We start from the raw sequence: 115,343 nt of genomic DNA, 5'->3' as shown, positions 1-115,343 counted from the left end.
CCCGGGCCAAGCGGCAGGCAAACGCTTGGCTTCATCGGGTCGAACCGCGTGACGGGCAATTGCGTGCCCGGCACCGGAACCCCGCGTTCATCGACTTCTTCGTAACCCAGTCCAAAGCTGTCATCTACAGCGAGGTCCTCGAGCCCGAAGAAAATCCGCCGACGATGCCCTGACGGGAGCGCCTTGCAATTCGCGGGCAACGGCGCGGCCTGTGCGCTCGGTACGGGCGACGAAAATATGCCGCCCGCCTGCGTCATTTTTAGCGCATCCCCGCTCACGGCGATGGCAGGTTGCGACAGGCTGAACGAGCTCCCTTGCTTGAATTCAACCCTGGCGAGGTCGATGGCGGGCCAGGCGTCGCCGCTCCCCATTGTCAGTCCGGTCATCTTGAAAGTCGCCAAAGCATTTCTCAGAGGAGAAGTGACGCGTCCGGCTCCGTCGCGGTAAGTCACCCATAGCTCGGCGCGGGCGCTCGGCATCATGACAAGCTCGCTCACGCACACCGGAAGGGTGCGAATGTCGGACGCTGTTTGAGGGCAACGCGCGACTTTGAATTTTGCGCCGGCGAGCCGAACCACCGTATCGATCGGCGTGTCCTGCGGCAGGTTCACGCTGACGCCATCGACGGCGACAAGTTGCATGACGATCGGCTGCTGTGTCGCATCGGCGACAAGCTGCAAGCGGTAAGACAGACTGCCGGAGGCGTTGGTGAGCCGCCAAAATTCGCCCTGCGGCGCTTGGACAGGAATCGTTGGGAATTGTTGACCGTTGATGGTGAAATACCATTTGCCGCCAAGATAATTATTCCCCTCGTCCCTGCTGTTGTCGGCGCCGGTACAAGACCCTTGCCTCACCTCGCCGGGGGCGGGAAACTGCCGGCAGAAATCCGGGTCCTGCTGATTGAGGACTTCGCCATTGGCGACCGCGACGGGGTCGCTTTCGAACGCGATGTTACCCGCGGCAAGAACCTGCAAGTCCTTGAGGATCAAATGGCGGACGGCTGGTTGACCGCCAACCGAGCCGCCGCCAGCGTAATCGCCGACATTGCCAATCGTAATAATTCCCGCAAGGCCGCTCGACACCTGATTGAGCGCGAGCCCGTGAACGTGCGGATGGAACCAAAATAGCCCCGACGGGTGGTTCTTTGGGATGTCGATGCGGTAATCGACAGAATCCAGAACTAGCTGCCCGTGGTCGTGCGCTCCCTGCGAAACGAGCTGCCAATTGACGTTGGCAGAGTTGAATACGCTGACGAAGACGTAATCGCCGAAAGTCGGATCGCTTATTGTAGGCGCGCGCGGCGGCACGATCAGGCCATGCGTATGGATGTTCGAGGGATTGGACGGCAAACTCTCTCCGCCCGCGTCAGCGGCGTGCGCGACCTTGGCGGGGTCAAGCTTTGGCAGGCGATTGACGAAGCGCATTTTGAGCGTATCGCCGGGCTGCAACGCGAGCCGAGCGCCGCCATAATCCGCGACTGTCGATGATCCCGCCGGACATTGATTGCCCGTCGAGGGCCGCGGGCAGATTTCATAGACCCAGCCGACCGGATTGACTGGCGCGCCTCCCGGCGGCGCAAAGGAGATGGTCGGAACTGGCTTAGGCTTAGCGATGATCAGAAGATCGAGCACGCCAGAGCGGCTGGCAAAAACGGCGGGCTCTTTGAGCATATCCCCTGGAGCCGCCGCCGCATTAGAGCCAAGCGTGGAGAATAAAGCGGCGGCGGTCGCTATTCCCGCCATTCCTCGTCGAAATGGATAACCTCGGTTTGCCATCCCTGCTCTCATCTGCATCGTTTCGCGACTAAAATTTTGCGTTCAGCGTCACCCACGCCGAGCGGGGCGCGCCAGGCATGATGTTGTTGTTGTTGGTGGCGGCGACGTAATATCGCGCTCCAAGCAGGTTCTCGACATTGAGCTGCGCATTCACCCTTTCGCTCAATTTTAGATAGGCGGCGGCGTCGACGCGGGCGTAGCCGGGAACGATCACGGCGTTGTCGATCGCCGGGTAGAATTTGGCGTTGTAGATGACGCCTCCGCCCAGCCCCAAGACGCCCGGCCCCGCGCCAAAGAGCGACGACACGTCGACCTTATTCCAAAAGGAGAAGGTGTTGCGCGGCACGTTCGGCGTCACCTTGCCTGCGTAGACGAGCCACGGATCGATGGGGTTGGGGTTCGTGCTCGCATTCAGCACGCGTCCCGATTGCAGGCCGTAGCCGAGGGAGGCCTGCCACTCGTCAGTGATATAGCCGACGAGGCCGATCTCCCCGCCGCGCGTGCGCGTATTGGCGGAGACGGCGTTGAAGGCGCTGACCGTGACCGGCTGGTTTGAGCGATCAAGCTGATAGAGCGCGCCGGTCAAGAGCAGCCGCGGCGTGATTTGATACTTCACGCCCACTTCGAGATTCGAGAACCCCTGCGGCTGCAGCGCGGCGAGAGAGGGCGTCAGCACGACGAACTGATCGCTCGACGCCGGCAGGAAGGAGCGCGAATAGGCGAAGTAGACCGAAAGATCCTCGATCGGCTTGCCGACCACGCCCAGGCGTGGCGACCATTTGTTGGTGACGTTGCGAATGGTCTGGTTGATCGGGTCGACGATTTCTCCTTCCGCCTGTTCCGCCGCCTGACCGGCCGGGTCGGCGCCAGGCGGAAGCGGGAAGTCAGCGCCGCGGAAGGTCAGATCCAAATGATCGAAGCGCACGCCGGCGAGGATGTCGATGTATTTCGTAATCGCGATCTGATCCTGGAGGTAGCCAGAGGCGACGTCGAGATTCGTGTAGCGACGCTCGCGCGGGTCGCCATAGCTCATCGGCAGATAGAGCGCGGGGTTGAGGAACGGGGCGTCCACCGCCGTGGCGCTGCCGTCGCAGTTGACGACCAGATTCGTCTCGGGCGTGCCGAAGCACGAAAGATTACGTTCGCTCGCCGATCTCTGATTGCCGACCTCGGCGCCCGCGAGCAGCGTGTGCTTGATCTCCGGCGTCATATCGAAGCGATACACGAGATCCGTCTGGTTGAAGATGTTCGTCCGCGGCGTGTTGTGAACGTAGCCCTCGATTTCCATCTGGCCGCCGGGCGGTCCTTCGAAGAGAAGGACATTCTCGCCGGGGAAGGTGTTGGCGTAGCGTTTCCGGTAGCTCGCGAACATCGTGTGATTGCGGATCTCGAGACCGAAGTCGGTCTTGTGCTCCATGTTGAGATCGACGAGATTCACGTCGATGCGCGCGAAATTATTGGTCCGCGCCGTCGGAAAGGTGTTGCCAAAGAATTGGTAATACGGCGTCGGCGCCGGATAGCCGGGGATGAAAGAGGCGAGGCCCGCCGGGAAGCCCTCGATAAAGGATGGCGCGCCGATCGAGGGGATGCCGCGATCATTGAAGCGGCGATCATGGTAATGTTCGTAGCTCAGCGTGACGAAAGTCTTTTCGAGCGGCTTCCAAGTCAGCGTCGGATTGACGCCGTAACGCTCCATCTGGAAGTAGCTGCGATAGCCTTCCGACTTCTCGTAAAGCGCGTTGAGGCGCAGGGCGAGCGTGTCGGAACCGGCCTGACCGATGTCGGCCGTCACGCGCCGCTTTCCGAAGCTGCCGCCGACCACTTCAAGATTGCGGATCGTTTCGCCATCCGCCTTCTTGGTGAAGCGGTTGATGATACCGCCGCCGCCGCCACGCCCGAAGGTGAGCGCGCTCGGCCCTTTGAGAACCTCGACCGCCTGAATGTTGTAGAGATCGCGGTAATATTCGGCGTCGTCGCGAATGCCGTCCCGATAGAAGTCGGCTGATGTGTTCTGGCCGCGAATGGTGACGGCGTCCTTATTGCCCTCGCCGCCCGTCACCGTCACGCCGGGCACATAGGTCAGCGCCTGATCGAGGCTGTAGCTGGCGCGATCCTGAAGTTGCTGCTTGGTGAGGATCGTGATCGACTGCGGGATGTCGATGATCGGCGTGTTGGTCTTTGTCGCGGTCGAGGTGCCGCGCGCAACATAGCCAACGACGCCGCTCGGCCCGTAGCCCAGCACCTGTTCGGAAGGCACGAAGGGCCCCGGCTCGGAAGACTGCGCCGGGACCGACGGCGTCGGCGCCACAGCGGGCGCGTGAACTGGATGCGGCGCCCGAGGCGTCGGCGCGCGTGACGCCGTGCGACGCACGCCGCCGACGCTGATTGTTGGAAGCGATTGTTGTGCGACAGCGGGACATCCCGAAGCAAGGAGCGCCAGGGCGACGAAAAGCCTAAATTGCGAGCCATTCAAAGGTTTCGGGAACGCGATCGACGAAGTCACTATGGGTCCTCGCAAAAGGCTTGCTCGATTTCGGCCTACTCGGCCGTCGCCAATGAGTATTTGCCAGCGAGGAATTCAGTCAACATCACACGAAGATAGCTTGGAAATATTATAAATTTGTCCAATTGATTGGAGGATTTCCAACAACGGAAGATGAGAATTGTTCCATTTACGCCAGCACTATTTCTTCTTGACTGCGATATCAGCCTGCACACTTCCAGAAGGCGGCGTCAGCGCGCTTGGCAAACATGCGCGAAGATCTAGCCAAAATCCCTCCGAAAAAGCTCCTCGGGACGCTGGCGCGTTTGCAGTGGCGTGAATGCAAGGCTCCTGATTGTCAACGACGCGATTTTTCTCGGCCTGCCGTAAAGCGCCGGACAACTCGAAACGAAAATTCCGTTTACCGCGTCGGCCTGGCTGCGATTGAGGGTGCTTGCCGCTCAGGTCCGGCGGGGTGGCGGCGGCTCATCGGTTGGCTCCGGCTTGACACGCGCCATACCGAGCCTGTTTACTAATAACCAACGGTTCCCTACGGGATCAAAAGGGAATGCGGTGCGGGCGTCATCGTCCTAAGCCGCAGCTGCCCCCGCAACTGTAAGCGGCGAGCCAAGGTCCATAAAGCCACTGGGCGTAAGTCCGGGAAGGCGGACCGAGGCCACGACCCGCGAGCCAGGAGACCTGCCGTTGTTCGTGGTCACGCGCGAAAGCGTCGGGCGGGGTGCACCGAGGCGGCCTCAACTTCGTCGCTTCACGGGCGACGGGGTGAAGGTCAATCGCAGTGACGGTCCACGTCTGCTGCGAGTCAGCCATGTTTTTGTCGCATCGCCCTTCCGGCCTGTCAGTTTTCACGCTCGCCGTCGTGCTTACCGCTGTAACGACTGCCAATGCCCAGCAAGCCTTGCCAACCATTAGCATTGGCGCGCGACCGACCTCTCGGCCTCCTATTCAAGTCGCAACTCCCTCAAAACCACAACCAGCGCGGGTCGTTTCGACGATAGTCACCGCCGTTTCGGGTACTGCGCCCGCCCTTCCATCGAACGGTCCTAAGCCGCCGCCTTTAACCGCTGCAAGCGAAGCCTTCTTCACCGGCAAGGAAGTCAACGCCCTGCCCTTTTCACGCCCGGCGGAGGCGTTAGAGATTGTGCCGGGCCTTATTGTCAGCCAGCACAGCGGCGACGGCAAGGCCAACCAGTATTTCCTGCGCGGCTTCAACCTCGACCACGGCACGGACCTTGCGCTCTATCTCGACGGCACGCCGCTAAATATGCGGACGCATGGGCATGCGCAGGGTTATGCAGATTCGAATTTCTTAATCCCCGAGCTTTTATCCTATGTGCTCGCGCGCAAGGGACCCTACGACGCCCAGGACGGCGACTTCTCTTCGGCCGGGTCGATCTACCTTCAGTACAAGGACAAGATCGACAAGGGCTATTACCAGGTGACCGGCGGCAGTTTCGCCTATGCCCGGGCGCTCGCCGTCGCGCCTTACAAGAATATCAACGGCGGCGACGCCTATGGCGCGGTCGAGGCGCAATATTACAACGGCCCGTGGCAACGCGGCGATAATATGCGTCGCATCAACAGCGTGCTGCGCTGGTCGCGGGGCACGCAGGAAGACGGCATGTCGATCACAGCCATGGCCTACGCCAACAAATGGCATTCGACCGACCAGATTCCTGAGCGCGCGGTCAACTCCGGCCTGCTGTCGCTGTGGGGCACGCTCAACCCGACCGACGGCGGAAACATGTCCCGCTTCTCGCTCTCCGGTCGATGGAGCCAGACGGAAGGCAATCATCATTCGCGCGTGGAGTCCTACGCGATCCTCTCCTCGCTCGACCTCTACAACGACTTCACTTATTTTCTCGCCAATCCAGTGCTCGGCGACCAGTTCCACCAATTCGATCGCCGCGTGATGGCGGGCGTCAACGGCCAGCACAATGTCAAATGGGAGAGTTTTGGCCTGCCCGTCGAGACGCGCGTCGGATTCCAGAGTCGTTTCGACGGCGTCAATCTCGGCCTGCAGGACAGCTGTCGCCGCTTCCTCTACGACGCGGCGCGAGTGGACAATGTCGCCGAAGGCAGCGTCAGCCTTTGGACCGATACGGCCGTGCGCTGGACGCCCTGGCTGAAGACCATCACTGGCGGGCGTTTCGACTATTACGCCGCAAGCGTCAATTCACGGCAGAATTACTGGGGCGCGCCCAAGCTCCTCAATCCCGATGGCGTCCCGGTGGCGCTCTGGACAGGCCCGTTCAACAGCGGCTCCAAGGACGCCTCGCTGTTCAGCCCAAAAGCCTCGATCATTCTCGGGCCTTTCTACAAGACGGAGCTCTTCGCCAATTACGGCGAGGGCTTCCACTCAACCGACGCGCGCGGAACGGTGCAGACCTTCGCGACCTCCGAACTGTCCGAGCAGGGCGGGTTGCTCCGGGTCGCGCCCATCCCGCTGCTCGTGAAGTCGCGCGGCGCCGAACTCGGCGCGCGCACGAAAATCATCGACAGGCTCGAATCCAGCGTCGCCCTTTTCTGGCTCAATCTGGACTCCGAAAACCAGTTCGTAGGCGACACCGGCACGACAATTTTCGGCCGCCCGAGCCGGCGTTATGGCATCGAAATCGCGAACCATTACCGGCCCCTCTCGTGGATAGATTTCAACGGCGACGTGGCGCTGGTGCATGCGCGCTATCGCGGCGTCGATCAGGGGCAGGCGCTGGCCTATCTCGACCTAACCACCCCGGAGGCGCTCCCCTTTCTCACTTTCCTCGGTAACGCCCCCGGCAACTATCTCCAGAACGCGGTCGCCGTGACGGCCATGGCGGGCCTGGAACTCGGGGAAGCGACCGGCTGGTTTGGCGCGCTGAAATATCGCTACATCGGCCCGCGCGCGCTCACCGAGGACGGCTATCTGCAATCGCCCGCGACGGGCACGGTCGCGGCGCGGCTGGGCTACCGCTGGGCGGATGGCTGGCGCCTTCAGCTCGACGCCTTCAACATAGTCAACTCGCGGTCGGACCAGATCACTTACGGCTATGGCTCGCTCCTGCCGACCGACGCCCTCTACAACCAATGCGCCACAGGGATCGCGCCCAGCTCAGTCTGCGCGGTCGGGGTGATGGATCGGCATTTCAAACCCGTCGAGCCGCCGGCTGTGCGCCTGACGCTGGGCGGGCCGCTGACTTTCGAGAAGCCGATCGCCGCCCTGCCTGATCTGGCGGAGCCGTTCTCGATCTTTTCGAGGTGAAGCCGCAGCGATCACGCTGGAAGTTCGGCAGGGAGCGATTGTCTCGGCGTCCGGCCCCCAGCCGAGGTCCGCCGGGCGCTCAACCGAAGGCCCGTCAGCCTTTTCTCGCTTCCATTTCCCCGGCGCGAGCAAATGCATTTCTCAGCCTCGATGTGGGCGCCTTCCCCCTGGCGCTGGGCCCTCCAGTTTTCGGCCTTGACTTCTTTTCAGCCGACGGCAATCTATGGGCCCATGGGGAAGCGATCTCCCCACGAGGCGACATGCCCAAGAATCGCGTCCGGTTTTCCACCAAGGGCGCGCCATGTCGTCAATCAACTGCATCTCTCCCGACAAACTCACACGTCTGATCGGCGTCAATCACTGTCCTGCGTTAATCGACGTTCGGACAGATGAGGAATACAAGTCCGATCCCCGTTTCGCGCCGGGCGCCTTGCGACGCCGGCTAGAAACCGTTTCGGACTGGGCCGCAGAATTTGCCGGTCGCGCGACCATCGTCATCGACGAAAGTGGCCATGAGGCCGGCGAAGGCGCCGCGGCCTGGCTTCGTCATGCCGGAGCGGCGTCCGCCGATGTGTTGACGGGCGGGCACCTCGCTTGGGTCAAGGCCGGCGGGCCCCTCATCCCCGTTGCTAAAGTGCCACGACGCGACGCCCTCGGACGCACAATCTGGGTCACGCGCTCCCGCCCGAAAGTCGATCGCATAGCTTGTCCATGGCTCATTCGCCGGTTCGTCGATCCGGGCGCAGTATTTCTCTTCGTTGCGCCAGCGGAGGTGTCTGCCGTGGCGGAACGCTTTGGCGGCGCGGCTTTTGACACAGAGGGCGCGTTCTGGAGCCACAGGGGCGAACGCTGCACATTCGATATGATGCTCGAGGAATGGGGCCTGGCGCTAGCGCCCCTGCAAAGGCTTGCCGTCATTGTGCGCGGGGCCGATACCGCTCGCCTCGACCTTGCCCCTGAAGCCGCAGGACTACTCGCGGCGTCGCTCGGTCAATCCCGCATGTATGCGGATGATCTCGAACAGCTCGAAGCCGGGATGGCGCTCTACGACGCCTTTTACCGCTGGTGTCGCGACGCCACTGACGAGCCCCACACCTGGCCTGCGACAAAACCGGGAAAAATGGCGTGAATATTCATCCAAAACAGACCACGACCCGCGATCATGGCGTGTCGATCACGGAGGCGGCCCGCGTCTGGGCGCGGGTCGCTATGCTGAGCTTCGGCGGGCCTGCCGGGCAGATTGCGATCATGCACCGGATTATTGTCGATGAAAAGAAATGGCTGCCCGAAAGCCGCTTTTTGCACGCCCTCAATTACTGCATGCTACTGCCTGGCCCCGAGGGCCAACAGCTCGCCACCTATATCGGCTGGCTCATGCATCGGACCCTCGGCGGGCTCATTGCTGGCGGATTATTCATTCTTCCCGGCCTCGTCGCGATCATGGCGCTCAGCGTCATCTACGCGCTCTGGGAAAATGTCGGGACTGTCGCCGCGCTGTTTTTTGGATTGAAGGCGGCAGTCCTCGCGATCGTCATCGAGGCCGTCGTGAGGATAGGCAAGCGCGGGCTCAAATCCCAGCCCATGCGCTTTTTGGCGGCTATCTCCTTCGTCGCTATCTTCTTTTTCGCCGTGCCTTTCCCGGTCATCATCCTGGCGGCGGCGTTGATCGGATTTGTCGGCGCGGCCCGTGGGAATCCTGCGTTCGTCGCCGCGGGACACGGATCGGCGCACGAGGACGGGGACAGCCTTCTTGGCAATGAGACCCCCGCTCATGCGCTACCGTCCGCCAAACGAGCGCTGCAAGTGAGCCTGATCTGGCTAGCGCTTTGGCTCGTCCCCGTCGCCGCAATCCTGCTGGCCGTCGGCTCGGAGAACGTCTTTTCGCAGATCGCCGTGTTCTTCAGCAAAATGGCTGTGGTGACCTTTGGCGGGGCCTATGCGGTTCTTGCCTACGTCGCGCAACAAGCGGTCGAAACCTATGGTTGGCTGACGCCTGGGGAAATGCTCAATGGCCTTGGCATGGCGGAAACCACGCCCGGCCCGCTCATCATGGTTTTGCAATTCGTGGGCTTTATGGCGGCGTTCCGTTCGCCGGGCGACTTGCCGCCGCTTCTTGCCGGCGCGCTCGGCGGGCTTCTGACGACGTGGGTCACCTTTGCGCCCTGCTTCCTCTGGATATTCCTCGGCGCGCCGTACATCGAAACAGTTAGACGGAACAGGGCGCTATCAGGCGCATTGGCGGCGATTACCGCCGCCGTGGTTGGCGTCGTCCTCAACCTCGCGATCTGGTTCGCGATCCACACCATCTTTCGCAAGACGGTCGCTTTGGATGGCTATGGGCTGTCATTCGACGCGCCGGCGCTCGCGAGCGTGGATTTCTGGAGCCTCGTCCTCTCGATAGCCGCAGCGGTTGCGATCTTCCAGTTTCGGGTCGGCATGCTTCCAACATTGGCGGGCTCCTGCGCGGCGGGAATAGGCCTGTTCCTCCTAGGGGCAATCTAGACGTGCAACGGAAAGAGAAACTCATGAAAAAGGCGTTTGCCGCTCTCGCCACGATCGGACTGCTTGTGCCTGCGTTCCCCGCCGTGGCGGAAATCGACTGGTCGCAGGTCGAGGCCGCCATTGGCAAGAAGGCCGCTGTCGCTGGAACCGTGCATAAATACGGCCTCCCGCGCAGCGATCTCCACGTGACCCTCGATGGAGTCAGCATCAAGCCTGGCCTCGCGCTCGGCGGGTGGATCGCGTTTGAGCCGTCAGCACACGCCGCCATGATGATGGGCGACCTGGTGCTCACCGAAACCGAAGTGAACCCCGTCATGCGATCGCTACTCGCCAACGGCGTGCAGGTGACGGCCGTCCATAATCATTTGCTGCGCGCCAGCCCCGCGCCCTTTTACATGCATATCGGGCACGGCGACCCCATGAAGCTCGCCAAGGCCGTGCGGGATGCGCTCGCGGAAACAAAGACGCCTTTTGAGCCTTCCGCCGCTGCGGTTGGAGAACCCCCGAGGATCGACTTCGACACGGCGCAAGTCGAAGAAGCCCTCGGTTCTCAGGGGAAAAACAACGGCGGCGTCTATCAGTTCAGCATCTCCAGAGCCGACGCCATCAAAGCCGACGGCGCGGCGATCGCCCCTGCCATGGGGGTCGCGCACGCCATCAATTTCCAGCCCACGGGCGACGGTAAGGCGGCGATTACGGGGGATATGTCCAATGGGATCGAGGTCACCGCACTACACAGCCATATGCTCGACGACGAGCCTCGGCTGTTCTTCCTTCGAACGCCGACGCCGTTGGTTTGGCCAAGGCACTGAAGACGGCTCTGGATGTGACTCATCATCAGGCCCATTAGTTGAGCCGCGGAGGTTCAGAACGATTGGAAAGAGACCTACGTTCTGACCAACCGCGCAATTTGGCCAAGCGCGAAGGGAGAGGATCCATGAACACCAACATTTCAAGACGGAAGCTGATGACCGCTGCCGCGGCCGTGGGCGGCTTGATGGCTGTCACGGGTCGGCAAGCGAAAGCCGCTGGTTCCGAAATGCGCTTTAATTTTACGCGCCCTCTCGAAGGATGGGAGACCGTGACGGGACAATGGAGCGTTGAGGATGTCCCTGGCGCTTCGAACGGTAAAGCGCTGGTTCAACGTGCGACAAACAATGATTTTAATGTGATCGTTGCGCCTGGCGCTCCCTTTGCCGATGTCAACGCCTCTATGCGATTCAAACCAATTTCGGGAAAACGGGACGCGGCGGCTGGGATCGTTTTCCGCTTTTCCGAAGGCCGCTATTACGTGATCCGAGCTAACGCATTGGAGGATAATTTCAATCTCTACTATTACGACAATGGCCGGCGAAAAATCCTCGAAGCACAGACCAAGGCCCCCGCGCTCGGTGAATGGCATAAGCTGCGCATCAGCGCCGAGGGCGACCGCCTAAGGGGCTGGCTCAATGAGCAACAGCTCATCGATCATCGAGACGATAGATTTAAGTCCGGGCGTGTTGGGCTCTGGACGAAGGCCGACTCGATTACGGCGTTTGACGATCTCGTCGTCACCCCGATCGCTCACGATTGACCGGAGCAATTGGAGACGCGCTCGCCATCGCGGCGATACGCGCCAGGGAGGCAATATCGTCGCGTTGGTCCAAGGGCGTAGCCGTGCGTTATCGGCCCTGACAGCTTTCTCTCTCGGCAACCACGAGCGTCGCGTACCATGCAATCGGTCTGATTTCGACCTGCGGCTAGATAAGGAGAAACCGAAATGCTCACGCGCGCGCTGTTGGCGGCAGCCCTGCTCATCTCGCCGGCCTTAGCGGCCTCGCCCGAATCCGAGGGCTTCAAAAAGCTGACCGGGCCTCAAATACAGAGAGCTTTCAGTGGAAAGCAATTCAGCGACGGCGTCCATTTTTCCTATCGCTTCGCCGCGGGCGGAAAGTTTCAGAACACGCGAATGGGCAAGACAACGACCGATAAATGGGCCGTCTCGAAGGACAAGCTCTGCTTGACGAACCGCTTTGGCGAAAACTGTTTCGACGTTTGGGCCAAGGGCTCCGCGGCAAAATTCGCCCTCGATGGATCCGACCCCTCTTTGGAGGGGTTTCTGAAGTGAGTTGCCGAAGACGGAAGAATCGGCCGCGTCGAAACCAGCTGGTTGGTGGATGAACAGAACTGTTCGCTTGTTGATCTGGGCGCGCGGCCTCCGCGACTTTGGCGACGGCTTTGTCGCCGTGTTGCTGCCGGTTTATCTCACAAGGCTGGGGCTTTCCTCTTTCGAAATCGGCGCGCTAGCGGGCGCGGCGTTGCTGGGTTCCGCTCTCCTTACCCTGGCGATTGGCCTTGTCGGCAACCGCTATGACGCGCGACATATGTTGATCGCGGCGGCCACCTTGATGGCGGGGACCGGCGTCGCACTATCACTCATCGACTCCTATGCATTTCTCCTCGTCGTGGCGTTCATTGGTTCTGTCAATCCGTCGGGCGGCAGCGCAAGCTCCTTCGTGCCCGTTGAGCACGCGGTTCTAACTCGCGAGACAGCCGCCGCGGCGCGAACCAGTGGTTTCGCGCGATATAGCCTCATCGGCGGCCTCGCGGCCGCGGCCGGCGCGCTGGCCGCCTCCCTGCCGGGAATTCTCATGCGAATGGGCTGGGTCGAACTTTTGGCTGTGAAGGCGATGTTTGCGATCTACGCCATACTGGGCCTGGTCGGAGGGTTGGTCTATGCGCGCATGCCTCCCATGCCCCCGTCGTCTTTAACGAGCCAGTCCGTGGCGCTTGGGCCGTCGCGCGCAATTGTCTACAAGCTCGCCGCTTTGTTCAGCCTCGACGCCTTCGCTGGCGGATTTGTAGTTCAATCACTGTTGGCCCTCTGGCTATTCGAACGCTTTGATTTATCGCTTGCTACTGCCAGCCTGTTCTTCTTTTGGTCCGGAGTCCTGTCCGCTTTCTCTTATCCCCTGGCTGCTTGGCTTTCCCGACGCTTCGGTCTGGTAAATACGATGGTCTTCACACATATCCCCTCGAGCCTGTGTCTGATCCTCGCGGCCCTCGCGCCGACGCTTCCGCTTACTATGGCCCTATTGATCATTCGGGCGGCGTTATCGCAAATGGACGTGCCGACGCGTTCATCCTACGTGATGTCGGTCGTGACTGACGCGGAACGCACGGCGGCTGCGAGTTTCACATCCATTCCTCGCAGCCTCGCCGCGTCCTTGAGTCCGGCGCTTTCTGGCGCCCTCTTTTCAATTTCTTGGACGGCCTCGCCACTGATCATCTGTGGTGCGTTGAAACTCGCTTACGACCTCCTGTTGCTCAACCAGTTTCGACACTTGAAACCGCCTGAGGAATGTTGATGCGAAGCGGCATATCCCAGGCCTCCGGGGAGGAGAGCAAAGTGCGTCACGGCTTTACCCAGATCAGCGCTGCGTTCCTCCATTTCATTCACAAACATTTTATATGGATCATTGTGTCTTCTTACATTGTTGCGGCCGTTTTTCCTGACCTGGGGCTTCTTATGCGCGGCATCGAGATCGGAAGCGTCGATATTTTGCGAACGAAGATTAGCGTTTCGCTGCCCCCCGCAATGCTAGCCTTTCTACTTTTTAATGCTGGCTTGGGAATCAGAGCGAATGAACTGACTGACTTGAAGCGCAAGCCTTCCCTGCTCGTCGCCGGCGCGGCGGGAAACCTCCTTGTGCCGCTCGCGTTCATCGTCTGCGTCAATATCACAATGAAACTTTGGCCCGAACCCGACGAGGTTCAGCAAATCCTAGCTGGCCTTGCCCTGGTCGCATCTATGCCAATCGCGGGGGCGTCGACGGCCTGGGCGCAAAACGCGAATGGCAACCTCACGCTAAGCCTTGGCCTGATTCTGCTTACGACTTTAAGTAGTCCGATCCTCACGCCGCTTGTTCTTCATGCTGGGGGCTTTATCACGACTGGCCATTATTCCGAGGACCTACACGAGCTCGCAAGTAGCGGCGCCGACCTTTTCCTCGGTGTTTGGGTGATCCTGCCGTCCTTATTAGGCATGCTAGCGCATCGCATCTTGGGAGAAAGGCGTTCTAACGCGATTTCGCCCTACCTGAAGCTCGCCAATTTTATTGTTCTAGCGTTGCTGAATTATTCAAATGCGTCGCTTACCCTGCCTGGAGTCATAGCGCAGCCTGATTTCGATTTCGTCATTGTGATGCTGATCATCGTCTTCCTATTGTGTTTCGTCATGTTTGGCGCGGGATATTTTTTGGCGCGCGTCCTCCGCGCCGGTCGCGCTGAGATGGCGTCAATGATGTTCGGCCTCGGCATGAATAACAATGGCGCAGGGCTGGTAATGGCGTCGCTTGCGTTTTCCGATCATCCGAACGTCATGCTGCCGATAATCTTCTATAATTTGATCCAGCACTTCATGGCGGCTCTGGTCGACAAGTTCTTGTCCTGGGGCCTGACGGACGGATCGGAATAGCAACGCGAGGGGACAGCGGCAATTGAGGCCTGATGCGCCTTGGGCAACCCACGGAGGATAGCCGACCATAGGAGAGGTTGGTCAATTTTCAAACACTTCATCCACTGCTAATGTGGCAGGATGACTTCAAAGGTGGCGGGCTCCAGCTCTTTACGTATCGTCGTCTTGATCTCGCTATATTGTGTATAGCCGGGGTCGTTAGCGAGCTTGGCGCGGATTGTTCCCTTGAGAGAGTCGCGAAGCGCGATCCCGCGTATTCCATCATATTCGAGCACCAGCAGCGACTGCCACGGCGCGTTGGTCGGGTTCTGATTTAAATAAATGGCGTAGGACGGCATTAGGCCGAACTCGGCCCAGCCGTTCAGCTGCGGGACAACATATTTGTTGACGAAGTCCTCGTACTTTTCGCCGGCTACTAAGGAAATGTATGGGATAATCATGTAGAGGGACTTGGACTGGTCGGCCTTTGTCGTTCCGCCCTGCCAAACGAGGTTGGCGTAGATGTCGGTCTTGGGCGCGCCGAGAGCAACCCCTTCCGGCGCAAGCCCACCCGGATAGTCACGCTCAATTGCCTGCCATTTGGCGATGTCGCTGAACTTGGCAAAGTCGATGATCGCCCACATGTCGGGTAGGTGTTCGTTGACCTGCGTCGCGAACAGAATTTGGTAGCTCGCGAATACGCCCCTGCTCCTCCACTCCTCGAACTGTGTGACGCCGGAGCCTTCCATATATTTGCGAAAGGCAACCCGCTTCTCGATCGGCGCCTTGTAGGTGAGGACAAGGTGCGTCTCACCCTCGCCGGCGCGACTGTGGCCGCGCACCCCGACCGTCTCCGCATGCGTAGGAGTGCTGGCGACCGACAGCAGCAAGGTTATTGCAAGGCATCGGCCCAGATCACCCATTTTTCCCAAGATTCTCATCGGCCACCCTTTCACACCTGGGCATTCAGCATTCGTTTGAATTTGAATTCCGTCCCCACGAGGCGACTGTGTATGACGCCTTCTTGAGAATTCTAGCATGGCTCCGCACCGCTCTTTTCCTCACTCAAGGGACCGGCCGTTGGCTTCTCTGACCCCTGTGCGCCTCTTAATCACGCCGCGCAGCAGGCGGCCGAGTCAGGGCCGACGCCCACCGAGATGCTCAATGGGCTCGCGATAGCGGAAACGGCGCGTGACCCGCTCCTGATAGTATCGCAATTGATCGTCTTCGTCTTCGGCTCTCGGTGGTCCCGTGACGTTTGCCGGCTGTTTCCTCTGGATTTTCCTCGGCGAGCCCTACATCGAAAGAACATACGCCAACAAGGCGTTTCTCGGACGCCTTGGCCGCGATCACAGCCGTGGCGGGCGCTATGCCAAAACCCCGCCATTCAGTTCGCCGTCCGTGCGGTATCTTTCGAAAGACCGTCCTGCTGGGCGGCTGTAGGGGGTGATTTTGAAGCGCCCGTGGTCGCGACCATGGACTTCTGGCGCTTCGCTCTTAAGGCAGCCGTCGCGACAGCGGTCTTTCTGCTTCCAGGAGGGTATGCTCGAAACCCTCGTAGCCCGCTGCTTGGGCGGGATCGGCTTTTTCTCGCGGCGGCACTCAGCGGAAAGGAAATACCAATGAAAAAAGCTCTCACCACGCTCGCTGCGCTCGGCGTTCTCATTGCGGCGCCTGCTCTCGCGGCAGAAATGGACTGGTCACAAGTTGACGCGGCGATCGGCAAGAAGGGCGGTGTTATGGACACGGTCCATAAATACGGTCTGCCGCGCAGCGATCTCCACGTCACTCTCGATGGCGTCACTGTCAAGCCAGGCCTAGCGCTGGGCGGGTGGATCGCTTTCGAGCCTGTGGGTCACAACGAGATGATGATGGGCGACCTCGTGCTGACCGAGACCGAGGTCACGCCTGTTATGCGCTCGCTGCTGGCCAATGGCGTCGCCGTGACGGGCGTTCACAACCATCTGCTGCGCACTATTCCCGCCACTTACTATATGCATATCTTCGGCCGCGGCGATCCGGCAAAACTGGCTGGGATCGTTCGCGACGCGCTTGCCGAAACGAAAACGCCTTTCGAAGCTTCGCCGGCGCCGGCTGGCGAATCGCCGAAACTGAGTTTCGACACGGCGCAAGTCGACGAGGCGCTAGGCTTAGCGGGGAAGAACAACGGCGGGATCTATCAATTCAGCGTCCCGAGGGCTGAGCATATCAAGGCAGGCGGAATGGCTGTCGCTCCGGCCATGGGGACCGCAATCGGCATTAACTTCCAACCGACTGGTGATGGCAAGGCAGCGATCAGCGGGGATTTCGTCGCCGAAGGCAAGGAAGTAGAGCCCCTGCTGAAAGCCTTGCAGACCAACGGAATCGAGGTCACCGCGCTCCACAATCACATGCTGGATGACGAACCCAGGCTGTTCTTCGTCCACTTCTGGGCGAATGATGACGCGATCAAACTAGCGCATGGGTTGCGTGCAGGCCTTGACACTCTGCATCTGGCCGCGAGGAGCTAAGGCGTAAATCCCGAGCCGTCGATGAACCGCGGCAAGCTTGGGAAATCCCTCGGGCGAGGGCGTCAGGAAGCCTCGCCCGAATCAGTGCCCTGCGTCCGTCGGGCGTCACCCGATAGACGCGGCGCGCGGTGCTGCCAAGTCTCGCCTCGGACGAGGCGAGGTAGCCCTTCTCTTCGAGCCCATGCAGGACCGATAAAGCGCGCCGGGGCTGATGATATAGCCATGCTCAGTTCCTCGATCATGGCGAGGCCATAGATAGGTTCTTTCACCGCATGGCGAAGAACGTGGACCCGAATCAACCCGGCATAGAGATACTTGTCCTCCATCGAGCCTAATTTAGGTATCCGTTGTCGGGATACGATATCGGTAGCGCCGTGCTGGCCCGCGTCGATCCTTTTCACGGCCGAGAAGGCGATCGGAAAGGGCGTCATCAAGGCCGTCAACAAAGAAGATCATCAGCTTCAGATTACCCATGAAGCCATTCCGGCGCAGTCGCCGCAGGGCGGCTACGTGATCGAACAGATACAGCGCGATTAGCCGGTCCGAAGGGCTTAGGTGATCCCCGGGAAAGGCGGCATTTCGCGTAATTTGGCGGGCTCGATCTCAGTCTCGCGCAGGCGCAGCGAATTGGCGACGACGCTGACCGACGACAGTGCCATGGCGGCGGCCGCGATCGTAGGCGAGAGCAGCAAGCCAAAAGCGGGATAGAGCGCGCCGGCGGCGAGCGGCACACCGGCGGCGTTGTATATAAAGGCGAAGAAGAGGTTCTGGCGGATATTGCGCATGGTGGCGCGCGACAACCGGCGGCCGCGCAAGATGCCGCGCAAATCGCCCTTGAGCAGGGTTACGCCGGCGCTCTCGATTGCTACGTCGGTTCCAGTTCCCATGGCGATGCCGACATCGGCCGCGGCGAGGGCCGGGGCGTCGTTCACCCCGTCCCCCGCCATGGCGACGATGTGCCCAGCCTGGCGCAGACGGGCGACCACCTTGCTCTTATCCTCGGGTAGGATTTCGGCTTCGACCTCGCTGATCCCCAGCCGTTTCGCGACGGCGCGCGCCGAAGTCCAATTGTCGCCGGTGAGCATGACGACCGAGACGCCGTCGCTAAACAGCGCTTGTAGCGCCTCGGGCGTCGTCTCCTTGATGGGGTCCGCAATGGCGATGATCCCCGCCGCTTGACGATCAATCGCCACGAAGATGGCCGTGGCGCCGTCTTCGCGCAGGCGCTCGGCGTCACTGTCGAGCGCGCGCGTCTCGATGCCGAGCTCGGTTAGGAAGCGCTGGTTGCCTATGACGACGGATTGCTGGCCGACGCGGCCTTGCACGCCTTTTCCGACGGGAGAATCGAACTCTGAGGCCTCGCTAAGCGGCAGGCCGCGCGAAAGGGCGGCTTCGATGATCGCCTGCGCGAGCGGATGTTCGCTCGCGCGCTCAAGGCTCGCGGCGACGGCCAGAAGCTGGTTTTCCGTCACGCCGGCAATGAGGCGGATGGCCGTAACTTTCGGCTTGCCTTCGGTGAGCGTGCCGGTCTTGTCGACGACAAGGGTGTTGATCTTCTCGAAGCGCTCCAAGGCCTCGGCGTTTTTGATGAGCACGCCAGATTGCGCGCCGCGCCCGATGCCGACCATGACGGACATCGGCGTCGCGAGGCCAAGCGCGCAGGGGCAGGCGATGATCAGAACCGAGACGGCCGCGATGAGGCCATAGCTCATGCGCGGCTCGGGCCCCCAGACCGCCCAGGCGGCGAAGGCGAGAATGGCAACCAGGATCACCAGCGGCACAAACCAGCCCGAAACCTGGTCGGCGAGGCGCTGAATGGGGGCGCGGCTGTGCTGGGCGGACGCAACCATGTCGACGATGCGCGACAGCATCGTATCAGCGCCGACGCGGTCGGCCCGCATGATGAAGCCGCCCGTCTGGTTCAGCGTCCCGCCGATGACTTTGTCGCCGACGCTCTTCGTCACGGGCATAGACTCGCCGGTGACCAGGGACTCGTCGACCGAGCTGCGGCCTTCAAGAAGCGCGCCGTCGACTGGCACTTTTTCGCCGGGGCGCACGCGCAGCCGGTCGCCGGCATGAACCTGGTCGAGTGCGATCTCTTCGTCGGACCCGTCCTGTTTGACGCGCTTCGCCGTCACCGGCGCGAGATTGAGGAGCGCCCGGATCGCGCCGCCGGTTTGCTCGCGGGCGCGCAGTTCGAGGACTTGGCCGAGTAACACGAGCACCGTGATGACGGCTGCCGCCTCGAAATAGATCGGCACCGAACCATCCGGGCTGCGAAAGGCCGGCGGAAACAGCGCGGGCGCAAAGGTGGCGACGACGCTGTAAACCCAGGCGACGCCCGTGCCCATGGCAATCAGCGTGAACATGTTGAGATTTCGCGTGACGAGCGATTGCGCGCCGCGCACGAAGAAGGGCCAACCGGCCCAAAGGACCACGGGGGTGGCGAGGACGAATTGCGCCCAATTCGACAGTTGCGGCCGGTAATGGTGAAGATTAAAAAAATGGCCGCCCATTTCGAGGACGAAGACCGGAACAGTAAGGGCAAGCCCAACCCAAAAACGCCGCGTCATATCGGTGAGCTCGGCGCTCGGGGCCTCCTCTGCCGTCGTAACGAGAGGCTCCAGGGCCATGCCGCAGATCGGGCAATTGCCCGGACCAAGCTGCCGTATTTGCGGATGCATGGGACAGGTGTAGATAATGCCTTCCGCAGCGAGGCGAGCGGGTTGCTTGAGGCCGGCGCGATCGGGCTGCTCAGGGGTGGGCGTGTGAGGGTGTCCCTGATGCCCGTGAAAGCGTCCATGCCCGGAATGATCGTGATGCTGTTCGTGACTCATGGTCATACCTCCGGGCTAGGCGCCAACGGCTCAGCTAAGCATCGCGCTTTTCCGTATCGTGGGGCGGCGTCCCGTGGTGGTGACCATGGCCGTGATGCATGAAGAGATGCATCAGTGGGCAGGCCAGCACGACGAGGAAGGGCAAGGCGTCAAGGACGTGCTGCCAATGCCAATAAAAGAGGAAGGCGGCGGCAAGCGCGTAAATGATAAGCATGGGCGTTTTTGTCATTGTAAACCTCTTGGGGAAGAAAGTCACCGCAACCGCTTCGCTGGCGAATGATCGGCCCGCGAACGACGGCTGGCCGCCAGATATTGCACCAGCCACTCGCAGAAATCTCTCCCTCCACCGATTTCCAGGAGTCAGGCGGAACCCAAACCCGACAATTGTCGCAGTGCTCCCTGCCTTTCGGGCGGCCTCGATAATCGACGTCGCTCTTTGCAAGCTTGTCTACCGCGAGGGCCCTCGCCCAGGCGGTGAAGACCGCGATGCCTGATGCAAACATGCGAAGGACCTGGCGTCGGGCGTAAGCAGGGTCTCTTTGCATCGCAGTCTCCCGAGGTCTGCAAAAATCTTACAGGGCGGGCGCGCCTTCATCGGTTGATCGAGTTTCGTCCCGTCACGCCTCCCACTCCGTCTCAGTGAGTGCATCATCGTCCCGCGCGCCTGGCGTCTCGAAGAGCCCGAGGGCGTCGTCAAGGGCGCCTTCAATCTCGTCATCGATTTCTCTCCCCCCCGCCGGCGGCGCCCAGCGTGTCGAGATCGGGCAGATCGCGCAGGCTGCCGAGCGCGAACATTTCGAGAAAGCGCTGCGTCGTCACCCAGGCGATGGGCGCGCCGGGCTGGGGGGCCCGGGGCCCGGGCGCGATGGCGCCGAGGCTTTTCAACCGGCCGAGAATGTCGCGGCTGATGTCGTGGCCGACGAGACGCGAGAGTTCAGCGCGGGTGACCGGCTGCTGATAGGCGATGGCCGAGAGCGCCAGCATTTCGAGCCGGGTGAAAGACGGCGGCCCCGCGTCCTTGGTCCCAGCCAGGGCGCGCAGCGTCTCTGCATGACGCGGGCGCGTGCGAAACTGATAGCCCCCGGCGACGAAGACGATCTCATAGGGGCGCGCTTTCAGCTCCTCGTTGATGTCGGCGATGAGCGCGTCGAGCCGGCAGGCGTCGCCGACGAGCCCGGCGAGCGTCTCGCGGGAAACAGGCTTTGCAGAGGCGAAGATCGCGGCCTCGGCGCGCCCCATCCATTCGCGCCAGCGCATCCCCTCCGGCAGGTCGGAGAGATCGCGATCAAGACGGGCGGCGTTGGCGCGACTCATAGACCATAAATCCTGAAGGTTTCGCGCCCGGTGAGTTCGCGCACGGCGCCGAGCATGACGAGCCGCTCGAATAGACGCCGCGCCGCGCGATCAGAGAGGCCGGCGCGGGACGCGGCAGCCGCGGGGGTGACGGCGTCGTCGGCGAGCAACATGTCGACGACGCGGCGCGCCCCCTTGGCGCGCAACATCGGCGCGACGGCGAGAAGCTTGTTCGCCCGCCGCGAAAGATCGACGGCGAGCGCATGGGCGTCGATGACCGCGAGGCCATAGGCGCGAGCGACCGCCGCCGGCCAGTCCGCGTCCGAGGGTCCGGGCCGGCCTGCCCTTTCCCTTGCCCCTGCCCCGCGCCTGAGCGAGGGATGCGCCATGGCGACGGCAAGCAGAGGGACCGGCCGCGCCCAGCGGAGATGGTTCGCCAGAGCGAGATCGGCTGCCCACAGCGCGAAGATCTCCGCGTCGCTGGCGGGCGCTGCGGGGTAAAGTTCCATGGCGACGGCGGTAGCGTGGGCCGACGCGGCGAGCGGATCGGGCGCCTCGGCCACGCAGGCCTTTAAGGCTGCGGCAATGGCGCCGGCGTCGATCTCGCACGAGCCGAGCGCTGCGCCGCCGCGTGCGAGGCTCGCCGCGTCAATGCGAGCCGGATGCGCCGCGAACAATCAAAACAATCGATGCAGCCGCCCGGCCGGGCTGATCTCCCCGCCGCCCGAAAGATGTTCGGCGTCGCGCAAGGCGGCCGCGTCCTCGCGCAGTCGGCATATCGCTGCGCTGGATTCGGCGGCGCGCAGCGCGAGCCGTTGACGCAAACAGCCAGCGAAGACGGGCTCGTCGCCGTCCGCGCCGCCGCGCAGCATCGCATCGAACAGCGCGAGGCCGGCGCCGGCGAAAAACGCCGCCGCCTGCCGCTCCCCGTCCTGAGGTCGCGTCCAGCGCGGAAGCGGTTGAATTTCGATAATCTTTGTAGCCGACGCCGCCGCGGCGCGACGCGCACGGGCAAGGCGCTTTGGGGCGGAAACGGGCGCGGACGTGAAGAGCGAATCAAGCGCTTGCATGGGAAGAATCTTGAGCCAGCGGCGGCGCTTTGTCATGCGTATTTGCGAAAAAACCGCCGGGCTTGTCTTGTCGTTTTGATGTCCGATAATCTGCGCTTATCGCAGGGGCAACCTGCCCTCTGCACCGTCGCCGATGAACTCGGCTACACGTCCGGCATGGCTGGATGTCTAGTCCGATCGAAGCGGCCTTCTTGGAAGTGTACCATGTAACGAGTGGCATGCAACTTCCAGAGAACTGGAAAGAACTGGCGCGCCTCCGTCGATCGACATTAGCGCTATCGAAGCTTTTCATATCCCTCTTTGAACCTTCCAGCCTCACCTTGCGAATTCCAGGCTAAAATCGCTGTTCAAATGCCTGCACTGAAGCCTCCGCTATTTTCTTCATCAGCGGTATCTGATTTAGCGGCAAGTCCGAAGCAATGTCGCGTCCGACCAGAGCCAACTGTTTCCAGGACGCATCCGGGGCTTTTCCATCGCCGTGCATGACGAGGGCGGAAATCGCACATTGCCGTGCCCAAAACACCCGTCGTTCAGGCAGATAAACCTTCAAAAGTTTGGCGACACGCTGTTTGGAGCTTTTAATGGGGTAAAGCAGGGCTTCCACAACCTCGCCAGCTTCGAACCAGTGATAAGAAAATTCGCTGTCGTAAATATCTGCATGAGCTTTTGCCACGGCTGTCGAATTTGTTTGTTCGGCCGGGAGACCAGCCAGGAGACAGTTTATGATTTCCTCTGCCTGAGCATGATCGGGATGCAGCGGGCCGATACCAAGGCTCTCCACCACCTCGAGCAATTTGAACGGCGGGGGAGTCTCTTGAGTGAAGTTGTCGGCAATCGCAAAGGCCAGCAACCGGCTAATCCCGGCTAAATCCATCTCCATCACAGGAAGGGACGATTTCATTTCACGAACAATTGCGTCCATTTCAGATTTCGGTAGCTCCGAGATAACCATCGCATCAGCAACACCCGCAGGCTTCATCATGACGGCGGCTATTTGGTAGTGGCCGCCGATCCTCCGTGTGACAAACAGGCTTCTTGTACCTGAGCCGTCGCAGACCGACGCATAGCATTTGATGATTTTTGGCAGCTCTGTTTTTTCGGGAGGGAGGGCGTTCAGGCGCATGGCCTTTATGGCCGTATCGATGTGAGCTTGCCGATCCTGCGGCAACCACGGGCGCATACGAACAAGGCGCTCAATTAGGGAGCTTTGAACTGGGTTTTTGCTCGCGGACGCAGCCAAGGCTCCAGCGCCTGACTGCGCGATGGCAGCATCGCGATGCAAGAGAAACCCTGCGACGGCCTGATTAACGACGGCATTGTTTGCGACGATGAGCACTGACAGCAACATCGCAGCGGCCTCTGGCGGGAAGCAGGCCAAGACGGAATTCAGATACTCATAGACATCGAACGGATTTTGGCCTGCCTGATCGGCTACTCCCAGCAAGGATGATACAAGGTCGGCTTCAGTGTCGCCTTCCATCTCCGGCGGGGAAGCTTCAAGCGCCTTAGCTGTCGCCTGCTTCAAGCTGTCGGGAATAACCCATCCGGCGTCAGAAAGGATTTTGCCCATCATCATCAGATCTGGCACTTGCAGCAAATGGCCCTCAATCGCATCGTCTAACAAGTCATAGATTGCCTGAATTTTATCGCGGGCGTCCGGATCACCACCGTTGGAATCAATTTTAAGCTCGGACAAACTCTCAAGGAGTTCAGCCAATAATTCGCTTTTCTCGTCGTCATCGAGAGTGCGATGACTGCAAGCCTCTAGATATTCGGAAAATTGATCAACCGGATCCTCTACGCCGAACAACTCAAGACCCGAGGGAGCGAGCATCTTTAACAGGTCGAGATTTTTGAATAGGTCGAGAGCGAGATCCACCTGGCCCTTTCCTTTTTTGCGGGCGTTTTCTTTTGGGCGGGCCTTGTAGCAGTTTTAATCTTTTTCACTGATTCTTTCCTCAGACTCCCGCCAGGTCGCTCGTGATCCTAACCTGAAGGAACGCGCTTCGCCAAACCAGCCGAGAACCGCTTAGCCGACGGAGGTTACATCGGCCAAACCCATCAACTTCAGTATAATGCGCGGCCCTCCGGCGCGGAGAGTGAGGATGAAATCCGTTCAGTGGATTTTTCCTGATCTACACTGCGGCGCGCGATGAAAAAGGTGGGTGAGCAACTCCGGTTTCTAGCAGCTCGCCCAACCTGGGTGGGATGCTGCACTCAGGTAAAACGTCGAAACGGTTCGGAGCCGATGACATGGCCCCGAACGTGCCGAACCTTGGCCATAGGCTGTCATGCTTATGGGCAGGGTGTGGCTATCATTGAGCTATTGAGGTACCTCGCCACGAAAATATGGTTCGTAATCGCGCTAAAAGGCCCTTTGGTAGCTTCAAAGGCAGGGTTGGCAGGGGCCGGGGCCTTGCCTTACCCGCCATATCATGCCGCTTGTTGAACCTGCCGCTACCTTAGCTATTTGTTCAAAGGATAAGCTTAGCTATTGGAGCCCTCTGCACTTTTTGCTGTTAACTGCGTTAGGTAGATCGGCTGCTTCCCAAGGGGGCCTTAGATGGCAAAGCCTTGCGCGGCAAGGAATATTGCACCCGGTAGGTGGTTCACTCCGGTTCTCTCACCCTCCCCTTTTCACGCCAGTCAGGTCAACCGAAGAGCTGCGTGGGTCGATGGCGGGAGTGTCTCCCAGATAGGGAGCAATCCTCGCAGCTCCCTTACTGCAAGGCCGCTCGAGCGCAGCGCATGAAGCGTTCGAAAAAGGAGGCGCCATGAAAGCGTCGGGTTCGGAAAGATTTTTCCCCATTCGCCGAAGGGCTGATTTGCGGTGATGAGCAGGTAGCGCCGTTCGTGGCGGGCGCTGATCAGCTCGAAGAGGACGCTGGTTTCGGCTTGGTCCTTGGCGACATAGGCGATGTCGTCGAGGATGGGAGATGATATTTGTCGAGCTTGTCGATCGCGGCTTCGAGAACAAAGGTCGCGCCGCGCGACTTGCAGCCTCTGGACGAAAGTGTCCGATGATCTGTCCAAAGAAGCGCGTCGCTTTTCGCGTCGCTTTTCTCGAACCCGCGCCATCAGGCACGTCTCCGATCGATTTTTCCCTTCCTGCCTCGGATAAGAGCCATCAGGACTGGACCGATCGAGAACTCCCCTGCCCTGGCTTTACTGATCAAGACACGCAGATAGCCGCCGGCGCTCTTGATTTCGTCGCCTCGTTGCAAAATCGCAGCTACGACGATTGCTGCTTCGATCTCTCCCAGCGCCTCGGTATACCTTTCCATCCGTTCGATCTAGACTTGGGGAGACACTCGAAGGCGATCCTGTCCAGCGCCCTCAAATCGAGGCTTAGTCATCCGATCGATGAAGACGGATCTCGCATGAAAACCGTGCTCTTTCTTTGCACTGGAAACTATTACCGTAGCCGCTTCGCGGAAGAGCTGTTCAATTTCCGCGCTCCTAGGGAATGTCCGGGTTGGATAGCGAAGTCGCGCGGAATCGCCGTCGACCTTGGCAGCGGCAACATCGGCCCGATTGCAAAGGCAACGGCGAGCGCGCTTCAACAAAGGGGAGTGAGTTTTGATCGTGAGTGCGCGCGGATGCCCTTGCAGGTCCAAATCGCCGACCTCGATGCGGCGCACGATATCATCGCGCTGAAATATGCCGAGCATTTTCCTCTGATGGGCGAGCGGTTCCCGGAGTGGGTTTCGACACGCGATCCTTCGCGCATCGAATACTGGCATGTGCACGACGTTGACGGTATGACTCCCGAGGAGGCGCTGCCCTTGATTGAGGCGGAGGTGCTGAGTTTGATGAGGAGGCTATATAAGGAAACACTTGCGAGTATCGGCCGCATCGGGCGGGACGATGAAATTCGCAAATGAAATTCCGAGGTCCGCAACGTCCCCACAGCCCTCATTGATTTTCAGGGGTGGAACAGAGAGTAAAAGTCGTCACACGGACTCGCAGCGTCAATAAGCGTGAAGCTGATCTTTGACCTGAGTGCGGCTGGCGGACGATGCGGCAAAAAACAGGTAAGCTCTCGCAAGAACCTCTTCGGGACGGGGGACCACCGCGAGCCTGAGTCTCCGGCTTCGGAGATCAAGACTTGTGTTCGGATTTGATCATTCTGGAGCATGGGGACCGAATCTCAAACGCGCCGTCGGCCCCAACTAAAACGGCCAGGAAGAAGCGACGAGGCCGCGCACCGTCGGAGACAGGCATGAGACTCGACATCATCTGGCAGGTTCTGCTCCTTCTCGTCATCGCGAATGGCGCGCCCATTCTCGCGACGCGGGTCATGGGTAGGCGCCTGGCATGGCCAGTTGACGGGGGTGCGCTGTTCCGCGATGGCAAACCGCTTTTTGGCCGCTCGAAAACCGTTCGGGGTCTTGCGGCGAGCTTCACGGCGACAGCCATGGGCGCGCATCTTCTTGGCCTGCCCTGGGCGAGCGGCGCGGCGATCGCCGCGCTAGCCATGGCCGGAGATCTCTTCTCCAGCTTCCTGAAGCGGCGCCTTGCGCTTGCGTCGAGCGCGCGGGCGGTCGGCCTCGATCAGCTTCCCGAGGCGCTCCTGCCCGCGTTTTACGCCGCGACCGCCATGTCGTTGACTGCCGCGGAGGCGGCGGCCGTGGTCGGGCTCTTCTTCATCGGCGTGCTTTTCTTGTCGCGGATACTTTATGTGCTTGGTATTCGCGAGCGGCCTTACTGATTGGCGCTCAACCCCTGATCAAACGGTGCAGGGTGATCTCCGGGGGGCAATTGAAGCGCACGGGCACGATAGAGGCGCCGGCGCCGGTGCTGATGTAGCCGCGCATGCCGGCGTATGTCCATCCGCCTTTTCCCATGCGTCGCGGCAGAATAACATCGAGCGTTAGCGGAAAACCGCCCGGCAGACAGATCTGACCGCCATGCGTATGTCCGCCCAGGAGCAAATCGAAGCCCACATGCGCCGCCTGCCTGTAAATTTCAGGCGTATGCGACAGAAGGATCGCGTAAGCGTCGTTTGGGATATCCGCGGCCTTTTCGATATTGTCGGCGCGGTAGAAATGCGCGTCGTCGACGCCGGCGAGATAAATGCGGGTACTGTTGCGCGCGAGGGCGACATTCTCGTTAAGGAGAACCTTGACACCCATCGCCTCCAGGTCGGGAACCATCAGAGCGGTGTCATGGTCTCCCAAGACGGCGTAAACGTCAGTGGAGATATTTTCGCGCAGTCTAAAAAGCCCTTCGAGACATGAGCGGAAGTCGCCATAGGTTTCGCCACGATAGTCGCCGGTCCAGACACAGAGATCATAATCGAGATCGCGGATGAGATCTTTGACGGCGGACATGGCGCGCGGGCTTCGATCGACGTGCAGATCGCTCAAGTGCAAAAGCGTGAATCCGTCGAATGCTTCTAGCAGACGGCCGCTCACCACCTCATTGGTCAAGAGCCGAACGCGGCCCGCATTACGGCGTCCGAGTCAATACATGCCGGTCACGCGCAACACGCTTTCGATCAGCGCACGCGAATACAGAAGGTTCTCGATGTGAAAGAAAGTCAGCCCCTGGCCGAACACCTGCGCTTCATGATCCTTCTCGATTCCAAGACGCTGTCGCGCGTGGATTTTACCGAGACGCGTCTCGAGGCGTCCCATGATCTCGTCATTTTCGAGGAATTCGGGCGGAGTCATACTGCATTTTCGTGTGGAAAGTCCAAAAGCGTACCATTCCGCAATTTGAAATACTGAGAAAATGAACTTAACCTAGACAGTGACTCATCGGCGAGATCGTCATCGTGGAACCCATGCCGCCACCGGCGGTCGTTGTGAGCCGCGACCTCGCCCCATCACTTCCCGAATGCGAAGGATCAAGCCGCCGTGACAGCGCCGGGCGTGAGCCAGAGCCGAGCTTCAATCGTCTCGGCGTTTTTACCGCTACTGGAATTTTCTCAGAGACCGGGCGGGTCCTTATGCTTGCGCTCGCTCCGTGGCGCATGTGCGCCGCGCCGGCTCATTTACTAGCCAAACTGCCTCGGCGATCTTCTGCGCCAACTGGGCGACGTTCAGGTGAAGTCGCTCCGTGGGCGTCAGCATGTCAAGCTCTAGACCATCTCGGACTTCCTTCAGGATGATGGCCTCGATTGCTGCCACTGTCTCCATTGGTCACCTCCACTTTCGTGTGCTTGACCAGTATTGTGCGCTCGATGAAGCCATCTGCATAGGTCCGAAAAATAATATTTTCGGGGGAGAAAATTTACCCCTCTCCGCCTCGTCTTATGTCAAATATCCCGGGTTATCGGACATGGCTCGCTTGGCCTTGAGCATGTCAAGGGCGGGAAATGGGTAGTTTTTGAGTAGGTTTCGAGTAGGTCAAAGATTGTCACTGGCGCGCCACGAAAGATCGTCAGCCGCAACCTTTACCATATTCGGGACCTTTGAGGGATCAAAGGGACCCAAAAAGCGCCCTCCCCTCCAAATCATTTTGTTCTTTGGCTATATCCCTTCAAAATTTCGGCAGCCCTTTTAGAAAAAACGTCTTAAGTTCTTCCGCCTTGATATATTCTTGAGGCCGTATTTGCACCTCGTCCATCGATCGATATTCAGGCCTTGCTAAAAGGTCTTGCAGGTAATTCTCTGCCTCACCTTCGCTATCACGAACCGTACTATCATGGTTTCTCCCATTGCTACCTTCACTCTCAGATATCCTAAAATAGCAGCGCTCCATTCGTGAAGAGACTCACGAAGAATCGAAGCTGCTCTTGCACTATAATCTCACGCCCGAGGTCGCCATGGCCCCAGCCTTGCCGCATCCTCACTCCACGCATGTCTATGGCGCAACAGTCTATTCACACTGCGCCGCAATCTGGCCTCGCCCCTCAGACCTCATAGCGCGGCCGAGATGCGATCCCCTCAAATTTGCGTCCGGCTGGCGGCTCGCAGGTTCAGCTCTCCGGCGAGCCGCCCCTCTCTGTTCTTGTCCCTTCCACTGAACGAAAGAGCCAAAAGCCCTCCCGACCGGCGCGCGCGAGGCTGCTCTATTTTCGGGAGCGCGAAACTTGAACAAGTAGAAAGATAGACCCGGAAATCGTTCCAAGGCTTAGAATGCCGACAAGAGCGAAGATTTCAGTCATGTTTCCCTCCCCACCGCCTCTTGAATGGGTCAGCTCGATTATTTGTCGATCCTATCGATCCATAAATATCTTCGATTGCCCGCGTGAAAGCGCCGCATACCAGCAACTACATCCGTCCAGTTCGTCGGGCGCTACTTAGCCCACGCCCGCGCGGGGACCGCGAGCATTTCGACCTCGGCCATGATGGGCGGCTCGCCCCAGGTCCAACGAGCGAGCCGCCCCGACGGCCGGCTGTTGGCAGAGTCCAGCCGTCACGCGGGAGATAGGGCGCGGGACGCGAGCGGCGACGCCCCAACTCTGCGGGCTCCTCGCGCTGGGTGGGCGGGCGACCGGCGGCCGGGGTGTCGAGGGCGGCTCGCTGCCGACCGGCTCGTCAAACGACGGACCGCCCTCACGGCCGAACGCGAGGGTTAGCTAGCGTCGGCCGTCTGTTTGCGAGGTAATGCGCGCCGGGCGCGGGCCAGCCTTCCTCCGTGTGTTTTTTGGCCGAGATTGGCGTCTGGCGCCATCGAAAACCGGTTGCGTGGCTCCTATCCGCAGCGATCTGGGGCCTATTTCGATCTCGGCGCGCCAATATTTGACGCGCGCCAAGTCGCCGGCCGAGAAAATCCCCTACGCCTCAGGCCGGCGGCCATCATTGCCGGGGCGGCCCGCCGTTTGGAGCTTATCGGCGGGCCGCTTTCTCGCATTATCGTTTTTCGCTATCGCTCTGACCCCCTGTGCCAAACCGTTCGGTTACGCACGGGTCGAAAACATTTGTTAAAGTAGCTATTGAATAATTCCGCCCATGTGTACGTATTATGAGCCGCGCGCTCTTTGAAAAGCTGATTGCCGTGAAGACAATCGACGAAGCGGTTCGGATCCAGTCGGACTTCGCTAAATCCGCCTACGAAGATTTCCTCGCGCAGGCCACAAAGATTGGCGAAATTTATTCGAAGCTGGCTCAGGAAGCTTTCAAGCCGACCAAGGCATAGGCTGAGAGAACTATCGCAGCAGACCAAGCGTCGGGCGCCGCCCCTTTTCAAAGGCGATGCCCGGCAGGTTCGTCGAAAACGCACGCATCATGGTGAGCGTTGCTATATTGGGACGGGCTCTTTGCAATCAATGAAACGCAGAAGCGGTTCTATGATTAGCATGTGCTGGTCCATATTGACTTTGGATTTGGCCGAGACGAATAATGAAAGAAATAGCTATGAACCAAAAAATCAGAGGAAGAACGCGGCCGAAAACCAACCCGGCGCCCCTTTCGATTCAGGCAGAAATCGTCGAGGATTACGAGGACATGCCCGTCGAGGCCGTAGCCCTCGCACCTGAGGCGGCTGAGTCGGTTGTGGTCGGACCTGTAACCGCCGAGGGTGTTACTGTGGAACCTGCCGAGGCCACATCAGTTGCGGTGAGCATCGCCGCCACGGCAGGTGGGCCGCCACCCTGCTTGAAATCGCCAGGGTCGGCAAACTCCGACGAAGGCTTCAATGTGAGCGCTTGGCAGCTAAAAACTTACGATCTCTTCAATGAGAACGTCGCCGCGATCTTCGACTTCCTCTCCGCGTTCGGTCAGGTGACGTCCTTGAGCGATGTCATCGAGCTGAACTCACGTTTCGCCAGTGAGCGCTATTCGACGCTGCTACGGCAGACCAACGAGATCATGGAATTGACCGACCCCGTTCGCTTGAGAGCGTTCCCGTTCGTAGCATAAAGACGCTTGCCGGGGCATTAGCGCCTTCATCAACAGGGTTTTGATGTCCCTGACGCGACCGCGTCACCAGCGGCGTCGCGAGTATTCCGCGCCACCATTCGGCTTCAACGCATGAGATCGACCGGTTTCGTTTCCGGTTTTTCTTGTGCGCTGAGGGCAAGCGGCAATTAAACACGTCCGCAAGGCCCTGTAGAAATATCAGCGGCGCACAATCTCCAGATTCAAACAGACTTCTGAGGCGTCGCCGCAGGCGGGAACCCGCGGCCAAGCGCCAGCGTGCCGAGAAGCCTTATACTCGCGCCGTGAGCATCACGGAATGGCCGCGCAACCCCGGCGAGGTCTCCGTCCGGGCCACGCCTTAATGCTTGGCCGCACGCCCCCTGGCGCCAATCCCTCGGGCGAATTCAGCGAAAATTCGTAGGCTTGATCGGCTGGGACCCTGGCCTCGGGCCACCCCTTACAGCACCCCCTGTAGCTTTCTCACGCGGTTCTTGGAATACACACTGCGGGTGAAAAGGAGGCGGGGAGATCTGCGTCGTCCACCCGCTGTATTTCTTCAAAATCGGCAAATGGCCTCGACGCGCCATGAACAGGCGCGTATCAGACTCAGATTGCCGATTGGGAGGTTGATATGTCACAGGTTGAAGGTGCGGCGGATGTCAATTCAATGGAGCTGGCAGCCGAAATCGTCGCCGCCTATGTCTCGCATAATTCGCTTGCTGTCGCGGACCTGCCGGGGCTGATCGCGTCCGTGGCCGCCGCGCTGGGGAGCCTCTCCAGCCGCGGACCGACAAGCGCGCCTGCGAAGAAGCCGACTCCGGCGGTGCCCGTCCGCCGCTCGGTCACGCCGGACTATCTCATCTGCCTGGATGACGGGAAGAAATTCAAATCGCTAAGGCGGCATTTGGCGACGTTGGGCATGACGCCAGATGATTATCGGGCGAAGTGGGACCTGACGCCGGACTATCCCATGGTCGCGCCGAATTACGCGGCGAAGCGTTCCGAGCTGGCGACGCGCTCGGGGCTTGGCCAGTTGCGCAAGAAAGCACCGCCGGCGAAGGGTGGCCGCCGTCAGACGGCAAAGGCGCCGGCGGGTGATTGAGCGGAGGAAATCGGCGCGCCTGAGAGGATCAACAGCGAAATGCCTCCGTCATTTCCGCCGCATAGGCTTTCAGGAAGCAAAACGAACAAACTTACCTCGATTCCCCTATGTCAAAAACAAAAATTAGCTGGAGGAGTAAGACACAGGAGCGGCCCACCACGAACGATGATGAGCCGGTTCCCTTGATGGCGGAGCTGTTTGAGCGCCCCGAATTTTTCGTCGGCCTAGTCAGAGCTTACTCGCCAGTGTCCGAATGTCCCTCCACATGCATCATGTGGCCCATGTGCTCCATATGGCCGTGCATTCGCATCATCATATGCAACAGCATGCCGAAGCGGCGCTTCTGAGTGTCGTCAAGGCTGTCGTATAGCGGCTTAGCCGCGTCGGCAATCTTTTCCATCTCCCCGGCTTTCGCCGTCATGGCTTTGGCGCCTTGGCGGAGATTTTCGATCAGGTCGGGATGCTCGTGCCGCTCCTTGGCCTTCTCATGCCATTCAGCCATGCGAGCTGCCCGCGCCTTCGCGACGTCACGAAGAGCCGCTTCTAGCGCCGGCCAATTCTTCTCCTGCGCCTGCGTCAGCTTCAATCCAGCCTTTAGCGCGGCGATATGTGCGTCAGTAAAGGCGGCTTTATCTTCGGCCGAAATCTCGTGTTGTTCTTCAGAATGCTCAGGCGTCGCGTAAGCGCCCCATGGCATTCCAAAGGCGAGAAATGGCGCCATCGCGGTAGCGAGTATAAACCGCTTCATCATATGGGATTCTCCTTAAAATCTGCAAAGGCTACGCATTCGGTTCACGAAGAGCAGCCAGTGCGGGCGTAGAGAAAGCTAATGGCGTTTTCGTGAACCGTGTTTGACCAACGTCCGGGCCAAGCATGTGCGCGGGTTCGGAACAAGCGCTCCTTTACCGGCTTTGATGCAGCGGCTATTGTGCGCCGCACAAGGCAGCAGCTACCGGCGGAGAAGATCACACATGCCTAGCGAAATGAAAATCGACGCGGCCTTAGCTGATCTGGAAGCCGGAAAGTTCTCCTTTCGAATGGTTGACGCCATCGCAAATCATGTCAAAAAGCTCGAATCCGAATTGGAGGTTACGCGTCGCCTGCATGCGAGTGCGGTACGCGAACTGAGGTTGCAAGAGTACGCCAACTGGAAGCTCGAAAGAGAACTCACGAGTTTGAACGCGAGAATACAGGCGCTCTTCAGGGCGAACATACTAACCCGACCTATTCATGACGACAGACTTTGTGCGCGGTTCTTGAGCGCCGCTGATTTCGGGCGTGCGGCAGCGTTCGTCTTTTTCGCCGCCTGAGGATCGGTACTGTTTATTACGCGCTGGAGGGGACGGATCGGCGAAGGAGTAGATATCCTGCCGATCAGGGGCCGAGCGGGGCGAGCGCGCCAGACAATCCCCGGAACAGATCGGCTTCGGGGCAACAAGCGGCAAAAGCGAGGCGCACGCGACTTGTCGTCTCGACGACTCTGGCCGCGATCTTGATCAGCCGGAGCCGCAGCGTCGCGAACTCCGCCTTCGCCAAATCGCGGACCTTAGGTATGGCGTCGCGCACTGTCAGCATCAACCAATAGGCGGCGGTGTGCAGCACGAGACGCACCTGATTGGCGACGGCGGAACGGCAGGAGGTGCGATCAGACGCCAGTTGCGTCTTGTGCAACTTGATCAGGTTCTTGGCCTGTCCGCGCGCGCAATACAGGCTGTCGTAGACCCACTCGGGCGAGCCATGTTTGAGATTGGTGACGACGAAGCGAATATCGAGGCCGAGCGTCGTCGCCTCGATGCGGGCGACGGCGCGTCGCTCTCGGTTCCATGATTTCGCCTTGTGGCGCGTCTCGGCATAATCGCGCACCACCGGCTTGTCGGAGATGGCGCGCTCGGTGCGAACTGCATCGGCGGCCTCATCGATTTTCTTCGACAAAGGGTTCGAGCCGGGCAACCCGAAGACGTAATCGACGCCGTTATCCTCGCACCACGCCATCGCCACCGGCCGGGCGTAATGGCCATCGCCGCGGAACATGATGCGGGTCTTGGTCCAACACTTGCGAACATGCCGCACAAGACGCCGCAGATGCGCACGCACCTCGCCGCCAGACGGCGTCTTGCCGGGTCGCAGGACGACTGCAACGGGACGGCTTCGTTCGGTATCGTAGACATGGATCGGCAGGAAACAGCGTTCGTCATAGTGCGCGTTGAACAGCGACAGCTGCTGGTGGCCATGCACGACATCGCAGGTGTCGTCGATGTCCAGAATGATAGACGCAGGCTCGCGCGCGTAAGACGCCATCCATTGATCCACGAGCGCGTAGGTCAGGCGGATCGCGTCCTTCAGGGAAGGCGCATTCTCCAGCCGCGACAGCGTCGGCTGCGAACAAAGATCGGCGCCGGTCTCGGGCAATCTGCCACAGGCGAGCTTGAACGCGGGATCGACACGCAGGCTGTCCAGATCGTCGGCATCCTCGTAGCCGCAGGCGATGGCGAAGGCGCGAGCGCGAATCATGTCGGCGAGCGTATGCGTGATGCGGGACGGATCCCGCCGGTCCGGAAACGAGCGAGCAAGCCTATCGGCGATCCCCAGACGGCGTTCGGCCATCGCCAGCAGCATGACGCCGCCATCGGAAGTAAGGCGGTCGCCATCAAAATCGGCTGTGAGCTTCTTGCGCCCTACGGCTGGAAACGAGAACGGTAGAATCGTAGTGTCGGTCATTGGCGGGCGTGGCTGGCGCGCGATGCGCGTAAGGTTGGCTTAGACACCAAAATCCTACGCCGTATCAGCGCTCTATGCCATGCTCGCCGGCCTCCAACCTCTCGCTTCATGAATAATCGCGGCTAACAGAGGAAACCTATGGGAAAATGACGCCCGTCGTCATCGAGATAGGCAAATATATCAGCGCATCCTTGGAATTTGCCGGAGCGTCGCTTGAAGCGGCGACGGCTAATTTGAAATCAGGCAAATTTCAGTCCCAGCTCGTTGGCTATTCATCAAAACTCTTTGAGACGCTCAGGTCATTTACTCCTACGGAAAAAACATTCCAAGAAATACCGCGCTACGCGAACAAGATCGGCGGATCTTTGCAGATGCTCGAAAAGCACGCAGCTACGACGATTGCCAGAGCCACAGCCTACTTGTCAAATCTTAAAAAGACTTCCGGCTAAGATCTACGAACTCCAAAATCCTGAGCCCTGCCTTCCGGTTATTGGGGAGGTCGGGTTACTTATCGACCTCTCCAATAACCGAGCTTTGTTCTACCGACAGGCTGCCAGTGGCGTGCGCTTCCAAAGGACCTCCCGCGTAGTTGCGGTGTGTCATTTTGTATGCTCATCGAGAAAGCGCCTGCACGCATCAAAATCGTGCTGATAGCCGTCCGGCAAGGCCGCCTTCTTGCTGCGTGCAAGTGTCTGCGCGTAGGCCACCATTTTCGCGGTAGGCGCCTTCCGGTGTCGAGTTCCCACGGCTGGATTGCTGTCGACTGAGGCGGGGCGCTCCTCCGTCGATGCTCGATTGTTTTTCGACCGACGAGATTTCAGAAGCTGCCTGAGGTCTTTTGTGCCGCGCTCGCGGCTATTCGATCCGCGACGGCGTCGCGGGCCTCGACGCGCCTGCGTCGAACTTATCAAATCCGCCGTTTCGATCGGTTGCTTCTGCAACGCCTCGATGAAGTCATTCGCGGCGGCCGCGATGCCGTCGATCACCACGCGAAAGTCTGTCTTCCCGGTGACAATCTCGCCGAGACGCATCTCCCATAAGGCCGTTGTGCCAGGATCGACAAGCGCAGGAGCTGAACCCCGCAAAAGCTCGAACAACTGTAGTCCCGCACTGGTTGGCAACACCAGTTTGCCTTCCGCGGTTACAAGGTTCTGACGCTTCAGGCCCTTGATAATTTCCGCTCGAGTAGCGGGGGTGCCGATGCCCTTGGCTTCTTTGAGCCGGTCACGCAAGGACGGGTCGTCGATAAAACGCCATGCATTTTGCATGGCGTCCACAAGCGTGCCTTCGTTGTAACGCGGCGGAGGTTGGGTCCTTTTCGCCTCCACCCTAGGTTCCGACAGGATTGCCGCATCACCGTCATCGAGGGGCGGCAGCGTCTGCTCTGTCTCTGGTTCCGTTTCTGACTGGCTCGCCTGATAGACCGCTTTCCACCCGACGCGTAGAGGAACTCGGCCAACAGCCCGAAACTCTGCCGCGGCCCCGCTTGGCAAAGGAACCAACATGGTGACGACAGTCTGCCGATATTCATAATCCGGCATTATAGCCGCTCAGTAGGAGCGGCAAATCAAAGCAAACAACCGCTTTTCGTCGTCAGTCAGGCGCGCTAGGCGAGCTTCCAAATCATCAAGAACATTGATATTGGGCACGACGACATGGTGAGAAACGCCTTCGAGCGCCTTGTCGCAGAAATGGCCAGATTTCCCGCGACGAATCACCGGCGAAGCGATTTCCAGTTGAGCAAAGCCACGTAAGCGAGTGAGTGCGGCGACGATCGCCGATGTGTCACCAATCTGGTTTTCGTTCAGGTGACGAGCTTCTGCGCGCTTACCTTCGCCATCATAGAGCTTTTGCGCGACAGCGAGCGTTTTATCCGCAGTCCAGCCTCAACGCGAGCCGCAGGTCTTCTGCAGGGACGGCAGGTCGAAAAGTCGAGGCGGCGCCTGTCGCTTCTCTTCGACCGAAACACTAAGCGGACATCGATACCCCTGCGCAGCATTCGTGATCGCTTCGGCTTGGCCGCGATCCTTGATGCGCATTTTCGCGGAAGGCGCGTGGCGCATTAAAAACTCGCCGTTGACCACGGTCGCCACGACGACAATTTCAAAATAGTCTTCGGGCCGGAAGTTCAGGATCTCCAGTTCGCGCAGACAGACAATCGCCAGCGTCGGCGTCTTGACTCGACCGATCCCGATCACCCCGCGCGCCCCTGGCGGGACTAAAGTCTTCGTCGCAGTGCGGGTGAGTGAAAGATTGAAGATCTGATCCGCCTGCTGGCGGGCCACCGCAGCTTCATAGAGCGGGCGCATCTCTGCGTTCGACTTTAACCGAGCGAAGGCTTGCTGCAGCGTTTTCGGATCTTGCGCCGTGAACAAGGCTCTTCGAACTCGTCCGCGATAGCCGAAATGTTCGAGGATTTCTTGACCGATCAACTGGCCTTCGCGGTCACAGTCGGTGGCCAAAATGACGTCGTCACAACCCTTGAGCGCTGCTGCAATCGCTTTCAGCTTTGTCGCTTTGTTGCCCCCGTGGCCGGTCGGGTCGGATAAAGCCCCTGCGGCTTGAGGACGATGCAGGACCACGCCTTCCACGCTGCGTTGACTTCTTCGGGTTCGGCTAACCGGAGGAGGTGGCCCTCAGCCGGGAGAATTTGCCCGAAGCGCGCGCCCAAGGCGGTCCGCGGGAGGCTGACGACACGACACCCTATGGATTCTATAGGCACGGAGAGTGCCGTCCGAATGTCCCTTCCCTGCGGCCTTCCGCGAACCCCAACAGCGCCAGACGGAGAGGCGGGTCAATCCTAAAAAAGTCCGGGAGTTTTTTGGATCCGATCTCGGCCCCGGACTGGGCGACAACACAATCTGCGCTGTCTTCGCAGAGACGCGGATAGCCGGTTCGGTTCGGATTTTGCGCAGTCTGGTCATTAACTGGTTATGTTCTCGTCTCCCCAACAACAAGGGGCAGTTCGCCTATGCTGTCTTGATTCTTGACACGTCCCCGTAGGAGCAAAAGACGCAACAATCTCCAGCTTCGGGCCTGAGGATGGCGCCACAACCTTTGCACAGGTAAAAAAATTGGCAGGCGTCCGTGGGCATCGTCTCGATCGATCGATGGCCGCAGAACGGACAGGTGAGCGTGGAGAGCAATCGCATCAGCGGCCGCGCGTCAGCTTGAGCAAAACCGGCTCGATATAGCCCCAGCCTGCCGCCGTAGTCACCACCATGGAAGCGCATATCAGAAGGGCCAAGGTCCCGCGCGAACGGCTCGCCGCCGCGCAGCTCAACGCCGAAACACAAGCGGTCGCTTGTCTGCGCCGCCATGTCACCCAACTTCCTATGACGCCGGCGAGGCTGAGAGCGAGGAAGTGGAGGCGCCAATCGGAGAGGAAAGCGAGGCTGCCCACGATTCCCACGCCGGCGCCAAGCGCGGCGAGACCAAGCGGGATGACGCAACATGAAGAGGCGACAACCGCAAGGAGCCCTCCTGCGATTCCCGTTACAGCAAGCCACTGCGGCGTCGCAAACATGGTCGAGGGCGCCGGGGGCGTTGTCTCCTGGATCGCATCCTTAATCGTCATGGCTCGCTCTTCCTCCACGGCTGGCGTATCCTGCACCCCGTAGTCGCCACGGGTGCAAGAGGAAATCTCTCGCGATCATGCAGGCGTTGACCATCGGAAAACTTGCCACCGCAGCGGGCGTCAATCTGGAGACCGTGCGCTATTACGAGCGCATCGGGCTGATGCCGAAACCGGCGCGCACGAACAGCGGTCATCGTGCCTATGAGGAAGCGCATGTCCGCAGGCTGGCCTTCATCCGCCGCGCCCGCGAGCTGGGCTTTGGCATCGAGGACATCCGCGCCCTGCTGGCTCTCGCCGCGCCGGCGGGCGGGTCCTGCGCCGAGGTGCAGGCGATTGCGCAGGCGCATCTTGATGAGGTGCGGGCGAAGCTCGCGGATCTTGCGAAGCTCGAACGCATCCTCGCCCTGACGGTCGCCAGTTGCTCCGGCGAGCTGGCGCCTCTCTGTCCCGTGCTGGACATGTTGGACGCTGGGAAGGCGGCAAATTCAAAGAGAAGTACTATCGCCTGGAAATAGTCCCGATGGGAGTCGGAGCTCTTTGTATTTTTCTGCAATGATATCGCGGATTTGAGTGGCCGCCTGGCTAAATTCCGCGGGCGGGGGCTGCGCCCGTCTTCGCGAAAACGCCGCGGCATCACCGGGCCGGACGCGCCCTTCATATATATGTGAAGATGTGGGGCCCCCGGTTTTTTGAGCGTCAGTTCGAAGCCGGCCGAGCGTATGAGATCGTCTATTCTTCGGTCCAGGGGACAACCGCTCGGAAGCCCGACGCCAGATGGGTGTCAGTCGACGCGGCGACGATCAGGCCCTTGCGCCCGAGGCGGTCGCTCAAGGGACCAGTTGTGATTGCAGAATGCGGATAAACGTCTTTGACAATGCGATCCGTTCCACGCTGAGACTCAAATGAAGCGAAGAACAGGGTAAAAATGCCCGAGCTCATGTCGTCCTCCGGATCGTTTACGAGTCCAGTCTTGACGAGACGAGGTCACCGCGAACACGTTCCCAGAAGCCGATCGCGCTGGCCTCAACAGAGATCATGGCCGATTTCCGCGCCGCACATCGTCGCACGTGTCCCCCACGAAAAGGATCGAGAGCCCGCGCACAATTCGTCTAACACCAGCTCTCCGACTACGAGCCACGCCGGTGTTCCGCTGCGCTGCCGGTGGTCGCTCGCTTCGGAGGATCCGCGATCCGGCTAAAGACGGCGCGAAAGAGGAGATCGTTCCTGCGTCGCCTGCTTTTCGAGAGCGACCGCGTGCCAGCCTGAAAGAGCAGCGACGTCGCCACAAGCGGCTCGCTTTCGCAACGATTCCCACCGACTGCTTCCCCCTGCCCTAAGCTTGCACTTCGGGCCTTCCTCGCGACCCCAAGAAGGTCTGGAAGCGTTCTTTGCTTTGCTCCGACCTGGTTGCGGCGCGATCTGCCGGTGGCATTCTGCTCCAAGTCTCGGGGCTGGAATAATTGAAAGCCCACCTCTCGGCGGGCTCTGAAATCAGTTTGGCAGAAGTCGCATTTGGCCTTACGCCTCGGCCCAAGAATTATCAGCCGCCGGCGAAGGCAGCCGCTTTCCGCCCTTTTGCGCAATCTTCTCGTTTACTTTCTTGAGTTTCTCGGCCGCGCGCGCCTCGGCGACGACAGCGCGATCATAAGCCTTTTTGGCGACAGCGAGCTTCTTTTCGGTCACCTGATGGGCGGCGGTCGCCGTTGCGAGGGGGTTCCGAGTCCGCTTCTTGGCCGGCGCTTTATGCGTGGCTTTTTTGACAGCAGCCTTCGCAGTGACCTTCCGAGCGATTTTCTTCGTCGGGCCTTTGCGAGCGGCTTTCTTCGTGGCGCCTTTGCGCGCGGTCTTCTTCACAGTCGTTCTTCTTGCCATTGTGCACCCCAGTATTTGAATGGACGTGACGTTCACTACAGCATTTTCGCCAAGCAGTCACGCGATTGCAGTAAAATCGCCGTGCAATCTCGCGCGTTTCAGAGCCACCAGCGTCCTATAATGCTGGAAGCCCCCTTGCAGCGGGCTCTTCAAACCTAATGCAGATAATCTTCTCAACAAGATGGACGAAGTCGCTGCGGCAGCTAACAGCGGCGACAACCTATGGACGGTTGCCGCCCTTTCCATCGGAGATCCGTCTTCCCGGAGAGACGCTAAGTTAGCGCCGCTCGATCGCAAAGACTTGCCCTTCGGCTTGTTAGTTCCTCCGCCATGCAGCCTGCGGGCGCCAGAGGGGATCCACCCCCCACCCATAAAACCGAACGACGACATTTGCATCGCTGATGCGACGACGTCGCTCTATTCAATCGACGTTATTGCTGCACCCGCGGAGCATCGAACCGCTCGTCGAGGTGAGTGACTCAGAGATACGACGGGCCGCTGAAGGCGTATCAGCAGCGCGGGGTAGAACTCTGCCTTGGCTTGTCTCTTTGTTTGAATTAGAGCCCCTGATCGCGCGGCGCAGAGAAGCTGAACATGGCAAGTAGCAGGCGGAGCGATCGCTTGAGGTGGATCAATCCTTGTCACTTGCGTTTCTTCCCCGCCGTCTCCTTCGCGAAGATCCCCTTCCGGCTGACCTTCGGCGGCAGGTTAACAGCCCACTGATCCTTGTCGCACGGTGCGTTGCGGACGGCCCCATCTTCCGGCTCGAGAAAAGGTGAGGTCGAGCAGCGGCTTGAAGCATTAACGACCCGGCGGAGCGCAGAGGGGCGTCGGCAAAAGGCCCGCCGTCGCGGATGCGCGCCATGGTTTCTGCCTGACCGAGTAGACGCGTGGTGGCGAAAGCCGAGCGCAAGGATTTTGGGGGAACTTGCCAAGGCGAGCCTTCGCCCTTGTCGTTCGGCGTGATACTTGGGAAATTCACCGCCTTATTGGCTGCCGGGACCCCATGCGCGAGACGATCATTATCCATTCACGCCTCGCATGGTCGGAGGCCCGAGCGCGGGCCGCGGCCGAACGGCGTCACGGCCTGCAGGCGCTGTCCATCGAGCATTTGGCCGCGCGACTGGCCGGTGGATTTTTGCAGCCCATCGACTCGGATTCGTTGAAGGCCGCGATCGCCGAGGCCAAAGCCGCCGACCTCGGTGAGCTCGACAGCATCAAGGGCCTTCCCGGCTTTTCGCGCGCCGCCGCCCAGACGCTGAGCAAGGCGTGGTTGGCGAATCTCGATCTTGCCCAAATTACTGCGAGGGCCGCGCCCATGGCTCGGTCGCGGTTGAACGCGATCAGCCGCCTCGAGGCCGAGGCGCTGCGTCATTTGCCCGCCTCGATGCGCCGGCCTGGCGATCTCGTCGCCACGGCGCCCTCGCGCCTTTGCCACGCCAGGGCGCTTTTCGGGCGCATTTCGGTGAACGGCCGCACCGAAATGTCTCCGGTCTGGCGACCTTTGCTGGCCGCCTTGTCTGACGTGATGGAGGTGCGCTGGATCACAGGCCCGCGTCACGTCCCCTCCTGGGTTCGTGACCTCGGCATCCCGGTCGTTGAGGCGCCGGCAAGCGCGCCTGAAATCCAATGTGAGTCTTGCGCAAGCCCGCGGCATGAGGCGCTCGAAGCCATGCGCTGGGCGCGATCATTGCTCGCAGCAGGCGTGGCGCGCCCCGAGGAGATCGCGATTGCAGCGGCCTCGCCTGAGGAATGGGACGATTATTTTTTGGCCTTCAGCGATATGGGCGGGCTCGACCTGCATTTCGTACATGGCCGCAAGGCGCTCACCACTGCCAGACGGGCAGCTCACGGCGGCGCTCGCCGAGCTGCTGCTCCGCGGATTGAGCCATGCCCGCATGAACCGCCTCATGGCCCTGCTACGTCGGCAAAACCCCGCTTACGAAATCGTGCCGCGGGATTGGCAGCGGGCGCTGCCTCAGGATGCGCCCTTGCTCGCTGCGGCGAGCTGGCGCGAAATTCTCTCTGTTCCCTCGGAAGCCCTCCCCGCGCCGGCCGCGGCGCTTCTCTGCGAGGTAGTCGACGTCTTGGCGTTGGGGCTGAAGCAAGCCGCCGAGATCGGCGAGCGCCTTCTTTGCGGCCGCAGCCTCGCAATCTGGCACAAGGCCCTGATCGAGGGGCCGTCCGAGGCGTTGGACGTGACGCTCGCCACGCTGCGCCTGCATGACGGGTTCTCGCCACAGGCTTCCATCATTTGGGCGCCGGCCGCGGCGCTTGCCGCCGAACCGCGCTCCTTTGTCCGCCTCATTGGCCTCACCTCGCGCGCCTGGCCGCGCCGCCAAGCGGAAGACCCGCTGCTCCCAAACCACATCGTTCCCGCCGATCTCCTCGATCCGCTGCCGGTTCACGAGGCGGATCGGCGCGATTTTGACACCGTTATCAAAACGACGGGCCGGCAAGTGATTTGCTCATATGGGCGGCGGGACGCCCAGGGCCGCACCAATGGCGTCTCGCCGCTCTATCCGAAACTGCCGCGAGTCTATCGCCAGCGCGCGCGCCTCCCGCAACATGCGGCGGGTTGGTCCGACCGGCTGTTCGCTCGCCCTTCTGAATTCGAGGCATTGCCGGCGGCGCAATCAGCGCTCGCTTGCTGGATTGACTGGCACACGGAGCGGCTCACAGCGCACGACGGCCTCATCAGAGCCAATCATCCGCTCGTCGAGGCGGCCCTCGGTCGGCGGCAGTCGGCGACCTCGCTCGCCAAACTGCTGCGCGATCCGCTTAGCTATCTCTGGATCTACGGCTTCCGCTGGGAGGAGCCGCAGGAGAGCGAGGAGCCTCTAGTTCTTGATCCGCTCGCCTTCGGAAATCTCCTTCATGCCGTGCTCGAAGCGACAGTCAACCGTCTGGAATCGAATCTCTCAGGCGGCTTCGGGACGGCCGATGCGGCGGCGATCGCTGCGGGCCTCGATTCCGCCCTCGTCGAAGTGGCCGCGCAATATGAGCGCCGCTGCCCTGTGCCGCCGCCCGTTCTGTGGCGGAGGAAGCTGCAAGACATCCGCGCGCTCGCCTTCGCGGCGTTAACCTTCCGCGAAGAGGCGCTGCCGGATCAGCGCAGCTTTGCCGAAATCCCCTTCGGCGGCGATCCGCGCGCGGAAGCGCTTTCCGCTGACGCTCGGGCGCGTCTTCCATGGGATCCGCTGCAGCCGATCGTCATTCCCGGCACGGGGGTCGCTATCGGCGGCTCGATCGACCGTCTCGATCTTTCCGCCGTCTGCGCTCGCGCTCGCGTCACCGATTACAAAAGCGGCAAGCCGCCGGGCAAGAACAAGACTCCCGTGTTGAAGGGCGGCGGCGAACTGCAACGCTGTCTTTACGCTTACGCCGTCCGGGCGCTGGTCCCGGGCGTCAATGACGTCGAAGCCCGCCTCCTCTATCCGAAAGGAGGCGACGGCGGCCTCCACGCTCTATCCGATCCTGCTGAGGTGCTGGAGCGGTTGGCCGCATTCGTCGGCGCGGCGCGACGCCAAATTCTCGCCGGCAATCTGCTGCCGGGCGCCGGCGCGCAGGAGGCTTTCAACGATCTCGCCTTCGCACTGCCGGGCGGCGCCAAGGAAAGCTACTTCGAGCTGAAAGGGCCGCTTGTCGCCGAACGTCTCGCCGATCTGGCGCCGTTATGGGGGATCGAGTGATGACAAGCGGCTTTGCTCTCGGCGCGCTCCCGGCCGCGCGCCGTCGCGCCTTGCTCGATCACGAGTGGACGCTGCTGGTCGAAGCCGGCGCCGGCAGCGGCAAAACCGCGCTGATGGCGGGACGCACCGCCCTCTTGCTCGCGAGCGGCGTTCCTGCTCGAGAAATCGTCGCCATTACCTTTACTGAGGCCGCTTCCTCCGAGCTGCTCGAGCGCATCGAACGCTTCGTCGCGATCCTGGCGCTGGGGTCGGTTCCCGACGAGCTGCGTCTCGCTTTGCCGAATGGGCTCTCGGCGGAGCAGGTCAAAGCGATCGCCGCCGCAGCCGATTCCCTCGACGAGATAACCTGCACGACTATCCATGGCTTTTGCCAGCAGCTGGTGAAGCCCTATCCGGTCGAGACCGGGATCGACCCCGGCGCCGCCATCATCGATCCGGCTGCTGCGGATCTCGCCTATCAGGATCTTGTCCAGGCTTGGCTGTCGGCGCGGTTTGGCCGCGACCGCGGCGCCGAGGGATTGGGCCGGCTGCCGCCCCTGCCCGAACTCGACGCCGATGATTTTTTCGTCGAGCTGCTACAGGAAGAGCCGGACGGTCTGGTCAAATTGTTTCAGGAGGCGGCCGCATTCTTGCGCACGAAGCGCGCGGACGCACAGCCGCCCGCCGCCATCGACCCCGGCGCGCTCCAAGCCGTGTCGCAGGCCGTTCGCGACTTTGCCGCCTGGTATGCCGAGTGTGGAGTGATCGAAGAGGCGACGCAATGGATCATCGTCGATCTCGAGCGCATCCGGGAGCTCGCCGACGACGCGTTGATCGCTTCGATGAGCGGGCGGCGGTTGGCTCGGCTCTTGTTGCACGAAGTCCCTTGTTGCCAACACGGCTCCGAGCCCCGCTTCTCGGCTTGGCGAAACAAAGGCAAGTGGGAGAAGGCGTCGAAAGACGCGGGGCTCGGCAAGCCGCGAGGAACCCAACTCTCGGACGCGGCGCAGTCCCATTATGGCCGCTGCGACACCGCTTATCAGGCCTTCGCGGGCACCGTGTGCGGGGCCGCCTTCGCCCGATTTGTCGCCGAGTTCGACTCGCTCGCGAAACTCTACGCCGACTACAAGCGGCAGGCGGCGCTCCTCGATTTCGACGACCTGCTCCACCACGCCCGCGATTTGCTCGCGCGCAACGAAGCGGTACGTCAGGACCTCAGCCGGCGTTATCCGCGCATCCTCGTTGACGAGTTTCAGGACACCGATCCCCTACAGGCCGAAATTCTCTGGCGCTTATGCGGCGACGGCGCTCCCGATTCGCTTTGGCTCGAACGGCGGCTGCGTCCGGGCAGCCTGTTCCTCGTCGGCGATCCAAAACAGGCGATCTACCGATTCCGTGGCGCCGACGTCGACACCTACATCGAAGCAAAGCATGCATTACTCATCCACGATCACCATTCAGTCATCGCGATCACCGCGAACTTCCGTTCGCTGAAACCCATTCTCGATTTCGCCAACGCGCAATTTTGCGCACTGCTTTCCGAAGAACAGGGGCAGCCCGGCTTTACAGCCTTGCAATCGACGCGAGCGCCGCAGGACGGCCGAGCGGCCGTCGCTTGCTTCGACATCGCCATCGGCGCCCAGCACAGGAATGGCCAAGGTAAGTTGGCCGTCGACCTGGTGAGGCGCGAGGAAGCGTCAATCATCGCGGAACTAGTGGAGCGGCTGATCGGCGCCTATCCCCTATGGGACAAGCACATCAAGGCGGTGCGGCCTTGTCGCGCCGGGGACATTGCCTTGTTAGCGCCCACCGGCACGAGCCTGTGGATTTACGAGCGGGCGCTGGAGCGGCGCGGCATTCCGATCGCCTCGCAAGCCGGCAAGAGTTTCTTCCGCCGCCAAGAAGTTCAGGACCTCATCGCCCTCGCCCGCGCCATCGCCGATCGGCGCGACACGCTCGGCCTGGGCGCTCTCCTGCGCGGCCCCCTCGTCGGGCTCGCCGAGGAACAGATCGCCGACGCCATCGCCGCCCTTCCGACCGCCCCTGGCGATGCGCCGCCACGGCTGCATCTTTGGACCGACCGCGCGGCGGTCACCGAGCCGGTCCTCGGCCGCACGCTCGAGGTGCTGCAGAGTCTCGCCCGACGGGCGCGCCACACCACGCCCTACCAATTGATGGCGGAAGCGGTCGAGGAGCTGAACGTGCGCCCGATCCTGCGGGCGAGATACCGTGGCGGCGCCGAGCGGGCGCTCGCCAATGTCGAACTCTTCCTCGAGATGGCGCGCGCCTATGACGCGCGCGGGCTCATGGGCTTCGTCGAGGCCCTTCGCGCCAATTGGGAAAATAGCGAAAAGCAGATCGAGGGCCGCCCGGACTCTGACGCTGAAGCGGTGTCGATTATCACCATTCATTCATCAAAGGGCCTCGAGTGGCCAATCGTCATTCCCGTCAACTCCCCGACCGAGCTCGACGAGAATTTGACTTTCCTACATCGGCGCTCGGATGACACGGCGCATTTCAAGCTGTTGGGGCGGGCGCCGCCGGCCTACGAGGTTGTCAAGAACGAAGAGCGAAACCAGCTTCGACGCGAACGCGTGCGGCTCTGGTACGTGGCTTCGACCCGCGCGTGTGATCTTCTCTTGCTGCCGCGCCAAAGCGAGCGTTCGCCGTCCGACTGGTTTAGTCTGCTCGGCGCGCGCTTGGATGAGTTCCCCCCATTCGATACAGCAGCGCTTTCTGGCGCGCCTGTTTCTCAAAAAGCCGAAGAGGCGGGAAACCGGCAGGACGAGGCGGCGTGGCGAGCGGAAGCGGCGGCCATCGTGGCGATGCAACGCGCCATCGTCTGGCACTGCCCGAGTCGGCATGAAGGAGCCCAAGGCGGCGAGCCCGCCCGTTTGGACGAGGGCATATTCACTGATGCGGCCGCTCTGGAGGCGAACCTTCCGGTTGAATCCAGGCCCGCTTTGCTGCGCGAGAGTATTCAAGGCGGTCGGGAACGGGGGCTCGTTTTGCACAAGCTCCTCGAGGAGGTGCTGACGGGCGAGGCCGCCGAGGAGCCAGCGGCGTTGGAGACGCGCGCAAGAACCCTCCTCGCCGAACTTGGAGTGGCGGAAGCCGAAAGTCCAGCGACCGGACCGCATGCCCTTGAGATCGCTACGACGGCTCTGCGAGCGCTCGCGCTTCCCAAAGTGGCGGCACTGCGGCCGCGTCTGCTGCCTGAAATGACGGTCTTTTCAGCTGAGATTTCCGACAACGCCACGACTTATGTCGGCGGAGTGGTCGATGCGCTTGCGCTTGGAGAAGATGGCGCTATCGATGTCGCGATCGACTGGAAGAGTGACGTTAACCCGAGCGCTGGCCTGGTCGAACTTTATCGTGCGCAGGTCCGCGACTATGTCGCGGCAACAGGCGCGAAGGAAGGGCTACTTGTCTTCGTGACGAATGGCAGGATCGAAATATGTAGGCGGCCTGAAGCGGAATCGTCGTGACCAAGGAAAACGCGGCAAGCAGGTCTTGCTTTCCTCTTGAACGCCGGCGGCCGGATAAAAGCAACATGCCCCGGATTTATCGCTCGCCAGCCGACCTGGCATTTGATGGGGTCTACCTGATAAAGGAACGGGGACGCATCGGATCACGTGGGCGCATTATGGCTGAACACCAAGAGTTCGAAACCCTAACGCTGCTTTGTGATGACCTCGACTAGTGCGGCCATATGGGGAATAAGACGGACCCGATAGGCGGCATCTTTGCATTGTAGGAGCCACTCTGCCTCTTCTGGTCTTGATTGTTGGGACAGCCGTTCGGCGGTTATCGGCTTATCACAGACATACCCTTGGCTACGGATTTGCGCGGCAACAACTTCTCCCGCGCTCTCCTGCGCAATAAGAGGAAGTGGCGCCGAGCAATCAAAAGCAAGAAGTGCGAGAATTATTCGTAACAGCATATGAGGTCACTCCTGTTAAGTTCCCGCCGGTGCCGGCTCGCCTCCAGTCTTGGCGATGAACTCGGCCCCGGCGGATTCCCTGAGCCTAGCCATATTACCGCTGCCAATCACCTCGGGAAATTGGGAGTTTGCCGGCGCACATGCAGAATGGAAACCTCGACGCCATATCTCGCGCAGTTCTGACACCGACACTCTCGGTTCCCATTGTCTTGGAGAACGTCAATAATCGCCGCGCGGACGTCGGCTCGGGAATCCCAAATCTAAGAAATAGTCGCGCCAAAGTTTGGAACAAGGTACGAGCCAGGCGCGGAACCGGCCAGAGCGGCGATCAGGTTCACGATTTGGTGAACCTGCCAATCGTCCTCACCCCGCGCTAGAAATGGCCCGCCTGTGCGAGAGACCGGGGAGCGTCAGCGATTTCTTCTTGCGCGACGGAGCCATTCAGGGGTGCCCCTATCAACAGCGCAGACAAAGCCTCTATGACGAGCTTGTGCGCGACGTATCCTGTGATTAGATACGCTTTATTAAGCAACTGCTTCACTTATATTTCTTCACTCGGAGGCGATTCGATGGATGCAACTTATAACTTGAATGGCGGCTTTAAACCGACGATGAAGCGTTCGGCAGATTTGTGCGGCCCTGACTACTTTCCTACGCCGGCATGGGCGACGCATGCTCTTATCGATAATGAGGAGTTTGCCGGCGACATTTGGGAATGCGCTTGTGGCGATGGCGCTATGTCGAAGGTTCTCGCGTTGCCCGGCAACCGCGTGATCAGCTCAGACTTATATCGCCGAGGCTTCGGAGAGGCGGGGGTTGACTTCCTTACCGCAGAACGCCGCGCTCCTAATATCATAACGAACCCGCCTTATAACAGTGCCGAAGGGTTCGTTGCGGCCGGCACGAAAAAGGCTCAGCGCAAATTCGCGTTGCTGCTGCGCCTAGCCTTCCTTGAAGGGGCAAACCGTGCAAACACGATCTTTGCTTCTAACCCTCCAAGCCGTGTCTGGGTATTTAGCGAGCGTATTACCTTCTACCCTGCCAACGCCGTGGTGAAGGGCTCAGGGACTACCGCCTATGCGTGGTTTGTTTGGGATAAAGACGCGCCTAATAGAACAGAATTGAAGTGGCTTAAGCCTGGCTATAAGGTCCGCTACACCTAATCGTTGATTTTTGCAATATACTGCCTGCCTTGTTGTGTTATGCGCACCCCGTCTGTTATCCGCTCAGCATACCCATTGTGATAAATATTGGTAGACGAAGCCTCGTGTGATGCTATCACATTACCGATTATCTGATAATACATAGGCTCGCCACCTCTTAACGGATTTGGCTCTAGGTCGCCTGCTGTAGGCGAAAAGTATTTTTGCGCGCGTTCCTTTGCTTCAGTGGTTGTTACCTCTCCATTAGGAGACTCTGCCGCTATTCGCAGCACTATAATGCGCATATCCTTCTCGAATGTTCTTTCGCCCATCCCCATACAAAAAAAACTCCTTTATTGAAGGGAGTAACCTACGCGGTTTCATACCCTTAATCAAACCGCCGTTCCACGCTCCAAGCCCCGCAACCGCCATAGCTGGCCCTCGGATGGGCTTCCCGTGTCGCTGGGCGATGGATCGTCAGCTTGCATTCCTTCAGCGTAAGCGTTCACCCGGCGCCATTATGGTGGCGCGGGGCGCATCTATGATCATTCCGCCGCAACTGTGGAAGGTGGCCAGCCTGAGTTGCGATCTTGCAGCCGGCGTTTCCCCTTGGTCGTTCGGTAGAAGGCAGACCAGGCGTCCCTTTCGCGGGGGCCGGTGGCATCCACACGAGCGCCAACGCCGGAGCAGCCCTCTCTCACCAGCGAAGGCACGCACCGCCTCGGCAATCTACCGCGTGGAAGGCTTCTCAGCCACCATTCTCTCAATCCCCACCACAATCTCGGCCGTCTCACCCGGAGATCGCCTCTGGCCTTGCTACGGCAGAGCAGAATGTCACCTGCCGCGGGCGCAATCGCTATCGTGTCTTTGTGCATATCCAGGCCGACGTAGATGATATGCTGGTCCATGACCCGTCTCCTATGCATGAGGCTCGGCGCTGGCCCAGCCAGCGTAACCCTCGTAAGCCTGCATATTGTGAGACGGGTCGCCCCTATCTCAGGCGAACATCTGGTCTAGTAATCACTCACGGAGATGGGGGGTCCGCGGAAAATCTAGGATCCGATGGCCCTCACCACGGCCGCCAGTGGTCGCCGTACTGCTGCTTTGCTTGCCGAAAGCGCCCGCAAATGGACAGGGCAAAAAATAGAAACAGGGCCGGTCCGAGCGGAGCAACATTCCAGGCCGTATGGACAAAGATTAATTTCCACGGTCTTGGTAGCGCCACGACCTATCAATAATCCGGATTGGCAGGCAAACCTCGAACCGGAAGATACCCATGCTACCTGAGGAACGCAAACTTCTCGCAGGCCTCTTCGAACGCATAAAGGCGGCTTCAACCTCACCACGTGATAAGGAGGCGGAGACGTTTATCAACGAGCAGATTCGCGCCCAGCCCGCCGCGCCTTATCTTCTGGCGCAAACAATCATCGTCCAAGACCAGGCGCTGCAAGGGGCCAACCAACGCATCGGCCAGCTCGAGGCGCGGCTCAAAGAGCTGGAAGCAACCGCGCAGAAGGGTGCCGGCAGCTTCCTCGGCGGCTTGCTTGGCGGGGGCGCCGCCATGGCGACTCCATCTGCTTCACCCACGCCGCGGCCGGCTTCGCCGTCAGGTTTTGACCAGCCTCAAGGAGGGCCTTGGGGGGCTCAGCGCGGCTATGCGCCGTCTCCCGCTTACCCGCCACAAGGCGGCTATGCTTCGCCACCGCAGCCCGCCCCCTCCGCCGGTGGCGGCTTCTTGAAAGGCGCGCTTGGCGCAGCGGCGGGTGTCGCCGGCGGCGTACTGCTCGCGGACTCCATTCGGGGGCTGCTCCATGGCGGCGCTGGGGGGATGGGCAGCCTTGCGGGCGCCGAGCCGGTGCATAAGACGGTCATCAACAACTACTACGGCGACGCCGACTCGAACGCACCCGGCGAGCAAATCCAGCATGGCTACCAAGACCAATACGACTCTCAGAGCCAGGACGCCGGCTATGGTGGAGACGGGTTCGATAGCGGCGGCGACAGTTATGATGTGTAACGGCAACGGCTGAGCTAAAGGGGGTTGCGACAGCCGCGGCCTATGAGCCGCGGGCATATGGATCGGCACACAAGCGCCCCGGCGCATTCCTTTCTCGGCGTTGGCGTCGTCGGTCTCGCTTCCGCCGACGCCCGCTTCGCCGCCCTTGCCCCGCTGCCGGCCGTACGGCAACTTCCTCGTTATGCTTTCCTTCTCGGGGTTGCCAGATCGGATCACCTCACCTCATGATCAACGAGGCCCCCCGCCAGGCCCCCTTCTGCCCGACCATCGGCGCAGCGCTCCGTGACCACGCGGCTTGGCATACGCGAACTTCGTTGCGTGCAGCTCGCCCAATCTTTCGTTCCGGTGAGATTGCCGCAAAGGTGGACTGATATACGCTTCGAGGTACCGAGCTGGCACGTGACCGGCACGCGATAAAATTACTTACCGGGTCGAAAAAAAAGGGAAGCAAGTGAAGCACATCGTCCAAGTTCTCATTGAACGAGACTTATCCGCATCTGACGAAAACGAGGTCCACGAGCGGGACGGGACTGACGATAACGAAAGAGAAGATTCGGAGGGCGAGGAAGACGAGGAAGGAAAAGAAGACGAGGACGATGGCCAGCCGATAACGTTTCAAGACAAAGTTTGCACACTAGGACCGTATGATACGCTGGAGGAAGCCGAGACTGCAGCCGACAGAGTTCTAAAGGCATTCACTAGAACTGAGCGGGACAAGATCAGCTTCGAGTTTGACGGACTAGAGGATGAGGTTGGCGCGATATTGCAGGTGCGAGACTACCTTGACACCGAGGAGTTTTTGCGCCGCCGTAAGGCGGGCAAATTGACGGCCGAGGAGCTGGAAGAATTTGACGACGACTGACGGTGGATTTTTGGGGCCACCCGTCTTTTGAGGAGCCGTCGAAGTTTGGCGCATTCGAAACCTGACAACAGCACCTTCGTGCCATTGTTACCTTGGGTGGTGACATGCCTTTCCCAAGCAATGGGGAGGAAAATGTGGCTAGATGCTCACTTCATTTTCGAGAAAGCTGGAATTTCCCTGGCGCTTGTCCGGATGAAGTCTGGCTTGCGCTCGCGCATGGTGAGGACTGGCCGTTATGGTGGAAGGGCGTCTTTCTCGAAAGCAAAAAGTTAGCAGGGGGAGATCAGCCTGCATTGGGCGACCGCGGGTTCGGGCGAGTAAGAGGCTTTCTGCCCTACGAGTTCAAATTCATAGCCGAAGCGACTGCGTTAGAACGCCCGCGATTGATCGAGGCCAAAATTACTGGGGATTTCGAGGGCGAGTGGCGAGCTGTGATAGCCATGACAGCGAGCGGCACGCATGTTGACTTTGATTGGAAGGCTGCAGTCAATTTACCCTTTCCGCTGTTCTTCGCGGCATTGCTTCGCCCGCTCATGAGGCTTAATCACGCTTGGACAATGCCGCGAGGCGAGCGAGGGCTAAGGAAGTATCTTGCCAGACAACGCCTGCATAACTCTGCTACTGTTTAACCCTGCGGGCGCGCGGCCAAAACCTGACACGCTGCCACTGCTTTACTTTTGCGCTGCAATCTGTCGCTGACATTTGTCTTATTGGTGCGTTGGTGCGCTCTTACGGGGCCAACAACGGGGACTCCGAGAAGCAAGCAGATGTGCGGGCGCCTCACCGACGCCAACACGTGGGGCTGAGACGGTGGCGGATAAGCCAAGTTCCACTTGGCTCTCCGGTCGAAATGCGATCCCATAGGAACGTAGAACGGGCCGCGTCTGAAAACGGTTATCGTCCCGACGTGCGCCGTTGAGCTTTGCGCGCTTTTGCGCTTATCCACTTCGCCGCCCTCGTCCGTCCAGGGGGCGTTCCATCTCCGCGGCGCGATCTGACGAGTGGCTTCCCGGCCGGCGTGTCCGGTGCTGACGTCCTATCATCCGCCGCCTTTCCAGTTGATCGACCAAGGCTGTCTTTTTCGGCAGGCTTATTTGGGCGTTCGTTTGCAGCCGTCTTCTTCTTACTGTGGGCAACCGGCGTGGCCGCCTCCGACTTCTTCGCGGCTCTGCTCCGCCCCGCCGACACTTGCTTGTCGCGTTTGGAGGAAGGGCTGGATCTCTTGGCCGTGTCGATGCCGGCCGCCCGGTCGTGTTGATTGCCGAAATCGACCCCCGAACCTGCTTGTTTCTTGCGGGTTGCTCGTGGGCCAGCAGCGGGCGGCGTCATGGCGATGCCAAACAGCGCTCCGATGTCATCGTCTGACAGGAGGCGATTGCTCGCGACATCTTCTCCCGTTGTCGGAAGATCAGCGCTGGCGGTTGCGATCAATTGGGCGCGATTGACGCCCCGCAAGGTGAACAAGAGGTCAGGCGTCGCGTCGAGGCGCGCACCGACGCCATAGAGTGTGGCCGCAACATGCTTGCACATGTCAGCCCAATCTGGGCAGGAACAGGACATCTTGATCTCGCTCGGGGCCGGGAACAGACCATCACCTTCGCGGCACACCCGTTCCATTACATTTTTTGAGAGCTTTCCCTGCAGGAGCTCCACCAGCGAGCCGATGGATCCAGCGCAATCCTTGCAGATCGCCCTCCAGCGCGCAGGCGCCGCCACGGCAATGTCGATTTGCACTTCGTAGAGGTCTGAGCCGCTCACCAGGGCGCGCAGCGCCCCTCGCTCGATTTGCAGATCGACAATCAGACCGTTGCGCACATAGCTTCGTCCGCGGGGCAATCTGCTTTCGAAATCGGAATAGCGCTCGAGATTTTCGCACCAGGCCCTGCCCCAGAAGCTGTGGGCGATCTTGCGGCCCTCGATAAGGACCGGCGCGATGGCGGGACGCTTTTTCCTCAACTTCTCGATCTCACGCGCCGCCTGCGCACGCCGCTTGGCGACCGGCACGTAGGGGCGAAAGCTCCAGAAGCCCATGATTTCAGCTCTCCTTGAGCGCAGCATTGAGATCGAGTTTGACGAGGTCGAGCAACTCCTCGTCCTTCATTTCGGTCAGATTGATTTCGCCGGAGCCGCCCAGGAAGTCCTGCGCCAATTGACGTTTTGACTCGATCAGCCGATCGATTCGTTCCTCGATCGTGCCACGGCAGACGAATTTGTGCACCAGAACATTGCGTTTCTGCCCAATGCGATAAGCCCGGTCGGTCGCCTGATTCTCGACCGCCGGGTTCCACCAACGGTCGAAATGGACCACATGTGACGCCGCCGTGAGGTTCAGGCCCGCGCCGCCTGCCTTCAGCGATAGAATGAAGAAAGGAACGCGTTCATCTTCCTGAAAGGTCTTGACGAGCGCCTTGCGCTTTCCAACTGCCGTCGCCCCATGCAGGATGAGGCCTGGTCGCCCGAAGACCTCGTTCAGCAGAGTTTCGAGCGGAGAGATAATCTCCTTGAATTGGGTGAAGACCAGGAGCTTTTCCTGACGACTGGCTATCTCCTCGGCGATTTCGACGAGCCGCGCGAATTTGCCGCTGTCCGCGTCATCATAGGCGCCGTCGCCCAGCCATTGCGACGGATGGTTGCAGATCTGCTTGAGGCGCATGAGCAAGGCGAGCACCAGCCCGCGCCTGGCGATGTCATCTGAGGAGCGCCGCAGGCTCTCCTGCAGGTCGACGACTGCGGCCTGGTAAAGCCCCGCCTGCTTCTTCGTGAGCGGGCAAAAGGCCTGCACTTCCGTCTTGTCGGGCAGGTCGGCGATGACGCTTTTGTCGGCCTTCAGTCGGCGCAGGATGTAGGGGGCGGCGAGTTTGCGCAAGGGCGCGTAGGACACAGGCTCCTGCGCGGAGAGCTGCTTTATGAAATTCGCGAAAGCCTTGGAGCCTCCCAGAAGCCCGGGATTGATGAAGTCGAAAATCGACCACAAGTCGCGCAAATTGTTCTCGATCGGCGTGCCAGTGAGCGCGATGCGCCCCTCGCTTTTCAGCGTCTTGACGGCGCGGGTCTGCTTGGCGTTGGGGTTTTTGATGGCTTGCGCTTCATCGAGCAGCGCCAAGCGCCAGTGCGTCTGCGCCAGCCAATCAAGACGCAGCAACGCGCCATAGCTCGTCACGATGAGATCTGCCCCAGCCACGTCCCGCGGCGTCATCGCCTTCAGCCGGCCGGCCGGCATGAAGGAAGGGTGCGCCACTGTCAGCTTCAGCGACGGCGCGAAGCGGGCCGCTTCCAACGCCCAGTTGGCGAGAAGGGAGGCGGGGGCGACCAGAAGCGACGGCGCGGCTCCGTCGCGTTGCCGCAGCGTCAGCAGCAGGGCGAGGATTTGAATGGTCTTGCCAAGCCCCATGTCGTCGGCGAGGCAGCCACCAAGGCCGAGCTGCGTTAGAAAAGCGAGCCACCGCACGCCGACCTGCTGGTAATGTCGAAGCTCCCCTTTCAGCGCATCGCCCGGATCGGCGGCCGCGAGCACTTCAGGGCTGCGGCACTGCTTCAGCGTCTCGGCCAGCCAGGGGCCGGCCGCGACATGCGCCCACTGCGCCGCCGGCGCCGTCGCAGGCGTTTCGCCGCCGACGTCCGCGCCCGCCAGCAGACGCATCGCCTGGGCGAAGGGCAGGCCCTCGCTCTTAGCTTTGCGTTCGACCGCGCTGAATTGATCCAGGGTTGTTTTCAGCCTTTCGGCATCGACCTCGACCCATCTGCCGCGTAACAGCGCCAGGCCGTCGGTCGCGGCAAGTAGCCCATCGATCTCTTCGGCGGTGAGCGCCTCGCCGTCGAGGGTGACGCTGACGTTAAAATCCAGCAAGGATTGCACGCCGACCATCGATGGCGCGTTCGAGCCCACGGTCGCCTCGATGCTGGGCCGGCTGGGACGGTTCATGCGCCAGGACGTCGGCATCCGCACGATCACGCCGGCTTCCTCAAGCGTCTCGACGTCAGTCAGAAGCCGTGTGGCGTCTCTTGGCGTCCAGCGCAGGGGATGGAAAATCTCTCCGGAGTCGACAATTTCGCGCAACCATCTGCAGGATTCGCTTGCCCGGCTCACCGGCTCGAGCAATTTCAGCAGCTTTTCCCGGTCGTCGGCGCTGGCGTATTCGCGCAGCGCCTGCCCCAGCGGCAGATGACGCAGGACGCCCTGCGCCGCGAGCGACGGCGTATAGGTCGCCATAAAAGCGAACGGATATTTGGGATCCTTGCGATTTTCCGCCAGATTGAAATGCACGCGACCAACGAGCCGCCAACGGCTGTCGCGGCTTTTGAGAAAATCTTGCAGCGGCAAGCCACTTTCGACGCGTTCGACGCCAAGCGCTTGCTGCATGGACCGCCAGAGCGCTTCGAGAACTGCGGGGCGCAAATATTCGCCGCCCTGCATGGGCGGCGCCTCGTCGACTAACGTGGCGAGTTCGTCCAGTGGTGGCGCAGGGATCGCCGCAGCTTGGCCCGCCGGTTCCTGGCGCCCGCAGAGCGCCGCGACAAATCGCATCGCAAAAGCACGCCAAAAAGCGAGCGCCGGCGGCAGGTGGGTCCCGACCTCCCCGATCCCGAGCTGTAAAAGCCCGTGTCCATCGCCCAACGCGAATCGCTCCGTCAATCGCCTTGCGACTGCGGCATCGAGAGAAAAGTCGCCATCCGCCGCCTCAAGGCGCAGCACTCCGTGCGGTGTCAGAACAGGGGCAAGCGAGGGCGGCATCGGGAGTGAGGGCTGAGCTGTCGCGTGTCGATGCCTTCACCTATCACGGAAGGTGGCGGTCGTCCTAAATGCGTTTGGATTTGCGGGTTGGCGTCTATCGCGCTAAAGCTCCTGGCTGTTGGTTTTAGGTAAAAGGGCTGGATCCCAATCTCCTAAGGTCTCAGCCATTCTCTTAGCTTCTTCCCGCGTTGCTTCGCCCCCTGCGCCTAATCGCGATCGCCAACGTCCGGCGTTGCGCCGCGATGATGACGAACCGCTCGCCGCCCTAACACACGGAAGCGGATGCCGCCGGCCTATGTGGCGAGCCGATACGGCGTCGCTCGAGCTGCGCATCAAGCAGCTTACGGCTATCTTGGCCTTCGCTCGTAGTTTTCTTGAAGCGATCGACAATCCCCGCCGCGTCATCCCGCCGCCCTTTCGCAGCCCCTCCCGCGCGCCTTGCCGCGCAGCAGCGCCATGAGCAGGGGCCCGAGCGAAAACTCCCCTGCCCTGGCCTTCTCGGTCAGCGCGCGCAGATAGCCGCCGGCGCTGCGGATCTCATCGCCGCGCTGCAGGATGGCGGCGATGACGATTGCGGCATCATGCTCGCCAAGCGCCTCGAGCGCCTTCGCCCATGCGTCTGGCGAGACGCCAAGCGCCGACCGGACGATGGCAGCGGCGTCGGTCAGATCCCGCCAATTGTGGATCTTGCCGCCTTTGGCGTAGTCGACGATATCGGGGCAGGCCGAGAGCACCATGCCAAGAGGGAAAGCTCTCGGCGGAGTCGACTTCGGATTGACCGCTGCCGGTCCGGGAACCTCAATTTCCCGCCGCCCGTCGATTGGGGCTTCCGCTCCGACGATCGCGAGCCCGGGCGCCGCCGCCCTGCCTTCTCGAAGGCGAGGTTCAAGATCTGGATTTTTTGTGGTTTGATTCTGTATGTGGCGCTCGTTTTGAGACTCATTGCCGCTCATATTTTCTTCTTTTATACGCATTTCCAATAAGTTACGGATTTCTGCCGCGAGCGCCGCGATTTCTCCCGCCAGCGCCTCCAGATCGGCGCGCGACAGGTTGCGCGCATAGCGCCCGGTGAGGACTGCGTAGCGCATGTGCGCCTCGTCCCACTGGCCGGGAATTCCCTCCTCCAGCGCCATCTCGATCATCTTGGCGATGTCGCGGCGGGCGAGCGTGATCCTCTCGCGCAGCAGGGCCATGGCCCGGTTCTCGGCCCGCACCTCCTCGGCGAGCGCCTCGATCTCCGAGGCGCGCATGACGAGGGGGGTGAGGTCGAAGCCGAAGGCGTCCGCGATCTCGCCAGACGACCCTCTCCGGGCGAAGCGTTTGCCGTTGGCGGAGTCCCGACGGATGATAAGCCCCGCGTCCACGAGGGCCGCGAGATGGCGGCGCAGGGTCGCCGGAGCCATGCCATGGGCGCGGATGGAGAGCTCCCGGTTGGATGGAAAGACGATGATCCCTTCTGCGGGCTCCTCCCCCTGCCCTTCCTTCCGCTCACCGCCAACGAGAGTCAGGGCCGTCTCCTGATGAAAGCTCAGGAGCGCGTGGAGGACGGAAAGCGCCCGGTCGGAGACGCCAAGCGGGTTCTTCGCCTCGGTAAGCGCGCGGAAAAGCCGCCATTTATGGATGACGGTCTCCCGTGCACCGGGGCGTTCGGTAAAATCCTTCGCGGCCGCCTGGCTCGCCATCATGGCGAGCGTCAGCGATCGCCGCCCAAAAGGCGTCGACGAATATGTCTGCATTCCTTTGCCCTTCGTTCAGGCAAAAGAAATCTGCTCTCCGAATCGGAGCCGAGACTCTTGACAGTGATTCGCGGAAGTGAGAATCTCTAGCTGCTAGACTTAGAGAGGCTTCCGGGACGGCGACGTTTCGGGGGCCTTTTCTTTTGCGGGTTATCTCCAGTTTGGCTATATGGCCTCGTAACGGACCGCTCTGCGCGGACCTTACGAGAGGATTAGTTTTCCTTGTCGCTAAGCGCCTTGTATTCGTCATAGAGCCCCTGCAACTTCTCCATGACAAAATCTCCGAACCGGGGCGTCGCCCGTTCGTCGAACGTCAGCGAAAGTTTCCTGCCCGAACGCAGAATATACGCGGCGCGCGTACCGTCATTTGCACTCCATGCTTCTTTGCGAGAGCGCACCGTTTTGGGGCGCAACTTGTTGTAAAGAGTCTCGAAGCGAGAATCGGAGCTGAGGTTGGCGAAGCTGGTGGCGGTTACCACCTGCTGCGCTCGCAATCGGTTTTCTCCTTGATCGAGCAGCTCCTTCATTTCCTGCCATCGTACTCGGCCGAAGCTCGGAGCTGGTCCGATTGCGTCGATAAGAGGGGCTGGTATGTGAATTGCAATGCTAATCAGGCGCGAGAGCACGGTCTTATCGACGCCAAGTGCCGATTGAATTGTTTCGCGTGGAAACTTCCTCTCTTCTAGTTGCGCAGCAAATCGAGCTCGCTCGATAAAGGTGAGATCTGTGCGACCGCTATTTTCCTGACCTTGCGCAATGACCAACTGGTCATCGGTCAGGTTTCGGACAACTGCGCGCACCTTGATGCCAAGCTCTCGCGCCGCTCGGAGCCGGCGATGACCGAACGCGACCTCAAACCGGTTTGGATTGCCAGGATGGGGGCGAACTAGAATGGGCACAGCCTGTCCATGTTCCCTGATCATCTCCCGGAATGCAGCGTTCTGCTCCTCTGTGGCTTCCATGCGGTCGCGGACAAATGATGCGTCTACAAGGTGTGGATCGAGATCAACAATCGTCTGCCCCGCCGTGAGCAACTGTTCGATCTCTTCCGCATGCTTAACCTTCTCGTTGTAACCATCGAGAGATTCCGAGACGGCCCGAAGGGCGCTTGACTGTTTCATCGTCCGTTGAAGGGCGAGAAGCGGGTGGCGCGATGCTTTTCCCTCAGAGGAAGGGGACGAATCAGCTTTTTCCAATTCCGCCGCCGAGACGTTGAAATCGATCTTGCGAGCCATCAATTTCTCCCCCACGCTTGCCTGATGAGGCTTTCAATCTCCCCATTAACGAGATCGAGCGCTTCGATCGCGCGATCATACGTTCCGCGGGTGAACTGCTGACGCTCGACTTCATAGAGAGTCTGCTTTGTCAGCCCTGCGTCGGCGATTGCAGTGCTTTTCACCATTGGATGCGTTAGCACGCGCGATCCGAAAACCGATCGCATGAGGCCGACCATCGTTGTTTGAGGCCCATCACTCGGCTCATAACGAGTAACAAGATACCGCATCCAGTCATATTCAGTAGACCCTCCGGCGTTTACAACAACGTCAAGTAGACTGCCGGTCATGTTTAGAAATTGAGACATGGAAAGAACATCAAGCATCTGCGGATGAACAGTAATCAATACCGCAGTCGCAGCGCATAGCGCAGAAAGTGTCAGAAAACCTAGTTGCGGCGGGCAGTCGATCAAAATCACGTCATAGATGTCTTCAACTTCGGCAATTGCTTCTTGAATACGTGCGAAGAAGACCTGCCCCGATTTCCTATGTTCGACAAGAAATTTAGGGGTTTCATGTTCGAACTCCATAAGCTCAAGCTGGCCCGGAACGATGTGAAGGTTTGGGATGTAGGTAGATTGAACGATCTCGGCCATTGACCGCCGTTCTGCATCGTATCTTATAGCTCCGTAGATCGTCTCGTTTTCACCTACGTCTAGTTCGGGCTGCAAACCGAACATAGTCGACAGGCTCGCCTGTGGATCGAGATCCACAGCCAATACGCGATATCCATGGAACGCCAGAAACTCCGCCAGGTGAGCTGTTGTCGTGGTCTTACCGCTGCCCCCCTTGAAATTCACTACAGCGATGACCTGAAGGGACTCACCTTCCCTGCGGTGCGGCACATAGCGGCGCGCCCCCTTCCCACTTCGATCTAGATCTGATCGCAGCGCTTCGATATCTTCAATTGAATATGTGCGCCGATTATTCGGCTGTATCGGCGGCCCCTTCCCTTCCGCCACGAGTTGCCGCAAATACCCCTCGTGGATTCCTATGAATCTTGCGGCCTCCGAGGGCGAGAACCGACGAAGGGTCTTTTGGGCTGCTGGCGGGAAGTCCCGCATTTGCTGGGCCCGTAAGCGCATAGAGAGGTCGGCGGCGTCCGCGTTAATCAGCGTTCGCAAGTCGTTATCGCCGCTTTGCCGGAGGGGCTTTGTCTTTGGCATTTGACTTCCTGCACCTGCGGGATTTTGAGCTGTTTGCAATAAAATGCGCTGATCGCGAGTAAGAACTGATTCTTCGATACAGGCAAGAAATTTTTCCTTAACGAAGTATTAACGAGGCTGAACTAAGATTTATATTGGGCCTACTTTGTAAAAATTATACATTTGACTCGAACCGGGCCAGCCATCAATCGAGGGATTGATCCTCATATAACTTTCCAGATTGAACGAAGCCGCTGATCGCGGCGGGAGGGGCGAGGTCGCGTGATTGGCCTCCTGTCTGAGAGGATTTGGGCGTTGCAACCCACCCTCAGACAGGAGGTTTCCAGATGGCCGAGATCAGCCCTCTGCGTCGTCGCATGATCGAGGACATGACGGTCCGCAATCTTTCTCCGGCGACCCAGCAATCCTACATTCACGCCGTCGCGAAGTTCAGCCGGTATTTCGGGCGTTCGCCTGACCGCCTGGGCCTGGAGGACGTCCGCGCCTACCAAGTGCATTTGATCTCGAAGGGCATATCCTGGGCGTCGCTCAATCAGATCGTCTGTGCGCTGCGTTTTTTCTACGGAGTGACGCTTGGTTGCGAGACGATCCCGGAGCGGATCGCCTACGCCCGCGAGCCGCGCAAGCTCCCGTCCGTGCTGAGCGCGGACGAAGTGGTCCGCTTTCTCGAAGCCGTCTCGAGCCTCAAAGCCCGCGTCGCGCTCACCACGGCCTATGCCGCGGGACTGCGCGTGTCGGAGGTGATCGGCCTGAAGGCGGCCGACATCGACAGCGACCGCATGGTCATTCGGATCGAGCGCGGCAAGGGCGGCAAGGAGCGCTACGTCATGTTGTCCGAGCAATTGCTCGGCATCCTGCGCAGCTATTGGCGTCTGGCTCGGCCGGAGAGCTTTTTGTTTCCCGGTCGCGACAAGGATAAGCCGATCGATCAGACCGTCCTGCACGCCGCCTGCCGTTCGGCGCGTGCGGCGGCTGGTATCGACAAGAGGGTGAGCGTCCACGTCCTGCGGCACAGCTTCGCGACGCATCTCCTGGAGAGCGGCGTCGACATTCGCATCATCCAGGTGCTGCTCGGCCACGAGCATCTGTCGACGACGGCGCGCTACACGCAGGTCTCGACGCATCTGATCAGCGGGACGAAGAGCCCCTTGGACTGCCTTTCCTTGGAGGTGACGCCGCCCGAGTAACCGGGCGTGGAGAGGCCGGCGATCGAGCTCGCCGACATCCTCCGGCGCCATGGCGGCGCCTATCTTCACGATCACGCCGGCCATCTCGGCCGCTGCGAGCGCCGCGTCATGAGCGCGATCGCGACGTGCCGGACGGCGGCGCTCGGCGGCCATATGGAGCAATGCGATGATTGCGGCGCGAGACGCATCGCCTACAACTCCTGCCGCAACCGGCATTGCCCAAAATGCCAAGGCGCGGCGCGGGCCGCCTGGCTCGACGCGCGCAAGGCCGAGTTGCTGCCGGCGCCTTATTTCCACCTCGTCTTCACCCTGCCGCCGGCGGCGGCTGAGGTCGCCTTCCAGAACAAGAGGCTTCTCTACGCCACGCTGATGCGCGCCGCGGCCGAGGCGACCATGACGCTCGCCGCAAATCCGAAGCGCCTCGGCGCCAGGATTGGGCTGCTCGCGGTTCTCCACACCTGGGGCCAGACGCTCACCCATCATCCCCATGTCCATTGCGTCGTCCCCGGCGGCGGCGTCTCGCTCGACGGCGAGCGCTGGATCGTTTGCAAGCCGGGCTTCTTTCTGCCGGTGAAGGCGCTGGCGCGCTTGTTCCGCCGATTGTTCCTCGCCGCCTTGGAGGCGGCGTTCGACAAAGGCGAGCTGTGCTTTTTCGGCGAGCTGGCGCCGCTCTGCGAACCACACGCTTTCGCCGAGCGCATCGTCGCGCTGCGCAAGACAGATTGGATCGTCTACGCCAAGCCGCCTTTCGGCGGTCCCGAGCAGGTGCTCGCCTATCTCGCGCGCTATACCCACCGCGCAGCGATCGCCAATTCGAGGCTGGTCGCAGTCGGCGACGATGGCGTCGCTTTCTCTTACAAGGACTACCGCCGCCAGGGGCGCCGTCGGATCATGCGCCTCTCGCCCGACGAGTTCATTCGCCGCTTTCTGCTGCATGTGCTCCCCGACGGCTTTCACCGCATCCGCCATTATGGCCTTCTGGCCAGGGGCGACCGCGAGGAACGGCTCGCGCTCTGTCGTCGGCTCGCCGCCGCCGCCGAGGATCCGGCCGAGCCGAAGGTCCGCGCCTGCGAGCATTCATCGACCGCCGCAATTGGCGCCGCCTTCCCATGTCCTGACTGCGGCGGACGCATGCGCCGCATCGGCATCGTTCCACCCGCGAGGCCTCGCCCGTTCCGATGCGACACGTCATGAGCCCGGCCATCATCTCCGCTTGGAACCCTGCGCAACTCCCAGTTTCGCTCGTCGTACGACACGCCGACGGGACGCCGCCTCGCGCCGCGAGCGCGAAAATCTTCATCCACATGACGCCAATACCGCGACAGACGGCCACGAACTCCGGCCTGCTCGATCGCTTCCCGCCCACTCGCCGAGTTCTCGTCCCCCGCCACAAGCGCCGGCGCCCGCCGCGGCCCTGTGCCAAACGACGACGAGACGCGCTTTCCCCATAGTGACTAACGACCCGCGCCTTCGTTCAATCCGGCTTATGTGAGGTCCGCTCCGGGACAAGCCAAACATCGTGCCGCGGACCTCACATAACCCTCCAGATTCCCAGGATGCGTGATTCATAGGCGGTCGGCCGGACGGGCCGACCTATTGCGCGTTGTCATGCTCTGCGCGATGATCGATGGAAGCTGCATCAGATTTGCTTCCCAGGGCGCGAAGACACCGTAGGCCTGACCGCAAAGGACAGCCGGCTTTTTTGTTGAGGGGTGCTGTACCGGTATCGCGCCGGCATCCCCCGGGCGGCGATCTGCCGGAGCGCTTCGGCGGTTTGCGCGTCGTGCATCTGCGCTTCAGCCGATGGGCCAGAACCGGCGTTTGGGGTCGGGGTTTTTCGCGATTTGACCCAAGACGCCGACAACTAATATGCCATGATCAATAGGCGTCCTTACGCGCGAGCAAAGCCCCCCTGTACCCTTTCTAGGGTTCACGATGAGTAGCGCACGGTTGGAGGCGCCACGCGGCGCGGCGCGCGGGACCAATCGCCCCCTGTGTCCTGAACACCTGGGGGGATCTGTGCCCTGGCGGGCAGCCGCGATAGATGCCCCGTCGGGAGTCCGCGCCTTCGAGCGCAATTACAGCGAAAGGCTGACATCGCGGCGGCTCCGTGACGAGGGGGGCTTAGACATTGATGATAATAATAGCGGCTCGCAAGGTCGATTGGACCACGCAGACGCACCACTTCGCGCGTCGGGCGCCAAAGGCTCCAAGATCGGCGAATGCGCCTTCGCCCATGACCGCGAAGGTAAGGAGATCGCCGACTGGATTCTCAAACCCACCGGCGCGGCGCTCGAGGCCGTGATAGGTCACCATCGAGGTTCCGCATCGCCCCCGTCGCGGAAAGCTTGATGGAGCGGGGCTTCCAAGTTTACGGCTCAAGGCGCCGTCTACCCCCGTCGCCGCTGCAACAGTGAGTGCCACAACCGGCCACCTCGAAGCCGTCGCTCGCCGCCTCGCCCTGATCAACCGCCAGATCAGCGAGGCCAATAGCAAGATCGATCGTCTGACCGAATGACCCGGGAACGCCGAGGGGCAGAAAGAGGAGCAGCGCGACGTGACGATCCTGCGATCCTAGCCGGGTGTCGGAAGGATTGTCCTCGCCAAGTTCAGGACGCGCTGCAACGTAGAGATTATCCCGCGCCGCGCTGTCCGTCGGGCGTCGCGCGGATCACGAAGCGATCTCGACAAAGCAAGATCGTGCTGATCCGCCTGGCGGCGCACGCGTCTCCGCAACGGCATCTACATTGGGCGCGCACCCCCGTGCAGCACGACCCGCGAGTATCCGGGCGAGCAAGGATCCGGCCGGCGGACGGCGTTTGGATGCCCGGCGAAACAAAGCGCTTGCGCCGATACGTAAGCCTAGAGCTCGATGTTCTATTGGGATAACGCCTAACGGCTTTTGAAGCCCCGCCACCCCTGAGTTGCACGCGTGCAACTTAGTATGCCCAACCACGCCTTGGCACCGAGTTGCGCGCGTGCAACTTTGGATACGCCCCGCAGATCTCTGGATGATTGGCGTTTTTTAAATCCTCCTTCTTCGCATCGATCCGGCCCGCACCATGCGCCGCTTCTATAGGCTCGAGATCCTCCCCGACCTCTTCAGCGGCGTCGTTCTGAAGAGGGAACGGGCCGCATCGGCGCCCGCGGGCAGCGCAAGGCGCGATGGTTCGGCGATCCGCGCGCCGCCAGCGCCGGCCTCCTTAGCCAGGCACAAAAAAGGCCAGGCACGGATATGTCGCGCCAAAACAGGGGGAAGGTTGAGAGGCTATCAGCCGCGGCAAAGAATGCCCCATCCCGGCCCGCCCCAGGGCGTCAGCTCGGAAGCCTAGCATTCCGAAGCGGTGCCGAATATTCTTCAGGCGCAAAGGCCTGCGCGCCGCTGCAGCCGGCCGCTTTCCAGACGGCGGTCCGCGGCCGGGCGCGATTCTAAAACGGGTCGGAGCCTAGCGAACCCTACGCCGCGCATGCGGCTCAGGGCCCGTCCTCCAGCCCGCGGCGGGCAGGGGGGTGGCCTTCCCGGATTAGTTTTCACGCCCATGATGCCCTTGATCCCTTGCTCAACGGCGAATGGGCGAGAGGTGCGCGGCCGTTTCGGCTCTGCGTCGCTCATTCTTCTCGACGAAACGCAGACGCTCGCCCTCGCTGGCGGCGCAGCGGCCCTCTCTGCCTTCGACGCGCGTCCCGATCTTGCCTGCCCGCAGCAACGCCGCCTGCTTATTGGCCCGGGCATAGCAATCGCGATCATAGAGAGCCTCTTGCGTCATAATGCTCTGTCCAAGCCTCTTGCTCGGTAAGTTCGTCGGAAATCTTGAGCGCCAATGGATCGTCGATGCCGGATAACGCATCCAACGCCGCCTTCGCCAGGCCCCCACCGGTTCTCGCGAGCCTGCCCAGAAGAACGATACATTCCTCATCGGCAACCGGGGCGATCGCTTCGACGACGGTAGGCGTCGGCGCCCTGCGGAGCAGATTTTTCAGGACATCTCGGGCTTCATGTCTTCCGTGGCGCCCAAGAGCGCATGCGGCGGACGATCGCACATTCCTGTCGGGGTCGGCCAGCAAACCGACCAGGACGGCGAATATGTCGGCTCGAGGAATCGTCAGGTCACAGGCCGTCGCCCGCATTTCTGGATCGGAGCAGCTCAGGAAGGACAAGACGGTTTCCGCCGGCAGCCGGCATTTGAGGGCCGCCGAGGCGCGGGCCCCGATTCTCAGCGTTGGCCCCTGAATGACGCCGTCGGCCAGCAATCGAGACATGACTAATTGAGCTTCACGCCCGCCGACGGAGGCGAGCGCGCGAAGCGATGCCGCCTGCTCCGGGACCTCACGTTCGATCCCGAACCCCGTGAAAAGACGGCAAACCCTGTCGAGGACGGGGACCGCATCCTGCAATTTTCGGCGCCCGGCCTCGTCGATCAACGCAAACACAAGTGGGATGCCCGCGTCCGGAATCCCCGTCAGGATTTCATTGTCGCTCAGCGCGGCGGGATTAACGACGGTCGGAGCCGTGCCTGTCTTCGACGCCTGCACCGAGGCAATTCCTCCGCCGCTAAAGAGATCCAGCTGCGCCTCAACTCGCGTCCGCAATTAGGTCCCCCTCTCGCATTTCATTACAACGGACACTACCGCATCGCGCAGAGGGGCTAAAGCTGAGTCGCTTTGGTCATATTGACCCGGAACCTATCGCGCATCCTCTGATATCTGGGGGGATCTGGGCCCTGGCGTGGCCGAGGTGCTTCTCTGCAAAACCCGTGTCGATCTGGGCGGAGCTTGCCAGCCCGCGCGCAGGCTGCGCCCCCCAAAAAAAGTCCGCTGACACACTTCCTCCGACAGGCCCCCGCGCCCACCTGCGGCGAGCGCTGTCCGCCCAACGAGCGGCTCGACGTCCTTGTCCTTGAGCCGTTCGGACCTGGCACCGCCCATTTTTGCGGCGATTCAGGGGAAGGGGCTATGACCAAATCCGGCCGAGCCGCGTTCATCCCCAAGGCGAAGCCCGCGGCGACCGCCACGGGAGAAGATCAGGCCGAATACGATCGCAGTCGCCAGGGCGGCGGCGCGAACCCCAGGCGATCCGCTTTTGAGCGGGCTTCGTTTCGGAGCTTGGACCGGCCTCCAGTCGCCGGGCGGGCAAAGCGCGATCGCTCTTCAGCAAAGAGAGGGGAGGGCCGAGTCGCTCGGCAAAGAACAGCCGCGCAGAAGGCCCAGCCTCGCGGCCAGTCGAGGCGCCCGGGCAGAAATAGGAGCAGCGCGAGAATCAGCCGAAACCGGACGGCGCCCCGCACCACCTTTCCGGCTAGGTCATCGATAAATCTCTCTCCGATCCGGATCGGCCTTACGGCTGCGTCTCCCCGGGGATTGGCCGCCAAACCCCGGTGTCGTCGAAATCTCTGACGTTGCGGGTGACAAGAATGAGGTCGTGAACGATCGCGGTCGCGGCGATCAGGCCGTCAATGTCTCCGCGGGGACGAATGGCGGCGACGCGCCCCCATTCAACGGCGATCTGGTCGGTGACTGGCAGAATGCGGTCGCCATGGTCGTGGCGCAACTTTCGCAGCCACTCGGTGAGACGTCGGCGACGGGATCAAATTTCTGCTTGAGCGCAATGCCGCGCATGACCTCGCCGAGGGTGAGGGCGCTGAGATAAATGCCGCCCGGCTCGACTGCTCGTAGCCATGCAAGCGCCTGCGCCGACCCGCGCCGGGCTTCGGAGACGACATTGGTGTCGACGAGGTACATCAGAAAATCGCGCCGCGGCTCGGCTCGCGCGCGCGCCATGACCGCCTCCGCCAATTCGTCATCCCAGGCCGGACCCGCGAGCAAGTCGTCGACGAGGCTTGGTCGGCCGGGGCAGGGGGCCTGCTGGTCGGCGGCCGTTGGCGCCCCCGGGGCCTCAGTTTCCGGACGCGCGGCGTCCTCACTGATGGCGAGCAGCTCGCCCTGGAGCGAGCGGTGATGCCGCTCGGCGCGCCGGCGGAGCCGCTCGACGACGTCGTCCGGCGCGTTCTTGATGGAGAGATTGACGGGCATCGTTCTATACTAGCATAGCACGCCAGGGGGCGCGTCGCCAGCCGCCCCAATCCGGGCGGGCCGGCATCACGTCTCACCGACAACGCCGCGCTCCCCGACCGACAAGGCCCGTCTCCGGCGGGTTTTTTCATGCCGCCTGGGCGCGCCGGGCGCCCGGCTTTCGCTCGGCGCCCCCTTCATTCATCGCCACAGCCCGTCGTGGTCGCCTCCACAGCGCGACGCGGTTCCGAATTTTTTCGCGCCAAACTCCGACGCCCATCCGCTCGACGCACCGCGCGCCTTTCGGTCCTCCTCGTCGCCTTTGGCGATGTCGTCCTCGTTGTCGCCGCCCAAGAGATCGTGTTTGGCGGCCTGGCGCGCTCTCAGGCGCCAAAAATCCGACGCCTGGGCGCGCTGCGGGCGGCCCAAAAGCCGCTGTCCGGCCCCGTAGAGCAGGGGTTTGCCGCTATGTCCGATAAGCGCAGATTATCGGACATAGAAACCACAAGACAAGCCCGGCGGATTGGGCCGGAAATTGCGTGACAAAGCGCCGCTGTCCGGTAGGATTCTTTGCATGCACGCACTTGATTCGACCTCCGCGTCCACGCCCGTTCCCGCCGCAAAGCGGCCGCCGCGCGCGCGCCGCACCGGGGCGGAGCAAGCAACGCAAGCCTTTGACATTCGACCCCTTCCGCGCTGGGCACGAACCCAGGGTCCCGATCCGGGCGCGGCCTTTTCCGCCGCCGCCGGCCTGGCGCTGTTCGACCAGATTCTGCGCGGCGCCGACGGGGGCGAGCCGGTCTATGCCGGTTGCCTGCGCCAGCGCCTTGCGCTGCGCGCCGCCGATTCCTGCGCGGCGCTTTGCGGGCTGCGCGAGGACGCGGCCGCCTTGCGCGACGCCGAACATCTTGCCGGCGGCGGCGAGACCAGCCCTGTTGGGCGACTGCACCGGCTGTTTCGACTCTATGCATCGCTGCCGGCGCGACTCGATGCGGCGACCTCGCGCACGGCGGGGCTTCTTGGACTAAATGAGGCGATCGACGCCGGCGCGCTCGCGGAAGTGGCGACCTCGGCGCCCGATCCGCTCACTGCGGCGGCACGGGCTAGCGCCGCGGCGATGAAACTCTGTCCGCCCTCCATAGACGCGGAAGTTTTCGCCTTCGTCGTCGCCGATTTTGCGTTAGCGCGCCGTCTCGACTGGACGCGGCCAGTTCCGCTCTTCGCCGTTGCGATCCTGCAGCCGTCGCTTCGGCGTGGGGCAGGGGAGAGGGGTCACCGTCCGCGACCGACGGACGACGACTGGCCCGCCTCCGTCGCGCGCGCTTACGGCCTCGCGGTCGTCGAGGCGCATGCGCTCGCCGTCGACCTGTCCCGGCGAGCGCAAAGGCTTCTTTCCGTAGCGCCGGTCTTGCGCGCGAAGGGCGCGCGTCGCGTCGTCGATCTCCTCCTCGCGGATGACGGCGTCACCCCTTCCGCCGCAGTGGCCCGCGTAAGAATGTCGGATCGCGCCGCGCGGCGGCTGTTCGACCGCCTCGTCGCGCTCGGTGCCGCGCGCGAGCTCAGCGGGCGCGACACCTTCAGGATCTATGGTCTATGAGCCGCGCCAACGCCGCCCGTCTTGATCGCGATCTCTCCGACCTGCCGGAGGGGATGCGCTGGCGCGAGTGGATGCTGCGCGCCGAGGCGGCGATCTTCGCGTCGGCGAAGCCGGTTTCCCGCGAGACGCTCGCTGGACTTATCGGCGACGCGTGCCGGCTCGACGCGCTCATCGGCGATATCAATGAAGAGCTGAAAGCACGGCCTTACGAGATCATCTTCGTCGCGGGCGGCTGGCAATTTCGAACGCGACCCCGCCACGCCGAAACCTTGCGGGCCCTGGCCGGGACCAAGGATGCGGGGCCGCCGTCTTTCACCAAACTGGAAATGCTGGCGCTCTCGGCCATCGCTTATCAGCAGCCGGTCACCCGCGCCGAACTCTCGCGTCTCGCTGGCCACGACATCAGCCGCGACATTCTCGGCCGGTTGAAGAGCCTCGGCGTCATCGCGCCCGGCCCGCGCGCTCCTCAGCCCGGGGCGCCGATCGCCTGGGTGACGACCGCCCGTTTCCTCGAAGTCTTCGCGCTCGGCAGCCTGCGCGATCTGCCCGATCTCGACGCGCTGGGCGCCGCTCGCGCCGTCGGGAGCGAAAGCGATGACGAGATCGAGGGCGTCCTCGACGATGCCCTCGGGCTGTTCGAGACGCCCAGCGCTTGGGACGATGACGCACTCACTGAGACGGATTGGGAGGAGTGACGAGAGGAGCCGCGATGCGCCAATGAAACGCGGCACTAAGCCGCCAACGATTGCAATGCCGAGAGGTCGGCGCATCTCGGCGCCTATTCCCGTCGCCAGCGCCAACGGCAAAGCTCCAAAGATCGCCGACAGGGTCGTCATCACAATGGGACGGAAGCGTTCCGTCGCCGCCTCGAGCGCCGCTTCCCCCCGCAACGATCCTGTCCATCGGTGCTGGCGCCCTCAAATCGAGGGATATCCCATTGGAATATCCCTGTCTTCTCTCTGCCCTCAGCCGGGTCGCTGGGCAATCGCAAGCCGCTGCGTCCAATTGTCGTCATTTGGGCGCATGCAAATCTCGGCGACGGGCAGCTGGCAAGGCGACAACCACTTGCAGCCCGTGCGGCTCGCGCATTCCAAACCTTATCTCGCCACCGTAGGCCTCGAGAATGTCGGCAGCGATCGCGAGACCGAGTCCCGAACCTTCGATGGTTTCGTCCAGCCTTACGCCTCTCCGGCCAAGTCTGGCCAGTTGGTCTGCTGAAACGCCTGGGCCGTCGTCTTCGATAAGGATGCAGAGGCTGTCTCCATCCAGTTCGGCGACGCGGATTTCGGACCGTGACCATTTGAGGGCGTTGTCCAAGAGCGCGCCGAATAATTCGGTCCCGTCTTCCTCCGAGACGCTGGTTCTTGCAGTGCTCGGGAGCTCGATTCTCCAAGATACCGTCGCCCCTTTGGGGCTGCGGGACAGCGTCCTGATGACGCCCTCAATTACCTCGCGCACCCCGGTCGACTGTCTGGCCGTCGCCGCGGCCGATTGCAAACGCGCCCTGGAAAGCTCACGGTCAATCTGGCGACGCATGCCAAAGGCAAGATCATGAAGTTCGCTTGCGATTTCTGTCTCGCCCTTTCGGGCCAGACGTTCCGCATCCGTCGCCAGCACCGTTAGCGGCGTTTTGAGCGCATGCGCCAAGTTGGCCGCGCGCGCCTTGGCGGCTTCGATGGTCTTCGCCTTTGCTTCAAGCAGCGAATTGACCTCGCCGACGAGGGGCATGATCTCCTCTGGGCCATCGACTCGAATCGACTTTTGTTCCCCGGAGCGAACGGCGTTGACGCTACGGCGGACGGCTTCGAGAGGTCTCAGGCCGACCGCAATCTGTCCCCATGCAGCCGCCAGGAGAACCGCGGCCAGAATTGCCAGAGACTGGGCGACGTCGCCGGCAAATTCGCGTCGCGCCTCGATAATCTCCTTGCGATCTATGCCGGCGATGATCCTTAAAAGATGCTTCTCCTCGCCAACGGTAAAGATAACGCCGCGCTCGCTGACGAAAAGAGTTTCGCCATTCGGCCCGGGCAAATCATGCCGGTGAACCGCGCCCGGCTTCAGCGGATCATCGGGGAGTTCGATGGCGTGGTCCCACAATGAGCGCGACCGCGATTTAGCGCCCGTGGCGTCGTCGCTCACTTGCCAGTAAAGACCGCTTAATGGCGCCTCGAAGCGGGGATCCGCCAACCTCCCATTAATCTTAAGCGCGCCATCCGAAGATAAAGAAACATTCGCGGCGAGTTGGCGAACGTAGGTGTCGAGTTCTGCTCCGATGCGGCGAACGACATAACGTTCAAACACGTCAACAAGCCCAACGCCAGCAAGAAGCAGGGCGATAATCAAGGATATCGCGGCCGCGACCAAGAGGCGCAGACGCAAAGACTTGCCGCTCATCCGTCCACGCCAATCGTGTAACCGAAGCCGCGGCGCGTCTCGATGCAGTTAAGCCCGATTTTTTTGCGGACGCGTCCGATCAAAACTTCAATAGCGTTGCTATTCTTATCGTAATCGTGAGGAAACAGTTGCTCCATCAATTCTGAATGTGGAACCACGCGACCGGAGTGGTGCATCAAATAGCTCAGCAGTCGATACTCCTGTGGCGTGAGGTTGACTGGGGCGCCATCGCGGGTCAGCCGCATCTGGCGCGTATCGAGGCTCAACGGACCGACGGTAATGACCGACGTGGACAGGCCGGCCGACCGACGCACGATGGCGCGAAGCCGCGCCAGCAATTCTTCCATCTTGAAGGGTTTTGGCAGATAGTCATCGGCCCCAGAATTGATGCCCTCAACCCGTTCCGCCCAGGTGTCGCGCGAAGTCAGGATCAGAATAGGCATCCCTCGGCCATTCGCGCGCCATCTTTTCAAGATGGTGAGGCCGTCGAGACGGGGTAAGCCGAGGTCGAGAATGACGGCAGAGTAATCTTCGGTGTCGCCCTTGAACCAAGCTTGTTCACCGTCGCCTTCCCAGTCCACCAGATAACCTGCTTCAGTGAGCGCCTCCTGGACGTTGCGAGCGATGCGCTCGTCGTCTTCTATGAGTAAAACGCGCATTATTTGCCTCTGGTCTCGATGACTTCGGCTGTTCGCGCATCGATGAACGCTTCGACCATGTTATTCCCGGGCCCGATTACCTTGAGTTCATACACCCAGACGCCGTCGTTTTGCGCGAGCTCAATGCCGACGACATCGCCAGAGATAGTCTTGCGGACTCGAGACAGAACCGTCTCCAAAGGCAGGATCTCCTGGCGAGCAAGAGCTCCAAGGGCAATGTCATGATCGTCAGCTTTCTTGCCTGATTCGCCGCCTATTGCGGCACCGCTGGTTACGGCTATGGAAAGCGCGAAGAGCGCCCGGCTGCAGGTTTTTCGCCCAATTCTGACCATGAATTCAGTATGCCGTACTGCGCCTGTCAAATCGATAACAGTCGGAGATAGCCAGCCTACAGCTTCGGGCTGATATGAGGGGCAGCGCTGAGCGTGTTCGCCAGACACAAGACTCTCCAGGCGCCGGCCGGGGTGGTCTTCGGTTCGGATTTAAGCGCAGTTGGGAGCTGCCGAGGTGGATAGCAACGAACGTGGGCTTGGGCCTCTCCGGGGCGCGCTTGTCGAGCGGGCGCGGCGAAGCAGCGCTAAATTGCGCTCCCGCTGGCTTCTATTCGCTGCAGCGATCCTCGCAGCCGCCTTTCTGGTTTCGTGGTTTCCGCAGCTTTGGGCGCCACTGCGATCAATCTTTCCGACGAAGACGCAAGTCAGCGAGCCTGTCGAGCAAAAGACGCCCGAAAGCCTCATTCAGCTGACGGATGATCAAATTTCAGCCGCCAAGATCAGGATCGCTGCCGTCGGCCCTGGCCTCATAAAGCGCCGCCTCACCGTGCCGGCGGCCCTCAACCCAGAGCCAGACCATCTCGCCCGCGTCGCCGCCAAGGTTTCGGGCGTCATCGCCGAAATGCGTAAGAAACTCGGCGGGGAGGTTGCGAAGAACGAAACCATCGCCGTCATTGACTCTCGCGAGGTCGCCGACGCCAAGAGCGAGTATCTCGCGGCGCTGGCCAATTTTGACTTGCAGTCGCAGCTGTTCCAGCGGGAGAAGGGCCTGTTCGAGAAGAAGATTACGGCCGAGCAACTCTTCCTGAAGGCAAAGACGACCTTCACCGAGGCGAGGCTGCGGCTCGATCTCGCCCGTGGCAAGCTTGCGGCGCTGGACCTCTCAGAAAGCGAGATCGCCGCTCTTGGCTCACAGCCCATTGCGCGGCTGCGTGAGAAGGAGATTCGCGCCCCCATCAAGGGGCGGGTCATCGAACGTCTTGCGAGTTTGGGTCAGCCCGTGACGGGCGAAAGCCAGCTATATGTTCTTGCTGACCTCTCCGAGGTTGAGGCCGATCTCGCCGTGCCAGTGGCGAACCTCGCCAGCGTGCGGGAGGGCCAGCCGGTCGTCTTGAAGGCGCCGGACGGCCGCAGCTTTCAAGGGAGGGTGCGGGTCGTCAATGCGATGATCACGCCCGAGACGCGCACGGGCGATGTTCTAGCGACTTTCAAAAATCCAGATTTCGCGCTTCGTCCTGGCGTCCTGCTTAATGCCGAGATTACCCTCGAGCAGAGCCCGGTCAAAATCCTGGCTCCGCGCGCGGCCGTTCAGCTCGTCCACAACGAGCCGACCGTTTTCGTGCGCGTGAAAAACGGTTTCGAGAAGCGCGTCGTGGAACTGGGCGACGGCGACGAGAATTCCGTGGAAATCGCCAAGGGTCTCAAAGCGGGCGAGAGGATCGCGGTCGCCAACAGCTTCGTGCTCAAGGCCGAAGCGGGCAAGAGCGAAATCCCCGAGGAGTGACGGCCAAAGACCATGATGCAGCGGATCATCGCCTTTTCGGGGAACCGGCAGGAGTTCGGCGCGACGATCGGCAAGCCATTGCGCGCGTGCGAGCCCCTGGCACTTGGGGCAGTGCCGGTTGCGACAGCTATTATAGGCGACACGGAGCTGGCCGCAGTCCTCGCACTGCTCGACATGCCCACCGAGCGTCGCGGTCCGGCACGCCTCGATGGCGGCCATCGTGCGACGCTGGTCAAGGAGGCGCGGCGACAACATCGCGTATCACTCCTTGCCGCCTTTGCCCACTTCGACGTGGATCAGCATTCGTGCGCTGTCGATCGAGGCGACCTTTAGACGGGTGACTTCCCGGACCCGCAATCCCGCCGCATAAGCAGTCGCGAGCGCCACCCGGTTGCGAAATCCTTCGACCGCTTCCAGGAAGCGCACGACTTCATCGGCGTTCAGAACCGCTGGGAGCTTCTCGGGCTCGCGGCCGAAGACGATCCGCTCGATCGCGTCCTTTTGCCCCAAGGTCACGCCATAGAAGAACCGCAAGGCGCAGGTGACCTGGTTTATGTGCCCCCAAGAATGCTTCTGCGCGACGAGATGCAGCTGGTAGGCGCGGACCTCCTCCGTGCCGAGTCGGTCTGCGGATGAATTAAAATGGCGGCTGAATCTCGCCACCGCGTAGATGTATATTGCTGCGTCGCCTGCGACAGGTTGCGGATCGTCATGTCTTCGATCATGCGTTGGCGAAGAGGGCTCGTCGTAGCCATCGGGGCTCCTGTGCTGAGAGGGGTCGATGTGACGATCACATCCTCTCAGACAGGAGGCTTCACTTCAGCGGTCTCGCCGCCGCTCCCGCGTAGCGGGTTCGTTCGTAAGCGGTGCGAGCGGCACACCTCGTAAAATTCTAATTGGCGAGCGATCCTCTTCGTGTGATTTGGAGCGGAGGAGGATCGGATGGATCATTCCATGCTTGAAGCCATGTATGAAGGCAGAACTTATCAGCGGGTGGAGGTGATCACCGGGAGCCGGCGTCGGCGCAGTTGGACGTCGGCAGAGAAGGCCCGGATCGTCGCCGAGAGCCTGGCGCCGACCGCGAATATATCGGATGTCGCTCGACGCAACGGCGTGAGCCGTGGACTATTGACGGTCTGGCGCCGACAGACCCGGGAGGCGCTAAAGACGCCGGACCATGTATCGCTGTTCGCGGCGGTGCGCTTGAGAGCTAACGAGGGACAACGGGGCAGCGCCACCGCGATTGACGAGGAGACCGAGGCGGCCTCAGTCGCGTCCTGCGCGATCGAGATTTCAATGGGGGATGCGACGATCCGTGTCCCGAAGGGCGCGGACGGCGCGACGGTCGATGCAGTGATTTCGGCGCTGCGTCGCTCGCGATGATCTCCATCGGCGCGCAGCGACGCGTGTTTGTATCGACGCGGCCAGTCGATTTCCGTAAGGGTGTGCACGGTCTCGTCGCGCTCGTGGCGGAAGATTTGAAGTGCAATCCTTACTGCGGCGATGTCTATGTCTTCCGCGCCAAGCGCAAGGATCGTTTGAAGCTCCTCCTCTTCGACGGCTCGGGAACAGTGCTGGCGACCAAGTGGCTGGAGAACAGCGACTTCGCTTGGCCGCCGGTACAGGACGGCGTAATCGCTCTGACGCCGACGCAGTTCGCGATGTTGTTCGACGGCTTGTCGGAATGGGCGCGCATCGTGCCGAAGGCGGTGACGAAGCCGAATAAAACGGCGTGACATAGCTGCATTAGCTGGAGCTTCCGCGGGCGCGATGGTACATTCATATCATGGCGCTTCGCTCCACGCTCCTTCCATCGGATCCGGCTCTGCTGACGGAGTTGGCGCTCGCGCTCGAAGCGGAAAACGAGACGCTGCGGACAACGATCGTGACGCTGAAAGCGCTGATTTTTGGCGCGCGCTCCGAGCGCTTTGCCGGGCTGGGCTCAGAGCAACTCGCGCTCGACCTTTTGGAGGGTCGCGCCGAGGAGACGCGGAAGACGGCGGCGGGGAACGACGACGTTCCGCCAGGCGAGCCAGCCAGCAAAACACCGCGCAAAAAGGCCGAACGCAATATCGGGAAGCTGCCCGAGCATCTCCCCCGCTGCGAGCGCGTGATCGAGCCGGCGACGACGCTGTGTCCCTGCTGCAAAGGAAAAATGCATCGCATCGGAGAGGATGTGAGCGAGGCGCTCGACCGCGTTCCGGCCGTGCTGCGTGTCTTGCGCACGATCCGGCCCAAATATGCTTGCCGAGCTTGTGAAAGCGCAGTCGTGCAGGCGCCAGCGCCGGCGCAATTGATCGAAGGCGGCATGGTCTCGACGGCGCTCGTCGCCCATATTGCCGTCGCCAAATACGGCTGGTTGTCGACCCTCTACCGTCAGACCGCCATCCTTGCCGGCCAGGGCGTCGTTGTCGATCGGCAGACGCTGGCGCGCTGGATGAAGGGGACGGCCTGGATGCTGAAGGGCTCTATGATCTGCCATTGGCGGTGATGCATCGCTGTCCGCGGCTCTTCTGCGACGAGACGCCGATGCCTGTGCTGGCGCCCGGGCATGTGAAGCTCCGACAGTTCTGGGCGCATGCGACCGACGACCGCCCGTGGGCGGGACCTGCTCCGCCTGCCGTCGCCTATGTGTTCGCTGGAGGCCGCAGCAAGAAGGAGATCGCATCGCAGCTTTCCAGCTTTACAGGGATCTTGCAGGTTGACGGCTACGCCGCCTACAAGGCTCTGGTTAAAGACCAGCGCGCCGAGAGCTGCATCACGCTCGCCTTCTGCCTCACTCACGCACGTCGCAAGTTCGTCGCGGTGTTCAAGACGACGAACTCGCCATTCGCCAAAGAGGTCATCGAGACGATCGCAATGGTCTATGCGATCGAGAAGCGCATTCGCGGCAAAAGCGCCGACGAGCGGCGCGCTATCCGGCAGGTGGAGACAAAGCCAATCATGGAGGCGCTACACGCCCGCTTGGTCGCCGTGCGCGATGGACTGTCGCAAATCTCGCCGCTGACCAAGGCGATCAACTATACGCTCGCTCATTGGAGCGGACTGACGCGCTTTCTCGGTGACGGCCGCATCGAGCCGGACACCAACATCGTTGAGCGCCCTATTCGCTCGATCGCTATCGGCAAACGCAACTCACTTTTCGCCGGCGACAATGGCGGCGCAGAAACATGGGCGATCCTCTCTTCGCTGATTCAGACGGCGAAGCTCAATGGCGTCGATCCGGAGACGTGGCTCGCAGATGTGCTGGAGCGCATGGTCTCCGGCGCGACGACCAACAACCAGCTCGCCGAGCTTCTGGCGTGGAACTGGAAAGCTGCGCGTGAACAAGGCAAATCGGCTTGATCCGCCGTCAACGCAACAGGTTCGGCTCGCTGGCCGTTTCCGCGTCCCTCGTGTCCGAACAGATCGACTCTTTGATCAGCCGCTCCGTCGTCTGCTCGAAATAGATCCAAAGGTCCGTGTGCAGGTCGGAAAATTGCCGCCATACGACGGTGTCGAAAAAGCGCCGCGGCGCTCTCACCATGATCGTCGTGCGGCGTTGCCGCGGATAGCGAAAGGGACGCACGCCGTAGCGTCGGCACAGAGCGACGAACAAACGCACCGACCATTCGTCCGGCAGGGTGAACTTCATCTCGACGGGAGGATCGCTGCGCGCCGCCTCATCGAGCTTTGCTCTCAACCGATCGGCCGCTGCGCCGGCCGCCTCGCGCTCGCCCGCGCTCGTCGAGCCGAAATACAGCGCCTCGACCTTCTTTAGCCGCTCGCGAAGCTGGTCCTCGATCATCATCGGCGTCGCTCCTCATGAGCCACAACGCCACTCCTCTCATCGCTGGTCAACTGTACAGGTGACGCCATCCACAACCGATCGACGTGTCCCAGTCGCACCGCTTACGTTCGTTCAATACGCACTCAATCGAAAGATTGGTGAAAATCGAAGGGCGTCGTTGGGCTATCGAAGATAGCTTCGAAACCGCGAAGAACGAACTCGGCCTCGATAACAACGAGACGCGTTCCTGGCACGGATGGTGTCGTCATGCTTCGCGCGTCATGCTGGCCTTCGCCATGAAGGCCGCGATCCGGGCTCACGCCAACGCCGTTACGTCGCCCCCAAAAACAATTCGCAGCACAAAGATCCTGGCGCGTCGTTCCTCCTCGAAGATTCACTGATCCATTGGTCAATGCAAGAAATTCGTCGCCTGGCGACGCGCCTGGCCAGAAAACGCATTCGACCTGAGTTTGTCATAGCTTGGTCGCTTTGGAGACGAGCCCACCAGGCCCAGGCAAAGCGTTCCCACACCAAACTACAACTGTAATGGTTTCCCATAAGGCTCGGAACCTTTTATTTTTACGACCACGATATGACCAGACGTTACTGTACGTATCGAGCCACTGAGAAGGACTTTATCTATATTTCACCTTCGATCCGCCAGTTTGTTGTTTGTCATGTTGGCATAAGAAACGGCAGCATGCTTATTTAAGGTTGCAGGTGTTGTAATTCAGCCACACTATCAGCAAATTGATTTGTAATGGCTTTAACAGCCACACGTTAGCGTTATATAGTGTAGATATATAGCTGGATTTCGGCGGAGGCATCTAGCCGGTGGAATCGACGTAAAACCAAACGCAGATGCCGAATTACGACCCCCAAAAATTCAGCCGACTCTCCCCGCCATAGGACGGTCGGCTCGTTGTAAAACTCTGGAACGTAAATGCGAAAAAGAACAGCTCAGACGCTCTGCGCCGCTCTCAGCCTGAGTGGATTGAATGCAGCTTTTGTGCCGGCACAAGCGGAAGACGCTTTGGTCGTGCCGTCTTTCGGTCCACAGGAGGAGCCGGAAACGCCGCCCCCGCCACCCCCGCTTTCCGTATTCGGCGACAACATGCCGGAACCGGGAAAGGCGACGCTTTCCGTTATTCCCACATTTGCCAATAATTCCCATTCGCTCATAGGCACAAAAGGGGTCTCCTCCCAATATATTGTGTCGACGACTCCGTGGTTTTGGAGCCCTTTGGCGTCGAACGTGCGTATTGTTCCGCAAAATCAGTTCACCCAGGCGCAGACTGTCACGCTCGCCTACGGTATCGCAAAAAACTTATCCATCGTGCTCGCCACGGGCATGGTTGAGAAGCACTCCGACCTCATGACCTTCTATGGAGAATCCAACCTTATACCGCGTGGGATGAGTTTTCCGGGGACGGATAGCCTTCAGGATTCGTCAGCTGCGCTCATTTGGCGTGCTTACGAGGATCCGATCCATCGAATAAAGCTTAATCTGGGGGTGTCCTTTCCAACAGGAAGCAATCACAATCTGGGTGGCGCGCTGTTGCAAACCGGCGGCGGTTACACTATCGGCCGGGCCTTCTATGGCATGCAATCAGGAACGGGCACGTATGACGTGCTGCCGGGCGTCATGTATGCGGGGAGAATTGCGCCATGGTCGTGGGGCCTCTCCTATCGAGCCCGGCTTCCTCTTACTTACAATCCACAAGGATACATGTGGGGCAATTATCAGGAGGTGAACGCCTGGGGCGGTTACACTTGGTTTCCTGGGTTCACGACGACAATCCGCGCCAACTTTAATATTCAGAGCCCGATCGCCGGAGCAGATTGGCTGATGCCAGGCAAGCTTCAGAGCGCGAACCCGAATTTTTACGGCGGCAAGAGAATCGAAATGTACGCCGGCGCGGACATTGACGGAAAGCTCTTCGGCGCGCCAGGCTTTACGATCGGCGTCGAAGGGGGCGTGCCGGTTTACCAGAACCTTAACGGTCCGCAGCTCTCCAAGAACTGGCAGGCAGGTATGGCGCTGCGTTGGAAGATCGGCGACCCGCAGGCGAAAATGGTTGCTTCCGCATCGCCTGTGTTTAAGAACACGAGCCTTGCCGCCACGTTGGTGCCGGTTGCCTCCTGGGCTGGCCTCTACTTCGGCGTGAACGCCGGCTCTATTTGGGCTGGCGACACCGACACCAACTTCAGTTATGTAGGCTCTGGCGGATTTGTTTCGCTCTGGCAGTCCGGGGCTCTGCCCTCCAGCATCAACCTGAATAGCAGAGGCGTCCTCGGCGGTGGTCAAATCGGCTACAATTATCAGTTCCAGGAAAAGATGGTTGCCGGCCTAGAAGCGGACCTCCAAGGGACTGCGGTCGGCATCCACAGTAGCACTTCATGGCAGGGGGCTCCCGCCACCTTTCTTCAGGCGGGGCGCGACCAGCGCAATCTCGGCACAGTGCGCGCTCGCGTGGGTTATCTCGTGACGCCGACCACGCTGCTTTATGGAACAGGGGGGTTCGCCTTCGGCGAGACTGATCTCAACGCGACCTATTTCAGCCCGCTTCTTAAACCGGTCCTCAACTTGGGGGGCAGTTGGCTCGGGTATGCCGACATGAGTCCAGGATGGGCGGCTGGAGCGGGTGTCGAGTGGCTGTTCCTCCTGAAATGGAGCCTCAAAGCTGAATACCTCCACTGGGACCTCGGCGTCGCCAACACGGCGAAGGCTGGGCTACCCTTATATTATACTTCCTCGAAAGGGCAGCTCTCTAGCGTCGCTTACCAGGCGCCCTTCAACGGGCACGTCGTCCGCGCGGGCGTAAACTACCACCTCAACTGGGGCATTACGACTACGGTCACGACTGCCAACTGAGCGTCTAAAGACGATACGTGAACGCGGCCATTGTTCGCATGTGATATATTGCAACCGAACAATGGCCATTTGACCTTGCCCGCGTTCGGCGTCTCCCATAGCCGAGCAATTATGCGACGAGCCTTTCTCTTTCAACCAGCCGCATTTTCTCGACACCTACGACATCATGCCAGGAATTGTTTATTCGGGCTATTTGGGGCCAAGAGGCGTTCGCTATGCTTTTGTGTCCCCATCGAATCGGATCCGACGCCAAAGTCTTGCAGCGCAACTTCGAGGGCCGCGTGATCCGGGGGCATCATTCCTAGCGGTGCGGCATCCGGCAAGCCGGAACCCCGTTCAAAGGGCGCGGTTTTACGCACACGCAAATGGAAGCGCCGCAGATTGCCCCGCTCCGTATATGAGGACGCATGTTTTGATCGCGGGGTCTGGCGGAAGCGTAACCGAGAAATGAATCGCTATTGGCGTTTTTTTGGCGTCAAGTACAATGCTTCCGGGAACGAAGCTTACCTCAGATGTTTCCGCATTGGATCGGGAGCGTGAAGCCAAACTTCACTCACTGTGCCGTCTGGGGATCGCCGATAGGCTTGCCCGCGCATTTCCGGATCGGCGCGATCCGTCCCGGATCACGCACACGCTCGCCGACATGATCCGCGCGCGCGCCTTCGCCATCGCCTGCGGCTACGAGGACGCCGACGATCTGGACAGCCTGCGTGTCGATCCCGCGTTCAAGCTCGCCTGTGGCAGATTGCCGGGTCTTCCTCACTTTCTGTTGCAGTGGCCGCTACGCAGGAAGCAAGCGCGCACGGAGGAGTTCTGGCCCCGCTCGGCCATACATCGTTCGTTTGAGCGCCTTCAAACGATTGATTTGTCCTTCCGTCTGGCCGTTGCTCCACGGCTCAGTGATCGCATTTCTCACCGCGTCGATGTCTCTCTGCGCCGTGCGAGCGAAACGTTGCATCGCGTACAAGCCCGATTTCTGGGCGTCTCTCAGCCAAGCGCCAAGCTTGCTGGCGCTCTTGCTTTTGAACAGGCCCCTGAATCGCATGGCGAGCCGACGCATCGCCGCGAACTCTGGCCAGTCCTTTTTCATGGCATCGACTTTTGCAGCTTGATTGACGGTCAACAGCCCACGCGGCTTGATGCAAAGCGCGGCGGCGATGATCGGCGAAATCGAACGTCCGGTCGCCGGATCCAGTGGCTGCGGCCTTGGGACAATCGGTGCGGTCCTTGCAGTTTTGCGTTTCGGATTGCGCCATTTCGCCAGCAGCCGTTCGAGATTTGAGAAACTGCCAGTGTAACCGCGCGCTTTGATTTCCTGGAACAGGCGACGACCGCGCACGCAACCTTCCGACCAGCGGCGTGATAAATAATCTTCGAAATGCCGAGGGGATGTCATCTTTGGCGCTACAGCGCTCCGCTTGGGAGGCGCTTCGGCTCGGATCCATTTCGCGACCGTGCGGCGATCGAACCCCGTCTGTCGCGCGATGTCCATCACATTTCGACCCTCCTTGTGGAGCGCCCGAACCTGATCGAAAACCGCTTGCCTTGAACGCTCGTTCGCCACTCTGGTGAGACGGCGATGCTCAGCGCCGCCGTGCTTATCCCGCACGCTGGCAACCTCTTCGCCGTCCGCCGGCAACAATGGACGTGCGGAAAACCCTGCCGCACGGCCCAGTTGCGCCTGAACCGCCTCCCGTAGGTTCTGGAGGATATGAAAGCGGTCGGCGATTTGCCGCGCCTGCGGCGCGCCTTCGTGGGCCCCTTGGGCGAACGAACCGCAGCGATCGCGGCTGATGATCTCGACGCTGGGATGCCGCTTGAGCCACTCCGCGGTCATGCCTGCGGCGCGCTCGGGAAATAGATCGAGCACCTCCCGGCGCTCCAAGTCCACGATGATGGTCGCGTAAGTCGAGCCCTTGCGCCAAGCCCAATCATCGACGCCTACGACGCGCGCCGTCTCCTCCGAGCCGCGCGCCTTTACCCGTCGTTTGAGACAGCGCAGGATCGTGTCATCGCTGGTCGGCATGCCAATTCGCTTGATCAGGCGCTCTCCCGGACGCCCGCCCACGCCATGGCCGAGAAGATAAATGATTTCGGTCGCCCGCTCGGTGCGGCGCGCTCGAGGCGCCGCGACCTCGGCCAGTTGCGCGGTGAACGTCTTACGCTCGCAGCTTTCGTTTCGACATTGCCAGCGCTGGAGGCGAAGCTTTACAGCGACAGGGGCGCCTTGCGCCGGCAGATCCTGGAGATGGCGCTCATGCCAGCCGTATCGGCGCGTCGAGCGTTTCCCGCAGTCTGGACAGACACCAGACCCGATGGCCGTCGCCGAAATCAGCCAGTGGCTGCCGGATTGCTTGGCGTCTAAAATACGAATGCCCTGCCCGAGGGCCAAACCGATTTTCTTTGCACGCGGCCAAGCTATGGTCTCTACCCCAGTCGATCAAGGGCGCAACAGAAAGTGAGGAAGAACCGTCCGATGAGAGAGAGATCGAGGCGTAAGAAGAGTTGGGCCGTCGGAGGGAATCACGCGGCAGGAAGCAAGCATGCTTCCTTTGCGCATCTAAACAGAAGCTTAACATTCCTGTCATGTTCAAGCGGTAGGCCAACGGCTCACTTCTTGCAATGCAGAATGCCAAATCCGTAGCTCGAGCGTAAACTCGTGAAAATCGTTATTGTTGATGAAAGCGCGATCCGCGCCGCAATCCTTGAAGAGGGTTTACGAGAGGCAGGCTTCAAAAATGTCGAGCGCATCTTCGAGAAGCAAAATCTCCTAAAACGCATTTACGCCATCGACCCCGAAGTCATTCTCATCAATCTCGAAAGCCCCTCTCGCGACGAGCTGGAGCAGATGTTCCAGGTTAGTCGCGCTGTCCGGCGGCCGGTCGCTATGTTTGTCGATCAAGCGGACGCCGCCTCGATACAGGCGTCCGTCGACGCTGGCGTGTCGGCCTATATCGTCGATGGGCTGAAGAAAGAACGGATCAAGTCGATTGTTGATCTTTGCGTGTCCCGCTTCAACGCATTCGCCAAGCTTCAAAGCGAACTATCGCGCGCCAAATCGGACCTTCAGGAGCGCAAAACCATCGATCGAGCCAAGGGCATCCTTATGAAGACGAAGAATCTGTCGGAAGAAGAAGCCTATCGGCTGCTGCGCAAGGTCGCCATGCGCGAGAGCAAGAAAATCGCAGAGATCGCTCAGTCCGTCATCACCGCATCCGAGTTGCTCAAATGACGTCGCTCCGTCCCGTTAGAATTGGGTTCATGCCGCTCGTCGACGCCGCGATCGTCTTTGTCGCCGTCGATAAAGGTTTCGCCGCCGCTGAGGGCCTCGATGTGACGTTGGTGCGCGAGGTCTCCTGGTCCAACATACGCGATCGTCTCGCGATCGGCCATTATGACGCTGCCCATCTTCTCTCGCCGATGTCCATCGCGGCAACCCTCGGTCTCAGGCAGGTTAAGGTTCGGCTTATCGCGACGCTTAATTTGGCGACGAACGGCAACGCCATCACTGTCTCCCCGTCGCTTAACGCCCGTCTGCTCGGGGCCGCGGATGGCGACATCGCCGATCCCTTGATCAGCGCCCGCGCGCTGCGCGCAGTCGTCAGCGAAGACGAAAAACGCGGCGCCGAGCCGTTGACCTTCGCAATGACCTTCCCGTTTTCCGTGCATAATTACCAGTTGCGCTATTGGATGGCTCAAGGCGGCATCGACCCTGACAAGGATTTGCGTCTTGTCGTGCTGCCGCCGCCCTTCATGGCCGAAAACCTCGCCAACGGGCAGATCGACGGCTTTTGCGTCGGAGCGCCCTGGAACGCCGTTGCGGCTGAGACCGCCAAAGGCGTGGTTCTGCACCCTGGATGTGCGATTTTTAACCCAGCTCCCGAAAAGACGCTGGCGATACGCGAAAGCACTGCGGATAGGGACCCCTGGCTGGTCTCGGCGCTGATCCGCGCCTGCCTGAAGGCCGCCGATTTCGTCGCAGCGCCAGACAATCGGGCCGAAGTCGCAGCGATCCTGGCCCGTTCGGACCGTGTCGGCATCGACGCGAAGACGCTTCACCACATCCTCGACGGGCGCTGGTGCGCGACCGCTTCGACGGCGAATAAAGATTACCTGATTTTTGGCGACCGAATTTCGGGACGTCCCGATCCTTATCAGGCCGCATGGCTTTTCGCCCAGATGGCACGTTGGGGCCAGGCGCGTACGTCAGCCGAGGCCCAGCGCATTGCTGAAGGCGTATTCAATCCAGCTTTTTTCGATCGGGAGATCGGACCCAACCCGGGGGTCCCGCCCGCCCACATTTCGGCCTTCGCCGGCCCTGCCTTCGACGCAGACGCCATGGAGACCTATATCGGCGCATTTCCGATCGCCGCGAAGGATCCGGTTGTCCGCTGATCGTCGTATGCTCGGATGAGCGGCCTCGTGCTCCAAGCCAAAACTGTCCGATCCCTGAAGATCCGATGGCGGACATTCTGCCCAATGCTTGGACAGAGCAGCGCTTAGATTTTGAGCGCAAAATGTCGCGGAAATCGACATCGGTCTGATCTTTCTCGTTGAACTGAAGCCATTTCCTCCATCGCGACGCCGTGGCCTGATACTTGCAATTCCTGTCGCAAACCACGCGATGCGTGGTCGACTCAACGACGGGTCAGACGCAGCAACGCCGCTGTTCCAGCCATCTCGCGACTCATGCGAGAGGGGTTGGGCAGCGGCTTTTTTGTATTTGGCTCCCGCGATTGCGCTAGCGAAGCGCGAATGGCAGGGTGACATGGAAACGAGGCATCATCAGAGACATGGGCAAATTTTCGCTTCGACTCTCTTAGGAGCGATCTTTCTTTTGCTGCACGCTTTAAGCGCGCAAGCGGGAGAGATTTCGAAAAAGTCGGGACCTCGGGCGGCCGCCGCACGAACGACGGGATCGCCGTTGAAGGCCAATGTAGCGGCGAGCAAGCTAAACGCGCCGCCACCGCCGCCCCTTGCCAGCGCACTGCCGCCGCCAGCTCCGCCTCCCGGGCCGATCGGCGTTTTTGGTCTTGACATTCCGGCGCCAGGAAAACTCGTTCTCTCAATCACGCCGACCTTCTCCAATCTGTCGGGTATGAAGATGGGGACGCGGACCGTTTGGAATGAATATATTGTCTCGACGGTTCCCTTTTTTCTCAATCCGCGGCAACCGGTTCGGATTATTCCTCAGAACATTGCTGTCCGAACCCAGATCGTTGGCCTCAACTACGGAGTCACCAAGGACTTATGCGTCGTTCTGAATGCCGGCATGATTGAAAAAAGTCTTGACGCGCTTGTGTTCAAGGGCACGAGCGGCATCCAGCCGCTCGCTAGAAATTACCCCGATACTTCAAGCCTAACGGATTTCAATCTTTCGGGCGTCTATCGCGCCTACCAGGACGACATCAACCGCATCCAGGTTTCTCTCGGCTTCTCCTTCCCCACCGGATCGAACCGCGCGACACTCGATAATTTCGTTCTCCCAAACGGAACCGTTCAGAACATCCGCGGCTTTTACGGAATGCAGCTAGGAACCGGCACCTACGACATCATGCCGGGGATCGTCTATGCGGGCAATCTGGGTGCGTGGTCATGGGGCGTCTCCTATCGCGGGCGCTTTCCGCTTGGGCCTAATCCGGAGGGCTACACCTGGGCCAACATACCCGAATTAAAGCCGTGGGGCGGGTATACGCTCAATCCAAAGGGCTATATGTGGGGCGACCTTCACGAGCTAAACGGCTGGGCCGGGTACACATGGACACCCGGCCTCACCACGACGTTTAGAGTAAATGCGACAATGCAGGGCGCGATCCGCGGTTGGGACCCCGAGATCCGCGGCCCCGCAGCGCCCTCCAACCCGCTTTTTTTCGGAGGCCAGAGAGTCGAGCTCTTTGGCGGCGGCACGGTCAGCGGGAAATTCATCGGTTATGAGAATTGGACGTTAGGCGTTGAAGCGGGGTTGCCCGTCTACCAGAATCTGAACGGTCCGCAGATCATGAAGAATTGGCAGGCCGGCATGCAGCTCAAGGTGAAAATCTGAAACGACGCGTCCGCCGCGACTGGTGGACGCTCATTTTTTCTCCAAACAGAGGCGGACGTTCGCGATGTTGATCGGGAGCGCGAGGAGCCATTGCAGCTGGAAGTTACGCCACATTGATACGATCGACGCGCTCTTCTTGCGCATGCGTGGCGCCCTAATCATTTCGTTTTTGGAACTTCTCGTTCTTCTTGTCGCCCTCTATCTCGGCGCGGTCGGCGTCGTAAAAACCGTTGATCGTCTTCTTGACGAGCAACCCTTGTCTTTCAGCGCACTGGCGGTCCACACGTCTCCGCCGGCGCAAAATCGCGCAAAAGCCACTTGGAAGCACTCGCGGCTTGCGGCGGAGCGGATGCGGTGAAAATCGTTATTGTCGATCAAAGCTCTATCCGATTCGCGATCTTGGAAGAAGGGTTGCGGGAGGCAGGCTTTACCGACATTGTCTATCTTGCCGAGAAAAAACTGATTTGCTCAGTCGCATCTACTCGATCGACCCCGACGTCATTTTGATCGATCTGGGAAGTCCGTCGCGGGACGAACTCGAACAAATGTTTTAAGTAAGCCGCGCCGTCCGACGCCCGATCGCCATGTTTGTCGACAAGGCGGACGCCAGGTTCATTCAGGCGTCGGTCGACGCAGGGGTTTCCGCGTACATTGTCGATGGACTTAGAAAGGAACGCATCAAGTCCATCCTCGACGTCTGCATATCGCGCTTCAACGCCTTTGCAAATCTACAAAGCGAATTGGAGAAAGCGAGGTCGGACCTCGAAGAGCGAAAGGTCGTCGATCGAGCCAAGACAATCTTGATGCAAGCAAAGGGTCTGACGGAATCGGAGGCGTATAATTTGATGCGCGGCCGAGCGATGTGCGAAAGCGTGAAAATGAACGAAGTTGCAAAATCTGTTGATAGCTGCTTGGGAGATTTTCAGATGAATGCTGATCGCAAGCTCAGGATCGGCTTCATTCCACTTGTTGACGCAGCGCCCCTTCTGGTCGCAGTTGACAAGGGCTTTGCGGCGGAAGAGGGCTTGGATGTTGAACTGGTGCAGGAGGTCTCCTGGTCCAACATACGTGACAGGCTTTCGATTGGACAATCCAAGCGGCGCATTTGCTCGCTCCAATGGCGATCGCCGCGACGCTTGGCCTGAGGCAGATGAAGAGACCGACGATCGCTACCCTCAATCTAGCGATGAATGGCAACGCCATCACCGTTTCGCCGAAGCTATACGAAACGCTCTCGAGCGTGGCGCAAGGCGATCTGTCCGATCCCCGCGTGAGCATAAGAGCGTTGAAAGCCGTCATCGACTTACGCGAAAGCCGAGGTGAGGAGCCGTTCACTTTCGGCATGACGTTTCCCTTCTCGACACATAATTATCAGTTGCGCTTCTGGATGGCGGAAGGCGGACTTGATCCCGACAGGGATGTGCGTCTCATTGTCTTACCGCCACCTTATATGGTCGAGAATCTGGCGAAAGGGCAGGTCGACGGATTCTGTGTCGGAGCGCCCTGGAATACAGTGGCCGAGATACACGGCGTGAGGATCATTCTGCATCCCGGCGGCGCCATTTTCAATCCTGCGCCCGAGAAGACCTTGGCGATCAGCGCCGAGCTCGCGAAAAACGAGCCCGAGACAGTTGTGGGGCTCATTCGAGCCTGCCTCAAAGCGGCGGATTTTATCGCGTCGCCTGAAAACCGGTCAGAGGCGCTCGCTATGCTTTCGGGTCCCGATCGAATCGGTGCTGGCGCCCAAGCCTTGGAGCGCACGTTCGAGGGCCGCGTGGGATCCGCGGGGGTGACAAAGGACTATCTCATCTTTGGCAATGCGGCATCCGGCAGGCCGGATCCCGTTCAGGCGGCGTGGCTTTACGCGCAAATGGTCCGGTGGGGACAAGCGCCGTTTTCACTGGAAGCGATGCAGACAGCTCGCTCCGTATATGAGGACGCATATTTTGATCAAGCCACAGGCGGAAGCGTAACCGGAAAAACGAGCAAGATAAGCGCTTTTGCTGGCGTCGCGTTCAATGCTTGCGAGCTCGAAGCTTATCTAGATCCTTCCACATTGGATCGGGAGCGTGAAGCCAAACTGCACGCACTGTGCATAGAGATGCAGCGGAACGTGCTGAACACGTGAGCATGCGTCAAGAAGGACGAAACCAGCGTCTCTAAAGCCTTCACATTTCACTGGAAGCTCCTGCGTTTGTCGACTGGCGCCGGTCTTGCAAGGTCGTTTTTGAAATAGCGCGCCGAAGGGCGCGGAGCCCAACGAGGGGCTCAAACAGCAACGCCGCTGTCCCGAAACGTCCGTCAACGCGGGCGATTTTGGGCGCGGCTTTTTTCTGTTCCGTCGTAGCTGCGTGAACAAGGCGAAGCGAACAGTGTCGCGAGGTCGAATTGTTCAGAGCCGATCACGATAGGTCCATGTGAGGACTAGGGGTCAATGCACAACGAGAAACTTGTTGTTGTGGGGGGCGGCATGGCTTCCACACGCCTAGCTGATAAGCTGAATTTCGCGGCTCCCGACCGCTATTAGATTTGCGTAATCGGCGAGGAGGCGCGACTTGCCTACAACTGCGAGGTTCGGCGGAGTGACGAAAAAAGGGTGCACAAAATGACAGCGGATTTCACGGTCGATCAGAAGCGCTATCTCGAAGGGTTCGTTGCGGGACTTTCCGCGCGCGAGATGAGATCAACGCCTGTCGCCCAGCCGACTGGCCCCGACGCGGTGCATCTTGTCGCGCAAGATCAGGTCATTGCCAGTGGCCGAAAGCTGACCGATCAGGAGAAATGGAAGCGCGAGACCCATCCCTTCGACGCCTATCCGCGCCTCGTCGCGCAAACGAAGGAAAACGTGTCGCCAAAACCCGCCGACAATTTTCGTTGGCGCTACCACGGTCTCTTCTATGTCGCGCCGGCGCAGGACGCCTATATGCTGCGGTTGCGCATTCCTAACGGCGTCCTCACCCATTGGCAGTTCGCGGGTCTTGCCGATCTCGCGGAATTGCATGGCGGCGGCTATCTGCACGCGACAACGCGCGCCAATCTTCAGATCCGCGAGATCGCGCCGAAGAATGCGGTTGAGATCGTCGAGGCGGTGCAAGACCTCGGGCTCTGGAGCAAGGGCGCGGGCGCCGACAATATCCGCAACGTTACCGGCACGCCGACGGCCGGCGTCGATCCCCAGGAGTTGATAGACACGCGGCCTTACGCCCGCGCGATGCATCACCACATTTTAAATGACCGTTCGCTCTATGGCCTGCCGCGAAAATTCAACATAGCCTTCGACGGCGCCGGATTGGTCGGCGCGCTGGAGGACACAAACGACATCGGATTTCAGGCGGTCGAGGTGCGCGACGGCCACGGCGTTGCGCCGGGTGTGTGGTTTCGTCTCGCCTTGGGGGGCATCACGGGCCATAAGGATTTTGCTCGCGATACGGGAGTTATTGTTCATCCGGACGAGACGGTGGAGGTCGCGGACGCGATCCTGCGCGTTTTCATCGAACACGGCGACCGCACTGACCGCGCCAAGGCGCGGCTCAAATATGTTCTCGACGCCTGGGGCTTCGAGAAATTTCTCCAGGCGGTCGAGGAGAAACTCGGCCGGAAACTTGTCCACATTGCGATGGAAGCCGTTGCCCCGCGTCCGCGTCAGGATCGCGCCGCGCACATCGGCGTGCATCCGCAAAAACAGCCGGGCCTCAACTGGATTGGAGTCGCTCTGCCGCTCGGACGCCTGACTTCAGAAGAGGCGCGCGGCCTCGCGCGCGCCGCGCGCGATCATGGCGACGGCGGCCTGCGCCTCACCGTTTGGCAGAATTTGCTCCTTACGGGCGTGCCGGACGCACGGGTTGCGGACGCGATCGCCGCAGTCGAGGCTCTGGGCCTATCGACAAAGGCTTCGCCGATCCGCGCTGGCCTCGTCGCCTGCACGGGGAAATTTGGTTGTCGTTTTGCCGCGGCCGACACGAAACGCCATGCGGCGCTGATCGCCGATCACTGCGAGGCGACGGCGCCGATGGATACCCCCGTCAATATCCACTTGACCGGCTGCCATCATTCCTGCGCGCAGCATTATATCGGCGACATCGGCCTCATTGGCGCGCGTGTTCCGATCAACGACGAGGGCGAAGCGGTCGAAGGTTATCACATTCTCGTCGGCGGCAGCTTCGGGAACGAGGCGGCGATCGCGCGCGAACTCTTCCAAAACGTACGCGCAGAGGACGCACCGGAGACGGTGGCGGCTATCTTGCGCGTCTATCGCCGATGTCGCGAAAGCAACACCGAAGATTTTGCCGCCTTTGCGCGGCGCTGTGACGCGGCAACGATCCGTCGTCTGGCGGAGTCGGAGATTTTACAATGACCCACATGACGCGTCCGTCGAGCCTCATCCCCGAAGCGGCGCCCTTCTCCCCCGAGCAGCGGAGCTGGCTCAACGGATTCTTCGCGGCCTACCTGTCCGTCGATAGCGGCGCCACGCCAATTGCATTCGAGCCCAGTGGCGCCGTTCATGTAATTACTGATTCCGATGACGGTGAGGCGCCCTGGCACGACCAGACGCTGGCTCTCGATGCGCGCATGAAGCTCGCTGAAGGCCGACCGCTGCGCCGAAGGATGATGGCGGCGATGGCGCAGCAGGATTGCGGCCAATGCGGCTATAGTTGCGAGAGCTACGCGGACGCGGTCGCCACACGCAAGGAGGCGCGGCTCAATCTTTGCGCCCCGGGCGGCAAGGAAACCGCGCGCATGCTCAAGACGCTCGCTGCGGACCTGGAGACGGCGCCCGCACCGACCGGCGCGTCGACCGAGAAGTCGGAGCCGGCGCCGATCGGCGGCCGGGGATATTCGCGAGATAATCCTGCGTCGGTCACGTTTCTCTCCCGGCGACGGCTCAATGGCGAGGGATCGGCGAAGGAAACCTGGCACATCGACTTCGACGTCTCGGAAAGCCAGTTAGACTACGCGGCTGGCGACAGTTTCGGCATCTTCGTCCGGAACGACCTCGGTCTTGTTGACCAGATCATCGCAACGCTCGGGGCGTCCCATGTCACGGCGGTGCGCGGCAAAACGCTGCGTGACCTCCTGCTCGATGACTTGTCGCTCTCGCCCGCGCCTGACGCGCTCTTTGAACTCCTCTCCTTCATCACCGGCGGGGCCGATCGCGACAAGGCGCGCCGCCTCGCGCAAGGCGAGGACCCGGACGGCGACGCCGCGACGCTCGACGTGCTCGCGGTTCTTCGCAAATTCCCCAGTGCGCGTCCGCACCCCGAGGCCTTCGTGGAGGCGCTAGACCCCTTGGCGCCCCGGCTCTATTCGATTTCCTCCTCGCCGAAGGCGGCGCCAGGACGCCTATCGCTCACGGTCGACGCGGTGCGCTATGTTATCGGCAAGCGCAAGCGCCTTGGCGTCGCCTCGACCTTTCTCGCCGAACGTGTCGCGCCGGCAGAATCCTTGCGCGCCTATGTCCAGAAGGCGCATGGCTTCGCGCTTCCGGAGAACCCCGCATTGCCGATTATCATGGTCGGTCCGGGGACGGGCGTTGCGCCGTTCCGCGCCTTTCTTCAGGAACGGGCGGCGAGCGGCGCGAAGGGAGCCAACTGGCTTTTCTTCGGTCACCAACGCTCGGCCTGCGATTTTTTCTACGCTGACGAATTCGAGACAATGAAAGCGACCGGTCTGCTGACGCGCCTGTCGCTCGCCTGGTCGCGGGACGGAGCGGAGAAATTCTACGTGCAGGACCGCATGCGCCAGTCCGGCCGCGAATTATGGGCATGGCTTGCCGAGGGCGCGCATTTCTATGTCTGCGGCGACGCCCAGCGCATGGCCAAGGACGTCGAGCGCGCGCTCGTCGACATTGTCGCTGAGTTTGGCGCGCGTAGCGTCGACGAAGCGATTGCCTTCGTCGCGCAGTTGAAGAAGGCCGGTCGTTACCAACAGGACGTCTATTGAGGCCCGACATGTTCGAGGATGTTCTTGCTGTGACGACGCGTGGGATGGCTTCTCCAGGAGAACGAATGGAAGCGATCACAGAAACGCGGACAACCTGTCCATACTGCGGCGTCGGCTGCGGCGTTCTCGTGTCCTCGGATCACAAGAGCGAGCCCGTGCGAGTTCGGGGGGATCCAAACCATCCAGCCAATTTCGGCCGCCTTTGCTCCAAGGGATCTGCGCTCGACGAAACGCTCAGTCTGGAAGGCCGCCTGCTTTTCCCAATGCAAAAGCAGCATAACGAAGCCTATAGGCGGGTAAGCTGGGGCGCCGCCTTGGATGGTATCGCAGCGCGATTTCAGGAAATCATCCGCTGTCATGGCCCGAACGCCGTCGCCTTTTACCTTTCCGGCCAGCTTCTGACCGAAGACTATTATGTCGCCAACAAGCTCATGAAAGGCTTCATAGGCTCGTCTAACGTCGACACCAATTCAAGACTGTGCATGGCCTCAACCGTCGCCGGACACAAGCGCGCCTTTGGCTCAGATACCGTGCCGGGCTGCTACGAAGACCTCGATCAAGCGGACCTCATTATTCTCGTCGGATCCAACGCCGCCTGGTGTCACCCGGTTCTCTTCCAACGCGTAATCCAGAACAAGGCCGAGCGCGGCGCCAAGATCATCGTGATCGATACGAGGCGGACCGCAACAGCGGAGAGCGCGGATCTCTTCCTTGAGATTAGGCCAGGCAGCGATCAAGCGCTATTTAGCGGCTTGCTGGTTTATCTCGATAAATTTGGCGCATTCGACGCCGATTTTATTCTTTCTCATACGCGCGGGTTGGCGGGCGCTCTCGACGCCGCGCGCGCAATCGCGCCGTCTATCGAGAAAACCGCGCTCGCGACGGGCTTGCGCGAAACCGACCTCATTTCCCTTTTCGAATTATTCGCGAAGACCCCGCGAACGGTCACCGCCTTTTCGCAGGGCGTCAATCAGTCGGCTCAAGGAACGGACAAAGTAAACGCGATCATCAATTGTCACCTCGCAACCGGAAGAATCGGCAAAGTAGGGGCTTCGCCGTTGTCCCTGACCGGCCAGCCGAATGCGATGGGCGGACGAGAGGTCGGCGGACTTGCGAATAGTCTCGCTGCCCATATGGGTTTTGACGTTGACAGCATAGATCGTGTCCGCCGCTTCTGGAACGCTCCCCATATGGCGGTGAAGGAGGGCCACAAAGCCGTACAGATGTTCGACGCTATCGCGCGAGGCGAGATCAAAGCGCTTTGGGTGGCGGGGACAAATCCGGCGGCGTCTCTGCCAAATGCTGACGCAGCCCGTGCCGCGCTCAGAAAACTTGAGCTGTTTGTTGTCTCAGACAATGTGGCCTCCAACGATACGATCAACAGAGGCCCACACTTTCTCCTTCCCGCTCAGGCGTGGGGCGAAAAGAACGGAACAGTCACAAATTCAGAACGAAGAATCTCTCGGCAACGGTCGTTCAATCCGGCCCCAGGTGCAGCTCGCGCTGATTGGGAAATTTTCTCGGATCTCGCAAAGCGTATGGGATACGAAGGGTTCGATTTTGCGTCGGCGGCGGATGTGTTTCGTGAACACGCAGCATTGTCTTCCTTCGAAAACGAGGGGACGCGCGATTTTGACATCGGCGGTTTCTCAGACCTCAGTGACACCGAATACGACGCGTTGGAGCCCACGCAATGGCCAGTTCGGAGCGGAGAAACGACGGGAACCCTGCGACTTTTCGAAAGCGGGCGGTTCTTCACGGATGACCGAAAAGCGGTGTTTGTCGCTCCCTCGCGACCTGCTTTAGCGACTCGTCTCACACCGAGTTTCCCGCTTCGGTTGAATACGGGTCGGATTCGTGACCAATGGCATACAATGACACGAACCGGGGCGTCTCCCAGACTTGCCCGACATCTTCCCGAACCCTTTGTCGAAATCAATCCAAGTGAAGCAAAGCGCTTTGGCATAGAAGATGGCGGGTTCGTTCAGATCACAACAAGATACGGCGTCTGCACCCTGCGCGCCGTGACGACAGACAGGCAGCCGGAGGGGAGCATCTTCGCTCCAATCCATTGGACAGACGAAACCGCCGCGCAGGCGCGTGTCGGCGCGCTTGTCGGATCTTTCCTCGATCCATATTCCGGACAGCCAGAGGCCAAGGCGACGCCGGCAGCGATTGCGCCAGCCTCGTTCGCACGAGCGGGTTTCCTGTTGTCGCGTAGGGCCGTGGCGTTTGACAAAGGGGTTTGGTGGGCGAGAATCGCCGTTGCAAATGGCTACGGTTATCGGGTTGCGACGGATCTCTCGGACCCTGACTGGTTGGCGACCATCCGCCAGCATTTTTCAGGAAATGATCTCGTCGAGTTTATCGACGAGGCGACCGCCTCCTACCGAGGCGCGGCCTTCCGCGAGGCGCGCGCTGAGTTCATTTGGGCCATTGCGCCGATCGCGCCTAGTTGGGACTCGCAACTGGAGCAACTGCTTTCGGGCCACGTCGGGAAGGCGATTGACGATGAGGGAGCGCTCGTCTGCGCGTGCTTTGGCGTCGGCGTCAAGCGCATCGAAACGTTAGCGCAACAGGGGCGCCGTTCGGCGGCGGACATTGGCGCCGCATGTAAAGCTGGAACCAGCTGCGGCTCGTGTTTACCGGAGATCAAGCGGATACTCGATGCAGCCGCTCGGTCCTAACGGTCGCATGGGAGCTCTCCAAGCGGGGCCTGCCGAGACTCTAGACGTCGCCCACCTGATGTTTTCGTAATCACCGCGGACACAACCAAAGAGGATCGAAAATGAAACTCGAAGAGTTCCGGAAAGTCGGCCATTGGCCAACCCTTCTAGCCGCCTTTCTGTATTTCGACATCAGCTTCATGGCTTGGGTTTCTTTAGGTCCGCTCATGATTTATATCACAAACGGGATGGGCGTTTCGGTGGAAGATAAGCTTTCACTTGTCGCTATCCCGGTGCTCGGCGGCGCCTTTTTCCGCGTGCCACTTGGCCTCCTCGCCGACATTATCGGCTCGAAAAAGGCCGGCATCGCCGCACAGGCGATCGTCATGTTTGCCGTGTCCATGGTCAGTGTCCTCGGACTGTCTAGCCCTGCCGCGATTGTACTATTTGGAATCGCGCTTGGTCTTGCCGGCGCCTCCTTCGCCGTCGCCTTGCCTCAGGTGGGCCGGTGGTATCCGCCCCAATATCAGGGGGTTGTGATGGGCATCGCTGGCGCTGGAAACATGGGCGTGGTGCTGGATACGGTCTTTGCGCCCTGGATCGCGGAAACCTATGGGTGGCGAACGGTTTACGGCGTGCTGTTTGTGCTGATGGCGGTCGTGTTTGCAATTTATGCGCTCGCCGCCAAAGACGCGCCGGGAGCAAAGTCGACAATCAGCACGTCTGATTACGGAAAGATGCTTCGCGACTCCGACAGTCGTTGGTTCATGTTTTTCTATTTCATCACTTTCGGCGGCTTCGTCGGCTTGGCTTCCGCGTTGCCGCTTTATTTTACCACGCACTATCACGCGACCGGCGTCGCTGCCGGGCTCGTCGTCGCACTGATTGTCGCCTTCGGTTCGGGCTTCAGGCCGGTGGGTGGCTACATCGCTGATCGGATCGGCGGCGTTAGGACCCTTTCCGTTCTCTTCTTGGCGGTCTCAGTCTGCTATTTTGCGATCGCCTTCCTACCTGAGGGACCGGCTCCGAAGATGGGCGGTTGGAGCCTGACTCAGCTCCCGACGACCGCATTTACGGCTGTTGGCTTGTTTTCGCTTGGCGTTCTTTGCCTGGGCATGGGAAATGGCGCGGTGTTCCAGCTGCTGCCGCAACGGTTCCGCAAGGAGATCGGCGCGATGACGGGTCTCGTCGGCGCAGCCGGCGGTTTGGGCGGGTTTTTCTTGGCTAAATCGCTCGCTTATTCCAAAGGCGCGACTGGTGGCTTTACCGCGGGTTTCCTCTTCTTCGGTTGTTTGGCGTTGCTAGGGCTCCTGGGTCTGATATTCGTGAAAACCCGCTGGCGCACGACGTGGGGCGCTATCTCGGGCGCTAGAATTTAACGTAACGAGACCGAAAGTGACGCTCGGTTCCCGCCACGATTTAAGGGTCGACGTCGGCTTCGCCACCGAGCGGGGCCGCCGTCCCGATAATCAGGACTATGTCGGAGTTTGCTATGGTCCGCGGGGTACGGGATCCATACAGGGGGTTGTGGCCGCGATCGCCGATGGCGTTGGCGGCCACAAGGGCGGGCGCGTGGCGGCGGAGACCGCCGTGCGAACGTTCCTTGATGGGTATTATGCGCAACCGGAGACCCTCGGCGTCATTCGAGCTGCGGCTCGCTCGCTCGAGGCGGCTAACGCCTGGATTGCGGCTCAGGGGCGGGTCGACCCTCGGTTAGAGGGCATGGCCTCGACGTTGAGCTCAATCATCCTTTCTCGTCGCACCGCGTTTGTCTTGCACATTGGAGATACGCGGATCTATCGCCTTGATACGGATGGAGCATTACATCAGCTCACGAAAGATCACGTCGTCGGACACGGCGAATTCGCTCACGTCCTTCGCCGTGCTGTAGGGTTCGAAGACTCCGCCCTTTTTGACCAGGCGTCTTGCGCCCTCGGCCTTCATGATCGATTCCTACTTTGCTCGGACGGTGTCCACGGGGTGCTCAGCAACGCTCTTTTGTTAGGCCACTTATCGGAACGACGCTCCCCGCAGGAGACCTCCGAAGCTATCGTCCAAAGAGCGCTCGAGGCGGGCAGCAACGACAATGTCACGGCGCTTGTGATCGATGTCGTCGATTTGCCTCCTGCCGACGAGCATGCCTTGGCGCAGTTTGCCGCGGCTCTTCCCATTTGTGACGTTCCGCGGGAAGGGGAGATCGTAGACGATTTCCGGATTGACGACGCTTTGTCGCAAGGGCGCTACAGCGCGCTCTTGCGCGCTACCGATTTACAGAGCGGCAAGGTCGTCGTGGTCAAGTTTCCAAAACCGGATGTTGCAGATGATGCGACGTATCGTGTGGCGTTCATAACCGAATCTTGGGTGGCGGCGCGCGTCCGGAGTCCGTTCATTGGGGAAATAGTTGATGTAGCCCCCATGCGCCAAACCCGTCTCTATTCCGTCATGCCCTTTTACGACGGTGAAACCTTGGAACAGCGGCTATCTCGAGAGCCGAAGATCGATTTGACAGAGGGAATACCGATAGCGCTTCGGCTTTCGAGAGCGGTTGCGACACTGCATCGATCCGGGATCATTCATAGAGACGTGAAACCTGAAAACGTCATACTTACGCACGACGGCGGGCTAAGGCTGATTGACCTTGGCGTTTGTCGCGCGCCGCACCTCGAAGATATACCCGATCAGTTTAGCCCTGGAACGCCAAGCTATATGGCGCCAGAGCTATTCGAAGGCGCTACAGGCAATGAATCGTCGGATCTTTATGCTCTGGGGGTCACAATTTATCGCATGTTTTGTCGTTCTTATCCCTACGGTGAAATTGAGCCCTTTAGCAAACCGAGGTTCGGCGCGCCGAAATCGATTTTGATCAAGCGGCCTGATCTTCCGGCTTGGCTCGACGCCGCCATTTCCAAGGCCATCGCGGTTCGAGAAAATGAGCGGTTCGGCGACGTGCTTGAATTTGCGTTTGAATTGGAAAATGACGCGGCGAGAACGCGACCCACCATCCACGGAAAAAAACCTCTGTATCAGCGCAATCCATTGCTATTCTGGCAAGTTTCGTCAATGCTGCTGATGTTTTTGTTGATAATTTCACTAGCTTTTCGATAAACATGTCCTGAAGCGCCTGTCACCTTGCCGTCGCACTGTCCCCTCGTTTGGGTTGCAATGTCCCCGCTTGCACGGCAAGCGGGCCTGCCGACGCAGCGGCACGCTGGTCGAGGCCGCTCCAAAACTGGCCTCTGGGCAAGCGCCGCGCGCCCTCGGCAATCTCGCTGCTTGGCTGGGCGATTTCTCGCTCGCGTTCATGGCATACAGGAGGAAAGGATGGTCATCTCCCTCTATATAGCCGCAGCGCTCGCCATGGCTGCTGGAAGCCTCTATCTCGCGTGGCGAAGCAGGGACGTCCGCAAATTTTTGGCAGGCGCGTTCTTCGTGTCGTCCGGCATCCTGTCCTATCTCTATCTCGCCGATGTTTCTGTGCCTCTGCTGGGGACTACGTTTGTCGAAACACCCAAAATCAGTGGTGTCCGCTCCCTCGTCCATTTTGTCCTCTTCCTGCTCTGCTTTTATTTTGGCTTCGTCAGGAAGCCAGAGCCTTGAGACCCCTTCCTGCATTCAAACTGGAAAAGGGCAGCTCGCGCCGGTTCCGTAACCACCTTATGCTTCTCCCGAGACACGGCCAACGCGCGGAGCCCCGGAAAATTCCTTGGCCAAGAAGTCGAGCAACCCGCGAACGGCGGGCAGCAAACCTCGGCGGGATGGGAAGATCGCATGGATGACGCCCGTTCTGGGCGTCCATTCTCGGATGATTTCAACAAGCGTCGCCGCCGCGATGTCCTCGTCCACCACAAAGGCGGGCAATTGCGCCACGCCAACGCCGCGCAACGCCGCCAAGCGCATTTGCGCGAGGTCGTCTGTGATCAGACGGGGTTGATGTGCAATAAGCGCGGATTCGCCTTTGGGGTCATCAAGACACCATTGATGCGCGCGCTGCGGCGGGCCGAAATCAATGCTCGGCAAGCCCGCAAGATCGGCAGGCGCCAGCGGTCCTGCGAATTGAGCGACGAGGCTTGGGCTGGCGACCAGCCGTTGCGGGCTTTCAGCCAGAAAGCGCATGACGAGATCGCTTTCCTCAAGCGGCGGAAACCGCACGCGAAGCGCCATGTCGAACCCCTCGGCGATGACGTCGACCGGGCGGCTTGTGCTTTCGAGATGGACGAAGACGCGCGGATTTGCCGCCATAAAGCGGGCGATGATGTCGCCGACCTGAAAGCACACCAGAGCCGGCGGGCAGCTCAGCCGTACCATGCCTTGAGGTTCGGCGTGCGAACGCTCGATCACGTCCTGCGCCGCGTCCGCTTCCACCAGTATGGCGACGCAGTGCCGATAGTATTCCTGACCGATTTCGGTGACGGCAAAGCGCCGGGTTGAGCGCTGGATCAGGCGCACGCCAAGGCGTTCCTCGAGCAGCTGAATGCGCCGGCTGAGACGCGACTTCGGCAGACCCAAGGCGCGGGCCGCGGGGGCAAAGCCCCCATGGTCGACCACTTGGACGAAAAAATAGAGGTCATTCAGGTCATGCACGCTCCATTGTCCATCAAATAGGACGATGAGGTCAAGAATTGAGCTCTACTCAGGGAGACGTTCTATGGCCATACCTAAACCAGCAGGCCAAGTTGCCAAAAGGAACAAACCATGAGGAAAATTCTAGGCGTCTATTCCGCCCCTCGCCCGCATTGGGTTGGCGACGGCTTTCCCGTCCGCTCGCTGTTCTCGCACCAGACCCTGGGCGAGCATATCAGCCCCTTCCTGCTGCTCGATTACGCCGGTCCCCAAAGCTTTCCGCCGGCCGCGCAGCCGCGCGGCGTCGGCGAGCATCCGCACCGGGGTTTCGAGACCGTGACCATCGTCTATGACGGCGAGGTCGAGCATCGCGACTCGACGGGGGCGGGCGGCGTCATCGGCCCAGGCGACGTCCAGTGGATGACGGCGGCGTCGGGCATACTGCATGAGGAGTTCCATTCCCATGCGTTCACCGCCACGGGCGGCACGCTCGAAATGGTCCAGCTGTGGGTAAACCTGCCCGCCAAGGACAAAGGGACGAAGCCGGGCTATCAAGCCCTTCTCGACAAGGACATTCCTAATGTCGCCTTGCCGGAGGACGCGGGCTTCGTGCGGGTGATCGCCGGCGAGTATGGCGGCGAGAAAGGCCCCGCGCGGACCTTCACGCCGATTGATGTCTGGGACGTTCGCTTAAAGGCGGGCCACGGCACAGCGCTGACGCTGCCCGAAGGCCATAACTTTGGCGTCGTCGTCCTTGCCGGGACGATCGAGATCAACGGGACCCAGATCGCGCGCGAGGCGCAAATCGTGTTGCTCGACCGCACGGGCGGCGCAATCACGCTCGATGCCAATAGCGACGCGAAGCTGCTGATCCTTTCCGGCGAGCCGATCGCCGAGCCAATCGCGGCTTACGGTCCCTTCGTGATGAACACCAAGGACGAAATTCGGCAGGCGATTGCCGATTTCGAGGCCGGCCGTTTCGCGGGGATTTCGGCGTGATTCTTGGGCCGCGGGCCTTCCCGCTCGCGGCTCTTTTTGTTGAACGCAACAAGAAAGGCTTCAGCGCATGACCAAGGTTCTTATTCTTTATTATTCCAGCTACGGCCATATTGAAAAAATGGCGTCCGCTGTCGCGCAGGGCGTCCGCGAGACCGGCGCGGAAGCTGTGATCAAACGTGTGCCTGAGTTGGTCCCCGAAGAAATCGCCCGCAACAGCGGATTTCGGCTCGATCAGCCCGCGCCGCTCGCCAGCGTTGCCGAGCTTCCTGACTACGACGCTATCATCATTGGCGTTCCGACACGCTTCGGCAATATGCCGGCGCAGATGAAGAATTTTCTCGACCAGACTGGCGGGCTTTGGATAAAGGGCCAGCTCATCGGCAAAGTCGGCAGCGTGTTCACCTCGACCGCGACCCAACATGGCGGGCAGGAAAGCACCATTCTCTCGACGCATACGGTATTACTCCACCAAGGCATGGTGATCGTCGGGCTGCCTTATTCGTTCCAAGGGCAGATGGGCGTTCAGGACATGTCCGGCGGCTCGCCCTATGGCGCGACGACGATTGCCGCTGGCGACGGCTCGCGTCAGCCGTCCGAAAACGAGCTCGCCGGCGCGCGGTTTCAGGGCGCTCATGTCGCCTGCATCGCGGCGAAGCTGCGGGTCGCATAATGGCGGGAGCTCGTGGAGTTGTGCGGTCTTTCTTTGTTCCGATGCAGAGCTTTAAGGCGTTTCAGAACGGAAGGTCGGCTATAGAGATGTCCTAGCCGGTCATTCATGGGTAATTCATCATAAACTAGCCATCCTCGCCGAAAGCCACCGCGCCGCCACAATGCGGCTCGAAACGCCGGCAATCACGGCTTATCGGAGAGGATCACGTCCATGGACAAAAGAACGGTTGGCCTTGTCGGCGCCATTACGGCGTTGACCCCTCTCGCCGCCGAAGCTGCGCCACCGGCGAAAACGCTTGCCGAAGTCTTAACGCCACAGTCGTATGCCGAGCTGCTCCAGCCTATACCGAATGACTCGAATTGGCTTTGGCACAGTCGCTCAAATCCGAAACGATGATAAGCAGCCTGTCAGGAAAGCGGCGGACTGGAGGCGGGAGACCCGAGTCTCTTGCCTAAAAACGGCGACCGGCTAGTCGGACTCCCGGGCGCCGTCCTTTTGCATGTCGTCGGTGCGGCGACTGACCGCTCCAAACCGGGCCTTCCCGACAAAGCGATCCACCCCGAAATATGCGCCTAATCTCTTAAGGGTGTAAGCACCTGATTGATAGTCGGAATGCACGACACGTGTCGATTCGGCCTGATGCGTTTCTCGGAGAAGTGGCGACGCCCGAGCAGGAAAGAAGCTGGCCGTAGGGCTGTCGTGATAAGCGAAGTAGTACATTGCATCCGAAATGTATCGACCGCCGAGGAGTTCCTTTGAACTCCACAAAATTGAGGTTTCCACCTAATGAAACTCTGCGACGATAACCGAAGCTATGGATTAACGCTTTGGATCGTTAAGGATGTCAAATGCCGCTCACTGACCCTCTCAAAATTTCCCACGTCGGCGATGGGCAGGGCCGACGGGTCTACCCAATGCGGCGGGCGCCCGCCGCCGACGAGCATAGCGCTCGCGCGCCGGATCGCCTCGGGGCCAAACCGCGTCCCGGCGCGGTAGCTCACGCCAATATCGAGCGGGATCACGGCAACAGCGACAGCGCCGTCCGCGTCGCTCGGCGGCGTGGCCAGAAAGGTGGATCCCATGGCGAAAGTCGGCGCGTCGGTCATCTGGCTGCCTCCCTCCCCCTTCCGGGTTTCTTCATCCTGGGCGTGGGAAGGAGCATAATAGAAGGCAAGGGCGGCCGCGACCGGTCGGCAAGTGAGGGCGCGAAATCGTGAGAAAGGCGTTCAACTCGGGGAGAAGCTGACAAACCGCCAGCGACTCCGCCTCTTTGAGAACGAGTGATCGTGCGGTGGAAGTCTGTTGACATTTCGATAGAGGCGGCCTTAGTTGAGATATGGCTTTGTCTCCGTCCTCCTCAGGGTTCTATTACGCGCCGCTTTTTTAGCGGCGAGGTGCTTTGCCATCTTTCAACCGCTGCGTCGCTAGCGGTTGAACCCTGAGGGACGCCGTTGGCCTCGCATCTCTGCAGAGGTTCAACAGTGTCATCAAATAGGACGACCGCTTTCCACCCGTTCATTGGCGTCATTGGCTTTGGGGCGTTCGGGCGCTTGATGGCGCAGCACCTTAGCAAGCATTTCCGGGTGTACGCCTATGATCCGGTCCCGCCGCAAGGCGGCTCGGCGGAGATGTGCGGAGCCATGCTAACCGACCTCTCGACCGCCGCCAAATGCCCCGTAGTCATCATCGCGACGCCAGTTGACCGCCTTGAGGGAACGATTGAAGCGATCATCCCTCACCTGCGGCGGGGTGCGCTCGTGCTCGACGTCGGATCGGTCAAAAAGATTCCGGCCGAAATCATGAGGCGAAACCTCCCGGAGCAAGTTGAGATCGTAGCGACGCACCCGCTGTTCGGGCCGCAAAGCGCCCGCAATGGCATTAGGGGGCTAAAGATCGCTGTCTGCCCGATCCGTGGCCGGCGCGGCCGCCGGGTGGCCGCCTTCCTTCGAAAGGTTCTTGGCTTGCGCGTCATCATGACGACGCCCGATGCCCATGATCGAGAAGCCGCCATGGCCCAAGCGTTGATGCACCTCATTGCCAAAGCGCTCATTGAGATGGAGCCGCTACCTACACGCATGACGACAAGGAGTTTTGACTTGCTTATGGAAGCGGTCGACATGGTCCGTTACGATGCGCCAGAGGTTGTGCAAGCGATCGAAGGCTCCAATCCATACGTCGGGAAAGCTCGTAGGCGCTTCGTTCAACTTGTTTCTTCTCAAGCCAGGACTTTCTCGGCGCCCAATGAGGAGTCTATGCAATTTGGCAGCGGAGTAGTTAACTCGAATGCAAACGAGATAGAGCCTCAAGCATCGACGCGCGACGCCTGAGTTGCGTCAATCTCGCTTAACCTGTATCGTCTACGCCGCGCCTTTTGAGAATGACCTTCGATAATGCGTGGGTGAAAGCTTCAGACGTGAGGCAAAATGCTGACGCAGCGACGTTGCGGTCCCAAAGCCCGCGCGGAAGGCGATGACGTCGATCGTCTCATCCGTCGACTCAAGGAGCTGTTGCGCCAGCTCGATCCGTTGAAGAATCAACCAGTCGCTGAAGCTGGCGCCCATCGCTTTCCGGAAGCGACGCGTAAACGTCCGCCGAGTCAGACCTGCTGTCTCGGCCACACTGTCGAGATTATGCGGTTCGCTGAGCGTGGCGCGAACATTCTCCAGCGCCCGAGCGAAACGGTCAGTGGCGGGAGTCCTGGCGATTGGCCGTTCTATGAATTGGGCCTGTCCTCCCTGCCGGTGCGGCGACAGAACAATACGTCGAGCGAGGCGCAGCGCCGGCTCCGCACCATAGCGGGCCCGGACGATATGGAGACAGCAATCGAGCCCTGCGGCCACGCCCGCGGAGGTGACCACATCGCCGTTGTCCACGTAAAGCAGCTTGGGCTCAACGGCTATATCCGGATAGAGCTGGCTCAACTTCTCGGAAAAAGCCCAATGCGTGGTTGCCCGTCGTCCCGACAGTAATCCTGTCGCCGCAATGGCAAAGGCGCCGAGGCAAAGGCCCACCAGCAGCGCGCCTCTCGCATGCGCAAGGCGTAGCGCCTCCACCAGGGTCGGTGGCGGGGGCTCATCAAGTTCACGCCAGCTTGGCAGGATGATTATGTCTGCGCCTCCAAGTCCCGTGAGAGTGTGTCGCGTGGTCAGCGTCAGCCCTGCTTCGGTCCGGATCGGACCCTCTTCCAGAGCGCAGACGCGGAAATCGAAGCGCGGTAAGCCGAGTTGCGTTTGGTCCTCACCAAACACCAAGCACGGTACCGATAGATGGAAAGGGCTGATAGCCTCGAAGGCGACAACAGCGACGATCGGATCGGTCATGCGGACTCCCGAAGACGGGCAAAAAAGACGGGCAAAATGTCCCGATTCTTTCGAACGATGTCAATCGGGTCAGTTTCGCATATCGTCGCCCCTCCTATTCTGAGACTCGCCGCGCCGAATCCGGTAGGAGACAAAATGACCATCGCACCTGTCCGCAATTTATCAACGCGTCGCGCCCTAATCGTTATCGATGTTCAGAACGACTACGACGGCGGAGAACTGGCTATTCAAAGTCCGCCCTTCCGCGACAGCGTCGAAAACCTGGCGCGCGCCATGGATGTGGCGTCAGCGGCGGGCGTCAAGATCGTTGTCGTCAAGCAATTGGCGCCGGAGAGCAGCCTAATTTTCGCCAACGGAAGCCGTGGCGGCGAGATTCATGCCGAGATCGCCAAGCGACCGCATGATCATTACGTGGAAAAATTGCTGCCAAGCGCGTTCACCGGCACCGACCTTGAGCAATGGCTGCGAGCGAATGCGATCGATACAGTGACAATAGTGGGTTACATGACGCACAATTGCATTCTCTCGACCATCGTACACGCCTTGCATTTGGACTTCGCAGTGGAGTTTTTGTCGGACGCAGCAGGGTCGGTTTCCTATGCGAACAGTGCAGGCTACGCCTCAGCTGAGGATATTCACCGAGTCGTATGCATCGTCCTGCAATCGCGGTTCGCCGCTGTCCTGAAAACTGCGGAATGGACCACTTGCCTCGGAACAAATTCTCTTCCCGAGCGCGACGATATCTACACGTCGTACCGGCAAGCAATGGCGCGGGAGGCGGGGCGGAGAACGGAGATCCTCTCCAAGACGGAGATTGTCTGAACAGCAGGCCGGCGACCGCCACAACTCTCCAGATAGAAATTGAACCTTTGTAAGTGGTTGTCTCGATCAGCGGAGGGCGCGTGTCGCCATTGGACCACCGGTAGTAGTCAATAATCCTTAGGCTACTCTGGTGCTTTGGTGGTCCGGCGGACGGCTCTCACCTTGCCGCTGCTTCCGCCTCCGCAAAAGAACAGATCGCCGCCATTGGATTCAAGCCCCGATACGACGACGCCACGCGGCATCTCGATCCGTTCCCGCACCTCTCCCGTTTGTGGATCAATGCGTCTTAGATCACTCTCGCCATCCTCCCAGGTGCCGTGCCACATCTCGCCGTCGACCCATGTGACGCCGGTGACGAAGCGATTGGATTCGATGGTGCGAAGGATCACTCCGGTCTCCGGGACGATCTGATGGATTTTCCGCTCCCGATACTGGCCGACCCATAGTGTGCCTTCGGCCCAGGCAAGTCCCGAGTCACCACCGCCGCCGGGAGCCGGAATCGTGGCGAACACGCGGCCGGTTTTCGGGTCGATCTTCTCGATGCGGCTCTCGGCGATCTGGAACAGATGCTCGCCGTCGAACGCGGTGCCTGCATGCCCAGCGACATCGTGCGAGCGCAGCTTCTTGCCGCTCTCCGGATCGAAGGCGTTCAGCCGGTTGCCAGATGCGAACCAGACATGCTTGCCATTGAACGAGACCCCGTGGACCTGTTCGGCCTCGGGGAAGGGCCCGTATTCGCGAACCATCTTTGCCTTTGAAGTTTTCATTCTTCCATCCTAGTCGGCCGGGAGCGGAGCAGGGAGTAACAAGGTTGTCGCGAATCCCGGGAGCGGCGGGGTCATCCAGCGCAGCGCCCGCCCGCGGCCGAATGCCTGTGCCTTTCCCGCCGCAGCAAGTTCCTTGAGGGCGCGCTGCACGGTGCGCTGGCTGGCGCCGAGTGCGAGTGCGAGTGCGAGCGCCGAGCCCGACCATGACTCCCCGTCTGCCAGAAAGGCGAGCGCCGCCGCGTGCCGTTCTTCAACCGGTCGCGCCAACACGATGACCTCGCGCGCGCCCTGCGGAGCGAGCGCGAATCCTCGTTTCGTCGCGTTCACGCGGGCGACCGCCCGAAGCAGCCTCCGCAGCCGCCCGATCTCGACTCTCAACCGCGCGCGATGGGATTCGTCGGCGTGCTTCGCGCCGAAGGCGTTAATAAGCAGCACATCCCGGGGCACGTCCCCGGGCCATGCCTCGCCAAGCACGCGCGCGAGCGCAAACAGCACGGGACGCTTTGCAAGCGGCACGATCATGTTTCGCTCGCGCACGAGATTGCGGCAAGCGTCGATGACATGCGCATCCGATGCGAACAGCGCCTCGACTTCTTCTAGCAGGAGAGCGCGCTCCTCGCCGCGCGCGATCAGCCGCGCCACAGGCGTTTTCAGGACAGCGAGCGCTTGTTCGACCTCCGCCGCGAGCGCCGGAATGCGCGCCCAGCGCGCGGCTTCCTCGGCGCGGATGAGGGTTGCGTGCGCCGCCCTTGCGCGGACGCGCCGCATGGAGACCCCGGCGACCGCGAGCTCATGTATCGTGCGCAGCGCAGGCGTTATGCCCGAGAGATCGAACTGCGCGAGCCTGTGCTCGGCCTCGTCGAGGCGCCCGATCAGGAGAAGGCGCCGGGCCTCGAGATAGCGCGCATGGGCGGCGTTCGCGCTGTCGCCATACGCTTCGAGAGTCTTCAATGCCACGGCGAGCGTCTTCGTGGGCCAGGTGAGGTCGCGCGAAGCAAGCGCGATCTCAGCCTCGGCGACGACGCATCTCGCGCGAGCGACCGCCTCTCGCGGGCCGAAGGCGTCGGCTGCTCGCCGCATTAGCGCCTTCGCGCAGTTAAGGTCGCCGAGCTGGGCCATGGCGATGCCGCGAAGCGCGAGCGCCGCCGCGTCATCGCGAAGCGCCACTCTGTTCAGCCGCCGAGGGGGTCGCCCATCGCGAGCGCCCGCGCCGCCGCTGTGATCAGCGAGTCCACCGAAATCCCGTCACACTTGTAACTCCCAGGAAGCCCGAGTCCGGTCCTAGTCTAACTCACATCGGTTCGGTTACGGAGATTGACGATGACGACACACAAGACCGGCACGCGCTAACAGTGGCTCGCGGCGCGGCTCGAGCTGCTTGACGCCGAAAAGGCGGCGACGCGGCAGAGCGATGAACTCGCGCGGCGCCGCCAGGAACTGCCTTGGGTCCGCGTGGAAAAGGACTATCGGTTCGACATCGACGAAGGGAAGGCTTCGCTTGCGGATCTCTTCCGGGGGCGCTCGCAGCTCTTCGTCTATCACTTCATGTTCGGGCCGGACTACAAAGCGGGTTGCATTTCCTGCTCATCGATTGCCGACGGCTTCAACGGCATCGCGGTGCATCTCGTCAACCACGACGTGATGCTCTGGGCGACATCGCGTGCGCCGCTTCCGAAGCTGCAGGCGTTCAAACAGCGGATGGGCTGGACTTTTCCTTGGGCGTCATCGGAGGACGGCGACTTCAACTACGATTTCAACGTCTCGATTACCGAGGAGCAGCAGCGCAACGGCGGCAGTGAATACAATTTCCGTCGCGGCGACCACGCGATGACCGAGACGACACTTCCGCCCGTCGTGATCGAGAACGCGGTCATGGCCGGCGCCGAACCGATCGCCTACGTGCGCGAGCGGCCGGGCCTCAGCGCTTTCGTTCTCGAGGACGGCGTCGTCTATCACAGCTATTCGACCTACGCCCGCGGACTGGACGGGCTCTGGGGCATGTACCAGTGGCTCGACCGCGCCCCCAGAGGGCGCAACGAAGATGGCGTCTGGTGGCGTCACCACGACAGTTATGAGCAGGTGACGCGATGATCGCCTCCGGCAATGAAACCGAGCGCCGCAGCCATGCGGCGGCGCTCGGCGCGGCTGGTTGGCTCGGCCTTGCAGCCGCGCCGACTTTTGCCGTCATGGCGCTGCTCACAGGGATCCATGATGGCAGCATGCCGGATATGCTCTGCTCGGCGACGCGGGATGCATCGCCGCTGACCGGAATGGTCCCTTGGTTAAGCTGTGGGTCCACCCGGCAACGCTTAGATTGGCCCCCATGATCGACTTCAAAGGACACCGCTTCGAAAAGGACATCATCCTGCTTTGTGTCCGCTGGTACCTCGCCTATCCTCTCAGCTACCGGAACCTAGAGAAATGATGCTCGAACGCGGCGTTAAGGTTGACCATTCCAACATTTACCGCTGGGTCCAGAAATTCACGCCGCAGTTAGAGGCCGCCTTCCGGAAAGGCGAGAAGCGCGCGGTCGGCAACAGCTGGCGGATGGACGAGACCTACATCAAGGTCAACGGCCAGTGGAAATACCTCTACCGCGCCGTCGACAAGCAGGGGAACACCATCGATTTCTTGTTGGCAGCCTACCGCGATAAGAAAGCCGCTCTGCGTTTTTTCAAGAAAGCGGTCGGGCAACACGGCCTGCCGGAAAAGATTACGATCGACAAGAGCGACGCCAATGCGGCAGCCATCGAGGCGCTCAAGGAGGAAACCGGTCAAGAGATCGAGATGCGGCAAATCAAATACCTGAATAACATCGTCGAACAGGACCACCGAGTCGTCAAGCGAGTGGTGCGGCTGGCGCTTGGTTTCAATTCTTTTCACTCGGCCCGAACCACCTTGCAAGGCATCGAACTCATGCACATGATCAACAAAGGCCAGATAGTTTCCGACACGAGCAGAAGTCTCTCCGCCGGCAGAACAGTTTTATTCATTGGCCGCCTGAAATGCTCCGAGGAGCACCCGGACCCATGCTCTAATGAAATTAACGCAACACAGCCAAATATTGAGCCGGCGACTGTCAGAAGGCAAAGAACGGCCAGTCAGGCGCGAGCCCCAGCATAATCTGCCCCACCGGCAGCAACTTGGCGGAGTTGATGAAGCCATGCTGGGTGATGACGTGAATGTCGCGGAAATGGCGGGAGAAGCTGTATTCATCACGCACGCCTGACGCGCCAACGATCTCGTGGACAATGTCGACGGCGGCCGCAGCTTCGAGCATGGCGTGGGTCATTGCGAGCTGCATTTTCGCCTTCAGCTCAATGTCGATGGGGCATCCGGCGACGGCTTCCGCATACGCCTCCTCGAATGTCTGGTAGAAAAAGGCGCGACCGCCGCTGAGCTTTGCTTCGGCGCGCGCGAGTTGCGACTGCGCGAGGCCATGAACCTTCAGCGTCTTGGCGCCGAACGCTGGGGTCTTCGCCTTTATGAGTTCGATGGCCTCGTCGATCGCGGCGCGGGCAATGCCCAGCGCCGGCGGCGTGAGGGCCGCAATCGCCGGCCATACCGTGAGACGATAGAGGGGCCCCCCATAGGCGCTTCCCGGCTTTTGCAACGGCGCCCATGGGACGGCCCAGTGCGCGGGAATGAACGCGTCCTTCATTTCAACGTCGTGACTGCCGGTGCCGCGCATGCCGATGACGTTCCAATTGTCGATGATTTCGGCGTCTTTCGCGGGGCAGGCGACCAGGAGAGTTTCGGGCGCGCCGTCAGCGCCCCGGCGCAGCTCGCCATTTTCGAATATGTTGGCGTAGCCAAGATACACTGTCGCCTGATGTGCGCCGCTGACAAAAGGGGTTCGGCCCGACAGGAGATAGCCTCCCTCGACGGGAACAGCCTGGCGCGCCGGTTGCTGGCCGCCGACGGCGACGGCGTCGCCCCCGGATATTTCGCGCGCGGCGGCGTCGCCGAACCAGGGCCCGAACAGATCGTGGGCGATGGAAACCTGCAGATTCCAGCTCGCCGCGCTGTCGATGCGGCCTAACTCCTCGATCACGCGGAAAGCCGTAAGAGGATCGACTTCGAGTCCGCCGAGCGCTTTCGGCCGCCATAGCTGATAAAGACCCGCCTCTCGCATCGCGGCGGCCGCCGGCGCCGACAGTCTGCGATCACGCTCGGCGGCCGCCGCATTCTCTCGAATGACCGGCTCAATCTGTCGAACGGCGTCCAAGATTGAATCGATATGTCCCATAGGGCGCTTCCCGCTATTGCAATGTCAAATGCTCGCTTGCCCAGAGCCTGGGCGAAGCTACGGTCTTTTTAAATTGAATTGAGATCGAGGCGGCGCGGCCAATTGCCGCTCCACTTGCACGTCCCCAGCTACGCCTCACAGCTTCGCCAAGCGAGGGGCAAGCTCATGACCCTGGTTGTAAAAACGCGCGAGTAAGTTACAATTCCCTCGTCGCTCGATGGGGAAGATGACGGGACGTTTTTTAGAAGGCGCCGATCGATCCCAACTGACGCTCTTGGCAGAACGCCTGGACGACCGGGTAGGCGGTCCCGTCGCGAAGGTGGTTGAAATTTGGTTGGCGTGGTCTCCGGGTTACCTAACCCAAACGATTCCCCTGGTGGAGCGACGGAGGGGAGGCCATGCCATGAAGAAAAATACCATGAAGACGGCGGCTGTTGCCGGTCAGACCGTCAGATTGGCCGGACTCCACCTACAAGAAGGCAGAATGCACTTCTTCGCAGGACTCTTCCACCGTGACAGGCTGTTCCCCAGGGAAGAATTTCAGGTCAACGAGCCAACGTTCACCCTTGGGAAACAGCATCGAAACGAAACGATCCATCTCCCTCCTCAAAGGTGCGCCGTTTCTTCCTGCCCTTAATGACCATCTTGGGGCTTTTCGGGCAATGGCGGTGCTCATAACGGCGTTTGGAGACGGGTCTCGGACTATTTCCGAAATAGCCAATTACGTTAAGCTTCCAGAGCATTATGTTGATCCCTGGCTACGTCACGGCGACGAAATCGAGCGGGCACTTTTGCGCTGACCTCAGGTTCTAGCTATTTTGGAGCCAGCGTCGTCGCGGTCCATCAAAAACCAAAAAACGCCCAGCCGATACATCCATGGTAGGGGCGTTTCTCTTGTCGGCGAAGTCTGTCGGCTTGTGGAAAGCCTAAGCGGCTGATTTCATAAAAGCAAGACGGTGTGCAGGCAGCACTTTAGTTGGTTGCAAGTGGCGCCGCGGCGACCGCGATCAATACCTTCGCTATCTTGAGGCCGAAGAGCATTACGATAGCCACGCCCATGGCGGTGAGTATGATCTGGCCGAAGGGATTATCTATTGAGGCTTATCCTGGTCGCGCCACAGGAAGAATAGCTGGCGGTGATCATTACGAAGACAAGCGACGCACGCGCCAGCGCGCCTACGGGCACCGCTTGGAGAGCTTCCCCGCCTGATCTTCGCCGCCTGCCATGCCGGGGAAAGCAGCGGCCAAAGGTCCACCCCAGCCCGAGGCGCTGACCGTCACGGAAGCGTTTCTAGGCGTCACACATGATCGCGCGCCGATCGTAGGTCATAGCGCACTCGGCGGTAATGCATCCAAGTGCTCGCGCACCCACGCGAAGCCAGCCGCAATATCCTCGCGTGTGAGGCCGCGTTGCTCCTTCCGTTTGGGCCGCTCGGCTTTAGCGCTGCGGGGCTCACAGCATACGAGGCCAAGGCCCTTAACCGCGTCGTCGGCGAGCTCTTCGTTGGTCTTATAGGCGAGAATGGTGGCCATCTGCTTTTGCCATTTTAAGGCGCTCTCTGATAGCCACGTCGCTGCAATGGCCCGGCACAAATCGTCGGACGATTGGTAAAGCTTCGTCTGGAACTCATAGGCCATATCGCCTTCCCGATTATTCTGCCGCTACTTTGGAAGATGGCCACCTGCTCGGAAACCTCCAGCCCCCGCGCTTGTCCTACGGCGCGCGTCTTGCCTTCGTCGCCCGGTAGAAGGCGGACCACGCCGCCCATTCCCGGCTTCCGGCTTCGATCCGACGAGACGGGCTCGCGAGCAGGGCGAGGGCGTTCTTTGCGTCCTCGTCATCGATCTCAGCGCCGCTGATGGCCAGTTCCAACGCTTTGGCCGCGCGGTGCGTCTCAAATAGCCGCCCGGGCAAGGCGAAGCACAGGGTGGCGAATGGGGCGGCGGCAATGAGGGTAGCGGCTGTTTTCCAAGGCATGGGATGGCTCCGCTGTTCGCGGAAAACGGTGGTTTCCGCGTGTCTGGTCTCTGGATTGAGTGACAGCTTTTATGTTAACAGGATTTGTGTAAAAGGATACACAAAACATGTCAACAGAATTTGTGTCGATATCTCCAGAGCAGCTTCGAGCCGCAAGGGGACTGCTAAATTGGTCTAGGACCGACCTCGCGAGCGCCGCCGGTGTTTCGGCTGAAACAGTCAACCGGGCAGAAGGGCTTCGGAAAGATCAGGCGAGCGCCGGCGCGATGGCCAAATTACGCGCCGCCCTGGAGGCGGCGGGCGTCGAGTTTATCCCTGAGAACGGCGGCGGCTCGGGCGTGAGGCTGAGGAAGGCGCGGGCGGATATGAGGGCGCGATGAGGTAGCTCACCGCTGGCCGCCGCAACGCTGGCTCCCCCCAGCACCGCTTCTATCGTTCGCTGCGAGAGGTCTGCTTATCATGAAGATGACCGCAACCAACAAGGTGCTACCTTTGGTAAAATGGCTTCTTGTCGCTTCGGTATTCGCCCTCGACTTAGTAATCCCAGCAAACATAATGGTTCCTTTTCTCTACGCTTTCGTGCTGCTTCTATTCTTGGCCAGGACGGAGAGCGGCGGATGATGTGGGCCATGGCTCTCACCAGCGTCGTTCTTGTGCCGCTCGCCGGCGTTATTGGCTCTCCATCGACAACAGAGTCGGCGCATTCTGTCATGTGGACTAACCGTGCCTTTGTAACCATGGGCATATTAGCCACTGCCTTCATAATCGATAAACGCCAACAGGCCGACCACGAATTGCGAGAGGCGATACGTGCCCGGGACATATATCTTATGACGCTCGCTCATGAACTTCGAAACCCGCTTGCGACTCTCCGCAATAGTCTCGCCGTTATGCAGAGGACCGGCGTCAATGCGCCCGGAAGCCTGCTCGAAATCATGGACCGGCAGGCAACCAGTCTTGTCAGATTGGTTGATGACTTACTGGAAGTCTCTCGCATCAAAGGTGGGAAGATTGACCTACGCCCTGAGCTGGTTGATTTATCTCAGATTGTTCGGAGTGCAGTGGAAGCCAATAAGCCGTCAATTGAACAAGCTGGCCAAAGTGTTCTCTTCACCACTGAGCCAGAGACGCCCACAATTCAAGCGGACCCGGTCCGTCTATCCCAAGTCTTCACCAATCTTCTCGACAAGGCCTCTAAGTTCACCCCGGCAGGCGGCTGCATCGATGTGTCTATCAAGCATCAAGGTGATTACCTTGTAACCACGGTTCGAGATGATGGGCGGGGCATTTCTCCAGAGGCTCTGCCGACCATATTCGAGTTATTCAAGCAGGCAGAAGACTCAATATGTCCATCGGGACTGGGCATCGGCCTCGCCCTTGTGAAGCAGATTGTCGAGCTTCATCATGGATTCATTGAAACTCGGAGTGACGGCGTTGATAAAGGCAGTGAGTTTATCATTAGCCTTCCAGTAGCATGACGCCAGGGCACGATACACAGATGCCCGGCAGATACCCAGCTTCTTGGCAATAGCTGACACGCCCAAGCCGCCTCCGAGGAAACTGCAAAACGGCGCGTAGACGAAACTCTTCCGGAAATGGTCGCAAGTCTAAATAGAGATATAGGTTCTGAGTTAAGAAATGGGCGGCCGGCGCGAGAACCGCGGAAGCGTGTGCGTCAGAATTCCGGGTTTCAGTGGCTGTGGCGGAAATTCGTATCCGAGAGATTGGATTCAGAAAAAGCGCCTAAGAAGAGGCGGACCTCAAATGCTACCCCTGGTTCGTCGCCAAGGATGTCTGCGAGACGCTCCGGCTCGGCAACGTCAGCATGGCTGTCGAGAGGCTGGATCAAGACGAGAGGGGTTCCATCAGTTTAACTGGGAGAACTCCTGCCGATGGAAACCCGAACGTCCTTACCGTCTCCGAGTCCGGCCGTTACGCCCTCGTCCTGCGCTGCCGGGGCGCTATGACGCCAGATCCCTTTGCGCCGCCTTCGCGCCGAGCGCCGGGCCGGGCAGCTGCTTTCCGAAATGGAGAAGGCGAAGCCGAACCCATCCGGCGCTAATCAGCACACGAAGGGAGAAGTTCGGTCCACCAATGGAACCGAACCTCATACCCTTTACGAGATGGGGATCAGCAAGAAGCAATCCTCGAACTGGCAGCGCCGTGCCGCAGTTCTGCCGGCGGGTAGGTGCCTGGGATGGTCGTGGATGGACGGCTCGACAACGGCCAAGAAGGCGAGCCGTCCCGACGGCGGAATGGGTCGGGCTATCATCCC

Annotated in this window: 95 protein-coding genes, 15 pseudogenes and 1 riboswitch (1 of these 111 running past the window's edge); of the genes and pseudogenes, 62 read left to right on the top strand and 48 right to left on the bottom strand. The window is 60.6% G+C overall.

The genetic code is table 11. The features are described 5' to 3' along the window. Together WOC76_RS20715 and WOC76_RS20710 are read right to left on the bottom strand one after the other, a co-directional pair. On the bottom strand, window positions 1-1,670 hold the 5' portion of the coding sequence (locus tag WOC76_RS20715) for a multicopper oxidase family protein (RefSeq protein ID WP_341387457.1). It extends 400 nt beyond the left edge of the window; 1,670 of the gene's 2,070 nt are visible here — the first part of the coding sequence; its start codon is at window positions 1,668-1,670; its stop codon lies beyond the left edge, outside the window. Between the two features lie 133 nt (window positions 1,671-1,803). After that, complete coding sequence (locus WOC76_RS20710; RefSeq protein ID WP_341431578.1) at window positions 1,804-4,032, bottom strand: TonB-dependent receptor; 2,229 nt, start codon at window positions 4,030-4,032, stop codon at window positions 1,804-1,806. A 751-nt stretch (window positions 4,033-4,783) separates the two neighbouring features. Beyond that, a riboswitch (cobalamin riboswitch) is annotated at window positions 4,784-4,978 on the top strand. A gap of 108 nt (window positions 4,979-5,086) precedes the next feature. On the opposite strand from WOC76_RS20710, the gene WOC76_RS20705 reads away from it, so the two are divergent. The 8 genes and pseudogenes from WOC76_RS20705 to WOC76_RS20670 all read left to right on the top strand — a co-directional run bounded on the left by WOC76_RS20705 (window position 5,087) and on the right by WOC76_RS20670 (window position 14,477). Continuing rightward, entirely contained in the window at window positions 5,087-7,519 is a 2,433-nt protein-coding gene (locus WOC76_RS20705) for a TonB-dependent receptor (RefSeq protein ID WP_341102223.1), read from the top strand. Window positions 7,520-7,820: 301 nt separating this feature from the next. After that, window positions 7,821-8,648 carry a sulfurtransferase/chromate resistance protein gene (locus WOC76_RS20700; protein ID WP_341102225.1) on the top strand — a complete coding sequence of 276 codons (828 nt, stop codon included), beginning with the start codon at window positions 7,821-7,823 and terminating at the stop codon, window positions 8,646-8,648. After that, window positions 8,645-10,021 carry a chromate efflux transporter gene (chrA, locus tag WOC76_RS20695; protein ID WP_445730555.1) on the top strand — a complete coding sequence of 459 codons (1,377 nt, stop codon included), beginning with the start codon at window positions 8,645-8,647 and terminating at the stop codon, window positions 10,019-10,021. Before WOC76_RS20700 ends, chrA begins: the two co-directional genes overlap by 4 nt. Before the next feature lie 23 nt (window positions 10,022-10,044). Next, a pseudogene (locus WOC76_RS20690) lies at window positions 10,045-10,871 on the top strand (DUF1259 domain-containing protein). An 87-nt stretch (window positions 10,872-10,958) separates the two neighbouring features. After that, window positions 10,959-11,594 carry a family 16 glycoside hydrolase gene (locus WOC76_RS20685; RefSeq protein WP_341102227.1) on the top strand — a complete coding sequence of 212 codons (636 nt, stop codon included), beginning with the start codon at window positions 10,959-10,961 and terminating at the stop codon, window positions 11,592-11,594. A 186-nt stretch (window positions 11,595-11,780) separates the two neighbouring features. Further along, window positions 11,781-12,128 (top strand): hypothetical protein, encoded by a 348-nt coding sequence (locus tag WOC76_RS20680; protein WP_341102229.1) that lies wholly within the window; start codon window positions 11,781-11,783, stop codon window positions 12,126-12,128. Window positions 12,129-12,177: 49 nt separating this feature from the next. After that, the gene (locus WOC76_RS20675) at window positions 12,178-13,368 is read left to right on the top strand and encodes an MFS transporter (RefSeq protein WP_341102231.1); all 1,191 of its coding nucleotides are present in this window, start codon (window positions 12,178-12,180) and stop codon (window positions 13,366-13,368) included. 41 nt (window positions 13,369-13,409) lie between these two features. Next, a complete protein-coding gene (locus WOC76_RS20670) occupies window positions 13,410-14,477 on the top strand; it encodes a bile acid:sodium symporter family protein (protein WP_341102234.1) in 1,068 nt (355 codons plus the stop codon). A 107-nt stretch (window positions 14,478-14,584) separates the two neighbouring features. Here the strand turns inward: WOC76_RS20670 and WOC76_RS20665 are convergent, their stop codons facing one another. Then, window positions 14,585-15,379, bottom strand: coding sequence for a hypothetical protein (locus WOC76_RS20665; RefSeq protein WP_341102237.1), 795 nt, complete (start codon window positions 15,377-15,379; stop codon window positions 14,585-14,587). A 699-nt stretch (window positions 15,380-16,078) separates the two neighbouring features. Here WOC76_RS20665 and WOC76_RS20660 point away from each other — a divergent pair. Further along, a complete protein-coding gene (locus WOC76_RS20660; protein ID WP_341387455.1) occupies window positions 16,079-16,966 on the top strand; it encodes a DUF1259 domain-containing protein in 888 nt (295 codons plus the stop codon). A 315-nt stretch (window positions 16,967-17,281) separates the two neighbouring features. Next, window positions 17,282-17,503, top strand: coding sequence for a hypothetical protein (locus WOC76_RS20655; RefSeq protein WP_341102242.1), 222 nt, complete (start codon window positions 17,282-17,284; stop codon window positions 17,501-17,503). Window positions 17,504-17,517: 14 nt separating this feature from the next. On the opposite strand, the gene WOC76_RS20650 is transcribed toward WOC76_RS20655, so the two are convergent. From WOC76_RS20650 to repC (WOC76_RS20620), 7 genes and pseudogenes are all read right to left on the bottom strand, one after another. After that, complete coding sequence (locus WOC76_RS20650) at window positions 17,518-19,809, bottom strand: copper-transporting P-type ATPase (protein WP_341387454.1); 2,292 nt, start codon at window positions 19,807-19,809, stop codon at window positions 17,518-17,520. 28 nt (window positions 19,810-19,837) lie between these two features. Further along, window positions 19,838-20,032, bottom strand: a complete 195-nt coding sequence (locus tag WOC76_RS20645; protein ID WP_445730556.1) for a DUF2933 domain-containing protein — start codon at window positions 20,030-20,032, stop codon at window positions 19,838-19,840. A 485-nt stretch (window positions 20,033-20,517) separates the two neighbouring features. Next, window positions 20,518-21,117, bottom strand: a complete 600-nt coding sequence (scpB, locus tag WOC76_RS20640) for an SMC-Scp complex subunit ScpB (protein WP_341431577.1) — start codon at window positions 21,115-21,117, stop codon at window positions 20,518-20,520. Then, window positions 21,114-22,166: pseudogene (locus WOC76_RS20635) on the bottom strand (DUF1403 family protein). The gene scpB (WOC76_RS20640) and the pseudogene WOC76_RS20635 overlap by 4 nt, the downstream one beginning before the upstream one ends. A gap of 334 nt (window positions 22,167-22,500) precedes the next feature. Continuing rightward, window positions 22,501-24,045, bottom strand: coding sequence for a hypothetical protein (locus WOC76_RS20630; protein ID WP_341387452.1), 1,545 nt, complete (start codon window positions 24,043-24,045; stop codon window positions 22,501-22,503). 767 nt (window positions 24,046-24,812) lie between these two features. Further along, the gene (locus tag WOC76_RS20625) at window positions 24,813-25,244 is read right to left on the bottom strand and encodes an ATP-binding protein (protein WP_341102254.1); all 432 of its coding nucleotides are present in this window, start codon (window positions 25,242-25,244) and stop codon (window positions 24,813-24,815) included. Next, window positions 25,244-25,432, bottom strand: a pseudogene (repC, locus tag WOC76_RS20620) (replication initiation protein RepC); the annotation flags it as partial. The pseudogene repC (WOC76_RS20620) and the gene WOC76_RS20625, both read right to left, overlap by 1 nt. Window positions 25,433-25,546: 114 nt before the next feature. Here repC (WOC76_RS20620) and WOC76_RS20615 point away from each other — a divergent pair. Together WOC76_RS20615 and WOC76_RS20610 are read left to right on the top strand one after the other, a co-directional pair. Further along, window positions 25,547-26,050 (top strand): arsenate reductase/protein-tyrosine-phosphatase family protein, encoded by a 504-nt coding sequence (locus tag WOC76_RS20615; protein ID WP_341102257.1) that lies wholly within the window; start codon window positions 25,547-25,549, stop codon window positions 26,048-26,050. 338 nt (window positions 26,051-26,388) lie between these two features. Beyond that, the gene (locus WOC76_RS20610; protein WP_341102260.1) at window positions 26,389-26,877 is read left to right on the top strand and encodes a CDP-archaeol synthase; all 489 of its coding nucleotides are present in this window, start codon (window positions 26,389-26,391) and stop codon (window positions 26,875-26,877) included. 7 nt (window positions 26,878-26,884) lie between these two features. Here WOC76_RS20610 and WOC76_RS20605 read toward each other — a convergent pair whose 3' ends face one another. Beyond that, entirely contained in the window at window positions 26,885-27,583 is a 699-nt protein-coding gene (locus WOC76_RS20605; RefSeq protein ID WP_341387499.1) for a metallophosphoesterase, read from the bottom strand. Between the two features lie 48 nt (window positions 27,584-27,631). Next, window positions 27,632-27,841 (bottom strand): hypothetical protein, encoded by a 210-nt coding sequence (locus WOC76_RS20600; RefSeq protein ID WP_341102265.1) that lies wholly within the window; start codon window positions 27,839-27,841, stop codon window positions 27,632-27,634. Between the two features lie 2,239 nt (window positions 27,842-30,080). Here WOC76_RS20600 and WOC76_RS20595 point away from each other — a divergent pair. From WOC76_RS20595 to WOC76_RS20585, 3 genes are all read left to right on the top strand, one after another. Further along, on the top strand, window positions 30,081-30,254 hold the full coding sequence (locus tag WOC76_RS20595; protein WP_341102268.1) for a phasin family protein: 174 nt from the start codon (window positions 30,081-30,083) through the stop codon (window positions 30,252-30,254). Between the two features lie 218 nt (window positions 30,255-30,472). Continuing rightward, window positions 30,473-30,976 (top strand): hypothetical protein, encoded by a 504-nt coding sequence (locus WOC76_RS20590; protein ID WP_341102270.1) that lies wholly within the window; start codon window positions 30,473-30,475, stop codon window positions 30,974-30,976. A 631-nt stretch (window positions 30,977-31,607) separates the two neighbouring features. After that, the gene (locus WOC76_RS20585) at window positions 31,608-32,078 is read left to right on the top strand and encodes a MucR family transcriptional regulator (RefSeq protein ID WP_341102271.1); all 471 of its coding nucleotides are present in this window, start codon (window positions 31,608-31,610) and stop codon (window positions 32,076-32,078) included. A gap of 235 nt (window positions 32,079-32,313) precedes the next feature. Here the strand turns inward: WOC76_RS20585 and WOC76_RS20580 are convergent, their stop codons facing one another. Next, window positions 32,314-32,829 (bottom strand): Spy/CpxP family protein refolding chaperone, encoded by a 516-nt coding sequence (locus WOC76_RS20580; protein ID WP_341102273.1) that lies wholly within the window; start codon window positions 32,827-32,829, stop codon window positions 32,314-32,316. Window positions 32,830-33,049: 220 nt separating this feature from the next. Between WOC76_RS20580 and WOC76_RS20575 the strand changes: the two genes are divergently transcribed. Continuing rightward, entirely contained in the window at window positions 33,050-33,388 is a 339-nt protein-coding gene (locus WOC76_RS20575) for a hypothetical protein (protein WP_341102275.1), read from the top strand. Between the two features lie 64 nt (window positions 33,389-33,452). Here the strand turns inward: WOC76_RS20575 and WOC76_RS20570 are convergent, their stop codons facing one another. Then, window positions 33,453-34,796: an IS1380 family transposase gene (locus WOC76_RS20570; RefSeq protein WP_341102276.1), complete on the bottom strand. Its 1,344-nt coding sequence runs from the start codon at window positions 34,794-34,796 to the stop codon at window positions 33,453-33,455. Window positions 34,797-34,942: 146 nt separating this feature from the next. On the opposite strand from WOC76_RS20570, the gene WOC76_RS20565 reads away from it, so the two are divergent. After that, complete coding sequence (locus tag WOC76_RS20565) at window positions 34,943-35,245, top strand: hypothetical protein (protein WP_341102278.1); 303 nt, start codon at window positions 34,943-34,945, stop codon at window positions 35,243-35,245. A gap of 150 nt (window positions 35,246-35,395) precedes the next feature. Here WOC76_RS20565 and WOC76_RS20560 read toward each other — a convergent pair whose 3' ends face one another. The 5 genes from WOC76_RS20560 to WOC76_RS20540 form a co-directional block, all read right to left on the bottom strand. After that, a complete protein-coding gene (locus WOC76_RS20560; RefSeq protein ID WP_341102279.1) occupies window positions 35,396-36,337 on the bottom strand; it encodes a DNA topoisomerase in 942 nt (313 codons plus the stop codon). A gap of 9 nt (window positions 36,338-36,346) precedes the next feature. Beyond that, the gene (locus tag WOC76_RS20555; RefSeq protein ID WP_341102281.1) at window positions 36,347-36,514 is read right to left on the bottom strand and encodes a hypothetical protein; all 168 of its coding nucleotides are present in this window, start codon (window positions 36,512-36,514) and stop codon (window positions 36,347-36,349) included. Window positions 36,515-36,682: 168 nt separating this feature from the next. Continuing rightward, entirely contained in the window at window positions 36,683-37,387 is a 705-nt protein-coding gene (locus WOC76_RS20550; RefSeq protein ID WP_341102282.1) for a DNA topoisomerase, read from the bottom strand. A 378-nt stretch (window positions 37,388-37,765) separates the two neighbouring features. Then, window positions 37,766-37,948, bottom strand: coding sequence for a GDCCVxC domain-containing (seleno)protein (locus WOC76_RS20545; protein ID WP_341102284.1), 183 nt, complete (start codon window positions 37,946-37,948; stop codon window positions 37,766-37,768). After that, window positions 37,948-38,373: a mercuric transporter MerT family protein gene (locus tag WOC76_RS20540; protein WP_341102286.1), complete on the bottom strand. Its 426-nt coding sequence runs from the start codon at window positions 38,371-38,373 to the stop codon at window positions 37,948-37,950. Before WOC76_RS20540 ends, WOC76_RS20545 begins: the two co-directional genes overlap by 1 nt. A gap of 77 nt (window positions 38,374-38,450) precedes the next feature. Here WOC76_RS20540 and WOC76_RS20535 point away from each other — a divergent pair, with 77 nt between their 5' ends. Next, window positions 38,451-38,888, top strand: a complete 438-nt coding sequence (locus WOC76_RS20535) for a MerR family transcriptional regulator (protein WP_341387450.1) — start codon at window positions 38,451-38,453, stop codon at window positions 38,886-38,888. A gap of 214 nt (window positions 38,889-39,102) precedes the next feature. Here the strand turns inward: WOC76_RS20535 and WOC76_RS20530 are convergent, their stop codons facing one another. Further along, window positions 39,103-39,312 carry a hypothetical protein gene (locus WOC76_RS20530; protein ID WP_341102290.1) on the bottom strand — a complete coding sequence of 70 codons (210 nt, stop codon included), beginning with the start codon at window positions 39,310-39,312 and terminating at the stop codon, window positions 39,103-39,105. A 573-nt stretch (window positions 39,313-39,885) separates the two neighbouring features. Between WOC76_RS20530 and WOC76_RS20525 the strand changes: the two genes are divergently transcribed. Continuing rightward, complete coding sequence (locus WOC76_RS20525; RefSeq protein WP_341102291.1) at window positions 39,886-40,404, top strand: hypothetical protein; 519 nt, start codon at window positions 39,886-39,888, stop codon at window positions 40,402-40,404. Between the two features lie 871 nt (window positions 40,405-41,275). Here WOC76_RS20525 and WOC76_RS20520 read toward each other — a convergent pair. Beyond that, window positions 41,276-41,620: a hypothetical protein gene (locus WOC76_RS20520; RefSeq protein ID WP_341102293.1), complete on the bottom strand. Its 345-nt coding sequence runs from the start codon at window positions 41,618-41,620 to the stop codon at window positions 41,276-41,278. Between the two features lie 436 nt (window positions 41,621-42,056). On the opposite strand from WOC76_RS20520, the gene WOC76_RS20515 reads away from it, so the two are divergent. The 4 genes from WOC76_RS20515 (at window position 42,057) to WOC76_RS20500 (ending at window position 49,022) form a co-directional block, all read left to right on the top strand. Beyond that, window positions 42,057-43,937 (top strand): PD-(D/E)XK nuclease family protein, encoded by a 1,881-nt coding sequence (locus tag WOC76_RS20515; protein WP_341102294.1) that lies wholly within the window; start codon window positions 42,057-42,059, stop codon window positions 43,935-43,937. After that, a complete protein-coding gene (locus tag WOC76_RS20510) occupies window positions 43,937-47,404 on the top strand; it encodes a UvrD-helicase domain-containing protein (RefSeq protein WP_341431576.1) in 3,468 nt (1,155 codons plus the stop codon). Before WOC76_RS20515 ends, WOC76_RS20510 begins: the two co-directional genes overlap by 1 nt. Continuing rightward, on the top strand, window positions 47,401-47,619 hold the full coding sequence (locus WOC76_RS20505) for a hypothetical protein (RefSeq protein WP_341102298.1): 219 nt from the start codon (window positions 47,401-47,403) through the stop codon (window positions 47,617-47,619). The genes WOC76_RS20510 and WOC76_RS20505 overlap by 4 nt, the downstream gene beginning before the upstream one ends. A gap of 809 nt (window positions 47,620-48,428) precedes the next feature. Continuing rightward, window positions 48,429-49,022, top strand: a complete 594-nt coding sequence (locus WOC76_RS20500; RefSeq protein WP_341102300.1) for a hypothetical protein — start codon at window positions 48,429-48,431, stop codon at window positions 49,020-49,022. On the opposite strand, the gene WOC76_RS20495 is transcribed toward WOC76_RS20500, so the two are convergent. Next, window positions 49,019-49,339 (bottom strand): hypothetical protein, encoded by a 321-nt coding sequence (locus WOC76_RS20495; RefSeq protein WP_341102302.1) that lies wholly within the window; start codon window positions 49,337-49,339, stop codon window positions 49,019-49,021. The two genes, WOC76_RS20500 and WOC76_RS20495, sit on opposite strands and share 4 nt — an antisense overlap. A 938-nt stretch (window positions 49,340-50,277) precedes the next feature. Between WOC76_RS20495 and WOC76_RS20490 the strand changes: the two genes are divergently transcribed. From WOC76_RS20490 to WOC76_RS20480, 3 genes are all read left to right on the top strand, one after another. After that, complete coding sequence (locus WOC76_RS20490; RefSeq protein WP_341102303.1) at window positions 50,278-51,018, top strand: DUF2076 domain-containing protein; 741 nt, start codon at window positions 50,278-50,280, stop codon at window positions 51,016-51,018. A gap of 451 nt (window positions 51,019-51,469) precedes the next feature. Continuing rightward, entirely contained in the window at window positions 51,470-51,880 is a 411-nt protein-coding gene (locus tag WOC76_RS20485; protein ID WP_341102305.1) for a hypothetical protein, read from the top strand. A gap of 104 nt (window positions 51,881-51,984) precedes the next feature. After that, window positions 51,985-52,509: an SRPBCC family protein gene (locus WOC76_RS20480; RefSeq protein ID WP_341102307.1), complete on the top strand. Its 525-nt coding sequence runs from the start codon at window positions 51,985-51,987 to the stop codon at window positions 52,507-52,509. A gap of 265 nt (window positions 52,510-52,774) precedes the next feature. Here WOC76_RS20480 and WOC76_RS20475 read toward each other — a convergent pair whose 3' ends face one another. From WOC76_RS20475 to repA, 5 genes are all read right to left on the bottom strand, one after another. Next, window positions 52,775-53,695, bottom strand: coding sequence for a hypothetical protein (locus WOC76_RS20475; RefSeq protein WP_341387447.1), 921 nt, complete (start codon window positions 53,693-53,695; stop codon window positions 52,775-52,777). A gap of 220 nt (window positions 53,696-53,915) precedes the next feature. Further along, window positions 53,916-56,495 carry a DEAD/DEAH box helicase gene (locus WOC76_RS20470; protein ID WP_341102310.1) on the bottom strand — a complete coding sequence of 860 codons (2,580 nt, stop codon included), beginning with the start codon at window positions 56,493-56,495 and terminating at the stop codon, window positions 53,916-53,918. 518 nt (window positions 56,496-57,013) lie between these two features. Continuing rightward, entirely contained in the window at window positions 57,014-58,348 is a 1,335-nt protein-coding gene (repC, locus tag WOC76_RS20465; RefSeq protein ID WP_341102313.1) for a plasmid replication protein RepC, read from the bottom strand. A gap of 212 nt (window positions 58,349-58,560) precedes the next feature. After that, entirely contained in the window at window positions 58,561-59,583 is a 1,023-nt protein-coding gene (gene repB / locus WOC76_RS20460) for a plasmid partitioning protein RepB (protein ID WP_341102315.1), read from the bottom strand. Continuing rightward, window positions 59,583-60,788, bottom strand: coding sequence for a plasmid partitioning protein RepA (gene repA / locus WOC76_RS20455; protein WP_341102316.1), 1,206 nt, complete (start codon window positions 60,786-60,788; stop codon window positions 59,583-59,585). Before repA ends, repB begins: the two co-directional genes overlap by 1 nt. 326 nt (window positions 60,789-61,114) lie before the next feature. On the opposite strand from repA, the gene WOC76_RS20450 reads away from it, so the two are divergent. Further along, window positions 61,115-61,975, top strand: a complete 861-nt coding sequence (locus tag WOC76_RS20450; protein WP_341101731.1) for a tyrosine-type recombinase/integrase — start codon at window positions 61,115-61,117, stop codon at window positions 61,973-61,975. 6 nt (window positions 61,976-61,981) lie between these two features. Continuing rightward, window positions 61,982-63,169 carry an IS91 family transposase gene (locus WOC76_RS20445; protein WP_341101730.1) on the top strand — a complete coding sequence of 396 codons (1,188 nt, stop codon included), beginning with the start codon at window positions 61,982-61,984 and terminating at the stop codon, window positions 63,167-63,169. Between the two features lie 930 nt (window positions 63,170-64,099). On the opposite strand, the gene WOC76_RS20440 is transcribed toward WOC76_RS20445, so the two are convergent. From WOC76_RS20440 to WOC76_RS20430, 3 genes are all read right to left on the bottom strand, one after another. Then, window positions 64,100-64,291, bottom strand: coding sequence for a hypothetical protein (locus WOC76_RS20440; RefSeq protein ID WP_341102318.1), 192 nt, complete (start codon window positions 64,289-64,291; stop codon window positions 64,100-64,102). A 1,244-nt stretch (window positions 64,292-65,535) separates the two neighbouring features. Beyond that, window positions 65,536-65,742, bottom strand: coding sequence for a hypothetical protein (locus tag WOC76_RS20435; protein ID WP_341102319.1), 207 nt, complete (start codon window positions 65,740-65,742; stop codon window positions 65,536-65,538). Beyond that, window positions 65,720-66,133, bottom strand: coding sequence for a HEAT repeat domain-containing protein (locus WOC76_RS20430; RefSeq protein ID WP_341102321.1), 414 nt, complete (start codon window positions 66,131-66,133; stop codon window positions 65,720-65,722). The genes WOC76_RS20435 and WOC76_RS20430 overlap by 23 nt, the downstream gene beginning before the upstream one ends. Window positions 66,134-66,241: 108 nt before the next feature. On the opposite strand from WOC76_RS20430, the gene WOC76_RS20425 reads away from it, so the two are divergent. Then, the gene (locus WOC76_RS20425; RefSeq protein ID WP_341102323.1) at window positions 66,242-66,625 is read left to right on the top strand and encodes a hypothetical protein; all 384 of its coding nucleotides are present in this window, start codon (window positions 66,242-66,244) and stop codon (window positions 66,623-66,625) included. 685 nt (window positions 66,626-67,310) lie between these two features. Here the strand turns inward: WOC76_RS20425 and WOC76_RS20420 are convergent. Continuing rightward, window positions 67,311-67,714 (bottom strand): annotated as a pseudogene (locus tag WOC76_RS20420) (type II toxin-antitoxin system VapC family toxin). Window positions 67,715-67,897: 183 nt separating this feature from the next. Continuing rightward, window positions 67,898-68,005 (bottom strand): annotated as a pseudogene (locus tag WOC76_RS20410) (FitA-like ribbon-helix-helix domain-containing protein); the annotation flags it as partial. Window positions 68,006-68,558: 553 nt separating this feature from the next. Here WOC76_RS20410 and WOC76_RS20405 point away from each other — a divergent pair. Next, on the top strand, window positions 68,559-69,581 hold the full coding sequence (locus WOC76_RS20405; RefSeq protein ID WP_341102324.1) for a DUF1403 family protein: 1,023 nt from the start codon (window positions 68,559-68,561) through the stop codon (window positions 69,579-69,581). Then, the gene (gene scpB, locus WOC76_RS20400; RefSeq protein ID WP_341102326.1) at window positions 69,578-70,276 is read left to right on the top strand and encodes an SMC-Scp complex subunit ScpB; all 699 of its coding nucleotides are present in this window, start codon (window positions 69,578-69,580) and stop codon (window positions 70,274-70,276) included. The genes WOC76_RS20405 and scpB (WOC76_RS20400) overlap by 4 nt, the downstream gene beginning before the upstream one ends. 33 nt (window positions 70,277-70,309) lie before the next feature. Here scpB (WOC76_RS20400) and WOC76_RS20395 read toward each other — a convergent pair. From WOC76_RS20395 to WOC76_RS20380, 4 genes and pseudogenes are all read right to left on the bottom strand, one after another. Beyond that, window positions 70,310-70,462, bottom strand: a pseudogene (locus WOC76_RS20395) (efflux RND transporter permease subunit); the annotation flags it as partial. A gap of 130 nt (window positions 70,463-70,592) precedes the next feature. After that, the gene (locus WOC76_RS20390) at window positions 70,593-71,975 is read right to left on the bottom strand and encodes a HAMP domain-containing sensor histidine kinase (RefSeq protein ID WP_341102328.1); all 1,383 of its coding nucleotides are present in this window, start codon (window positions 71,973-71,975) and stop codon (window positions 70,593-70,595) included. Beyond that, on the bottom strand, window positions 71,972-72,634 hold the full coding sequence (locus WOC76_RS20385; protein WP_341102332.1) for a response regulator transcription factor: 663 nt from the start codon (window positions 72,632-72,634) through the stop codon (window positions 71,972-71,974). The genes WOC76_RS20390 and WOC76_RS20385 overlap by 4 nt, the downstream gene beginning before the upstream one ends. Then, the gene (locus WOC76_RS20380; protein ID WP_341102335.1) at window positions 72,634-73,074 is read right to left on the bottom strand and encodes a PepSY domain-containing protein; all 441 of its coding nucleotides are present in this window, start codon (window positions 73,072-73,074) and stop codon (window positions 72,634-72,636) included. Before WOC76_RS20380 ends, WOC76_RS20385 begins: the two co-directional genes overlap by 1 nt. Before the next feature lie 142 nt (window positions 73,075-73,216). Between WOC76_RS20380 and WOC76_RS20375 the strand changes: the two genes are divergently transcribed. Next, window positions 73,217-74,410: an efflux RND transporter periplasmic adaptor subunit gene (locus WOC76_RS20375; RefSeq protein WP_341387498.1), complete on the top strand. Its 1,194-nt coding sequence runs from the start codon at window positions 73,217-73,219 to the stop codon at window positions 74,408-74,410. 42 nt (window positions 74,411-74,452) lie between these two features. Here WOC76_RS20375 and WOC76_RS20370 read toward each other — a convergent pair. Both WOC76_RS20370 and WOC76_RS20365 read right to left on the bottom strand, forming a co-directional pair. Next, window positions 74,453-74,665: pseudogene (locus WOC76_RS20370) on the bottom strand (transposase zinc-binding domain-containing protein); the annotation flags it as partial. A 9-nt stretch (window positions 74,666-74,674) separates the two neighbouring features. Then, window positions 74,675-75,165: pseudogene (locus WOC76_RS20365) on the bottom strand (tyrosine-type recombinase/integrase); the annotation flags it as partial. A gap of 199 nt (window positions 75,166-75,364) precedes the next feature. Here WOC76_RS20365 and tnpA point away from each other — a divergent pair. From tnpA to tnpC, 3 genes and pseudogenes are all read left to right on the top strand, one after another. After that, window positions 75,365-75,793: an IS66-like element accessory protein TnpA gene (tnpA, locus tag WOC76_RS20360; protein ID WP_445928480.1), complete on the top strand. Its 429-nt coding sequence runs from the start codon at window positions 75,365-75,367 to the stop codon at window positions 75,791-75,793. Continuing rightward, complete coding sequence (tnpB, locus tag WOC76_RS20355; protein WP_281804396.1) at window positions 75,790-76,146, top strand: IS66 family insertion sequence element accessory protein TnpB; 357 nt, start codon at window positions 75,790-75,792, stop codon at window positions 76,144-76,146. Before tnpA ends, tnpB begins: the two co-directional genes overlap by 4 nt. Window positions 76,147-76,196: 50 nt before the next feature. Further along, window positions 76,197-77,755, top strand: a pseudogene (gene tnpC, locus WOC76_RS20350) (IS66 family transposase). A gap of 7 nt (window positions 77,756-77,762) precedes the next feature. Here the strand turns inward: tnpC and WOC76_RS20345 are convergent. Beyond that, on the bottom strand, window positions 77,763-78,200 hold the full coding sequence (locus WOC76_RS20345) for a hypothetical protein (protein WP_341101747.1): 438 nt from the start codon (window positions 78,198-78,200) through the stop codon (window positions 77,763-77,765). Window positions 78,201-78,325: 125 nt separating this feature from the next. Here WOC76_RS20345 and WOC76_RS20340 point away from each other — a divergent pair. From WOC76_RS20340 to WOC76_RS20330, 3 genes and pseudogenes are all read left to right on the top strand, one after another. After that, a pseudogene (locus WOC76_RS20340) lies at window positions 78,326-78,580 on the top strand (IS701 family transposase); the annotation flags it as partial. 542 nt (window positions 78,581-79,122) lie between these two features. Beyond that, window positions 79,123-81,054 (top strand): outer membrane protein, encoded by a 1,932-nt coding sequence (locus tag WOC76_RS20335; protein WP_341101749.1) that lies wholly within the window; start codon window positions 79,123-79,125, stop codon window positions 81,052-81,054. 484 nt (window positions 81,055-81,538) lie between these two features. Further along, window positions 81,539-81,805, top strand: a pseudogene (locus tag WOC76_RS20330) (transposase); the annotation flags it as partial. Between the two features lie 30 nt (window positions 81,806-81,835). Here the strand turns inward: WOC76_RS20330 and WOC76_RS20325 are convergent. Further along, window positions 81,836-83,452, bottom strand: coding sequence for an ISL3 family transposase (locus WOC76_RS20325; protein ID WP_445730557.1), 1,617 nt, complete (start codon window positions 83,450-83,452; stop codon window positions 81,836-81,838). A gap of 261 nt (window positions 83,453-83,713) precedes the next feature. Here WOC76_RS20325 and WOC76_RS20320 point away from each other — a divergent pair, with 261 nt between their 5' ends. The 12 genes and pseudogenes from WOC76_RS20320 to WOC76_RS20265 all read left to right on the top strand — a co-directional run bounded on the left by WOC76_RS20320 (window position 83,714) and on the right by WOC76_RS20265 (window position 99,300). Next, window positions 83,714-84,286: an ANTAR domain-containing response regulator gene (locus WOC76_RS20320; RefSeq protein ID WP_341101751.1), complete on the top strand. Its 573-nt coding sequence runs from the start codon at window positions 83,714-83,716 to the stop codon at window positions 84,284-84,286. Next, complete coding sequence (locus WOC76_RS20315; RefSeq protein ID WP_341101752.1) at window positions 84,283-85,449, top strand: CmpA/NrtA family ABC transporter substrate-binding protein; 1,167 nt, start codon at window positions 84,283-84,285, stop codon at window positions 85,447-85,449. The genes WOC76_RS20320 and WOC76_RS20315 overlap by 4 nt, the downstream gene beginning before the upstream one ends. 529 nt (window positions 85,450-85,978) lie before the next feature. Beyond that, complete coding sequence (locus WOC76_RS20310) at window positions 85,979-87,097, top strand: alpha-amylase (protein WP_341431575.1); 1,119 nt, start codon at window positions 85,979-85,981, stop codon at window positions 87,095-87,097. 354 nt (window positions 87,098-87,451) lie between these two features. After that, window positions 87,452-87,999: pseudogene (locus WOC76_RS20305) on the top strand (ANTAR domain-containing response regulator); the annotation flags it as partial. Continuing rightward, window positions 87,976-88,242, top strand: a complete 267-nt coding sequence (locus WOC76_RS20300) for an ABC transporter substrate-binding protein (protein WP_341387505.1) — start codon at window positions 87,976-87,978, stop codon at window positions 88,240-88,242. The pseudogene WOC76_RS20305 and the gene WOC76_RS20300, both read left to right, overlap by 24 nt. Next, window positions 88,215-89,225, top strand: a complete 1,011-nt coding sequence (locus WOC76_RS20295; RefSeq protein ID WP_341101762.1) for a CmpA/NrtA family ABC transporter substrate-binding protein — start codon at window positions 88,215-88,217, stop codon at window positions 89,223-89,225. Before WOC76_RS20300 ends, WOC76_RS20295 begins: the two co-directional genes overlap by 28 nt. A 477-nt stretch (window positions 89,226-89,702) precedes the next feature. Beyond that, a complete protein-coding gene (locus WOC76_RS20290; protein WP_341102352.1) occupies window positions 89,703-91,451 on the top strand; it encodes a NirA family protein in 1,749 nt (582 codons plus the stop codon). Beyond that, window positions 91,448-93,037, top strand: coding sequence for a sulfite reductase subunit alpha (locus WOC76_RS20285; protein WP_341101763.1), 1,590 nt, complete (start codon window positions 91,448-91,450; stop codon window positions 93,035-93,037). The genes WOC76_RS20290 and WOC76_RS20285 overlap by 4 nt, the downstream gene beginning before the upstream one ends. Window positions 93,038-93,102: 65 nt before the next feature. After that, window positions 93,103-95,724, top strand: a complete 2,622-nt coding sequence (locus WOC76_RS20280) for a nitrate reductase (RefSeq protein WP_341101765.1) — start codon at window positions 93,103-93,105, stop codon at window positions 95,722-95,724. 101 nt (window positions 95,725-95,825) lie between these two features. Further along, complete coding sequence (locus WOC76_RS20275; RefSeq protein WP_341101766.1) at window positions 95,826-97,082, top strand: MFS transporter; 1,257 nt, start codon at window positions 95,826-95,828, stop codon at window positions 97,080-97,082. Window positions 97,083-97,098: 16 nt separating this feature from the next. Then, entirely contained in the window at window positions 97,099-98,808 is a 1,710-nt protein-coding gene (locus WOC76_RS20270) for a protein kinase domain-containing protein (RefSeq protein ID WP_341101769.1), read from the top strand. 216 nt (window positions 98,809-99,024) lie between these two features. Next, window positions 99,025-99,300, top strand: a complete 276-nt coding sequence (locus WOC76_RS20265; RefSeq protein ID WP_341101772.1) for a hypothetical protein — start codon at window positions 99,025-99,027, stop codon at window positions 99,298-99,300. 57 nt (window positions 99,301-99,357) lie between these two features. Here the strand turns inward: WOC76_RS20265 and WOC76_RS20260 are convergent, their stop codons facing one another. Then, the gene (locus tag WOC76_RS20260; protein ID WP_341431574.1) at window positions 99,358-100,284 is read right to left on the bottom strand and encodes a LysR substrate-binding domain-containing protein; all 927 of its coding nucleotides are present in this window, start codon (window positions 100,282-100,284) and stop codon (window positions 99,358-99,360) included. Window positions 100,285-100,395: 111 nt separating this feature from the next. Between WOC76_RS20260 and WOC76_RS20255 the strand changes: the two genes are divergently transcribed. Together WOC76_RS20255 and wrbA are read left to right on the top strand one after the other, a co-directional pair. Continuing rightward, window positions 100,396-101,262 carry a pirin family protein gene (locus WOC76_RS20255; protein ID WP_341101776.1) on the top strand — a complete coding sequence of 289 codons (867 nt, stop codon included), beginning with the start codon at window positions 100,396-100,398 and terminating at the stop codon, window positions 101,260-101,262. A 67-nt stretch (window positions 101,263-101,329) separates the two neighbouring features. Next, window positions 101,330-101,932 carry an NAD(P)H:quinone oxidoreductase gene (wrbA, locus tag WOC76_RS20250; RefSeq protein ID WP_341101778.1) on the top strand — a complete coding sequence of 201 codons (603 nt, stop codon included), beginning with the start codon at window positions 101,330-101,332 and terminating at the stop codon, window positions 101,930-101,932. 812 nt (window positions 101,933-102,744) lie between these two features. Here wrbA and WOC76_RS20245 read toward each other — a convergent pair. Then, complete coding sequence (locus tag WOC76_RS20245; protein ID WP_341101781.1) at window positions 102,745-103,038, bottom strand: arginase family protein; 294 nt, start codon at window positions 103,036-103,038, stop codon at window positions 102,745-102,747. A gap of 375 nt (window positions 103,039-103,413) precedes the next feature. On the opposite strand from WOC76_RS20245, the gene WOC76_RS20240 reads away from it, so the two are divergent. After that, window positions 103,414-104,259, top strand: a complete 846-nt coding sequence (locus tag WOC76_RS20240) for a prephenate dehydrogenase (RefSeq protein WP_341101782.1) — start codon at window positions 103,414-103,416, stop codon at window positions 104,257-104,259. Window positions 104,260-104,289: 30 nt separating this feature from the next. Here the strand turns inward: WOC76_RS20240 and WOC76_RS20235 are convergent, their stop codons facing one another. Continuing rightward, the gene (locus WOC76_RS20235) at window positions 104,290-105,252 is read right to left on the bottom strand and encodes a helix-turn-helix domain-containing protein (protein WP_341387495.1); all 963 of its coding nucleotides are present in this window, start codon (window positions 105,250-105,252) and stop codon (window positions 104,290-104,292) included. A 135-nt stretch (window positions 105,253-105,387) separates the two neighbouring features. On the opposite strand from WOC76_RS20235, the gene WOC76_RS20230 reads away from it, so the two are divergent. Next, complete coding sequence (locus tag WOC76_RS20230) at window positions 105,388-106,074, top strand: cysteine hydrolase family protein (protein WP_341101783.1); 687 nt, start codon at window positions 105,388-105,390, stop codon at window positions 106,072-106,074. A 122-nt stretch (window positions 106,075-106,196) separates the two neighbouring features. Here WOC76_RS20230 and WOC76_RS20225 read toward each other — a convergent pair whose 3' ends face one another. Further along, entirely contained in the window at window positions 106,197-106,841 is a 645-nt protein-coding gene (locus WOC76_RS20225) for a Vgb family protein (protein WP_341101784.1), read from the bottom strand. Between the two features lie 9 nt (window positions 106,842-106,850). After that, window positions 106,851-108,076, bottom strand: a pseudogene (locus tag WOC76_RS20220) (helix-turn-helix domain-containing protein). 139 nt (window positions 108,077-108,215) lie between these two features. Here WOC76_RS20220 and WOC76_RS20215 point away from each other — a divergent pair. The 3 genes and pseudogenes from WOC76_RS20215 to WOC76_RS20205 all read left to right on the top strand — a co-directional run bounded on the left by WOC76_RS20215 (window position 108,216) and on the right by WOC76_RS20205 (window position 109,845). After that, window positions 108,216-108,932 (top strand): DUF899 domain-containing protein, encoded by a 717-nt coding sequence (locus WOC76_RS20215; protein ID WP_445730558.1) that lies wholly within the window; start codon window positions 108,216-108,218, stop codon window positions 108,930-108,932. Then, window positions 108,929-109,168: a hypothetical protein gene (locus tag WOC76_RS20210; protein ID WP_341101786.1), complete on the top strand. Its 240-nt coding sequence runs from the start codon at window positions 108,929-108,931 to the stop codon at window positions 109,166-109,168. Before WOC76_RS20215 ends, WOC76_RS20210 begins: the two co-directional genes overlap by 4 nt. Next, window positions 109,165-109,845 (top strand): annotated as a pseudogene (locus WOC76_RS20205) (IS6 family transposase). Before WOC76_RS20210 ends, WOC76_RS20205 begins: the two are co-directional and overlap by 4 nt. A gap of 75 nt (window positions 109,846-109,920) precedes the next feature. On the opposite strand, the gene WOC76_RS20200 reads toward WOC76_RS20205, so the two are convergent. Continuing rightward, on the bottom strand, window positions 109,921-111,090 hold the full coding sequence (locus WOC76_RS20200; protein WP_341101789.1) for an acyl-CoA dehydrogenase family protein: 1,170 nt from the start codon (window positions 111,088-111,090) through the stop codon (window positions 109,921-109,923). A 226-nt stretch (window positions 111,091-111,316) separates the two neighbouring features. On the opposite strand from WOC76_RS20200, the gene WOC76_RS20195 reads away from it, so the two are divergent. Beyond that, a complete protein-coding gene (locus WOC76_RS20195; RefSeq protein ID WP_341431573.1) occupies window positions 111,317-111,727 on the top strand; it encodes a hypothetical protein in 411 nt (136 codons plus the stop codon). A gap of 689 nt (window positions 111,728-112,416) precedes the next feature. On the opposite strand, the gene WOC76_RS20190 is transcribed toward WOC76_RS20195, so the two are convergent. Continuing rightward, on the bottom strand, window positions 112,417-112,728 hold the full coding sequence (locus WOC76_RS20190) for a hypothetical protein (protein WP_341101791.1): 312 nt from the start codon (window positions 112,726-112,728) through the stop codon (window positions 112,417-112,419). A gap of 76 nt (window positions 112,729-112,804) precedes the next feature. After that, complete coding sequence (locus WOC76_RS20185) at window positions 112,805-113,068, bottom strand: hypothetical protein (RefSeq protein ID WP_341101794.1); 264 nt, start codon at window positions 113,066-113,068, stop codon at window positions 112,805-112,807. A 107-nt stretch (window positions 113,069-113,175) separates the two neighbouring features. Between WOC76_RS20185 and WOC76_RS24380 the strand changes: the two genes are divergently transcribed. The 4 genes and pseudogenes from WOC76_RS24380 to WOC76_RS20175 all read left to right on the top strand — a co-directional run. Beyond that, the gene (locus WOC76_RS24380; RefSeq protein ID WP_445730545.1) at window positions 113,176-113,448 is read left to right on the top strand and encodes a helix-turn-helix domain-containing protein; all 273 of its coding nucleotides are present in this window, start codon (window positions 113,176-113,178) and stop codon (window positions 113,446-113,448) included. Window positions 113,449-113,685: 237 nt separating this feature from the next. Then, window positions 113,686-114,546 (top strand): sensor histidine kinase, encoded by an 861-nt coding sequence (locus WOC76_RS20180; RefSeq protein ID WP_341101796.1) that lies wholly within the window; start codon window positions 113,686-113,688, stop codon window positions 114,544-114,546. Between the two features lie 305 nt (window positions 114,547-114,851). Further along, window positions 114,852-115,130: pseudogene (locus WOC76_RS24375) on the top strand (hypothetical protein); the annotation flags it as partial. After that, window positions 115,096-115,343: hypothetical protein (locus WOC76_RS20175; protein ID WP_341431572.1), on the top strand; the 248-nt coding region annotated here is incomplete at its 3' end. The pseudogene WOC76_RS24375 and the gene WOC76_RS20175, both read left to right, overlap by 35 nt.

The sequence above is a fragment of the Methylocystis sp. IM3 genome (assembly GCF_038070105.1).
Taxonomy (GTDB): domain Bacteria; phylum Pseudomonadota; class Alphaproteobacteria; order Rhizobiales; family Beijerinckiaceae; genus Methylocystis.
The sequence above is the reverse complement of the archived record's forward strand: the minus strand, read 5'-3'. Positions and strand labels throughout refer to the sequence as shown.

Bases quoted from the DNA above. Each gene is read 5' to 3' on its own strand.
- WOC76_RS20405 (WP_341102324.1), top strand. From the start codon at position 68,559: ATGCACGCACTTGATTCGACCTCCGCGTCCACGCCCGTTCCCGCCGCA.
- repC (WP_341102313.1), bottom strand. From the start codon at position 58,348: ATGCAGACATATTCGTCGACGCCTTTTGGGCGGCGATCGCTGACGCTC.
- WOC76_RS20265 (WP_341101772.1), top strand. From the start codon at position 99,025: ATGGTCATCTCCCTCTATATAGCCGCAGCGCTCGCCATGGCTGCTGGA.
- WOC76_RS20520 (WP_341102293.1), bottom strand. From the start codon at position 41,620: ATGACGCAGCGCCTCGGCCTCGAGGCGGCTGATCGCGTTCAACCGCGA.
- WOC76_RS20595 (WP_341102268.1), top strand. From the start codon at position 30,081: ATGAGCCGCGCGCTCTTTGAAAAGCTGATTGCCGTGAAGACAATCGAC.
- scpB (WP_341431577.1), bottom strand. From the start codon at position 21,117: ATGAGTCGCGCCAACGCCGCCCGTCTTGATCGCGATCTCTCCGACCTG.
- WOC76_RS20225 (WP_341101784.1), bottom strand. From the start codon at position 106,841: ATGAAAACTTCAAAGGCAAAGATGGTTCGCGAATACGGGCCCTTCCCC.
- WOC76_RS20530 (WP_341102290.1), bottom strand. From the start codon at position 39,312: ATGAGCTCGGGCATTTTTACCCTGTTCTTCGCTTCATTTGAGTCTCAG.
- repB (WP_341102315.1), bottom strand. From the start codon at position 59,583: ATGGCTCGCAAGATCGATTTCAACGTCTCGGCGGCGGAATTGGAAAAA.
- WOC76_RS20300 (WP_341387505.1), top strand. From the start codon at position 87,976: ATGAACGAAGTTGCAAAATCTGTTGATAGCTGCTTGGGAGATTTTCAG.
- WOC76_RS20180 (WP_341101796.1), top strand. From the start codon at position 113,686: ATGATGTGGGCCATGGCTCTCACCAGCGTCGTTCTTGTGCCGCTCGCC.
- tnpA (WP_445928480.1), top strand. From the start codon at position 75,365: ATGCTTGAAGCCATGTATGAAGGCAGAACTTATCAGCGGGTGGAGGTG.
- WOC76_RS20705 (WP_341102223.1), top strand. From the start codon at position 5,087: ATGTTTTTGTCGCATCGCCCTTCCGGCCTGTCAGTTTTCACGCTCGCC.
- WOC76_RS20650 (WP_341387454.1), bottom strand. From the start codon at position 19,809: ATGACCATGAGTCACGAACAGCATCACGATCATTCCGGGCATGGACGC.
- WOC76_RS20315 (WP_341101752.1), top strand. From the start codon at position 84,283: ATGACGTCGCTCCGTCCCGTTAGAATTGGGTTCATGCCGCTCGTCGAC.
- WOC76_RS20700 (WP_341102225.1), top strand. From the start codon at position 7,821: ATGTCGTCAATCAACTGCATCTCTCCCGACAAACTCACACGTCTGATC.
- WOC76_RS20615 (WP_341102257.1), top strand. From the start codon at position 25,547: ATGAAAACCGTGCTCTTTCTTTGCACTGGAAACTATTACCGTAGCCGC.
- WOC76_RS20515 (WP_341102294.1), top strand. From the start codon at position 42,057: ATGGCCGCAAGGCGCTCACCACTGCCAGACGGGCAGCTCACGGCGGCG.
- WOC76_RS20645 (WP_445730556.1), bottom strand. From the start codon at position 20,032: ATGACAAAAACGCCCATGCTTATCATTTACGCGCTTGCCGCCGCCTTC.
- WOC76_RS20610 (WP_341102260.1), top strand. From the start codon at position 26,389: ATGAGACTCGACATCATCTGGCAGGTTCTGCTCCTTCTCGTCATCGCG.
- WOC76_RS20540 (WP_341102286.1), bottom strand. From the start codon at position 38,373: ATGACGATTAAGGATGCGATCCAGGAGACAACGCCCCCGGCGCCCTCG.
- WOC76_RS20190 (WP_341101791.1), bottom strand. From the start codon at position 112,728: ATGGCCTATGAGTTCCAGACGAAGCTTTACCAATCGTCCGACGATTTG.
- WOC76_RS20580 (WP_341102273.1), bottom strand. From the start codon at position 32,829: ATGATGAAGCGGTTTATACTCGCTACCGCGATGGCGCCATTTCTCGCC.
- WOC76_RS24380 (WP_445730545.1), top strand. From the start codon at position 113,176: ATGTCAACAGAATTTGTGTCGATATCTCCAGAGCAGCTTCGAGCCGCA.
- WOC76_RS20345 (WP_341101747.1), bottom strand. From the start codon at position 78,200: ATGATGATCGAGGACCAGCTTCGCGAGCGGCTAAAGAAGGTCGAGGCG.
- repA (WP_341102316.1), bottom strand. From the start codon at position 60,788: ATGCCAAAGACAAAGCCCCTCCGGCAAAGCGGCGATAACGACTTGCGA.
- WOC76_RS20195 (WP_341431573.1), top strand. From the start codon at position 111,317: ATGACGGGACGTTTTTTAGAAGGCGCCGATCGATCCCAACTGACGCTC.
- WOC76_RS20685 (WP_341102227.1), top strand. From the start codon at position 10,959: ATGAACACCAACATTTCAAGACGGAAGCTGATGACCGCTGCCGCGGCC.
- WOC76_RS20480 (WP_341102307.1), top strand. From the start codon at position 51,985: ATGCCTTTCCCAAGCAATGGGGAGGAAAATGTGGCTAGATGCTCACTT.
- WOC76_RS20275 (WP_341101766.1), top strand. From the start codon at position 95,826: ATGAAACTCGAAGAGTTCCGGAAAGTCGGCCATTGGCCAACCCTTCTA.
- WOC76_RS20560 (WP_341102279.1), bottom strand. From the start codon at position 36,337: ATGCCGGATTATGAATATCGGCAGACTGTCGTCACCATGTTGGTTCCT.
- WOC76_RS20660 (WP_341387455.1), top strand. From the start codon at position 16,079: ATGAAAAAAGCTCTCACCACGCTCGCTGCGCTCGGCGTTCTCATTGCG.
- WOC76_RS20500 (WP_341102300.1), top strand. From the start codon at position 48,429: ATGGATGCAACTTATAACTTGAATGGCGGCTTTAAACCGACGATGAAG.
- WOC76_RS20230 (WP_341101783.1), top strand. From the start codon at position 105,388: ATGACCATCGCACCTGTCCGCAATTTATCAACGCGTCGCGCCCTAATC.
- tnpB (WP_281804396.1), top strand. From the start codon at position 75,790: ATGATCTCCATCGGCGCGCAGCGACGCGTGTTTGTATCGACGCGGCCA.
- WOC76_RS20290 (WP_341102352.1), top strand. From the start codon at position 89,703: ATGACAGCGGATTTCACGGTCGATCAGAAGCGCTATCTCGAAGGGTTC.
- WOC76_RS20210 (WP_341101786.1), top strand. From the start codon at position 108,929: ATGATCGCCTCCGGCAATGAAACCGAGCGCCGCAGCCATGCGGCGGCG.
- WOC76_RS20200 (WP_341101789.1), bottom strand. From the start codon at position 111,090: ATGGGACATATCGATTCAATCTTGGACGCCGTTCGACAGATTGAGCCG.
- WOC76_RS20590 (WP_341102270.1), top strand. From the start codon at position 30,473: ATGAACCAAAAAATCAGAGGAAGAACGCGGCCGAAAACCAACCCGGCG.
- WOC76_RS20570 (WP_341102276.1), bottom strand. From the start codon at position 34,796: ATGACCGACACTACGATTCTACCGTTCTCGTTTCCAGCCGTAGGGCGC.
- WOC76_RS20245 (WP_341101781.1), bottom strand. From the start codon at position 103,038: ATGACCGACGCGCCGACTTTCGCCATGGGATCCACCTTTCTGGCCACG.
- WOC76_RS20435 (WP_341102319.1), bottom strand. From the start codon at position 65,742: ATGACGCAAGAGGCTCTCTATGATCGCGATTGCTATGCCCGGGCCAAT.
- WOC76_RS20665 (WP_341102237.1), bottom strand. From the start codon at position 15,379: ATGGGTGATCTGGGCCGATGCCTTGCAATAACCTTGCTGCTGTCGGTC.
- WOC76_RS20510 (WP_341431576.1), top strand. From the start codon at position 43,937: ATGACAAGCGGCTTTGCTCTCGGCGCGCTCCCGGCCGCGCGCCGTCGC.
- WOC76_RS20390 (WP_341102328.1), bottom strand. From the start codon at position 71,975: ATGAGCGGCAAGTCTTTGCGTCTGCGCCTCTTGGTCGCGGCCGCGATA.
- WOC76_RS20490 (WP_341102303.1), top strand. From the start codon at position 50,278: ATGCTACCTGAGGAACGCAAACTTCTCGCAGGCCTCTTCGAACGCATA.
- WOC76_RS20235 (WP_341387495.1), bottom strand. From the start codon at position 105,252: ATGACCGATCCGATCGTCGCTGTTGTCGCCTTCGAGGCTATCAGCCCT.
- WOC76_RS20440 (WP_341102318.1), bottom strand. From the start codon at position 64,291: ATGGTGACCTATCACGGCCTCGAGCGCCGCGCCGGTGGGTTTGAGAAT.
- WOC76_RS20680 (WP_341102229.1), top strand. From the start codon at position 11,781: ATGCTCACGCGCGCGCTGTTGGCGGCAGCCCTGCTCATCTCGCCGGCC.
- WOC76_RS20335 (WP_341101749.1), top strand. From the start codon at position 79,123: ATGCGAAAAAGAACAGCTCAGACGCTCTGCGCCGCTCTCAGCCTGAGT.
- WOC76_RS20450 (WP_341101731.1), top strand. From the start codon at position 61,115: ATGGCCGAGATCAGCCCTCTGCGTCGTCGCATGATCGAGGACATGACG.
- WOC76_RS20675 (WP_341102231.1), top strand. From the start codon at position 12,178: ATGAACAGAACTGTTCGCTTGTTGATCTGGGCGCGCGGCCTCCGCGAC.
- WOC76_RS20565 (WP_341102278.1), top strand. From the start codon at position 34,943: ATGACGCCCGTCGTCATCGAGATAGGCAAATATATCAGCGCATCCTTG.
- wrbA (WP_341101778.1), top strand. From the start codon at position 101,330: ATGACCAAGGTTCTTATTCTTTATTATTCCAGCTACGGCCATATTGAA.
- WOC76_RS20600 (WP_341102265.1), bottom strand. From the start codon at position 27,841: ATGACTCCGCCCGAATTCCTCGAAAATGACGAGATCATGGGACGCCTC.
- WOC76_RS20280 (WP_341101765.1), top strand. From the start codon at position 93,103: ATGGAAGCGATCACAGAAACGCGGACAACCTGTCCATACTGCGGCGTC.
- WOC76_RS20535 (WP_341387450.1), top strand. From the start codon at position 38,451: ATGCAGGCGTTGACCATCGGAAAACTTGCCACCGCAGCGGGCGTCAAT.
- WOC76_RS20295 (WP_341101762.1), top strand. From the start codon at position 88,215: ATGGCGATCGCCGCGACGCTTGGCCTGAGGCAGATGAAGAGACCGACG.
- scpB (WP_341102326.1), top strand. From the start codon at position 69,578: ATGAGCCGCGCCAACGCCGCCCGTCTTGATCGCGATCTCTCCGACCTG.
- WOC76_RS20575 (WP_341102275.1), top strand. From the start codon at position 33,050: ATGCCTAGCGAAATGAAAATCGACGCGGCCTTAGCTGATCTGGAAGCC.
- WOC76_RS20255 (WP_341101776.1), top strand. From the start codon at position 100,396: ATGAGGAAAATTCTAGGCGTCTATTCCGCCCCTCGCCCGCATTGGGTT.
- WOC76_RS20495 (WP_341102302.1), bottom strand. From the start codon at position 49,339: ATGGGGATGGGCGAAAGAACATTCGAGAAGGATATGCGCATTATAGTG.
- WOC76_RS20385 (WP_341102332.1), bottom strand. From the start codon at position 72,634: ATGCGCGTTTTACTCATAGAAGACGACGAGCGCATCGCTCGCAACGTC.
- WOC76_RS20285 (WP_341101763.1), top strand. From the start codon at position 91,448: ATGACCCACATGACGCGTCCGTCGAGCCTCATCCCCGAAGCGGCGCCC.
- WOC76_RS20585 (WP_341102271.1), top strand. From the start codon at position 31,608: ATGTCACAGGTTGAAGGTGCGGCGGATGTCAATTCAATGGAGCTGGCA.
- WOC76_RS20625 (WP_341102254.1), bottom strand. From the start codon at position 25,244: ATGGCGCGGGTTCGAGAAAAGCGACGCGAAAAGCGACGCGCTTCTTTG.
- WOC76_RS20185 (WP_341101794.1), bottom strand. From the start codon at position 113,068: ATGCCTTGGAAAACAGCCGCTACCCTCATTGCCGCCGCCCCATTCGCC.
- WOC76_RS20545 (WP_341102284.1), bottom strand. From the start codon at position 37,948: ATGCGATTGCTCTCCACGCTCACCTGTCCGTTCTGCGGCCATCGATCG.